The organism is Amycolatopsis sp. NPDC114505 (assembly GCF_055633615.1).
Map to the genome: position 1 here is coordinate 1,727,816 of NZ_JBVKDV010000001.1, position 110,284 is coordinate 1,838,099.

General features: G+C 70.4%; 112 protein-coding genes and 1 tRNA gene (2 of these 113 cut by a window edge). 66 read left to right on the forward strand and 47 right to left on the reverse strand.

The features are described 5' to 3' along the window. Positions 1 to 1,191, forward strand: the 3' portion of a protein-coding gene (locus ACZ7OU_RS08700; protein ID WP_470254674.1) for a DNA polymerase III subunit gamma and tau. Its footprint begins 1,020 nt before the window's first position; the window shows 1,191 of its 2,211 coding nt (coding positions 1,021-2,211); the start codon falls outside the window, past its left edge; the stop codon is at positions 1,189 to 1,191. A 328-nt stretch (positions 1,192 to 1,519) separates the two neighbouring features. Beyond that, complete coding sequence (locus ACZ7OU_RS08705) at positions 1,520 to 1,873, forward strand: winged helix-turn-helix transcriptional regulator (RefSeq protein WP_470254675.1); 354 nt, start codon at positions 1,520 to 1,522, stop codon at positions 1,871 to 1,873. On the opposite strand, the gene ACZ7OU_RS08710 is transcribed toward ACZ7OU_RS08705, so the two are convergent. Continuing rightward, positions 1,858 to 2,712 carry an N-acetylmuramoyl-L-alanine amidase gene (locus tag ACZ7OU_RS08710; protein ID WP_470254676.1) on the reverse strand — a complete coding sequence of 285 codons (855 nt, stop codon included), beginning with the start codon at positions 2,710 to 2,712 and terminating at the stop codon, positions 1,858 to 1,860. The two genes, ACZ7OU_RS08705 and ACZ7OU_RS08710, sit on opposite strands and share 16 nt — an antisense overlap. A gap of 79 nt (positions 2,713 to 2,791) precedes the next feature. On the opposite strand from ACZ7OU_RS08710, the gene ACZ7OU_RS08715 reads away from it, so the two are divergent. The 3 genes from ACZ7OU_RS08715 (at position 2,792) to ACZ7OU_RS08725 (ending at position 5,849) form a co-directional block, all read left to right on the forward strand. Continuing rightward, complete coding sequence (locus tag ACZ7OU_RS08715; RefSeq protein ID WP_155549341.1) at positions 2,792 to 3,151, forward strand: YbaB/EbfC family nucleoid-associated protein; 360 nt, start codon at positions 2,792 to 2,794, stop codon at positions 3,149 to 3,151. A gap of 5 nt (positions 3,152 to 3,156) precedes the next feature. Further along, positions 3,157 to 3,753, forward strand: a complete 597-nt coding sequence (gene recR / locus ACZ7OU_RS08720) for a recombination mediator RecR (protein WP_470240583.1) — start codon at positions 3,157 to 3,159, stop codon at positions 3,751 to 3,753. Between the two features lie 125 nt (positions 3,754 to 3,878). Beyond that, a complete protein-coding gene (locus tag ACZ7OU_RS08725; RefSeq protein WP_470254677.1) occupies positions 3,879 to 5,849 on the forward strand; it encodes a DUF6541 family protein in 1,971 nt (656 codons plus the stop codon). Between the two features lie 30 nt (positions 5,850 to 5,879). Here ACZ7OU_RS08725 and ACZ7OU_RS08730 read toward each other — a convergent pair whose 3' ends face one another. Beyond that, complete coding sequence (locus ACZ7OU_RS08730) at positions 5,880 to 6,974, reverse strand: UDP-N-acetylglucosamine 2-epimerase (RefSeq protein ID WP_470240585.1); 1,095 nt, start codon at positions 6,972 to 6,974, stop codon at positions 5,880 to 5,882. An 84-nt stretch (positions 6,975 to 7,058) separates the two neighbouring features. Between ACZ7OU_RS08730 and ACZ7OU_RS08735 the strand changes: the two genes are divergently transcribed. The 11 genes from ACZ7OU_RS08735 (at position 7,059) to ACZ7OU_RS08785 (ending at position 19,332) form a co-directional block, all read left to right on the forward strand. Next, positions 7,059 to 8,078 carry a glycosyltransferase family 2 protein gene (locus ACZ7OU_RS08735; RefSeq protein ID WP_470240586.1) on the forward strand — a complete coding sequence of 340 codons (1,020 nt, stop codon included), beginning with the start codon at positions 7,059 to 7,061 and terminating at the stop codon, positions 8,076 to 8,078. Between the two features lie 20 nt (positions 8,079 to 8,098). After that, on the forward strand, positions 8,099 to 9,385 hold the full coding sequence (locus ACZ7OU_RS08740; protein ID WP_470254678.1) for a lipopolysaccharide biosynthesis protein: 1,287 nt from the start codon (positions 8,099 to 8,101) through the stop codon (positions 9,383 to 9,385). 78 nt (positions 9,386 to 9,463) lie between these two features. Further along, on the forward strand, positions 9,464 to 11,431 hold the full coding sequence (locus ACZ7OU_RS08745; protein ID WP_470254679.1) for a DUF6541 family protein: 1,968 nt from the start codon (positions 9,464 to 9,466) through the stop codon (positions 11,429 to 11,431). A gap of 91 nt (positions 11,432 to 11,522) precedes the next feature. Further along, entirely contained in the window at positions 11,523 to 12,224 is a 702-nt protein-coding gene (locus tag ACZ7OU_RS08750; protein ID WP_470240818.1) for a glycosyltransferase family 2 protein, read from the forward strand. Between the two features lie 13 nt (positions 12,225 to 12,237). Next, the gene (locus ACZ7OU_RS08755) at positions 12,238 to 12,672 is read left to right on the forward strand and encodes a DUF2304 domain-containing protein (protein ID WP_470240589.1); all 435 of its coding nucleotides are present in this window, start codon (positions 12,238 to 12,240) and stop codon (positions 12,670 to 12,672) included. Between the two features lie 37 nt (positions 12,673 to 12,709). Further along, positions 12,710 to 13,213, forward strand: coding sequence for a uridine kinase family protein (locus ACZ7OU_RS08760; RefSeq protein WP_470254680.1), 504 nt, complete (start codon positions 12,710 to 12,712; stop codon positions 13,211 to 13,213). A 328-nt stretch (positions 13,214 to 13,541) separates the two neighbouring features. After that, entirely contained in the window at positions 13,542 to 15,212 is a 1,671-nt protein-coding gene (locus ACZ7OU_RS08765) for an ABC transporter substrate-binding protein (protein ID WP_470254681.1), read from the forward strand. 87 nt (positions 15,213 to 15,299) lie between these two features. Continuing rightward, positions 15,300 to 16,301, forward strand: a complete 1,002-nt coding sequence (locus ACZ7OU_RS08770; protein WP_470240592.1) for an ABC transporter permease — start codon at positions 15,300 to 15,302, stop codon at positions 16,299 to 16,301. Then, positions 16,298 to 17,221 (forward strand): ABC transporter permease, encoded by a 924-nt coding sequence (locus ACZ7OU_RS08775; RefSeq protein ID WP_470240593.1) that lies wholly within the window; start codon positions 16,298 to 16,300, stop codon positions 17,219 to 17,221. The genes ACZ7OU_RS08770 and ACZ7OU_RS08775 overlap by 4 nt, the downstream gene beginning before the upstream one ends. 6 nt (positions 17,222 to 17,227) lie before the next feature. Further along, positions 17,228 to 18,223: an ABC transporter ATP-binding protein gene (locus ACZ7OU_RS08780; RefSeq protein WP_470240594.1), complete on the forward strand. Its 996-nt coding sequence runs from the start codon at positions 17,228 to 17,230 to the stop codon at positions 18,221 to 18,223. After that, a complete protein-coding gene (locus ACZ7OU_RS08785; RefSeq protein WP_470240595.1) occupies positions 18,220 to 19,332 on the forward strand; it encodes an ABC transporter ATP-binding protein in 1,113 nt (370 codons plus the stop codon). Before ACZ7OU_RS08780 ends, ACZ7OU_RS08785 begins: the two co-directional genes overlap by 4 nt. A 51-nt stretch (positions 19,333 to 19,383) precedes the next feature. On the opposite strand, the gene ACZ7OU_RS08790 is transcribed toward ACZ7OU_RS08785, so the two are convergent. Next, complete coding sequence (locus ACZ7OU_RS08790; protein ID WP_470240596.1) at positions 19,384 to 19,806, reverse strand: YybH family protein; 423 nt, start codon at positions 19,804 to 19,806, stop codon at positions 19,384 to 19,386. A gap of 81 nt (positions 19,807 to 19,887) precedes the next feature. Between ACZ7OU_RS08790 and ACZ7OU_RS08795 the strand changes: the two genes are divergently transcribed. The 4 genes from ACZ7OU_RS08795 (at position 19,888) to ACZ7OU_RS08810 (ending at position 22,880) form a co-directional block, all read left to right on the forward strand. Next, the gene (locus tag ACZ7OU_RS08795) at positions 19,888 to 20,247 is read left to right on the forward strand and encodes a YciI family protein (protein WP_470240597.1); all 360 of its coding nucleotides are present in this window, start codon (positions 19,888 to 19,890) and stop codon (positions 20,245 to 20,247) included. Beyond that, complete coding sequence (locus ACZ7OU_RS08800) at positions 20,244 to 21,425, forward strand: RNA polymerase sigma factor (RefSeq protein WP_470254682.1); 1,182 nt, start codon at positions 20,244 to 20,246, stop codon at positions 21,423 to 21,425. The genes ACZ7OU_RS08795 and ACZ7OU_RS08800 overlap by 4 nt, the downstream gene beginning before the upstream one ends. A 59-nt stretch (positions 21,426 to 21,484) precedes the next feature. Continuing rightward, the gene (locus ACZ7OU_RS08805) at positions 21,485 to 22,126 is read left to right on the forward strand and encodes an SDR family oxidoreductase (RefSeq protein WP_470240819.1); all 642 of its coding nucleotides are present in this window, start codon (positions 21,485 to 21,487) and stop codon (positions 22,124 to 22,126) included. A gap of 109 nt (positions 22,127 to 22,235) precedes the next feature. Then, positions 22,236 to 22,880: a DedA family protein gene (locus ACZ7OU_RS08810; protein ID WP_470240599.1), complete on the forward strand. Its 645-nt coding sequence runs from the start codon at positions 22,236 to 22,238 to the stop codon at positions 22,878 to 22,880. Here the strand turns inward: ACZ7OU_RS08810 and ACZ7OU_RS08815 are convergent. Next, positions 22,877 to 23,767, reverse strand: coding sequence for an EamA family transporter (locus ACZ7OU_RS08815; RefSeq protein WP_470240600.1), 891 nt, complete (start codon positions 23,765 to 23,767; stop codon positions 22,877 to 22,879). The genes ACZ7OU_RS08810 and ACZ7OU_RS08815 overlap by 4 nt on opposite strands. Positions 23,768 to 23,943: 176 nt before the next feature. Here ACZ7OU_RS08815 and ACZ7OU_RS08820 point away from each other — a divergent pair, with 176 nt between their 5' ends. Both ACZ7OU_RS08820 and ACZ7OU_RS08825 read left to right on the forward strand, forming a co-directional pair. Beyond that, positions 23,944 to 24,627 carry a TIR domain-containing protein gene (locus ACZ7OU_RS08820; RefSeq protein WP_470254683.1) on the forward strand — a complete coding sequence of 228 codons (684 nt, stop codon included), beginning with the start codon at positions 23,944 to 23,946 and terminating at the stop codon, positions 24,625 to 24,627. An 86-nt stretch (positions 24,628 to 24,713) separates the two neighbouring features. Beyond that, complete coding sequence (locus ACZ7OU_RS08825; protein WP_470240601.1) at positions 24,714 to 25,619, forward strand: LysR family transcriptional regulator; 906 nt, start codon at positions 24,714 to 24,716, stop codon at positions 25,617 to 25,619. Here ACZ7OU_RS08825 and ACZ7OU_RS08830 read toward each other — a convergent pair. Beyond that, entirely contained in the window at positions 25,609 to 26,214 is a 606-nt protein-coding gene (locus ACZ7OU_RS08830) for a TetR/AcrR family transcriptional regulator (protein WP_470254684.1), read from the reverse strand. The genes ACZ7OU_RS08825 and ACZ7OU_RS08830 overlap by 11 nt on opposite strands. Positions 26,215 to 26,272: 58 nt before the next feature. Here ACZ7OU_RS08830 and ACZ7OU_RS08835 point away from each other — a divergent pair, with 58 nt between their 5' ends. Next, entirely contained in the window at positions 26,273 to 26,878 is a 606-nt protein-coding gene (locus ACZ7OU_RS08835; RefSeq protein WP_470254685.1) for a peroxiredoxin-like family protein, read from the forward strand. Here ACZ7OU_RS08835 and ACZ7OU_RS08840 read toward each other — a convergent pair. Both ACZ7OU_RS08840 and leuA read right to left on the reverse strand, forming a co-directional pair. Next, on the reverse strand, positions 26,865 to 27,416 hold the full coding sequence (locus ACZ7OU_RS08840; RefSeq protein WP_470240604.1) for a DedA family protein: 552 nt from the start codon (positions 27,414 to 27,416) through the stop codon (positions 26,865 to 26,867). The two genes, ACZ7OU_RS08835 and ACZ7OU_RS08840, sit on opposite strands and share 14 nt — an antisense overlap. Before the next feature lie 80 nt (positions 27,417 to 27,496). Then, positions 27,497 to 29,257 (reverse strand): 2-isopropylmalate synthase, encoded by a 1,761-nt coding sequence (gene leuA / locus ACZ7OU_RS08845; protein ID WP_470254686.1) that lies wholly within the window; start codon positions 29,255 to 29,257, stop codon positions 27,497 to 27,499. 220 nt (positions 29,258 to 29,477) lie between these two features. Here leuA and ACZ7OU_RS08850 point away from each other — a divergent pair, with 220 nt between their 5' ends. Then, entirely contained in the window at positions 29,478 to 29,864 is a 387-nt protein-coding gene (locus tag ACZ7OU_RS08850) for a hypothetical protein (protein ID WP_470240606.1), read from the forward strand. Positions 29,865 to 29,870: 6 nt separating this feature from the next. Here ACZ7OU_RS08850 and ACZ7OU_RS08855 read toward each other — a convergent pair whose 3' ends face one another. Further along, the gene (locus ACZ7OU_RS08855) at positions 29,871 to 31,046 is read right to left on the reverse strand and encodes a Fic family protein (protein WP_470254687.1); all 1,176 of its coding nucleotides are present in this window, start codon (positions 31,044 to 31,046) and stop codon (positions 29,871 to 29,873) included. Positions 31,047 to 31,177: 131 nt separating this feature from the next. After that, entirely contained in the window at positions 31,178 to 31,768 is a 591-nt protein-coding gene (locus ACZ7OU_RS08860; RefSeq protein ID WP_470254688.1) for a nitroreductase family protein, read from the reverse strand. Positions 31,769 to 31,997: 229 nt separating this feature from the next. Between ACZ7OU_RS08860 and ACZ7OU_RS08865 the strand changes: the two genes are divergently transcribed. The 4 genes from ACZ7OU_RS08865 to ACZ7OU_RS08880 all read left to right on the forward strand — a co-directional run bounded on the left by ACZ7OU_RS08865 (position 31,998) and on the right by ACZ7OU_RS08880 (position 35,969). Further along, a complete protein-coding gene (locus ACZ7OU_RS08865; protein WP_155547864.1) occupies positions 31,998 to 33,263 on the forward strand; it encodes an aspartate kinase in 1,266 nt (421 codons plus the stop codon). Then, positions 33,263 to 34,300 (forward strand): aspartate-semialdehyde dehydrogenase, encoded by a 1,038-nt coding sequence (locus tag ACZ7OU_RS08870; RefSeq protein ID WP_470254689.1) that lies wholly within the window; start codon positions 33,263 to 33,265, stop codon positions 34,298 to 34,300. The genes ACZ7OU_RS08865 and ACZ7OU_RS08870 overlap by 1 nt, the downstream gene beginning before the upstream one ends. Before the next feature lie 87 nt (positions 34,301 to 34,387). Further along, positions 34,388 to 35,569 (forward strand): RtcB family protein, encoded by a 1,182-nt coding sequence (locus ACZ7OU_RS08875; protein WP_470254690.1) that lies wholly within the window; start codon positions 34,388 to 34,390, stop codon positions 35,567 to 35,569. A 16-nt stretch (positions 35,570 to 35,585) separates the two neighbouring features. Beyond that, the gene (locus ACZ7OU_RS08880) at positions 35,586 to 35,969 is read left to right on the forward strand and encodes a hypothetical protein (RefSeq protein WP_470254691.1); all 384 of its coding nucleotides are present in this window, start codon (positions 35,586 to 35,588) and stop codon (positions 35,967 to 35,969) included. Here ACZ7OU_RS08880 and ACZ7OU_RS08885 read toward each other — a convergent pair whose 3' ends face one another. After that, entirely contained in the window at positions 35,970 to 37,106 is a 1,137-nt protein-coding gene (locus ACZ7OU_RS08885; protein WP_470255896.1) for an MFS transporter, read from the reverse strand. It lies immediately after the preceding gene. Between the two features lie 184 nt (positions 37,107 to 37,290). Between ACZ7OU_RS08885 and ACZ7OU_RS08890 the strand changes: the two genes are divergently transcribed. The 3 genes from ACZ7OU_RS08890 to ACZ7OU_RS08900 all read left to right on the forward strand — a co-directional run bounded on the left by ACZ7OU_RS08890 (position 37,291) and on the right by ACZ7OU_RS08900 (position 40,750). After that, the gene (locus ACZ7OU_RS08890; protein ID WP_470254692.1) at positions 37,291 to 38,817 is read left to right on the forward strand and encodes a DHA2 family efflux MFS transporter permease subunit; all 1,527 of its coding nucleotides are present in this window, start codon (positions 37,291 to 37,293) and stop codon (positions 38,815 to 38,817) included. Next, entirely contained in the window at positions 38,798 to 39,397 is a 600-nt protein-coding gene (locus ACZ7OU_RS08895) for an acyl-CoA-like ligand-binding transcription factor (RefSeq protein ID WP_470240613.1), read from the forward strand. Before ACZ7OU_RS08890 ends, ACZ7OU_RS08895 begins: the two co-directional genes overlap by 20 nt. 822 nt (positions 39,398 to 40,219) lie before the next feature. Next, complete coding sequence (locus ACZ7OU_RS08900) at positions 40,220 to 40,750, forward strand: hypothetical protein (RefSeq protein ID WP_470240614.1); 531 nt, start codon at positions 40,220 to 40,222, stop codon at positions 40,748 to 40,750. Positions 40,751 to 40,837: 87 nt separating this feature from the next. Here ACZ7OU_RS08900 and ACZ7OU_RS08905 read toward each other — a convergent pair whose 3' ends face one another. Continuing rightward, positions 40,838 to 41,890 (reverse strand): alpha/beta hydrolase, encoded by a 1,053-nt coding sequence (locus ACZ7OU_RS08905; protein WP_470254693.1) that lies wholly within the window; start codon positions 41,888 to 41,890, stop codon positions 40,838 to 40,840. Positions 41,891 to 42,017: 127 nt separating this feature from the next. Here ACZ7OU_RS08905 and ACZ7OU_RS08910 point away from each other — a divergent pair, with 127 nt between their 5' ends. The 6 genes from ACZ7OU_RS08910 (at position 42,018) to ACZ7OU_RS08935 (ending at position 46,613) form a co-directional block, all read left to right on the forward strand. After that, complete coding sequence (locus ACZ7OU_RS08910) at positions 42,018 to 42,590, forward strand: NADPH-dependent FMN reductase (protein ID WP_470240616.1); 573 nt, start codon at positions 42,018 to 42,020, stop codon at positions 42,588 to 42,590. A gap of 134 nt (positions 42,591 to 42,724) precedes the next feature. Continuing rightward, positions 42,725 to 43,147: an organic hydroperoxide resistance protein gene (locus ACZ7OU_RS08915; RefSeq protein WP_257917998.1), complete on the forward strand. Its 423-nt coding sequence runs from the start codon at positions 42,725 to 42,727 to the stop codon at positions 43,145 to 43,147. 34 nt (positions 43,148 to 43,181) lie between these two features. Then, entirely contained in the window at positions 43,182 to 43,658 is a 477-nt protein-coding gene (locus tag ACZ7OU_RS08920) for a Dps family protein (RefSeq protein ID WP_470254694.1), read from the forward strand. Between the two features lie 73 nt (positions 43,659 to 43,731). Then, positions 43,732 to 45,120, forward strand: a complete 1,389-nt coding sequence (locus ACZ7OU_RS08925; protein WP_470254695.1) for a glutamate decarboxylase — start codon at positions 43,732 to 43,734, stop codon at positions 45,118 to 45,120. Positions 45,121 to 45,336: 216 nt separating this feature from the next. Continuing rightward, on the forward strand, positions 45,337 to 46,008 hold the full coding sequence (gene cmk / locus ACZ7OU_RS08930) for a (d)CMP kinase (RefSeq protein ID WP_470254696.1): 672 nt from the start codon (positions 45,337 to 45,339) through the stop codon (positions 46,006 to 46,008). A gap of 161 nt (positions 46,009 to 46,169) precedes the next feature. After that, positions 46,170 to 46,613 carry an HIT family protein gene (locus ACZ7OU_RS08935; protein ID WP_470254697.1) on the forward strand — a complete coding sequence of 148 codons (444 nt, stop codon included), beginning with the start codon at positions 46,170 to 46,172 and terminating at the stop codon, positions 46,611 to 46,613. Here the strand turns inward: ACZ7OU_RS08935 and ACZ7OU_RS08940 are convergent. From ACZ7OU_RS08940 to ACZ7OU_RS08960, 5 genes are all read right to left on the reverse strand, one after another. Beyond that, complete coding sequence (locus ACZ7OU_RS08940; protein ID WP_470254698.1) at positions 46,555 to 47,193, reverse strand: class I SAM-dependent methyltransferase; 639 nt, start codon at positions 47,191 to 47,193, stop codon at positions 46,555 to 46,557. The genes ACZ7OU_RS08935 and ACZ7OU_RS08940 overlap by 59 nt on opposite strands. Before the next feature lie 33 nt (positions 47,194 to 47,226). Beyond that, on the reverse strand, positions 47,227 to 47,982 hold the full coding sequence (locus ACZ7OU_RS08945; protein ID WP_470254699.1) for a hypothetical protein: 756 nt from the start codon (positions 47,980 to 47,982) through the stop codon (positions 47,227 to 47,229). 36 nt (positions 47,983 to 48,018) lie between these two features. After that, the gene (thiL, locus tag ACZ7OU_RS08950) at positions 48,019 to 49,089 is read right to left on the reverse strand and encodes a thiamine-phosphate kinase (RefSeq protein ID WP_470254700.1); all 1,071 of its coding nucleotides are present in this window, start codon (positions 49,087 to 49,089) and stop codon (positions 48,019 to 48,021) included. A gap of 40 nt (positions 49,090 to 49,129) precedes the next feature. Next, positions 49,130 to 49,807 (reverse strand): HIT family protein, encoded by a 678-nt coding sequence (locus ACZ7OU_RS08955; RefSeq protein ID WP_470254701.1) that lies wholly within the window; start codon positions 49,805 to 49,807, stop codon positions 49,130 to 49,132. Positions 49,808 to 50,035: 228 nt separating this feature from the next. Next, the gene (locus ACZ7OU_RS08960; RefSeq protein ID WP_470254702.1) at positions 50,036 to 51,097 is read right to left on the reverse strand and encodes an NADH:flavin oxidoreductase/NADH oxidase; all 1,062 of its coding nucleotides are present in this window, start codon (positions 51,095 to 51,097) and stop codon (positions 50,036 to 50,038) included. 73 nt (positions 51,098 to 51,170) lie between these two features. On the opposite strand from ACZ7OU_RS08960, the gene ACZ7OU_RS08965 reads away from it, so the two are divergent. Further along, positions 51,171 to 51,797, forward strand: a complete 627-nt coding sequence (locus tag ACZ7OU_RS08965; RefSeq protein WP_470254703.1) for a TIGR03085 family metal-binding protein — start codon at positions 51,171 to 51,173, stop codon at positions 51,795 to 51,797. Here the strand turns inward: ACZ7OU_RS08965 and ACZ7OU_RS08970 are convergent. The 5 genes from ACZ7OU_RS08970 to ACZ7OU_RS08990 are packed head-to-tail and all read right to left on the reverse strand — an operon-like array spanning position 51,763 to position 57,760. After that, positions 51,763 to 52,455, reverse strand: a complete 693-nt coding sequence (locus tag ACZ7OU_RS08970) for a hypothetical protein (protein ID WP_470254704.1) — start codon at positions 52,453 to 52,455, stop codon at positions 51,763 to 51,765. The two genes, ACZ7OU_RS08965 and ACZ7OU_RS08970, sit on opposite strands and share 35 nt — an antisense overlap. Then, positions 52,452 to 54,251, reverse strand: coding sequence for a carbamoyltransferase family protein (locus ACZ7OU_RS08975; RefSeq protein WP_470254705.1), 1,800 nt, complete (start codon positions 54,249 to 54,251; stop codon positions 52,452 to 52,454). The genes ACZ7OU_RS08970 and ACZ7OU_RS08975 overlap by 4 nt, the downstream gene beginning before the upstream one ends. A gap of 16 nt (positions 54,252 to 54,267) precedes the next feature. After that, positions 54,268 to 55,515, reverse strand: a complete 1,248-nt coding sequence (locus ACZ7OU_RS08980) for a hypothetical protein (protein WP_470254706.1) — start codon at positions 55,513 to 55,515, stop codon at positions 54,268 to 54,270. Beyond that, positions 55,512 to 56,753, reverse strand: a complete 1,242-nt coding sequence (locus ACZ7OU_RS08985) for an ATP-grasp domain-containing protein (protein ID WP_470254707.1) — start codon at positions 56,751 to 56,753, stop codon at positions 55,512 to 55,514. The genes ACZ7OU_RS08980 and ACZ7OU_RS08985 overlap by 4 nt, the downstream gene beginning before the upstream one ends. Then, complete coding sequence (locus ACZ7OU_RS08990) at positions 56,750 to 57,760, reverse strand: glycosyltransferase family 2 protein (protein ID WP_470240625.1); 1,011 nt, start codon at positions 57,758 to 57,760, stop codon at positions 56,750 to 56,752. Before ACZ7OU_RS08990 ends, ACZ7OU_RS08985 begins: the two co-directional genes overlap by 4 nt. Before the next feature lie 323 nt (positions 57,761 to 58,083). On the opposite strand from ACZ7OU_RS08990, the gene ACZ7OU_RS08995 reads away from it, so the two are divergent. Genes ACZ7OU_RS08995 through ACZ7OU_RS09020 form a run of 6 tightly spaced genes read left to right on the forward strand, consistent with a single transcriptional unit; the run spans position 58,084 to position 63,158 of the window. Then, a complete protein-coding gene (locus ACZ7OU_RS08995; protein WP_470255897.1) occupies positions 58,084 to 58,797 on the forward strand; it encodes a hypothetical protein in 714 nt (237 codons plus the stop codon). After that, positions 58,794 to 59,825 carry a GNAT family N-acetyltransferase gene (locus tag ACZ7OU_RS09000; protein ID WP_470254708.1) on the forward strand — a complete coding sequence of 344 codons (1,032 nt, stop codon included), beginning with the start codon at positions 58,794 to 58,796 and terminating at the stop codon, positions 59,823 to 59,825. Before ACZ7OU_RS08995 ends, ACZ7OU_RS09000 begins: the two co-directional genes overlap by 4 nt. 23 nt (positions 59,826 to 59,848) lie before the next feature. Continuing rightward, complete coding sequence (locus tag ACZ7OU_RS09005; protein WP_470255899.1) at positions 59,849 to 60,880, forward strand: hypothetical protein; 1,032 nt, start codon at positions 59,849 to 59,851, stop codon at positions 60,878 to 60,880. Continuing rightward, positions 60,877 to 61,920, forward strand: coding sequence for a GNAT family N-acetyltransferase (locus tag ACZ7OU_RS09010; protein WP_470254709.1), 1,044 nt, complete (start codon positions 60,877 to 60,879; stop codon positions 61,918 to 61,920). Before ACZ7OU_RS09005 ends, ACZ7OU_RS09010 begins: the two co-directional genes overlap by 4 nt. Then, on the forward strand, positions 61,914 to 62,966 hold the full coding sequence (locus ACZ7OU_RS09015) for a GNAT family N-acetyltransferase (RefSeq protein WP_470254710.1): 1,053 nt from the start codon (positions 61,914 to 61,916) through the stop codon (positions 62,964 to 62,966). The genes ACZ7OU_RS09010 and ACZ7OU_RS09015 overlap by 7 nt, the downstream gene beginning before the upstream one ends. A gap of 6 nt (positions 62,967 to 62,972) precedes the next feature. Beyond that, the gene (locus ACZ7OU_RS09020) at positions 62,973 to 63,158 is read left to right on the forward strand and encodes a tautomerase family protein (protein WP_176174273.1); all 186 of its coding nucleotides are present in this window, start codon (positions 62,973 to 62,975) and stop codon (positions 63,156 to 63,158) included. Between the two features lie 37 nt (positions 63,159 to 63,195). Here ACZ7OU_RS09020 and ACZ7OU_RS09025 read toward each other — a convergent pair whose 3' ends face one another. Beyond that, positions 63,196 to 65,046, reverse strand: coding sequence for a S9 family peptidase (locus ACZ7OU_RS09025; protein WP_470254711.1), 1,851 nt, complete (start codon positions 65,044 to 65,046; stop codon positions 63,196 to 63,198). A 39-nt stretch (positions 65,047 to 65,085) separates the two neighbouring features. Between ACZ7OU_RS09025 and ACZ7OU_RS09030 the strand changes: the two genes are divergently transcribed. Further along, a complete protein-coding gene (locus tag ACZ7OU_RS09030; protein ID WP_470254712.1) occupies positions 65,086 to 65,850 on the forward strand; it encodes a methyltransferase domain-containing protein in 765 nt (254 codons plus the stop codon). A 48-nt stretch (positions 65,851 to 65,898) separates the two neighbouring features. On the opposite strand, the gene ACZ7OU_RS09035 is transcribed toward ACZ7OU_RS09030, so the two are convergent. Then, positions 65,899 to 65,972, reverse strand: a tRNA-Pro gene (locus tag ACZ7OU_RS09035). A gap of 29 nt (positions 65,973 to 66,001) precedes the next feature. Further along, positions 66,002 to 66,982 (reverse strand): metallophosphoesterase, encoded by a 981-nt coding sequence (locus tag ACZ7OU_RS09040; RefSeq protein ID WP_470254713.1) that lies wholly within the window; start codon positions 66,980 to 66,982, stop codon positions 66,002 to 66,004. Between the two features lie 181 nt (positions 66,983 to 67,163). On the opposite strand from ACZ7OU_RS09040, the gene ACZ7OU_RS09045 reads away from it, so the two are divergent. Continuing rightward, entirely contained in the window at positions 67,164 to 68,948 is a 1,785-nt protein-coding gene (locus tag ACZ7OU_RS09045; protein WP_470254714.1) for a serine/threonine-protein kinase, read from the forward strand. Between the two features lie 83 nt (positions 68,949 to 69,031). On the opposite strand, the gene ACZ7OU_RS09050 is transcribed toward ACZ7OU_RS09045, so the two are convergent. Next, positions 69,032 to 69,505 carry a hypothetical protein gene (locus ACZ7OU_RS09050; protein ID WP_470254715.1) on the reverse strand — a complete coding sequence of 158 codons (474 nt, stop codon included), beginning with the start codon at positions 69,503 to 69,505 and terminating at the stop codon, positions 69,032 to 69,034. Between the two features lie 9 nt (positions 69,506 to 69,514). Further along, positions 69,515 to 73,390, reverse strand: a complete 3,876-nt coding sequence (locus ACZ7OU_RS09055; protein WP_470254716.1) for an SGNH/GDSL hydrolase family protein — start codon at positions 73,388 to 73,390, stop codon at positions 69,515 to 69,517. Between the two features lie 409 nt (positions 73,391 to 73,799). Between ACZ7OU_RS09055 and ACZ7OU_RS09060 the strand changes: the two genes are divergently transcribed. Both ACZ7OU_RS09060 and ACZ7OU_RS09065 read left to right on the forward strand, forming a co-directional pair. Continuing rightward, a complete protein-coding gene (locus ACZ7OU_RS09060) occupies positions 73,800 to 74,264 on the forward strand; it encodes a hypothetical protein (protein WP_470254717.1) in 465 nt (154 codons plus the stop codon). A 28-nt stretch (positions 74,265 to 74,292) separates the two neighbouring features. Beyond that, positions 74,293 to 74,775 carry a hypothetical protein gene (locus tag ACZ7OU_RS09065; RefSeq protein WP_470254718.1) on the forward strand — a complete coding sequence of 161 codons (483 nt, stop codon included), beginning with the start codon at positions 74,293 to 74,295 and terminating at the stop codon, positions 74,773 to 74,775. A gap of 47 nt (positions 74,776 to 74,822) precedes the next feature. Here the strand turns inward: ACZ7OU_RS09065 and ACZ7OU_RS09070 are convergent, their stop codons facing one another. Continuing rightward, entirely contained in the window at positions 74,823 to 77,006 is a 2,184-nt protein-coding gene (locus tag ACZ7OU_RS09070; protein WP_470254719.1) for a transglycosylase domain-containing protein, read from the reverse strand. Positions 77,007 to 77,348: 342 nt separating this feature from the next. Here ACZ7OU_RS09070 and ACZ7OU_RS09075 point away from each other — a divergent pair, with 342 nt between their 5' ends. After that, positions 77,349 to 77,645, forward strand: a complete 297-nt coding sequence (locus tag ACZ7OU_RS09075) for a WhiB family transcriptional regulator (RefSeq protein WP_470240639.1) — start codon at positions 77,349 to 77,351, stop codon at positions 77,643 to 77,645. A 46-nt stretch (positions 77,646 to 77,691) separates the two neighbouring features. On the opposite strand, the gene bagB is transcribed toward ACZ7OU_RS09075, so the two are convergent. From bagB to ACZ7OU_RS09090, 3 genes are read right to left on the reverse strand one after another with little or no spacing between them, the layout of a single operon-like run. Further along, positions 77,692 to 78,801, reverse strand: coding sequence for an ATPase BagB (bagB, locus tag ACZ7OU_RS09080; RefSeq protein WP_470240640.1), 1,110 nt, complete (start codon positions 78,799 to 78,801; stop codon positions 77,692 to 77,694). Further along, positions 78,798 to 79,805 (reverse strand): ATPase BagA, encoded by a 1,008-nt coding sequence (gene bagA / locus ACZ7OU_RS09085; RefSeq protein WP_470240641.1) that lies wholly within the window; start codon positions 79,803 to 79,805, stop codon positions 78,798 to 78,800. Before bagA ends, bagB begins: the two co-directional genes overlap by 4 nt. Before the next feature lie 21 nt (positions 79,806 to 79,826). Continuing rightward, positions 79,827 to 80,075 (reverse strand): hypothetical protein, encoded by a 249-nt coding sequence (locus tag ACZ7OU_RS09090; RefSeq protein WP_470240642.1) that lies wholly within the window; start codon positions 80,073 to 80,075, stop codon positions 79,827 to 79,829. Positions 80,076 to 80,227: 152 nt separating this feature from the next. Between ACZ7OU_RS09090 and ACZ7OU_RS09095 the strand changes: the two genes are divergently transcribed. The 7 genes from ACZ7OU_RS09095 to ACZ7OU_RS09125 all read left to right on the forward strand — a co-directional run bounded on the left by ACZ7OU_RS09095 (position 80,228) and on the right by ACZ7OU_RS09125 (position 84,606). After that, positions 80,228 to 80,389, forward strand: coding sequence for a DUF4177 domain-containing protein (locus ACZ7OU_RS09095; RefSeq protein ID WP_086679227.1), 162 nt, complete (start codon positions 80,228 to 80,230; stop codon positions 80,387 to 80,389). A 4-nt stretch (positions 80,390 to 80,393) separates the two neighbouring features. Next, positions 80,394 to 80,849 (forward strand): RidA family protein, encoded by a 456-nt coding sequence (locus ACZ7OU_RS09100; RefSeq protein WP_449674245.1) that lies wholly within the window; start codon positions 80,394 to 80,396, stop codon positions 80,847 to 80,849. Beyond that, positions 80,849 to 81,475 (forward strand): hypothetical protein, encoded by a 627-nt coding sequence (locus ACZ7OU_RS09105; RefSeq protein WP_155547846.1) that lies wholly within the window; start codon positions 80,849 to 80,851, stop codon positions 81,473 to 81,475. The genes ACZ7OU_RS09100 and ACZ7OU_RS09105 overlap by 1 nt, the downstream gene beginning before the upstream one ends. Before the next feature lie 36 nt (positions 81,476 to 81,511). After that, the gene (locus tag ACZ7OU_RS09110) at positions 81,512 to 82,663 is read left to right on the forward strand and encodes a hypothetical protein (protein WP_470240643.1); all 1,152 of its coding nucleotides are present in this window, start codon (positions 81,512 to 81,514) and stop codon (positions 82,661 to 82,663) included. A 109-nt stretch (positions 82,664 to 82,772) separates the two neighbouring features. Further along, on the forward strand, positions 82,773 to 83,591 hold the full coding sequence (locus tag ACZ7OU_RS09115) for an NUDIX hydrolase (RefSeq protein WP_470240644.1): 819 nt from the start codon (positions 82,773 to 82,775) through the stop codon (positions 83,589 to 83,591). After that, a complete protein-coding gene (locus tag ACZ7OU_RS09120) occupies positions 83,588 to 84,358 on the forward strand; it encodes an MBL fold metallo-hydrolase (RefSeq protein WP_470240645.1) in 771 nt (256 codons plus the stop codon). Before ACZ7OU_RS09115 ends, ACZ7OU_RS09120 begins: the two co-directional genes overlap by 4 nt. Continuing rightward, positions 84,355 to 84,606 carry a glutaredoxin family protein gene (locus ACZ7OU_RS09125; RefSeq protein ID WP_470240646.1) on the forward strand — a complete coding sequence of 84 codons (252 nt, stop codon included), beginning with the start codon at positions 84,355 to 84,357 and terminating at the stop codon, positions 84,604 to 84,606. Before ACZ7OU_RS09120 ends, ACZ7OU_RS09125 begins: the two co-directional genes overlap by 4 nt. On the opposite strand, the gene ACZ7OU_RS09130 is transcribed toward ACZ7OU_RS09125, so the two are convergent. Both ACZ7OU_RS09130 and ACZ7OU_RS09135 read right to left on the reverse strand, forming a co-directional pair. Further along, on the reverse strand, positions 84,587 to 85,768 hold the full coding sequence (locus ACZ7OU_RS09130; RefSeq protein ID WP_470240647.1) for a carboxylesterase family protein: 1,182 nt from the start codon (positions 85,766 to 85,768) through the stop codon (positions 84,587 to 84,589). The genes ACZ7OU_RS09125 and ACZ7OU_RS09130 overlap by 20 nt on opposite strands. Continuing rightward, positions 85,765 to 86,583 carry a VOC family protein gene (locus tag ACZ7OU_RS09135; RefSeq protein ID WP_470254720.1) on the reverse strand — a complete coding sequence of 273 codons (819 nt, stop codon included), beginning with the start codon at positions 86,581 to 86,583 and terminating at the stop codon, positions 85,765 to 85,767. Before ACZ7OU_RS09135 ends, ACZ7OU_RS09130 begins: the two co-directional genes overlap by 4 nt. A gap of 83 nt (positions 86,584 to 86,666) precedes the next feature. Between ACZ7OU_RS09135 and ACZ7OU_RS09140 the strand changes: the two genes are divergently transcribed. Then, complete coding sequence (locus ACZ7OU_RS09140; protein WP_470254721.1) at positions 86,667 to 87,632, forward strand: Lrp/AsnC family transcriptional regulator; 966 nt, start codon at positions 86,667 to 86,669, stop codon at positions 87,630 to 87,632. 103 nt (positions 87,633 to 87,735) lie between these two features. Here the strand turns inward: ACZ7OU_RS09140 and ACZ7OU_RS09145 are convergent, their stop codons facing one another. From ACZ7OU_RS09145 to ACZ7OU_RS09160, 4 genes are all read right to left on the reverse strand, one after another. Next, complete coding sequence (locus tag ACZ7OU_RS09145) at positions 87,736 to 88,797, reverse strand: DNA polymerase III subunit beta (RefSeq protein WP_470254722.1); 1,062 nt, start codon at positions 88,795 to 88,797, stop codon at positions 87,736 to 87,738. 37 nt (positions 88,798 to 88,834) lie between these two features. Next, the gene (locus ACZ7OU_RS09150; protein ID WP_470254723.1) at positions 88,835 to 90,085 is read right to left on the reverse strand and encodes an MFS transporter; all 1,251 of its coding nucleotides are present in this window, start codon (positions 90,083 to 90,085) and stop codon (positions 88,835 to 88,837) included. Between the two features lie 442 nt (positions 90,086 to 90,527). Next, positions 90,528 to 91,202: a Crp/Fnr family transcriptional regulator gene (locus tag ACZ7OU_RS09155; RefSeq protein WP_003081747.1), complete on the reverse strand. Its 675-nt coding sequence runs from the start codon at positions 91,200 to 91,202 to the stop codon at positions 90,528 to 90,530. Positions 91,203 to 91,351: 149 nt separating this feature from the next. Continuing rightward, on the reverse strand, positions 91,352 to 91,603 hold the full coding sequence (locus ACZ7OU_RS09160; protein ID WP_013230551.1) for a hypothetical protein: 252 nt from the start codon (positions 91,601 to 91,603) through the stop codon (positions 91,352 to 91,354). A gap of 227 nt (positions 91,604 to 91,830) precedes the next feature. Between ACZ7OU_RS09160 and nth the strand changes: the two genes are divergently transcribed. From nth to ACZ7OU_RS09180, 4 genes are read left to right on the forward strand one after another with little or no spacing between them, the layout of a single operon-like run. Beyond that, complete coding sequence (gene nth, locus ACZ7OU_RS09165; protein ID WP_470255900.1) at positions 91,831 to 92,514, forward strand: endonuclease III; 684 nt, start codon at positions 91,831 to 91,833, stop codon at positions 92,512 to 92,514. Then, positions 92,511 to 93,110, forward strand: a complete 600-nt coding sequence (locus ACZ7OU_RS09170) for a TlpA family protein disulfide reductase (protein ID WP_470254724.1) — start codon at positions 92,511 to 92,513, stop codon at positions 93,108 to 93,110. The genes nth and ACZ7OU_RS09170 overlap by 4 nt, the downstream gene beginning before the upstream one ends. Beyond that, on the forward strand, positions 93,107 to 93,805 hold the full coding sequence (locus tag ACZ7OU_RS09175) for an NUDIX hydrolase (protein ID WP_470240654.1): 699 nt from the start codon (positions 93,107 to 93,109) through the stop codon (positions 93,803 to 93,805). The genes ACZ7OU_RS09170 and ACZ7OU_RS09175 overlap by 4 nt, the downstream gene beginning before the upstream one ends. 3 nt (positions 93,806 to 93,808) lie before the next feature. Further along, a complete protein-coding gene (locus ACZ7OU_RS09180; protein ID WP_470254725.1) occupies positions 93,809 to 94,993 on the forward strand; it encodes a MarP family serine protease in 1,185 nt (394 codons plus the stop codon). Here the strand turns inward: ACZ7OU_RS09180 and ACZ7OU_RS09185 are convergent. Beyond that, positions 94,990 to 95,871 (reverse strand): TetR/AcrR family transcriptional regulator, encoded by an 882-nt coding sequence (locus ACZ7OU_RS09185; RefSeq protein ID WP_470240656.1) that lies wholly within the window; start codon positions 95,869 to 95,871, stop codon positions 94,990 to 94,992. The two genes, ACZ7OU_RS09180 and ACZ7OU_RS09185, sit on opposite strands and share 4 nt — an antisense overlap. A gap of 109 nt (positions 95,872 to 95,980) precedes the next feature. Here ACZ7OU_RS09185 and ACZ7OU_RS09190 point away from each other — a divergent pair, with 109 nt between their 5' ends. Further along, on the forward strand, positions 95,981 to 97,069 hold the full coding sequence (locus ACZ7OU_RS09190; RefSeq protein WP_470254726.1) for an FAD-dependent monooxygenase: 1,089 nt from the start codon (positions 95,981 to 95,983) through the stop codon (positions 97,067 to 97,069). Here the strand turns inward: ACZ7OU_RS09190 and ACZ7OU_RS09195 are convergent. The 3 genes from ACZ7OU_RS09195 to nhaA are packed head-to-tail and all read right to left on the reverse strand — an operon-like array spanning position 97,062 to position 99,720. Beyond that, complete coding sequence (locus ACZ7OU_RS09195; RefSeq protein WP_470254727.1) at positions 97,062 to 97,982, reverse strand: alpha/beta fold hydrolase; 921 nt, start codon at positions 97,980 to 97,982, stop codon at positions 97,062 to 97,064. The two genes, ACZ7OU_RS09190 and ACZ7OU_RS09195, sit on opposite strands and share 8 nt — an antisense overlap. A 4-nt stretch (positions 97,983 to 97,986) precedes the next feature. Then, positions 97,987 to 98,481: a phage holin family protein gene (locus ACZ7OU_RS09200; RefSeq protein ID WP_470240659.1), complete on the reverse strand. Its 495-nt coding sequence runs from the start codon at positions 98,479 to 98,481 to the stop codon at positions 97,987 to 97,989. A gap of 60 nt (positions 98,482 to 98,541) precedes the next feature. Then, positions 98,542 to 99,720, reverse strand: a complete 1,179-nt coding sequence (gene nhaA / locus ACZ7OU_RS09205) for a Na+/H+ antiporter NhaA (protein ID WP_470254728.1) — start codon at positions 99,718 to 99,720, stop codon at positions 98,542 to 98,544. Between the two features lie 186 nt (positions 99,721 to 99,906). On the opposite strand from nhaA, the gene ACZ7OU_RS09210 reads away from it, so the two are divergent. Then, positions 99,907 to 101,364 carry a peptide MFS transporter gene (locus tag ACZ7OU_RS09210; protein WP_470240661.1) on the forward strand — a complete coding sequence of 486 codons (1,458 nt, stop codon included), beginning with the start codon at positions 99,907 to 99,909 and terminating at the stop codon, positions 101,362 to 101,364. Here the strand turns inward: ACZ7OU_RS09210 and ACZ7OU_RS09215 are convergent, their stop codons facing one another. Next, on the reverse strand, positions 101,365 to 102,093 hold the full coding sequence (locus ACZ7OU_RS09215; protein ID WP_470240662.1) for a VIT1/CCC1 transporter family protein: 729 nt from the start codon (positions 102,091 to 102,093) through the stop codon (positions 101,365 to 101,367). It lies immediately after the preceding gene. 129 nt (positions 102,094 to 102,222) lie between these two features. On the opposite strand from ACZ7OU_RS09215, the gene ACZ7OU_RS09220 reads away from it, so the two are divergent. Then, entirely contained in the window at positions 102,223 to 102,564 is a 342-nt protein-coding gene (locus ACZ7OU_RS09220; RefSeq protein ID WP_470240663.1) for a cupin domain-containing protein, read from the forward strand. A 68-nt stretch (positions 102,565 to 102,632) separates the two neighbouring features. Here ACZ7OU_RS09220 and ACZ7OU_RS09225 read toward each other — a convergent pair whose 3' ends face one another. The 3 genes from ACZ7OU_RS09225 to ACZ7OU_RS09235 all read right to left on the reverse strand — a co-directional run bounded on the left by ACZ7OU_RS09225 (position 102,633) and on the right by ACZ7OU_RS09235 (position 105,941). After that, positions 102,633 to 103,112, reverse strand: coding sequence for a DUF6319 family protein (locus ACZ7OU_RS09225; protein ID WP_470240664.1), 480 nt, complete (start codon positions 103,110 to 103,112; stop codon positions 102,633 to 102,635). Positions 103,113 to 103,255: 143 nt separating this feature from the next. Then, positions 103,256 to 105,238 carry an acetate--CoA ligase gene (gene acs / locus ACZ7OU_RS09230; protein WP_470254729.1) on the reverse strand — a complete coding sequence of 661 codons (1,983 nt, stop codon included), beginning with the start codon at positions 105,236 to 105,238 and terminating at the stop codon, positions 103,256 to 103,258. A 100-nt stretch (positions 105,239 to 105,338) separates the two neighbouring features. Beyond that, positions 105,339 to 105,941: a GNAT family N-acetyltransferase gene (locus ACZ7OU_RS09235; protein ID WP_470254730.1), complete on the reverse strand. Its 603-nt coding sequence runs from the start codon at positions 105,939 to 105,941 to the stop codon at positions 105,339 to 105,341. A gap of 112 nt (positions 105,942 to 106,053) precedes the next feature. On the opposite strand from ACZ7OU_RS09235, the gene ACZ7OU_RS09240 reads away from it, so the two are divergent. Both ACZ7OU_RS09240 and ACZ7OU_RS09245 read left to right on the forward strand, forming a co-directional pair. After that, entirely contained in the window at positions 106,054 to 106,551 is a 498-nt protein-coding gene (locus ACZ7OU_RS09240) for a phosphoribosyltransferase (RefSeq protein ID WP_470240667.1), read from the forward strand. Then, positions 106,544 to 107,266 (forward strand): Fic family protein, encoded by a 723-nt coding sequence (locus tag ACZ7OU_RS09245; RefSeq protein WP_470254731.1) that lies wholly within the window; start codon positions 106,544 to 106,546, stop codon positions 107,264 to 107,266. Before ACZ7OU_RS09240 ends, ACZ7OU_RS09245 begins: the two co-directional genes overlap by 8 nt. Positions 107,267 to 107,277: 11 nt before the next feature. On the opposite strand, the gene nicT is transcribed toward ACZ7OU_RS09245, so the two are convergent. The 3 genes from nicT to ACZ7OU_RS09260 form a co-directional block, all read right to left on the reverse strand. Then, positions 107,278 to 108,375 (reverse strand): Nickel transporter NicT, encoded by a 1,098-nt coding sequence (gene nicT, locus ACZ7OU_RS09250; RefSeq protein WP_470254732.1) that lies wholly within the window; start codon positions 108,373 to 108,375, stop codon positions 107,278 to 107,280. A gap of 61 nt (positions 108,376 to 108,436) precedes the next feature. Further along, positions 108,437 to 109,366, reverse strand: a complete 930-nt coding sequence (locus ACZ7OU_RS09255) for an N-acetylmuramic acid 6-phosphate etherase (protein WP_470240670.1) — start codon at positions 109,364 to 109,366, stop codon at positions 108,437 to 108,439. Positions 109,367 to 109,389: 23 nt separating this feature from the next. Next, positions 109,390 to 110,284, reverse strand: partial view of a MurR/RpiR family transcriptional regulator gene (locus tag ACZ7OU_RS09260; protein WP_470240671.1) — the 3' portion only. Its footprint extends 80 nt past the window's final position; 895 of the gene's 975 nt are visible here — the last part of the coding sequence; its start codon lies off the right edge, out of view; the stop codon is at positions 109,390 to 109,392.

Below are 110,284 nucleotides of genomic sequence, written 5' to 3' on the forward strand. Positions count from 1 at the left end.
CTTCTGGAGATGCGCGGGGCGACGTCGCCCCGGCTGGTGCTCGAGCTGCTGTGCGCGCGGATGCTGCTGCCGTCGGTGACGGAGGCGGAGAACGCGCTGCTGGCCCGGATCGAGCGGCTGGAGCGCCGCGCGACGCTGGCCACCGGAGGCGGAGCGCCCGCCGAGGGTGGGGTGGAGCCGCCGGTGCGGGCGGCGTCGGAGCGGTTCTCACGTCCGTCGCAGCGCCCGGGTTCGGCCGATCCGGCGCCGGCCCCGGAGCCGGCGAGGGCCGAACCGGCTGCCCGGCCTGCTCCCGCGGCTGCCGAGCCGGCTGCGGTGGGTCAGCCTGCCGATGGTGGCTCGGGAACTCGCGCGGCGTCGGCAGGCCAGCCCGCGGATGGCGAGGGAACTCCTCGCACGGCCGCCGCTGCCACCTCGGCTCCGGCCGCAGCCACCGCCGCTCCGGCTTCGGGCGTCGGCAACTCGGCACCCCAGTCCTCGGACAGCGGCTGGGGAACCCCGCGCACCCCGGGCGGCGGCACACCCGCCCCGGCCGCGGCGGCCGCCGTCGCGCCGGAAGCCACCAGTTCCGCCCCGGCGACCGCGGACGGCGGCCTGGACGCCGCCGCGATCCGGAACGTCTGGCCGCAGCTCATGACGGCCTTGCGCAAGTTCACCGGCGGCCGCAGCCTCGAGGCGATGCTGACCCAGGCGACCGTCGCGACCGTCGAGGGGCACGCCCTCACCCTCACCCACAAGTCCGAGCCACTGGCCCGTCGCCTGTCCGACCAGGACAACGCCCGCAAGATCGCGGGCGCGCTGGCGGACGTCGTGGGTGGCGACTGGCAGGTCCGCTGCGTCCACGGCAACGCCCCGGCCGCGCCGGCCGCACGCGCGCAGCAGGCGGCGCCCGCGGCGGAACGGTCGTTCACCCGGCAGTCCGCGGCCCCGGCCGCCGCGGCGCCCGCCCCGGCCCCGACGCCCACCCGGCCCGCACCGGCACCCGCCGCGGCCCCGGTCCGGCCCCGGGTGGCCACGTCCGAGCCGGACATCCCGCTGCCCCCGGAACCCGCCGACGAGGACGACGACGACCTCTACAACGAGGACGCCAGCCCCGCCCCGCCACCGCCCCCACCGCCGCCGGACCAGGACCCGGACGAGCTAGCCCGCAAGCTGATCTCGGACCACCTCGGCGCCCGCCCCCTCGACTGACCAAGGGCCGGCGGGGCCCGGGGCTGATGCCCGCGACCCGGTCGGCGGTGATCCGCGCGATCACCGTCCGCCCGTGATCCGCACGATCACCGTCCACCGCGGCGCCCGCCCCTCGACTGACCAAAGGCCGGGGGTCAGGAAGCCCAGGGCCCAATGCCCGTGACCCGGTCGGCGGTGATCCGCGCGATCACTGCCGTCGGCGAGCCCTGGTTGCCCAGCACGTACTTCGGCACGCCCAAATACCGCTGGGCCTGCCGGTCCATCAGCGCCGTGAACTCGTCGGCGATGTCCGGGCCCTCGATCCGTACCGCTCGGTACCTTGGTACCCATGGGTGACTTCCCCGGTGACGTCTTCCTCGCGGACTGCCCGGCCCGGCTGGCGATCGAGATCATCGCCGACAAGTGGGCGGTCGTCGTCGTGTTCGCGCTCAGCCGCGGCCCTCGGCGCCACGGTGAGCTCGTCGACCTCATCGGCGGCATCTCCCGCAAGGTCCTCACCCAGACGCTGCGCAAGCTCCAGGGCTACGGCCTCGTCGACCGCCGCACGTACGCCGAAGCCCCGCCCCGCGTCGAGTACTGCCTGACCACCCCCGGGCAGACGCTCGTCGAGCCCATCGGCGTCCTCACGAAGTGGGCGACGAGCCACGGCGAAGCCGTCCTCGACGCTCAGGAAGCCAGGTAGGCCTCGATCGCCGCGGCGATGGCGGACGCGTACTGCTGGCGTCCCTCTTCGCTGGTCATCCGGGCCGCTTCCGCCGCGTTGCGCATGTTCCCGCACTCGACGAGCACCGACGGCCGCGTCGAGAGGTTCAGTCCGCCGAGGTCCGTGCGCGCCGAAAGGCCGTTGCCGCCGATGTAGTTCGACGTGCTGAAGCCGCCCGAGCGCAGCGTGTCGCGGACGACCTGCGCCAGCCGCGTCGACGGCTCGCCCTGCGCGGCGTTCAGCGGCGGTGACGAATACGCGACGTGGAAGCCGTTCGCGCCGGCCGCGGTCGAGCCGTCGGCGTGGATGGAGACGACGGCGTCGGCGTTCGCGGTGTTGCCGATCGCGGCCCGCTGGTCGACGCAGGGGCCGACGCCGGTGTCGTTCTGTCGCGTGTAGACGACGCGGATTCCCTTGCTCACCAACGCTTCTCCGACCCGCTGGGAGACGTCCCACGTGAACGCGTGCTCGGGGTAGCCGGCGTTGGTCGAGGTGCCGGTGGTGTTGCACGGCTTGCGCTGCCCGCGCCCGGCGGGCACCTGCCGGTTGATCTCCGCCGGGTGCGATGCGTTGCCGCCGTTGTGGCCGGGGTCGAGGACGACGACCTTGCCGGAGCCGACCGGCGGTGCGGCGGCCGACGGCGGCGGGAGCGACGGCGAAGATGACGCGGCGGGCGTCACGGTCGTCGGCGTCGGCGTGACCGTCCGCGTGGTCACGGGAGCGGGCGCCGGCGCTGCCGGGGTGTCTTCGGCGCAGCCGGTGAGCAGCAGGGCACCGGCCAGCAGCAGAGGGGCAATCGCGCGTCGCACGGCGACCACGGTGCCACAACCCGGGCCCACCCGTGGCGCGACTACCCTGGCGGACGACACAGGCGTGCAGAGAGGACCGAGTGCGATCATGGTGCAACCCGGCGGCGGCTTCGACATCTCCCAGCTGATGCAGCAGGCCCAGCAGATGCAGCAGAAGCTCGTCGAGGCCCAGGAAGAGCTTGCCAACACCGAGGTCACCGGTACCGCCGGTGGCGGGCTGGTCACCGCGACCGTCTCCGGTGACAGCCAGCTGAAGAGCCTCCAGATCGACCCGAAGGTCGTCGACCCGGACGACGTCGAGACGCTGTCCGACCTGATCGTGGCGGCGGTCCGCGACGCGTCGGCGAGCGCGCAGAAGCTCACCGAGCAGAAGCTCGGCCCGCTGGCCGGCGGTCTCGGCGGCGGTGGCGGCATGCCCGACCTCGGCGCCCTCGGCTTCGGCGGCTGACGAACTTGTACGAAGGTGTCGTCCAGGACCTGATCGACGAGCTCGGGCGCCTGCCCGGGGTCGGGCCGAAGAGCGCCCAGCGGATCGCGTTCCACCTGCTGGCCGCGGACCCGGCGGACATCTCGCGGCTGCAGGAGGTCCTCGGCAAGGTCAAGGAGGGCGTGCAGTTCTGCGAGGTGTGCGGCAACGTCTCCGAGCAGCAGAAGTGCCGCATCTGCCGCGACGAGCGCCGCGACCTCACGGTCATCTGCGTGGTCGAGGAGCCGAAGGACGTCCTCGCGGTCGAGCGCACGCGCGAGTTCAAGGGCCGCTACCACGTCCTGGGCGGCGCGCTCGACCCGTTGTCGGGCATCGGGCCGGAGCAGCTGCGGATGCGCGAGCTGCTCAAGCGCATCGGCGAAGCCGACATCAGCGAGATCATCATCGCGACGGACCCCAACACCGAGGGCGAAGCGACGGCGACGTACCTGGTGCGGATGCTGCGTGACTTCCCGGGCCTGAGCGTGACGCGGCTGGCGTCGGGGCTGCCGATGGGCGGTGACCTGGAGTTCGCGGACGAGCTGACCCTCGGGCGCGCGCTGTCGGGACGGCGGGCGCTCTAGCCCAGTACCCAGGCGCCGGTCAGCGTGTGAAAAAATCCGTCCGGCTTGCCGATCGGGGGTCGCGCGAGCGTTCGATGTGTGTCCGCACGACGCGCGCCTTCATCCGATGAGCGAGGAGCTCCGCCATGGCTTGGCTTGACGCGGTGCCCAGCGTGGTGCTGTGCGGGGTGCTGCTGGTCCTGCCGGGACTTCCGATCACCTACCTGCTCGGCCTGCGCCGCCTGACGGCCGTCGCGCTCGCCCCGGTCGTCGTGACGGCCGTGGTGGTGCTGACGGCCATCGCCGCGTCGAAGCTCGGTCTCGCCTGGTCGCCGCTGCTCGTGCTGGTCGTGTTCGCCGGGCTGGCGCTGGTGCTCGCCGCCGTGGTCGTGCCGTTGCGCAAACGGTTGCCGCGAGCCGTGCCCGGGGACAGCTGGCCGGTCGTGGGGGCTTCGGCGGCCGGTCTCGCCGTCGCCGTGCTGCTGGGCGCCCTCGCGGTCCGGCTGTCGATCCGCGGTCCGGAAGAACTGGTCCAGACCGACGACTCGTCGTTCCACTACAACGCGATCGCGAACATCCTCAACACCCGCGACGCCTCCACGTTCATGATCGACACCCTCGGCGTGCCGGGCCGCGCCCACGGGTTCTACCCGGCCGCCTGGCACGACCTGGGTTCGCTGTTCGTCATGATCAGCGGCAACTCGGTGCCGGCGGCGGCGAACATCCTGTCGGTCACCATCGCCCTGGTCGTCTGGCCGCTGGGCTGCGTCCTGCTGATGCGCCAGCTCGCCGGGCCCTCGAAGCTCGCGCTGGGCGTCACCGGCCTGCTCAGCCTCGCCTTCGGCGCGTTTCCCTGGGAGATGCTCGGCTGGGGGATCCTCTGGCCCAACCTGCTGGGGCTCTCGCTCGTCCCGGCCGCGCTGGCCGCCCTGCTTTCGGTGACCAAGCTGGCCAAGGACGACGCCATCGGCCGCGGCCGGGCGTGGCTGCTCGCGCCGGCGTTCGCCGTGGCCGTGACCATCGCGCACCCCAACGCGGTGATCACCCTGGCCGCCATCGCCCTGCCGGTGCTGTTCCTCGGCCTCGCGCGGGCGTCCCTGCGGCGGTACCGCACCGGTGACCGGCTGCGCGCCGGCCTGCTGGCCGCGCCGATCGTGCTGGCCGCGCCGGTGTACTGGCTCGTCGTGGTCAAGTCCGGGGTGTTCGCGGGGACCATGAACGCGGACGTGAAGCCGATCGAGTCGCCGTCGCAGGCGCTCGGCGAGGCACTGACCGGGGCGACGAACGGCCGTGGCGCGGGCTGGGTACTGGCCGCGCTCGTGATCGCCGGGGCCGTGTCGTGCTTCCGGCAGCGGTCCCGGCGCTGGCTGGTGGCCGCGCACGTCATCTCCGTCGGTCTCTTCGTGCTGGCCGCGGGGGTGCGGGGAACGGGCCGCAACGTCTTCACCGGGTTCTGGTACACCGACTCCCACCGGCTCGCCGCCATGCTGCCGATCACCGGGGTCCCGCTCGCGGTGATCGGGGTGCTCGCGGTGCTCACCGCGGTCCGGTCCTGGCTCGGCTCGGCGAACTTCCTCGAGCGGCGCCAGAACCTCGCCGCGCGGGCGACGGCGGTCGCGCTGCCGGTGCTGCTCCTGCTGGTGCTGGTGTCGACCGGTGGCCTGAACGTCCTCGACCACCGCAACCGCGTGCTGAGCGCCTACCCCAAGATCGATCCGCTGGTGAACCAGGAGGAGTACGACCTCTTCAAGCGGATCGCCGAGCGCACCGAGCCCGGCACGATCGTGGCCCAGATGCCGTACAACGGCAGCCCGGTGGTGATGGCGCTGACCCGCCGGCAGGTGCTGTTCCCGCAGCTGAACATCGGCCGGATCACGAGCGACCAGGTCTACCTGGCCCGCCACCTGAACCAGGCGGCGACCGACCCGCGGGCCTGCGCCATCGCGGACCGCCTCGCCGTGCGGTACCTGCTCACCAACGACGTCCCCCGCGGCAACCTGTGGGACGGCCTCGCCTACCCGGCTCCCTCGGCGGGCTTCGACCAGATCGACCAGGGTGGCACGTTCAAGCTCTACCGCGTCCCGGCGTGCGACAGCGCGCAGCCCCAGAACCGCTGACGGCTCCGGGGCTGCGCGCCGGGTGGGAGATCAGCAGTAGCCGAGCTGCGCCAGCGTGTTCACGACGATCTCGGACGGGTGGTACTTGTCCGTCCAGTTGTCGCCGCGGCGCTCGGCGTAGCTGCCGAGGAACGTGCGCAGCTTGTCGCCGCGCATCTCGGTCAGCTCGATGTTCGCCCCGATGCCGACGTGGCGCTCGGTGCGGTGGCGGTGCACCGCGCACGGGATGCCGAGGTAGCCGCACTCCTCCTGCAGACCGCCCGAGTCGGTGACGACGTACTCGGCGCGCGCGACCACCGGCAGGAACTTCAGGTACCGCAGCTTCGGCCGGATGATGAACTTGTCGTCGAAGAGGTGCTCGAGGTCCAGCGCGCGGATCTTCTCGCGCTCCGGCGCTCCGGCCATGTACAGCACCGGCATCTTGCGGCTCTCTTCACGCAGGATCTCCAGCGCCTCGCGGTACTTGTCCGCCCGGGACAGCAGCTCGAAGCGGTGCAGCGTGGCCAGGCCGAACTTCTCCGGCACGTCGACCACCAGCGGCTGGCCGATCGCCAGGCGCATCGAGTCGATCGCGGTGTTCGCCTCGGTGTCGACCACCACACCGCGGGTGTTCTTCAGGTTCGCGACCTCGCGGGACGTCGGCGCGAAGTGGATGTCGACGACCTTCGCGGCGATCTTGCGGTTCAGCTCCTCCGGCAGCGGCGACAGGATGCTGCCCGACCGCGCGCCCGCCTCGATGTGCCCGACCCGCGACTTGAGGATCCGCTTCCCGATCAGCGCGCCGTACGGCGTGGTGAACGTGTCGCCGTGCACCAGCACCAGCGGCGGGCGGCCGTCCTCGGTCAGCGTGGCGCGGAGCTCCTGGCGACGGCCCCACGCGGTGCGCAGCACCTGGGCGGCCCAGCCCGGCACCTGCGCCGGCGACTCGAGGTTGTGCGCCTTCTCACGCGGCACGAACCAGAGGTCCGGCTCCGGCAGGTCGAGATCGGAAAGGACGTCGGCGACCTCGTCGACGTGCTGCGCGGTGAACCAGATCTTCGGCCGCACCCCGCGCTCGACGATCCCGTGGTAAACCGGGGCGATCTTGATCAGTTCCGCGGTGGTGCCGAGGATGAAGGAAATCACCGTGAGGGCCCATTTCTGGTCGGGTGCGGTGGCGTAAGGATACTGGCCGACCCGCCACGGGGGCCGCCGGGTAGCCTCGGCACGGTGAGTGCGAACCCGCTCCTCCCCTCGCTGAGTGTCGTGATCCCGGTCTACAACGAGCAGGACTGGATCGACCGCAGTGTCGGCGCACTGCTCGCCTCGGCCGAGGCGGCGAACTGGCCGATCGAGGTCGTCGTCGTGGACGACGGCAGCACCGACGCCACGCCGGCGCGGCTCGACGAGCTGCGCGAACGGCACGGCATCACCGTCCTCAGCCAGGCCAACTCGGGCCGGTTCGAGGCGCGTAGCGCGGGGATCGCGAAGTCGTCCGGCGAGTGGATCACGCTGCTCGACAGCCGCGTCATCGTCGACGAAGGCAGCTTGACGTTCCTGCGCGACCAGCTCGTGGACCACCCCGAGCGCGCGGTCTGGAACGGGCACATCGACGTCGCCTCGGAGCACAATCCGTACGCGGGGTTCATGGCCGGGCTGGTGAAGGTGCCGTGGCGCAAATACTTCGCGAATCCGCGGTTGACGTCGTATGGAATAGAGGAATTCGACGTCTACCCGAAGGGCACGACGTTTTTCTGCGCCCGCCGCGCACTTCTCGAGGGATCGATCACGGCGTTCACGTCGCTGTTCGACGACATCCGCTTCGCGAGTGACGACACCCGCATGCTGCGCTGGATCGCCGAGCGCGAGCGGATCTGGCTGGCGCCCGGGTTCTCCGCCGTCTACAACGGCCGCGACTCGTTCAAGAAGTTCGCGCAGCAGGCCTACTTCCGCGGTACGACCTATGTGGACTCCTACATCGGCTCGCCCGGCCCGGCCCGCAACGCGCTGTTCGGCGCGCTGGCCGCCGGTGCCGTCGGCGTGGTCTTCGCCGCCAAGAAGCCGAAGACGACCCTGGTCGCCGGCGTGCTCGGCGCCGTCGCGGCCGGTGAGGTCGTGAAGAAGTGCGGCGCGACCGGCCCGGAGGCCCGCGCGGTCACCAAGCTGCTGCCGGTGTTCGCCGGCGGCTTCGGCGCGGGCGTCCTGCGTGGACTGGCCATGGCCGTGCGGGCCCGGCTCCGGCGTCGATGAGTGCCGCGGGGGTGAAGGGCGTGGAGGCCGGCGCGCGCAACGGCCGGACGACGGCGGGCAGTCTCGGCAGCTCGCTGCTGGTGTCGATCGGCCTCGGCTACGTCCTCACCGTCGCCTGCCAGCGTCTGCTGCCGCCGCAGGAGTACGCGCTCTTCGTCACGTTCTGGGGCCTGCTGATGGGTCTCGGCAGCACCCTTTCGCCGCTGGAGCAGGAGCTGTCCCGCCAGTCGGCGGTGGCGGCCCTCGACGGCGGCAAGGCGGGCCGCCCGGCGCTGCGCGCGGTCGCCGTCGGCGTGGTCGTGGCGGCCGTTTTCTCGCTGGCCCTGCTGATCCCGCCGATCAACGACCGGCTGTTCCGCGGCGACTGGTCGCTGGCGGTCATCGTGCTGGCCGGCGGGGTCGCCTTCGCCTGCCAGTTCGGTACTCGCGGGCTGCTGATCGGGCAGCACAAGGTGAAAGCGTTCTCCCTGCTCGTGGTCGCCGAACCGGCGGTGCGCGCGCTCCTCCTCGGCGTCCTGTTCGTGTCGGTCGCCTACAACGTCGTCTCGCTGGCCATCGCGGTCGCCGCGGGCTCGTTCGCCTGGCTGTTGTTCGCCCGCCCGGCCCGGCGCCTGCTCGACCCGCACGTCGAGGGCGACGGCTGGGGCGTCACCAGCCGCCGGATGGGCATGCTCCTGGCCGGTGCCGCGCTGACGTCGGCGGTCATCACCGGCTACCCGGCGCTGGTCGGACTGCTGGCTCCGGGCGGTGACGGCGACCGCGTCGGCTCCCTGTTCGCCGCGCTGGTCATCGCGCGGCTGCCGCTGACCCTGATCGGGCCGGTCCAGTCGCTGGCCGTGCCGTTCGTCGTCCGGCTTTCGGTCACCGAAGAGGGGCGTCACCGCCTGCGCCGCGTGCTGGCCCTCGGTGCCCTCGCCTCGCTGGCCCTGGCCGCGCTCGGTGCGCTGGTCGGCCTGTGGCTCGGCCCCTGGGCGGTGCGGTTCGTCAGCGGCCCCGGCTACGACATCGACGGCTGGTCGGTCGCGGGACTGGTGTGGTCTTCGGTGCTGCTGGTGCCGATGCAGCTGCTCACGGCCGTGCTCGTGGCCCGCACCCAGGCGAAGCTCGTGCTGGTCAGCTGGGCCGTGGTCACCGGCACGGCGTCGCTGCTCCTGCTCTTCCTGCCCGGCGACACGGTGTTCCGCGCGGTCGTCGCGCTGGCCGCGGCGCCCGCGCTGGGCCTGGCCGTCGTGCTCGCTTTCGTGCTGCGGCGTGCCCCGAAGAACGGGACCGCGACAACCGCGGGCGCCGTTGAAGCGTCTTCATAGTGGCCAGTAAGGTGGCATGCGCCCGCTGGTGGGACGGGAACGGCGTGAAGCGCCGGTGAGGTTTGGACTGCGAATTCGATGAACGTTCTGCTCGTTTTGCTCGCGTTCTGGTTGCCGGGGCTGGTGTTCGGCGCCGCGATCCGGCTGCGGGGCTGGACGTTGGCCGCCGCCGCGCCGATGCTCACCTTCGGCCTCGTCGCCCTCGGCATCCCGGTGCTGGGCCGGTTCGGCATCCGCTGGACGATGCTCGACGTCGCGCTGTGGACGCTCGTGGTCTCGGCGGCCGGTTTCGGGCTCGCCTTCGCGGTGTCCCGGTTCACCCGGCGCCGCCACCCCGACCGGGAAGAGCCGGAGCGGCCGGCGCGCAGCGTGCGCGACCACGTGCTCATCGGCCTCGGCGTCGCCGCCGGCATGGGTGTCGGCACCGTCACGTTCCTGCGGGGCATCCGGAACACCGGCAACGTCCAGCAGGGCTGGGACGCGCCGTTCCACGCGAACCTGGTGCGCTGGATCGCCGAGCACGGCGACGCCCGGCCGTCGACCGTCGGCACGATCTCGAACCTGCCGGGCCAGACGGACTACTTCTACCCGGACACCTACCACGCGCTGCTCGCCCTGGTTTACGAAAAGGGCGGCCTGACGATCATGCCGACCCTGAACCTGGCCGCGCTGGCGGTGGTCCTCACCGTCCCGCTGGGTGTCGCCGCGATGTGCCACGCCTGGCGGATGCCGCCGATCGGCGTCGCCGCGGCCGCCGCGGTTTCGGCCTCGTTCTCCGTCTTCCCCTACGACTCGCTGTGGCGCGGTCCGCTGTGGCCGTACGTCGCCGGCATCGCCTTGATCCCGGCCATCCTCGCGGTCGCGCGGCACCTGCTGGAGCCGCGCGGGATCGCCGGGCCGGTGGCGATCGGCGTCGGCGTGGCCGGGCTCGCGGGCCTGCACACGAGCGTCGTCTTCGTGGTCATCGTCTACTTCCTGCTGATCCTCGTCGCCGTCCTGGTCCGCTGGGAGCCGATCACCTGGAGCCGGTCGGCACCGTCGCTGATCGCGACCGTCGTGCTGGCCGCCGCGTTCGGCATTCCGGTGGTCCTGCCTTCGCTCTACAACGCCAGCGGCGTGACCAGCGCCTACTGGTCCTCCGAAGCGACGGTCACCGGCGCCGTCGGCGAAACCATCACGTTCTCGCCGATGGCCGACTTCCCGCAGTGGTGGATCGGCATCCCGGCCATCATCGGGGTGTTCCTGCTGGTCAAGCACCGGCGGATGCTGTGGATGGTCGCCGCGTACGTCGTGCTGGGCGGGCTGTTCGCCGCCACGGTTTCGCTCGAGACCGGCCTGGTGCACACCTTGACCAGCCCGTTCTACAACGACCACTGGCGCGTCGCGGCCCTCGTGCCGCTGGCCGGCTGCGTCGCGTTCGGCGAGTTCGCCCACACCGCAGCCGGCTGGTTCGCCGCGAAGGCCGCCCCGCGGCTGCCGAAGCTGAAGCCCGCGACGCTGACCGTCCTCGGTCTCGTCGTGCTCGCGCTGGTCGTCGGCGGGCTGAGCCGCGGTGGCTACATCGGCCGCAATGCCGCCCGGCTGCAGAACAGCTACAACGGCGGGCCGACGGTCACCAAGGACGAGGAAGCGGCGTTCGGCTGGCTCGCCGCGCACACCGCGCCCGGCGAGCGGGTGCTGAACGACAAGTCGGACGGCTCGGTCTGGATGTACGCGCTGGCCGGGGTACAGCCGACGCAGTGGACGTTCTACGGCGCCGAACTGGCCACCGACGCGGGCTACCTCAGCATGTTCGGCAACGGCGTCGACAAGTACCCGAAGGTGCGCGAACTGCTCACCGACCTGAAGGTGCGGTACGCGTTCGTCGGGGCGGGCAAGGTCACGCCGACGACGGTGCGGGACCTCGGTCTCCAGCACCTCGACACCAACCCGAGCTTCAAGCTGGTCTACCGCAACGCCGGCGCCTCGATCTACGAGATCGAGGGCCAGCAGGGCGTGGTCACGTCCGGCGCGGCGCCCGGTTCCGCGCCCGGTGACGGCCAGTGACCGGCGGGGGCTGGAAGTCCGCCGCAGAGCCGAAAGGTAAAGTGATCGCGTGTCCACGACCCCTGTGAGCAGCCGTCGCGTGCTCATCGTGATGCCCGCGCTGAACGAATCCGCGAGCGTCGCTTCGGTCATCCAGCAGGTGAAGAGCGCCCTGCCGGACGGCGATCTGCTGGTCGTCGACGACGGTTCGGTCGACGAGACCGCCAAGCTCGCCCGCGCGGCCGGCGCCGAGGTGGCCCGGCTCGCGGTGAACCTCGGGGTCGGCGGGGCCATGCGCACCGGGTTCCGGTACGCCGCGGCCCGCGGGTACGACGTCGTCGTGCAGGTGGACGCGGACGGCCAGCACGACCCGGACGAGCTCGACGCCCTGCTGCGCGGCCTGGACGACGCCGACATCGTGATCGGCTCCCGCTTCGCGGGCAAGGGTTCCTACAAGGCCAGCGGGCCGCGCAAGTACGCGATGGTCGTGCTTTCGCTCGTGTTCTCGCGGCTGGCGAAGACCAAGCTCACCGACGTCACGTCGGGCTTCAAGGCGATGGGGCCGCGCGCGATCCGGTTGTTCGCCTACTACTACCCGGCCGAGTACCTCGGCGACACGGTGGAATCGCTGGTCATGGCCATCCGCGCCAAGCTGACCATCAAGGAGATTCCGGTCATCATGCGGGAGCGGGTGGGCGGCACGCCCAGCCACTCACCCGTCAAATCGGCGGTCTACCTGGGCCGGGCCGGCCTCGCGCTGTTGCTCGCGCTCGTCCGGCGCCGTCCCGCGGTCGACTCCTCCGACTCGGCATAAGGAGCTTGCGAAGATGGCCGGTTGGCGCATCCTCAGCATCGTCATCGCCTGCCTGGTGCTGTTCGTCGTCATCGAGATGATGCGGCGACGCAAGCTCCGCGAGAAGTACGCGGGTGTCTGGCTGGTCGTCGCCGTCGGCGTCGTGGTGCTGGCCGTGATCCCGTCGGCCGCGCAGTTCCTCGCCCGGCTGACCGGGGTCGAAACCCCGTCGAACTTCGTCTTCCTCCTCGCCGGCGTCGTGCTGGCACTGGTGTCGCTGCACCTGTCCACCGAGGTCGGGCACCTGGAGGAAGAGGTGCGCACGTCGGTCGAGGAGACCGCGCTGCTGCGTTGCGAGCTCGAGGACGCCAAGCGCGAGCTGGCGGACCGGATCGCCGTGCTGGAGGCGCGGACCACCGCGCCGGACGACGTCAAAGGGCTTCCCGAGGTCGAGCGCGTCAGCAAGTGACGCGCTGATCGAAGCCCTGCTCGCCGCGCCCGCCCGGTTGGGGGCGGTGCGCCTGCTGGCCATCGACGGCCCGTCAGGCGCGGGGAAGTCCACTCTGGCCGCCCGGATTGTGGCGGAACTGCGTGCTCGCGGGTGCCGGACCGAGCTGGTGAGCACCGATGCCTTCGCGACTTGGGACGACCCGGTTTCGTGGTGGCCGCGGCTGGCCGGCGGTGTCCTGCGGCCCCTCGCGAACGGCGTCGAAGGCGCTTACCGGCGGATGGACTGGGCGGGCGGGGCACCCCGGCCGGGTGACCTCGTCCGGGTGCCCGTGCCGGAAGTCCTGGTGCTGGAGGGCGTCTCGTGCGGCCGCACTTCGGTAAGATCCCTGCTTTCGCACCTCTGCTGGCTCTCCGGCGGGCCGGCGGCCTCGCGGCTGGCTCGGACCGTGGCGCGCGACGGCGTGGCCGCACGCGCCGAACTGGGCCGCTGGCAACGGTTCGAGTGCGGCTGGTTCGCCGTCGACGGCACCGCCGCGGCCGCCGACACCCGACTTTCGTAGGGAACCGAACTGTCACCGTCCGTGAACGAGCCGTTCCGGATCGATCAAGGGAAGCCCTTTCGGTCAACACGACCGGGCTAACGTTGGTACCGCCATCTGAGTTAGGGAACCGGCACTGGGCGGAGTGGTCTGCCACAAATGGTCACAGTCTGTCGTGATTTACGGACACATTGCGGTCAAATCGGCGCCCACGTAGCGCGATCGTAACCTCACGTACTTAAGCCTGGGGCGAGTTCCCGCTAGTGTCGGCGGGCACACCGACCGTCCGTCGAGTTCCTGACCGACCGGACGGTGACTTAAAACCCGAACATCTCCCAAGGGGTGCCAGATGCAGCAGTTGCGGCTGACCCGAACACGCCGCGTGGCCCTGATCGGGCTCACCGGCGCGCTCGCGGTTTCGCTGTCCGCTTGTGCGGATTCGAAGCGTGAAGAGGGCGCCGGAGGTGGTACCGGAGGCACGATGATCTTCGGCGCCGCCGGAAACCCGAAGATGTTCGACCCCGCGTTCAACGACGAGGGCGAGACATTCCGGATCACGCGGCAGATCTACGACACGCTGATCCAGAACAAGCCGGGCACCGCCGATCTCGAGCCTTCTCTCGCCGAGAAGTGGGAGTCGAGCAACGAGGGCAAGACCTGGACGTTCTCGCTGAAGTCCGGCGTGAAGTTCTCCGACGGCACCCCGATGGACGCCGCGGCGGTCTGCTTCAACTTCGACCGCTGGTACAACATGAAGGGCGCCGCCGCCCAGAGCCAGATGATCTACTACGGCGACGTCTTCGAGGGCTTCGCCAAGAACGAGGGCGACGCGAGCGGCGACCCCGTCTACAAGAGCTGCGAGGCGAAGGACCCGACGACCGCGGTCCTGAACCTGAACAAGGCCAAGGGCGCGTTCCCGTCGGCGTTCACGCTGCCGTCGTTCTCCATCGAGAGCCCGACCGCGCTCAAGGCGCACAACGCGGACCAGGTCACCCAGAGCGGCGACTCGTTCACCTACAGCGAGTACGCGAACAAGTTCCCGGTCGGCACCGGCCCGTTCAAGTTCGAGAGCTGGGACCAGGCCAAGGGTGAGATCACCCTGGTGCGCAACGACACCAGCCCGTCGCCCGCGAAGCTCGACAAGCTGATCTTCAAGGTGATCCCGGACGAGAACGCCCGCAAGCAGGCGCTCAAGGCCGGCGACATCAACGGCTACGACTACCCGAGCCCGGCGGACTACGGCCTGCTGCGCAACGACGGCGAGCAGGTCCTCATCCGCCCGTCGTTCAACGTGCTGTACCTGGGCATCAACCAGGCCAACAACCCGAAGCTCAAGGACGTCAAGGTCCGCCAGGCGCTGGCCTACGGCGTCAACCGCGAGCAGTTCGTGAAGTCGAAGCTGGCCGAGGGTTCCGAGGTCGCGACCGAGTTCGTCCCGAAGGTCATCTCGGGCTACACCGACGACGTCACGAAGTACCCGTACGACCCGGAGAAGGCCAAGCAGCTGCTGCAGGAGGCCGGCGCGACGGGGATGACGCTCAAGTTCTACTACCCGACCGAGGTCAGCCGTCCGTACATGCCGAACCCGGCGGACACCTTCACCGCGATCTCCGAGGACCTCAAGAAGATCGGCATCAACATCGAGGCCCACGCCGAGCCGTGGAACGGTGGCTACAAGGACGACGTGCAGAAGGCCGGCAAGCAGGACCTCCACCTGCTCGGCTGGACCGGTGACTACAACGACGCCGGCAACTTCGTCGGCACGTTCTTCGGCCGGGAGAAGAAGGAGTTCGGGTTCAACAACCCGGAGCTCTTCTCGGCCCTGAGCGCGGCGGACGCTTCGCCCGCCGGTGACGCCCACGCCAAGGCGTACCAGGAAGTCAACAAGAAGATCATGGACTTCCTGCCGGCGATCCCGATCGCCTACCCGACCCCGGCGATCGTGGTCGGCCCGAAGGTCAAGGGTCTGGTGGCGAGCCCGCTCACCGACGAGCGTTTCAACACCGTGACCGTGAGCTGATTCTGGATTTCAGCCAAAGGCAGGGGGTGGGTGCTACCGCACCCACCCCCTGCGCCTGATTCCCGGGCCGGCACCAAAGGACTGCAAGTGCTTCGTTTCCTCGTGCGTCGGTTGCTACAAGCGATCCCGACGCTCTTCATCCTGTCCATCCTGGTCTTCTCCTGGCTCCGGTCCCTGCCCGGTGGCCCCGCCGCCGCCCTGCTGGGCGACAAGGCGACGCCGGAGAAGATCGCCAACCTCAACCACGTGCTCGGCCTCGACCAGCCGATCTTCGTGCAGTACTTCGGGTTCCTCGGCCGGGCTCTCACCGGCGACTTCGGCAACTCCCTGGTGTCGACCCAGCCCGTGATGGGCGAGATCGTCACCTTCCTGCCGGCGACCATCGAGCTCGGTCTCTCCGCGATGATCATCGCGGTCATCATCGGCATCCCGGCCGGCTACCTGTCCGCGCGCTACCGCGGCGGAGCGGTCGACAACGTGGTCATCGTGCTGAGCCTGATCGGCGTCGCGGTGCCGGTGTTCTTCCTCGGCTACATGATGCAGGACATCCTGGCCGCACCGCTGGGCCTGCCGTCGCAGGGCAGGCAGGCCGCGGGCCTCGACGCCACGGCGATCACGAACTTCGCCATCCTCGACGGCATCATGACGAGCGAGTGGGACGCCGTCTGGGACGCGATCAAGCACCTCATCCTGCCCGCGTTCGCCCTCGCCACCATCCCGCTCGCCGTGATCACCCGGATCACCCGCGCGTCGGTGCTGGACGTCCTCAACGAGGACTTCATCCGCACGGCCAACTCCAAGGGCCTGACCCAGCAGGTGGTGCGCACCCGGCACGTCCTGCGCAACGGCCTGCTGCCGGTGGTCACGACCATCGGCCTGCAGACCGGCGCGCTGCTCGGCGGCGCCGTGCTGACCGAGCGGGTGTTCAACTTCCGCGGCCTCGGCTTCCTGCTGGCCGAAGGCATCGAACGGCGTGACTACCCCCGGCTGCAGGCACTCCTGCTGTTCGGGGCCGTGGTCTACGTCCTGGTGAACATGCTGGTCGACATCTCGTACGGGATCATCGACCCGAGGGTGCGTGTGCGATGAACACTCTGCTGAACAAGAAGAAGGAACCGATCGACAAGCTCGCCGCGGCGAGTGGCCACAGCCTCGGCGGGGACGCCCTCCGCCGGATGCTGCGCAGCCCGGTCGCGATCACCGGTGGCGTCATCACCGGCGTGTTCCTCATCGTCGCGATCTTCGCGCCCCTGCTGGAGCCGAAGGACCCGGACGTCCACTACCTCGGCGACCAGATCCGGCCGAACTTCATCCCGGGCGCGCAGTCCGGGTTCCCGCTCGGCGTGGACGACTTCGGCCGCGACTTCCTGTCGCGGCTGATCGCCGGCGCCCAGCAGACGCTGATCGTCGGTGTGCTCGCCACGCTCGTCGGCGTGCTGATCGGCGTGATCATCGGTGGCCTGGCGGGCGCTTTCGGCGGCTGGGTCGACACCGTCCTCATGCGACTGGTCGACGTCATGCTGTCGTTCCCGTCGCTGCTGTTGGCCATTTCGATCGCGGCGCTGTTCGCGAAGCCGAGCCAGTGGACGGTCATCCTGGCCGTGTCGATGATCGGCGTGCCGATCTTCGCCCGGCTGCTGCGCGGTTCCATGTTGACGCAGCGGGACGCCGACCACGTGCTGGCGGCGACGTCCTTGGGCGTCAAGCGCGGGACGATCGTGTTCCGGCACATGCTGCCGAACTCGCTCGGCCCGGTCATCGTGCAGGCGACCCTCACGCTGGCCACCTCGATCCTGGAGGCCGCGGCGCTGTCGTTCCTCGGTCTGGGCGACCCGGACCCGTCGCGGGCGGAGTGGGGACTGATGCTGGGCAAGGCCTCGCACCAGTTCCTCGACGTCCGTCCCGAGCTGGCGTACTACCCGGCGATCGCGATCATCATCGTGGCGCTCGGGTTCACGCTGGTCGGCGAGTCCCTCCGTGAAGCCCTCGACCCGAAGAACAGGCGGTGAGAACCCATGGCACTCCTTGAAGTCCGTGACCTGACGGTCAACTTCGTCCGCCGTGGCGAGCGGCCGTTCGCCGCCGTCGACGGGGTCAGTTTCGACGTCGAGCCCGGCCAGACGGTCGGCCTGGTCGGCGAGTCCGGCTGCGGCAAGTCCGTGACGTCGCTGGCGATCATGCGGCTGCTGGCCCGGCGCGGCAACAAGGTCAGCGGTTCGGTGCGCTTCGAAGGCACCGACCTGCTCAAGCTGTCCGACAAGGACATGCGCGACCGCCGCGGGCGCGACCTGGGCATGGTGTTCCAGGACCCGCTGTCCTCGCTGAACCCGGTCATCCCGATCGGGCTGCAGATCACCGAGGTGCTGGAACGCCACCGCGGGATGTCGCGCAAGGCGGCGTCCGTCGAAGCGACCGACCTGCTGGCCAAGGTCGGCATCCCGGACCCGTCACGCCGGCTTTCCGAGTACCCGCACCAGCTTTCCGGCGGGATGCGGCAGCGCGCGCTGATCGCGATCGCGCTGGCGTGCCGGCCGCGGCTGCTCATCGCCGACGAGCCGACCACCGCGCTGGACGTCACCATCCAGGCGCAGATCCTGGCGCTGCTGCGGGAACTGGTGCAGGACACCGGAACCGCGCTGATCATGATCACGCACGACCTCGGCGTGGTCGCCGGGCTGTGCGACGAGGTCAACGTGCTCTACGGCGGCAAGATCGTCGAGCGCGCGCAGCGGCACCAGCTGTTCGCCGAGCCCCGGCACCCGTACACGCACGGCCTGCTGGCCTCGATCCCGCGCCTCGACGCGGGCCGCGGCGAAAAGCTGGTCCCCATCCGGGGTTCGGTGGCCGACAACATCCCGTGGGACGGCGGCTGCGCGTTCGCGCCCCGCTGCCCCAACGCGCTGCCGGTCTGCCGCGAGGTCTCGCCGCAGCTGGTGCCCGACCACGGCGGGCTGCTGCGCTGTCACAACCCCGTGCGGCCGGCGGTCGCGGCGGGAGGAGGAACCCGATGACCCGTCCTGCTGGTGACGTGCTGCTCGAGGTCACCGACCTCAAGGTGCACTTCCCGATCAAGCGCGGCGTCGTGATCGACCGGACGGTCGGGCACGTGTACGCGGTCGACGGCGTCGACCTGGCCATCCGCCGTGGGGAGACCTACGGCCTGGTGGGCGAGTCCGGCTGTGGCAAGTCCACGCTGGGCCGGGCGATCCTGCGGCTCAGCGAGCCGACCGCCGGTTCGGTGGTGTTCGACGGCACCGACGTCGCGAAGCTCAAGGGTGAGGAGCTGCGGAAGGCCCGGCGCCGGATGCAGATGATCTTCCAGGACCCGCTGTCCAGTCTGGACCCGCGCCAGTCGGTCGAGTCCATCCTGCTCGAGGGCATGCGCGCGCACGGCCTCGACAAGGACAAGGACGCCACCCAGCGGCGGCTCCGCCAGCTGCTCTCGGCGGTCGGCCTGCCGGAGACGTCGTTGCGGAAGTACCCGCACGAGTTCTCGGGCGGGCAGCGCCAGCGCATCGGCATCGCGCGGGCGCTGGCCGTGGAGCCGGACCTGATCGTCGCCGACGAGCCGGTGTCCGCACTGGACGTCTCGGTGCAGGCCCAGGTGGTCAACCTGCTGGAAGACCTGCAGGACCAGCTCGGCCTGACGTACGTGGTGATCGCGCACGACCTCGCGGTGGTGCGCCACATCTCCGACCGCATCGGCGTGATGTACCTGGGCGCGCTGGTCGAGGAGACCGACGCGGACTCGCTGTACCGGGAACCGCTGCACCCGTACACACGGGCGCTGCTGTCGGCGATCCCGGTGCCGGACCCGCAGGTGGAGGACACCCGCGAGCAGATCCTGCTCGCCGGTGACCTGCCCTCGCCGGCGAACCCGCCGTCGGGCTGCCGCTTCCACACGCGTTGCCCGTGGAAGCAGGCGAGCCTGTGCGACACCGACCGCCCGCAGCTGCGGGAGATCGGCGGCGGTCACCGGGTCGCGTGCCACTACGCGGAGGACATCCGCGACGGGCGCATCCAGCCGCACGAGGTGGAGCCGGAGCTGATCGAGCTCACCGGGGCGCTGAACCCCGACCTGGGCCCGCCGGACATCGGCACGTCCGCCGAGATCCTCTGAGGTTCTCTTCCGGGTGGCCGGCCGGGATTCGTCCCGGCCGGCCACCTTTTTTCACGGCTTCAGGTCCAGCGCCGCGCGGAAGGTGCCGTCCATGTGGAACGGCGTCGAGTCGTGCACGTGGGTGATCCGCCAGTCGCCGTCCTGCCGCCGGAAGCACACGGTCGAGCGGAACCACAGCTCGAACTTCCCCGGCATCCCCTGCGGCGTCGCCGACAGGTACGTGAGCGCGTGGCAGTACGCGAGGTCCTCGCCGACGGTGATCTCGAGGTCCCGGGTCGAGTACTCGATCGGGCCGTCGAACGACGCGAACCACGCTTCCCGGGCCGCGACGTCCTCCCCGTGGTGCACCAGCGGCGGGGCCAGCGTGAACGCCACGGCCTCCGGCGCGTACTGCGCGGCCAGCGTCGCGGCGTCACGTGCGGTCATCGCCGCCGCGCGGGCCGTCATGAGTTCGCGAATCCGCTTGTCCGTCATGCCATCCTCCTGAGGTGTGGTGCCGTTCGGAGGGGACGTAGGCGCCGCCACGCGGATTTCGACACCGACCGGGAGGCGTTCGTGAAATACGTGGTCCTGATCTACGGCAACCCCGGGTCCCGCGCGGCCTGGGAGGGCATGAGCGACGAGCAGCAGGCGGCCGGGCTCGCCTACTACCAGCAGCTCAGCGACGACCTCGACGCGTCCGGCGAGCGCGTCGTCTCGGAGCGGCTCGCCTTCCCGGAGCTCGCCACGCGCGTCAGCGTCGGCGACCACGGCACGACGACGACCGACGGGCCGTTCGCCGAGGCCAAGGAGTTCCTCGCCGGGTTCTTCCTGCTCGACTGCGAGAGCCGCGAACGCGCCGTCGAGATCGCCGCGCGGATCCCCGAAGCCGCGTTCGGGGTGGTCGAAGTGCGGCCGGTGATGGGGCTGCGGTGAACCCCGAGCTGCTGCGTTCGCTCGCACCTCAGGTTCTGGCGGCGCTGGTCCGGCGGTACGGCGACTTCGAGGCGTGCGAGGACGCTGTCCAGGAGGCGCTGCTGGCGGCCTTCTCGCAGTGGCCGTCGTCAGGTCTGCCGGACAACCCGAAGGGGTGGCTGATCACGACGGCGTCCCGGCGGCGCATCGAGCAGTGGCGCAGCGAGACGGCCCGGCAGCGGCGTGAGGAGGCGGTGGCGCTGGCTTCGCCGCCGGAACCGGAGCCGGTCGGCGTCGACGACACGCTGACCTTGCTGCTGTTGTGCTGCCACCCGGGGCTTTCGCGGCCGGCGCAGGTGGCGTTGACGCTGCGTGCGGTCGGCGGCCTGACGACGGCGGAGATCGCGCGCACGTTCCTCGTCCCGGAGGCCACGATCGGCCAGCGGATCAGCCGGGCGAAGAAATCGCTGCGCGGCTCGAGTCTCACGCGTGAGGGCGGTCCGGAGCGGCTGGCGGCGGTGCTGCAGGTGCTGTACCTGATCTACACGGAGGGCCACACGGCCAGCTCGGGCGACGCGCTGAACCGCGTCGAGCTGACGACGGAGGCGATCCGCCTGGTCCGTCAGCTGCGCGCGGAGCTCCCGGACGACGGCGAGGTGGCGGGCCTGCTGGCGTTGATGCTCCTGACCGAGGCCCGGCGCCCGGCCCGCGTCGACCCCACCGGCGCCCTGGTGCCCCTGGCCGACCAGGACCGGACCCGCTGGAACCAGCCGTTCATCGCGGAAGGGACCGCGCTGATCACGGACGCCCTGGCGAAGGCGCCGATCGGGCCGTACCAGCTCCAGGCGGCGATCGCGGCGGTCCACGCCGAGGCCCCGACGGCCGCCGAGACGGACTGGGCGCAGATCCTGACGCTGTACGACCTGCTCCGGGTGGTGGCGCCGGGGCCGATGGTGACGGTGAACCGGGTGGTGGCGTTCGCGCAGGTCAACGGGCCGGAGGCGGGTCTGGCGGAACTGGCGGCGGCGGAGCTGCCGGAGCACCACCGGGTGGATGCGGTGCGGGGGCACTTGCTGGAGCTGGCCGGGGATGTGGCCGGGGCGCGGGAGGCGTACCTGGCGGCGGCTCGGCGGACGTTGAGCCTGCCGGAGCAGGAGTACCTGCGGTTACGGGCCGCGAAGTTGTCCACATGGGGGTGAACCCTGTGGACAACTCCGGCGGCCAGCGAATCCCGCCCGCCTGCGGGAAGATCGGACCCATGCAGGTCACCGTGCTGGGGGCGTCAGGACGAACCGGGATCCACGTGGTCCGCCTGCTCGCCGCCCGGGGTCACACCGTTCGGGCCGGCCTCAGAAGCCGTCAACGAGCCGACGTGCTCAGAGACGAAAACGCGAAACCCGTCGTCGCCGACGTCACGGCCGATCGTGATGACCTCGTCGAAGCCCTCAAGGACTCCGACGTCGTCATCAACACCATCGGCGCCCCCGATCCCGAACCCGAATCGGTGAACCTCGTCGACCGCGACGGGGCCATCGCCGCCATCCGGGCCGCCGAAGTCGCCGGTGTGTCGCGGTTCATCCAGCTCTCCGCCCAGTTCGCCGACTCGCCCGACCAGGGCGACCGGCTCGTGCGGTCGATCCTGCTCGCCAAGCAGATCTCCGACAGCGTCCTGAAGAAGTCCGCGCTGACCTGGACCATCGTCCGGCCCGGGACGCTCACCGACGGGCCCGCCACCGGCCGCGTCAAGATCGCCGGCCACCTCGAACCCGGGCGGATCACCCGGCGGGACGTCGCCGCGGTGATCGTCGGGGTCCTCGGTGAGCCGCTCACCGAAAATCGCGGGTTCGACGTCGTTTCCGGGGACTTCCCGGTGGCCCCCGCCCTTGCCACACTCGAGTGACCCCCACTCAAGTCGTACCCCTGGCAATACCTGAGTAGGCCGTCCCCAGCGCATGGTCCCCGGTACTCTGCGGAAAGCGGATTTCGGCGAACAGCAGGGGGTACGGGCAGTGCACATCGACCAATGGCTGGAGGCGATCCCGCCGCTCTCGGTGTACCTGATCGTCGGCGCGGTGATCATGATCGAGAGCCTCGGCATCCCACTGCCCGGCGAGATCGTGCTGGTCAGCGCGGCATTGCTGGCTTCGCAGCACAGCAACCTGAGTCCCCTGTGGATCGGCATCCTGGCCAGCGCCGGCGCCATCATCGGCGACAGCATCGGGTACCTGATCGGAAAGACCGGTGGCCAACGGCTGTTCGCCTGGGCGGGCCGGAAATTCCCGAAGCACTTCGGCCCGACGCACCTCGCCAACGCCGAACGGATCTTCGACAAACGCGGCGTGTGGGCCGTCTTCCTCGGCCGTTTCATCGCGTTCCTGCGCATCCTCGCCGGCCCGCTCGCCGGGTCGCTCAAGATGCACTACCCGAAGTTCCTGATCGCGAACGCGGCCGGCGGCATCGTGTGGGCGGGCGGCACCACCGCGCTCGTCTACTACCTCGGCGTGGTCGCCGAAAAGTGGCTCGGCAACTTCTCCAAGTACGGCCTGGTGGCCGCCATCGTCATCGGTGTCGTCGTCTTCCTCGTGATGAAGAAGCGGCTCGGCAAGAAGCACCCGGAAGACGAGAAGCAGGAAGTCAGCGAGCCGACCGCCTAGACCGCGACGAGCTCGGGTTTCGGCGCCGGCCGCAGGGACCCGAGCAGGACGCCGCCGATCACGACCAGCGCCGCGACGATCTCCAGCGTCGTCGGCCGCTCGCCGAGCAGCAGGAACGACGCCGTCAGCCCGACCACCGGCACGAGCAGCGAGAACGGCGAGACCACGCTCGCCGGGTTGCGCCGCATCAGCGTCGTCCACACGCCCGAGCCGACGATCGTGCCGATCAGCACGACGTAGGTCAGCCCGCCCAGTGCGGTCAGCCCGGTCGGCGTCCCGAGCGTCGTCAGCGACCGCCACTGCGCGGCGGGGCCCTCCATGACCAGCGAGAGCGCGAACATCGGCAGCGGCGGCACCACCGACATCCACAGCGTGAAGTGCAGCGGGTTGTCCGGCTCGGCCTTGCGCGAGCTGAGGTTGCCGAGCGCCCAGCTCAGCGCGGCCAGCAGCGTCAGGACCATCGGCAGCAGGGCCGCGTGCCCGGACTGCTGCCACGCGATCGCGGCCATCCCGGCGACGGCCAGCGCGATCCCGGCCAGCTGGTGCGGCGTGACGCGTTCGCGCAGGAAGACGGCGCCGAGCAGCACCGTGAACGGCGCCGATGCCTGCAGCACCAGCGACGCGAGCCCGGTCGGCATCCCGGTGTCCATCGCGATGAACAGGAACGCGAACTGCCCGGTGCCGAACCCGAGGCCGAAGCCGAGCAGGTACCGCACCTTCACCTTCGGCCACGGCACGAACAGGATCGTCGGCACGGCGATCACGGCGAACCGCAGCGCACCCGCGAACACCGGCGGGAACTGGCCGAGCGTGGCGTGGATGGCGAGGAAGTTCAGGCCCCAGAGGACGGCGACGAGCACGGCGAGCAGGCGGTCACGGGTGGGCATACCTCCACTGTGACAACGGCGACCGTGAAGGACCAGCGAGAATATCTGCAGGGACTGTGTAGCCGTGCTTCACATATGAGGTCCTGATACTGCTGAGGCGGAGCCCGCTCGGCAAACAGCGGTAACGAGCCTGGCGCCGATGCCGACTGAGGCGTGAAAGGCCGCCGGACGTCACGATGAAGGAAGTGGCAATGAGTCGTCCCGCCCTGTTTGTCGGGTCATCGTCGGAAGGGTTGCGTGTCGCCGAAGCGGTCCAGGTCGCCCTTGAGTCGAACTGTGAGATCGAGCTCTGGAGTCAAGGAATTTTCGGTTTGACCGAGGGAACGCTGGAATCCCTCGTTGCGGCGGTCGGCCGCTTCGACTTCGCGGTGTTGGTCCTGACTGCTGACGATTTGACGATTTCGAGAGGTACGACACGTACTTCGGCGAGAGATAACGTCCTTTTCGAGCTGGGGCTCTTCATCGGTGCGCTCGGACGGGAGCGCACCTTCATGATCTTTGATCGCTCGAACCCGCCTGTCTTGCCGTCGGACCTGGCTGGTATTGCCGCGGCTACCTTCGAGCCGCACCGTACGGGTAACTTAGTGGCTGCCCTGGGGGCGCCGTGTACGAAGATCCGATCCGTAGTGGAGAAGCTCGGGTTCAGGGAAGACCAAAGAATTCGAGAATTGGAGAGAGCGACCTCGAACGTCGAGGGGGTCGGAGTGACCATGCAGTCACTGGTTCGCTTGCTGGCCAGATCGCGAAAAGTTGAACTCGACATAATCTCCACTCAGTTCGGACCGATGATCGACTCCCATCGCTTGGAACAAATGAAGCGCGATCTTGCGGACCTGGAGAAGACCTTGGATGAAGGGTGAGCCGGCGACAGGTTCGCGACAATCGTGAAGCAGTGATGATCGAAGGATCTGTCACTGTGTAGCCGTGCTTCATCTACGCTGGCGGCATGGACCTGGGTCGTTTGCGCACGCTGCGGGAGTTCGCCGACCGCGGGAGCGTGACGGCCGCCGCGCGGGCGCTGCACTGCACGCCGTCCGCGGTTTCGCAGCAGCTGCGGGCCTTGCAGGGCGAGGTCGGCCTGCCGCTCACCGAGCCGGCCGGGCGGGGGCTGCGGCTTACCGATGCCGGCCGCGCGCTGGTCGCCCGTGCCGATGAGGTACTGGCCGCGCTCGATCGGGCCGAGTCCGAACTGGACACCTACCGCAGCGCGCCGCGGGGCCGCGTGCGGATCGCGATCTTCCAGTCGGCCGGGCTGATGCTGCTGCCCGGCCTGCTGACCCGCGTCGCGGCGTACGAGGGCCTGCACGTCGACGTCCGGGACGTCGACATGACACCGCCGGAGGTGCCGGGCCTGGTCGCCGACTACGACGTCGTCGTCGCGCACCGCGACGAGCACGCGCCGGAGTTCGACCACGACCGCCTCGACGTCGTGCCGCTGCTGCGGGAGCCGCTCGACGTCGCCCTGCCGGTCGGGCACCGGCTGGCGGCCAAGCGGCGGGTGGACCTGGCGGAACTGGCCGACGAACGCTGGATCGGCGTCGACCACGGCTTCCCGGTGGACGACGTGCTGCGCTCGCTGACCGTCCGCACCGGCGTGCGGCCGGTGGTGGTGCAGCGGATCAACGACTTCCGGATCACCGAGCGGCTGGTCGCGGCGGGCCACGGGATCGCGCTGGTCCCGCGCTACACGATCGACACGCGTCGCGGCAGCGGTCTGGTCAGCAGGCCGCTGGCGGGCATCCGCGCGGCCCGGCTGGTGGAGGCGGTCTGCCGCACCGGCGCGCTGCAGCGCCCGGCCGTGGCCCAGGTGATCGAAGAACTGCGCGCGGAGATCGCCCAGCTCACCGCTTGAAGCCGCGCAGGTACGCGAGCGCGATCCCCAGCGCGTCCTCCAGCGCCGTGAGGTCGTGCCGGATGTGGGCCAGCAGCAGTCCACCTTGGACGGACGTCATCGCCGCCTGCGCCAGCCGCGCCGGATCGGCGCCCGGAGCCAGTTCTCCCTTGTCCCGCAACGCGGTCAGCCCACGCGTCAGGTGTGACTCCCACTCCCGGTAGGCGTTGTCGACCAGTGGTGCGAGCTTCGGGTTGTCGCCCACTTCGCCGGCGAGGTTGCCCAGCGGGCACGCGATCGGCTTGCCCGCCCGGCGGTGCACGTCCAGCAGCTGCTCGGTCCACGTCTCGAGGTCGGCCCAGGAAGCCAGCGTGAAGATCGCCGGCTGGTTGGCCAGAATCTGCTCGAGGTACCGGTCGATCACGGCTTCGACCAGCTGTTCCTTGTTCTTGAAGTAGTGGTACATCTGCGATTTCCCGGCCCCGCTCGCGGCGAGCACCTTGTCGACGCTCGTGCCCGCGACGCCGTCGACGTACATCAGGCCCGCCGCCGCGTCCACGATCGCCTCCCGTGTGCGCTTGCCGCGCGAGGTCGAGGCTGCCGCTTGCGTCTCCATGTACTGAATAGTACAGTTCGATCCACTGTACCGATCAGTACAACCGCTAGGGGGATCCATGACGCTCGACAACGCACTGACCAGACTGAACGACCACTTGCGCGGCGCCTTGCCGCCGGAGATCTTCGAGGTGCTCGAAGCGGACCGCCGCCGCGCCGCCGGGACGAAGTTCGCCGAGGTGGGAGCCGAGATCGAGGACTTCACGCTGCCGGGAGCCGATGGCACACCGGTGAGCTTGGGCGACCTCGTCGCGAACGGGCCCGCGGTGCTCGTGTTCTACCGCGGCCAGTGGTGCCCGTACTGCAACCTGACCTTGCGCACCTACCAGCAGGAACTCCGGCCCGAGCTGGCGAAGCTCGGCGCGACGCTGGCGGCGATCAGCCCGCAGAAGCCGGACGGCCCGCTCCCGGACCTGGAGTTCCCGGTGCTGTCGGACGTCGGCAGCACCGTCGCCCGCGGACTCGGGCTGAGCTACCCGGTGTCCGCGCCGGTGCGCGAGGCCATGGAAACACTGGGCACGGACCTCGAGCAGGTCAACGGCACCTGGGAGCTGGTCCACCCGGCCGTCGTCGTGGTCGATCGGGACCGGGTGCTGAAGTTCGTCGACGTCCACCCGGACTTCGTCACGCGGACCGAGCCGGCGGACATCCTCAAATCGCTTTAGCGCCGCGCTTCACGCCGTAGGTGATCACCGAACCCAGGACCAGGGCGACGCCGAGGGAGAGCAGCATGCTGATCCCGGGTTCGGTGATGATCTGGCCGCCCGCGTAGCCCAGGAAGGCCACGTACGACGTCCAGAGCGTGACGCCGACGGCCGACGCGGTGAAGAACTCCGCCATCGGCCACCGGAGCGAGCCGGCGAGCAGGGCGCCGACCGTCCCGCCCGACGGCAGCCAGCGGGCGGCCACCAGCACCGGCCGGGGGTGGCGCTGCAGGCGTCCGTCGAGCCAGCCGATGCCGGCGGCGAGCTTCTTCCGCCGGCTCAGCCGGTCCAGCGCCGCCCGGCCACCGAACCGGCCGAGGGCGTAGAGCGCCTGGTCGGACACCAGGCACCCGGCACTCGACACGGCGATCACCAGCGCCAGCGACGTCCCGCCCTGTGCCGCCGCGACACCCATGCCGAGGAGCGTCACCTCGGTGGGCAGCAGGGGCACGAGCGAGACGACGAACAGCACCAGCAGTCCCGCCGTCGTCGTGTCCACATCTCCATTAACCGCCTGCCGGGCCCCGATGAGTCCCGATCACCGGGGACTCACAGGAACCCGACAGCCGGCCCACAGGTTCAGCGGTTGGCGCGGTTCACGGCCGAGACGACCGCGCGCAGCGACGCCGTGACGATCGACGCGTCGATCCCGATGCCCCAGAACACCCGGTCCGAGATCGCGCACTCGATGTAGGACGCGGCGCGCGCGTCGTCACCCGGCGAGAGCGTGTGCTCGGAGTAGTCCAGGAGGCGCAGGTCGAAGCCGACGGTCGACAGCGCGTCGAAGAACGCCGCGATCGGGCCGTTGCCGCGGCCGGTGACCTCGTGCTCGTCACCCTCCACCTTGACGGTCGCGGTGATGTCGTATTCACCGTCGCCGTTGTCGGTGACGTGCTGGCGGATCAGCTCCAGCGGCGTCTTCAGCTCCAGGTACTCGGCCGAGAAGGCGTTGTACATCGTCGTCGGGTCGACCTCGCCGCCCTCGGAGTCGGTGTAGCGCTGGATGACCTTCGAGAACTCGATCTGCAGGCGCCGCGGCAGGTCGAGCTGGTGCTCGGCCTTCATGATGTAGGCGACGCCGCCCTTGCCGGACTGCGAGTTCACGCGGATGACGGCCTCGTACGTGCGGCCGACGTCCTTCGGGTCGATCGGCAGGTACGGGACCTCCCACGGGTACTCGTCCAGCGGCACGCCCTGCTTGTCGGCGGCGTCCTTCAGCGCGTCGAGACCCTTGTTGATCGCGTCCTGGTGGCTGCCCGAGAAGGCGGTGAACACCAGGTCGCCGCCCCACGGCGAGCGCTCGGGGACCGGCAGCTGGTTGCAGTACTCGACGGTCCGCTTGATCTCGTCCATGTCGGAGAAGTCGATCTGCGGGTCGATGCCCTGGCTGTAGAGGTTCATGCCCAGTGCGACCAGGTCGACGTTGCCGGTGCGCTCGCCGTTGCCGAACAGGCAGCCTTCGATCCGGTCCGCGCCGGCCTGGTACCCCAGCTCGGCGGCGGCGATGCCGGTGCCGCGGTCGTTGTGCGGGTGCAGCGACAGGATCACCGAGTCGCGGCGCTCCAGGTTGCGGGACATCCACTCGATCGAGTCGGCGTAGACGTTCGGCGTCGCCATCTCGACGGTCGCCGGCAGGTTCAGGATCACCGGCTTCTCCGGCGTCGGCTGCCAGATCTCGGTGACGGCGTTGCAGACCTCGAGCGCGTACGACAGCTCGGTGCCGGTGTAGGACTCCGGCGAGTACTGGAAGCGGAAGTCGGTGTCCGGCTGCTTCGCGGCCAGCTCGACGACCATTTCCGCGGCCTGCGTCGCGATCTTCTTGATGCCCTCGCGCTCCTCGCGGAACACGACGCGGCGCTGCAGGATCGACGTCGAGTTGTAGATGTGGACGATCGCCCGCGGCGCGCCTTCGAGCGACTTGAAGGTCCGCTCGATCAGCTCGGGACGGCACTGGGTCAGCACCTGGATGCTGACGTCGTCCGGGATGGCGTGCTCTTCGATGATCTCGCGGACGAAGTCGAAGTCGGTCTGGCTCGCGGCCGGGAAGCCGACCTCGATCTCCTTGTAGCCCATGCGTACGAGCAGGTCGAAGAACTTCCGCTTGCGCGCGGGCGACATCGGGTCGATCAGCGCCTGGTTGCCGTCCCGCAGGTCGACGGCACACCACAGCGGCGCGCGGTCGATGCGCTTCGTGGGCCAGGTGCGGTCGGGCAGGTCGATGTTCTCGACGAGGTCGTACCAGGGGCGGTAGCGGTGCACCGGCATGGACGTGCCGCGCTGGGTGTTCCAAGCGGGCTGGTCAGCGGGGGCGGGACGCGAAGGCTTGCGAATCTTGCTCATGCGAATTCGGGGTTCTCCAGCTAGACGGGTGCGACCGGCACCACGAAGCCCCGCGACGAGGAGCCGGTCCGGTCAGGCCCCGTCGCGGCAGCGAAGCAGGAGAGTACGCGCCACGCCCCCACCATAACCACGGGACGCGGGGTGAGGAAAGCCGGGCTGTTCTCCCGCCGTGGGTTACCTGTGGGTAGCAATCGGACGGTCGCCGTGCGAAACTGCGGACATGGGTGAGCACGCGGAGTCGTCTTCGGCATCGTCGTCGGAGGAGACGGAGACCCGGGTATCCCGCCGGGCCCCGGTCGACTGGCGCGCGACGGGAGGCCGGGTCGCCTCCATCGTGGCGTCGATCGTCCGCTGGGTGGGGCTGATCTTCGCGGCCCTGCTGGTGATCCACGTGATCTTCACGGTCGGTTCGGCCAACCCGGACAACGGGATCGTCTCGTTCGTGAAGTCCTGGGCGGACAGCCTGGCGCTGGGGTTCAGCGACCTGTTCACGCCGAGTGACGAGAAGCTGCGGGTGCTGGTGAACTACGGCATCGCGGCGATCTTCTGGCTCGTGGTGTCGGGAATCCTGGCGAAGGTGATCCGGCGGGTGGGCGGGGCTTCCTGATTTCGCCTAGCTCTCGGCGAGTTCGTCGAACACCCGATCGCAGATGTACCGGCGCCCGTAGTTCCCGCCGGTGACCTCGCGGAGGAAGCCGGCCTCCTCCAGTTTCTTGATGGCGTTGGCGGCGGTCGGGTACGAGACGCCCAGGTTCGCCTGGACCTGCGGGACGGTCGTCATCGGGTAACCGATGATGTTCACCGCCAATTCATGGACGCTGCCCCGGGCGCCCGCACCCTTCATCGTTTCGATGACTTCCTGGGAAAACGCCATCAGGCTTCGGATGGTCGCCGCGGCCGCCAGAGCTCGCGCTTTCACCGCTTCGGCGAAGAATCGCACCCACGGATCGAAGTCCCCGGTCATGCTCACGGCGAGCAGGTGGTCGATGTAGGCCTCGCGGCGAGGCTCCAGCCACGGGGACAGGTTCAGGACAGGGTGCTTGAGCACTTGTTCTTCGATGAGCTGCAGGGTGATGACCAGCCGGCCGATCCGGCCGTTCCCGTCGCTGAACGGGTGCAGCGTTTCGAACTGGTAGTGACCGAGCGCCACTTTCACCAGTACCGGCATCTCCTGGTCGGCGTTGATCCACTTTTCCCAATCGCTCACGCCGTCGCGGAGCAGGTCGCCGTTGGGCGGCGGAACGAACCTCGATCGTTCGATTCCCCTGCCGCGGTCTCCGATGCAGACGAGTTGCTCGCGGAGCCTGCCCGCGTCGTAGGCGTCGCCACGCGTTCCCGCCACGAGAATCTGCTGGAGCTTCGACACCACCTGCAGGCAGATCGGCAGTCTCTCGATGAGATCGAGGCCGGCGAAAGCCGCTTGAACGTAGTTCTTTACTTCACGCACCTCCGCCGTCGGCTGATGGCTTTCGACGTACTGGGCTTCGAGTACGTCGGCGTAGGGCGCAAAGGTTCCTTCGAGCGCCGAGGTGCTGACGGCTTCCCTGGTCAGGGACGGTCGCACCAGCAGGCCGGGATTGGGCAGCCGGTCGGCCAGGGCGTCCAGCGAGCCCAGGGCCCGGTCGGCCTCGCTGATGAGCTTGTACGTTCCCGGCGAGAGGTCGACTACGCTCGGCAGTGGAGCTGGCACGAAGGCGAAGTGGTTGTACGGCTGTTTGGTCCGGCCGTCGACACCGCTGATCGGCGCCAAGTGGCCGACCGGGGACTCCTTGAACGACTCTACCTGCACTTTTAAAGCTTAGCGCATGAAGCTTTAGTTTCGTCGCTGAGATCTGAGGGGTTCTTGCAATCGCCGGGTTGAAATGCAAGGTTTCGGCCAAAGCCTTGAGATCTCGCGCTGCGCCCGGCCGGTAGCCGCGATCACAAAGCCGGCGTGCCCCACTGGCCGGTGAACGCGAACTCCGCCAGTGGCACCCGCTTCCGCTCCGCCTTCTCCCGTTCCACCCGCCAGTCCTCCTCCAGCACCTCCGCCGCGGCCGGCGACCCCACCGCGATCGCCACGCGAGGGACCGCGTCGTCAGGGAGACCGAAAGACTCGCTGACCTCGGAAGCCGAAAACCCCGCCATCTGGTGGGCGACCAGCCCCAGCTCCACCGCCTGCAGCACGAGGTTCTCCGAAGCCAGCCCCAGGCCGTACTCGGCGTACGGCACCTGCCCCTTCTCGTTCGTCGTCACCATCACGCCGATCAGCAGCAACCCCGCCCGGTGCGCCCACGCTCGGTTGCCCGAGTTCAGCGTCGCCAGGATCGCGTCGAACGACGGGGTGCCGCGGAGACCCACCAGGTAGCGGGCCGGCTGGGTGTTGCCGAACGACGGGGCCCAGCGGGCCGCCTCCAGGAGCGACCGAACCTGGTCCGGAGACACCGCCGAAGACGCGTCCAAGGCTCGCGGGCTCCATCGCTCGGCCAGCACCGACGCGATCGGGACGCTCGTCACAGCCGGTTTCCGCATGATCGCCACCGTACTCACCTAGTGCGCTGCATCACTCGGGAGGAAGGGCTCCGCGTATTTCCTTGGTGTTACGGAAGATTTACTTCCGAGGCCCCCGCACGGAGGGTCCGCCCCACGTCAAGAGGGTGGCGGGCCGCTTGAGCCCCGGTAGGCTCCACTCAAACATGGGACGCGGGGGCTCCTCGGTGCCCACCAGGGAGCAGACCCGGCCCGTCGAGGAGGTTCGGGCGTGGCCCTCGTGGTCCAGAAGTACGGCGGATCGTCGCTGGAAAGTGCCGACCGGATCAAGCGCGTGGCCGAGCGGATCGTCGCCACCAAGAAGGCGGGCAACGACGTCGTCGTGGTCTGCTCGGCGATGGGTGACACCACCGACGAGCTGCTCGACCTGGCGCAGCAGGTCAACCCCGCGCCGCCGGAGCGGGAGATGGACATGCTGCTCACCGCCGGTGAGCGCATCTCGAACTCGCTGGTCGCCATGGCCATCGCGGCCCAGGGCGCGGAAGCGTGGTCGTTCACCGGGTCGCAGGCCGGCGTCGTCACGACGTCCGTGCACGGGAACGCGCGCATCATCGACGTCACGCCGAGCCGCGTCACCGAAGCCCTCGAGCAGGGCTACGTCGCGCTGGTGGCGGGCTTCCAGGGCGTCGCGCAGGACACGAAGGACATCACCACGCTCGGCCGCGGCGGCTCGGACACCACCGCCGTCGCGCTGGCCGCCGCGCTCAACGCCGACGTCTGCGAGATCTACTCCGATGTGGACGGTGTGTACACGGCCGACCCGCGGGTGGTGCCGGACGCGAAGAAGCTCGACACCGTCACCTACGAGGAGATGCTGGAGCTCGCCGCCAGCGGCTCGAAGATCCTGCACCTGCGGTCGGTCGAGTACGCGCGCCGCTACGGCGTCCCGATCCGTGTCCGTTCTTCCTACAGTGACAAGCCGGGCACGACGGTGACCGGTTCTATCGAGGAGATCCCCGTGGAACAAGCCCTGATCACCGGTGTGGCGCACGACCGCTCCGAAGCCAAGATCACGGTCACCGGGGTACCGGACCACGCCGGTGCCGCGGCCCGGATCTTCCGCGTGATCGCCGACGCCGAGATCGACATCGACATGGTGCTGCAGAACGTTTCCAGCACCGTCTCCGGCCGCACCGACATCACGTTCACGCTGTCGAAGGCCAACGGTGCCGCGGGCGTCAAGGAGCTGGAGAAGGTCAAGGCGGAGATCGGCTTCGAGTCGGTGCTCTACGACGACCACGTCGGCAAGGTCTCGCTGGTCGGCGCCGGGATGCGCTCGCACCCGGGTGTCACGGCGACGTTCTGCGAAGCGCTGGCCAACGCCGGCGTCAACATCGAAATCATCAACACCTCGGAAATCCGGATCTCCGTGCTGATCCGCGACGCTCAGCTGGACGACGCCGTGCGCGCGATCCACGACGCGTTCGAGCTCGGCGGCGACGAGGAAGCCGTGGTCTACGCGGGGAGTGGTCGCTGATGGCGGAAGGGTTGCGGGTCGGGGTGGTCGGCGCGACCGGCCAGGTCGGCGCGGTGATGCGCAAGCTGCTGGCGGAGCGGGAGTTCCCGATCGCCGAGCTGAGGTACTTCGCTTCGGCGCGCTCGGCGGGTTCGACGCTGCCGTGGCGCGACGGCGAGATCACGATCGAAGACGCGTCCGTCGCGGATCCGTCCGGTTTGGACATCGCGCTGTTCTCCGCGGGCGGGTCGACGTCGAAGGCGCAGGCGCCGCGGTTCGCCGCGGCCGGCGTCACGGTGATCGACAACTCCTCGGCGTTCCGGATGGACCCGGACGTGCCGCTGGTCGTCAGCGAGGTCAACCCGGCGGCCATCAAGGAGGCGCGCAAGGGGATCATCGCGAACCCCAACTGCACCACCATGGCCGCGATGCCGGTGCTCAAGCCGCTGCACGACGAGGCCGGGCTGGTCCGGCTGGTCGCGTCGACGTACCAGGCGGTGTCCGGCAGCGGGCTGGCCGGCGTCGACGAGCTGGCCGGTCAGGTCAAGGCGGGTGCGGAACACGCGGCGCTGCTGACGCACGACGGCGCGGCGATCGAGTTCCCGGCGCCGAACAAGTACGTGCGCCCGATCGCGTTCAACGTCCTGCCGATGGCCGGGTCCATTGTGGACGACGGCGAGCTCGAGACGGACGAGGAGAAGAAGTTCCGCAACGAGAGCCGGAAGATCCTGAGCATCCCGGGTCTCGGTGTGTCGTGCACGTGCGTGCGCGTGCCGGTGTTCTCGGGGCACTCGATCTCGGTGAACGCGGAGTTCGCGCGGCCGCTGACGGTCGAGCGCGCCACGGAGCTGCTGGCCCACGCGCCGGGCGTCGAGCTGTCGGAGGTCCCGACCCCGCTGCAGGCGGCGGGCAACGACCCGAGCTACGTCGGCCGCATCCGCGCCGACCAGGGCGTCGAGGGCGGCCGCGGCCTGGCGCTGTTCATCGCCAACGACAACCTGCGCAAGGGTGCCGCGCTCAACGCCGTGCAGATCGCGGAGCTGATCGCCCAGCAGTGACCACAGTGGACGACTGAAACTCGCTTGGCGTTTCGCGGTGCCCGGGAGATCCTTGGCACCGCGAAACCATTTCCAGGGGAGGAAACCATGTACACCGCTGTCGAAGGCGCCCGCGTCCCGATCCGGATGTGGGCGGACCCCGCGTCGGTCGAAGACCAGGCCATGCGGCAGCTGCGGAACGTCGCCAACCTGCCGTGGGTGCACGGTCTCGCCGTGATGCCCGACGTGCACTACGGCAAGGGCGCGACCGTCGGCAGCGTCATCGCCATGCGCGACGCCGTTTCGCCGGCCGCGGTCGGGGTGGACATCGGGTGCGGCATGAGCGCCGTCCGGACGTCGCTCAGCGCGAGCGACCTGCCGGACGACCTCGGGAAGCTGCGTCGCCGCATCGAATCGGCCGTGCCGGTCGGGTTCGGGCTGCACAAGTCGCCCGTGAACCCCGCGAAGGTGCACGGCGTCGGCGGCTGGGACACGTTCTGGAAGGGCTTCGGCGAGCTGCACACCGGGGTCCAGGAGCTGCACGACCGGGCCGCGCGCCAGATCGGCAGCCTCGGCGGCGGGAACCACTTCATCGAGGTCTGCCTCGACGAGGCCGACGGCCGGGTCTGGCTGATGCTGCACTCGGGTTCGCGCAACATCGGCAAGGAGCTCGCGGAGCGGCACATGGCCGTCGCGCGCAAGCTGCCGCACAACGCGGACCTGCCGGATCGCGACCTCGCGGTGTTCGTCGCCGGCACGCCGGAAATGGCGGCCTACCGGCGTGACCTGTTCTGGGCGCAGGACTACGCGGCGCGCAACCGCGCCACGATGGTCGCGCTCGTGAAGCTGGCGCTGGCGGAGGTCGTGCCCGGCACGACGTTCGACGACGCCATCTCCTGCCACCACAACTACGTCTCGGAAGAGACGTACGACGGTGTCGAGCTGCTCGTCACCCGCAAGGGCGCGATCCGTGCCGGATCGGGTGACCTCGGGATCATCCCGGGCAGCATGGGGACGGGTTCGTACATCGTCCGCGGCCTCGGGAACGACTCGTCGTTCCAGTCGGCGTCGCACGGTGCCGGCCGCCGGATGTCGCGCACCAAGGCCAAGAAGATGTTCACGGCCGACGACCTCGCGGCGCAGACGGCGGGCGTCGAGTGCCGCAAGGACTCGGGCGTCGTCGACGAGATCCCGGCGGCGTACAAGGACATCGATTCGGTGATCCGGGCCCAGACGGACCTGGTCGAGGTCGTGGCGCACCTCAAGCAGGTGGTCTGCGTCAAGGGCTGAGCGGTACCTTGGCGCCATGACGAGGGGTGGAACGACGGCCGCGCTGCTGGCCGGGATCGCACTGCTGCTGAGCGGGTGCGACCAGGTCAGCAATGCGGTCGACGAGGGGTCGAAGACCGCGGACAAGGTGGGCGCGTGCACCGAAGCGCTCGGGCTGGCGGACCTGAACCCGCTGGTCGACCCGGACAAGCTGAAGGCCCGCGCCGCGGACAAGGAGAAGCGGCTGCGGGAGCTGGCGGGGAACGTCCAGGACCAGGACGTCAAGAACGCGCTGCTCGGCATGGCCGGTTCGTACGTCGAGGTGCAGAAGGAACGCATCGAAGACGCCGGCGTCGTGGCCCAGTGGGTGCAGCGCAACGTCAAGAAGCTCGACGCGCTCCGCCTGGCCTGCGGCGGCTAGCTAGCCCTCGGCCAGCGCCGGGACCGGCTCCGCCGCGGGTTCGGGCGTGCGGCGGTGGAGCAGGCCGGCCGCGGCGATCACCAGGCCACCCAGGCCGGCCGCGGCGAAGCCCCACGCCGGGCTCGAGTGGTCGATCGCGAAGCCGACCACCGGGCTGCCCAGCGCCAGGCCGAGCCGCGTCGACGCGTCCTGCAGCCCCATCGCCTCGCCGCGGACCTGCGGCGGGGCGATCCGGCTGACCGTCTCGGTGGTCGCCGCGAGCGTCGGCGCGCAGACCAGGTTCGTCGGGATCAGCACCAGCATCAGCAGCCACCACGGCTGGTCCGCGAGCCCGACCGGCACCACCAGCAGCGCGAGCAGCAGCATCAGAACGCCCTGCGGCAGCGACTTCTTGACCGCGCCGTGCACGATGCCGCCGATGATCGACGCCGCGCACATCACCGCGATCACCAGCCCGGTCACGCCGATGTCGCCGTTCGCGCGCAGGGCCGCCAGCGTCGCCAGCTCGGTGCCGACGAGCACGAACAGCGCGCCGGCGGCGATCAGCAGCGTCGCCACGAGCCGGCCGGTGAGCCAGCTCCGCAGCGGCGGCCGGGTGGTGGACGCGCCGGGCTCCATGCTTTCGCGGATGGGCGGGTTGACCAGCCAGATCAGGAAGGCCGTGCCGCCGAAGAGCACGCCGAGCGCGGTGAGCGTGAAGGTCGGGGAGAGCGTCGTGATCGCCGCGATGCCCATCGCGGGGCCGATCATGAACGTCGCCTCGATTGAGATCGTGTCGAGCGAGTACGCCGCGCGGCGCTCCTCGGCCGGGACGAGCGTGGCCAGTACCTGCCGCGCGAGCGAGCCCGCCGGCACCGAGAGCATCCCGGCCGGGATCGCGACGGCGGCGAGCACCTCGAACGGCAGGTGCGGCGAGGCGATCCAGAACACCGTCGTGCCGATCCCGCAGACGGCGACGATCGGACGCAGGCCGTAGCGGTCGAAGCAGCGTCCCAGCAGCGGCGCGCCGAGCGCCATGCCGAGGGTGACGCCGGCGCCGACCAGCCCGGCGGCGCCGTAGCCGCGGCCGAGTCCGGTGACGATGTACAGCGTCATCAGGACGCCGTTCATGGTCATCGGCAGCCGCGCCAGGAACATCAGGGCCATCGTCGAGGGGACGCGGGGGACGGAGAGCACCCGGCGGTAGGGCTGCAGAGGCACGCCCTCGATGAGAACCCAAGGTGGTACGCGCGTGCAACTTATTTCCCGTCACTCAGGGGTTGGCGACGGAAGATTTTGAGAGCTACTATCATTTGGTAGTGACTACCAAATGGGGGTTCCTGTGACTCAGCTCTATCCACGCAGGTGGTGGGCGCTCGGCGCGCTCGCGGTGAGCCTGCTGACCGTCGGACTCGACCTGACCGTGTTGAACGTCGCCGTGCCGACGCTCGCCGTCGACCTCGGCGCCACGACCACGCAGCTGCAGTGGTTCGGCAACGCCTACACGCTGGCGCTGGCCGCGCTGCTGCTGCCGGCCGGCCTGCTGGGCGACCGGTTCGGCCCGAAGAAGCTGCTGCTCGGCGCGCTCGCGCTGTTCGGGCTGGCCTCGCTGGGGTGCGCGTACGCCGATTCGCCCGGCCAGCTGATCGCGGCCCGCGTCGTGCTCGGCGTCGGCGCCGCGTTCCTCATCCCGCTCTCGCTTTCGCTGCTGAACATCCTGTTCCCGCCGGAGGAGCGGGCGAAGGCGCTGACGACGTGGGTGATGGCGACGTTCGTCGGCATCCCGCTCGGCCCGCTGCTCGGCGGCTGGCTGCTCGACCACTTCGCGTGGGGCTCGGTGTTCCTGATCAACGTCCCGCTGACCATCGTCGGCCTGGTCGCGGTGCTGTTCCTGGTGCCGCTGACGCCCGGGTCGGGCCGGGGCGCGATCGACTTCACGGGCATCGCGCTCTCGGCGGCCGGGCTGGTCGCGCTGACGTACGGCTTCGTCTTCGCCGGCGAGCACGGCTGGGCCGACCCGGCGACGTACGGCCTGCTCGCCCTCGGCGTGGCGGTGCTCGCGGTGTTCTGCCGGCTGCAGACGCGGACCGCCACGCCATTGGCCGACCTCGGGCTGTTGCGCGAGCCGCGGTTCGTCTGGGGTGCGGTGCTCGCGACGATGGCGTCGTTCGCGCTCATGGGCCTGCTGTTCGTGCTGCCGCAGCTGTTCCAGGCGGTGCAGGGGGCCGACGCGCTGGAGACCGGCGTGCGGCTGCTGCCGCTGATCGGCGGGATGCTGGTGTCGTCGAAGATCGCCGAGAAGCTGGTCGCCGCGGTGGGGGTGCGGGTGGTCGTGATCGCCGGGTTCGCGCTGCTCGCGGCCGGGCTGGCCTGGGGTTCGACGACGTCGCCGTCGGACGGCTACGGCTTCACGGTCGGCTGGGAGCTCGTGATCGGCTTCGGCACGGGGTGCACGCTGACGCCGTTGATGACGATGGCGATGGGCGCGCTCACCGAGGGGCGTTCAGGCGCCGGCTCGGCCCTGATCCAGGTGCTGCGCCAGGTCGGCGGCACGATCGGCGTCGCGGTGCTGGGCACGGTGCTCAACAGCGTTTACCGGGCCGGCGTCGCCGTGGACGGCCTGCCCGCGCCGGTTGCCGACGCGGTGCGCGGCAGCGCGTCGGGCGCGGTCGCCGTCGCGGCGAAACTCCACCTGCCCGCGCTCGCCGACTCCGCGCGGGTCGCGTTCACCGACGGGATGGCGGCGACGCTGTGGGTCTGCGCCGGGCTCGCCCTGGCCGGTTCGCTGCTCGCGGTGCTGTTCCTGCCCAGGCGGACGGACGTCGGGACCCAGCGGCGAGAATCGGAGCATGACGTCGTCGCGATCTGAGCCCATGGGGCTGCGGGAACGGAAGAAGGCCAAGACGCGGGCCGCGATCCAGCGGCACGCGTTGCGGCTGTTCCGGGAGCAGGGCTACGCCGCGACGACGGTCGACCAGATCGCCGCGGCGGCGGAGATCTCGCCCAGCACCTTCTTCAGGTACTTCGCGACGAAGGAGGCGACGGCTCTTTACGACCCCATCGACCCGGTGTTCATCGAAGCGGCGATCGGCCAGCCGGCCGAGCTCGGCCTGATCGCGGCGATGCGGGGAGCCGTGCGCACCGTCCTCGAGCAGCTGTCCGAGGAGGAGATGGCGGACGTCCGCGAGCGCCAGCTGCTGGTGTTCCGCGAGCCCGAGCTGCGCGGCGCGATCATGGACCAGTTCGCCGAGGGCATCGACCTGATAGCGGGAGTGGCGGCCCAACGCACGGGCCGCACCCCGGACGACTTCGAGGCCCGCAACTGGGCGGGCGCGGTGGTGGGGGTCCTGCTGTCGGTGTTCGTCCAGGCGGCGAGCGACCCGGGGGCCGATTATCTGGTGGACCTCGACAAGGCGCTGGTCCACTTGGAGGCGGGCCTGCCGGTCTGACGCCTGGCTCGGCTCGCGGCGGCTCGGCTCGGGTGCGCCGGCCCGACTGGGGTTCGTGGCCGGCTCGGTTGCCTGCGAGTGCCGCTCCCGCCGCGGCTCGCGGGGTGCGTTGGCCTGCCTGGGCTCGCGAGTGCCGCCTCGCCGGGTGTGCTGGCCCGCCCTGGGCTCGTGAGCGCCGCCCCGCCGCGGCTCGCCGGGTGTGCTGGGCTCGCGAGTGTCGCCCTCCCTGCGGCTCACCTCGCCTGGGAACTACGGCCGGCCGCCTGGGCTCGCGAGCGCCGCCCTGCCGCGGCTGACCGTCGGCGACCGACCCACCGCCCGTGGTGCCGTGGTCGGCGCGCCGAAGCCGCGATCCCGCACCACCACGATCGGTCGGCCGGCCAGCCCGCCCGGTGCGCCGGGAAAGCGGTCTCTCCCCTCCACCCACCGCCCGTTTTAGGAATAGATTTCGCATTCCGCCCCCGACCAGGGGAGAACCTTGTGGGTGGCGAAACCGGCATCGGAGACGCCCCGACTGGAGCAGTCCCGACACGCGGTCCGACGGAGTGATGAAGCTAAAAGATCACCGTTTACGCCCGCGTGAGTGACCGAACCGCTCTACAGTGGACGTTCGCTACCAGCAGTAACGGAGAGAATCGATCAGGATGATCTTCGGGGGGATGGGCAAGGTTTCGACGTTAATCAATTGCGGTCGAGTTCGCCGCTCCCGCATTCGGCACGTAAGGGTTAGAAAACGTCTCTAACCGGTGATCGGGTGGCTTATCTCCGATACGGCGAGTATCGCTTTAACCCGTCAGGTCTCCCGAGGCCAGGAGGTAGGAAATGAAAGGCAAGTTCGGGCGGTCCATCGCCCTCGTAGCCGCGAGCAGTCTGCTGGCGGTCGGAATGGCGGGGATCGCCTCGGCGAGCCCGGAGGGGGGCAAGGGTTCCTCCAGCACCCAGGCCCTCGCCGCACAGGTGCTCCAGATGCGTGACGACCTGACCAAGGTGGCTTACGCGGGCAACGTCGGTGCCACGCGGGCCGACCTGGGACAGATGAGCCCGGTCCTCGCGGACATCGCCGCCGGTAAGCGCTACACCGTCCAGACCGACACCGAGCAGCTCGCCGGCCTCGCGAAGGGGCGCGCGGACGAGTCCAACCGGCTCCTGACCGACCCGACGGCCAAGGCCCGCCAGCTGCCGCCGTTGCCGCTGCCGATCCCGTCGCTGCCGGACCTGCCCGGTCCGCTGAAGATCGTCAGCGACCTGGTCAAGGCCCTGCTGGGTGCCGTCACCGGCATCCTCGGCGGTCTGCTCGGCGGCCTCCCGGTGCCGCCGCTGCCGGTGCCGCCGCTGCCCGCACCGGCGGGCTGAGCCGGAACCACTGAAAACAGGGGGGCCCGGAGCCCGGCCGCGGACATTTCTCCGCGCCGGGCTCCGGGTTCGTTCCGGCCGGGGAGCTCAGTCCCGTTTGGACAGACCCTGCCGCAGCGCGCCCGCCATCTCGGCCAGCGCCTCGCGGAACCGGGTGCCCACGCCCGTGAAGTTGATGAACCCGTGGATCAGGTCGTCGTGCCGGCGCAACGCCACCTCGACGCCCGCCTCACGCAGCTTCTCCGCGTACGCCTCGCCCTCGTCGCGCAGCGGGTCGAAGCCCGCCGTGACGACCAGGGCCGGCGGCAGGCCGCTCAGGTCGTCCGCGCGCAGCGGGGAGAGCCGCGGGTCGGTCAGGTCCGCGCCCTCCGGCACGTAGTGGCTCTCGAACCACTTCATGTGCACGTCGGTCAGGAACAGGTTCTCGGCGAACAGGTCCTGCGAGCGGTAGCGCCGCGCGAAGTCCGTCGCCGGGTAGATCAGCAGCTGGAACGCCGGCACCGGGCCACCACGGCGCACGGCCTGCTGGGCCGTCACGGCGGCGAGGTTGCCGCCCGCGCTGTCGCCGCCGACGGCGATCCGCGCGGGGTCGGCGCCGAGGTCGCCCGCCTTCGCCACCGCGTACTCGAACGCCGCCAGCGCGTCCTCGGCGGCCGCCGGGAACGGGAACTCCGGCGCGAGCCGGTATTCGATCGACAGCACCCGCACCCCGGCGTGCTTGGCCAGGAACCGGACGGCGTTGTCGTGGCTCGCGCGCGTCCCGATCACCCAGCCGCCGCCGTGGAAGAACACCAGCAGCGGGGACTTCTCCGGCAGCCCGACCGGCGTGTAGAGCGTCGCGGGCAGATCGCCGTCCGGCGTCGGCACCGCGATCTCCCGCACCGAGACCGGCTCGATCGGCTTGCCGCTGACCAGGTGCCGTCCGACGTCGAGCAGGGCGCGCGACCGCTCCACCGAGCCCTGCACCAGTTCGGCGCCCGCGAGCTTCTGCAGCCGGAGCAGCAGCTGGGCGTCGAGGGCGAGGTCCTGGCCGTCGAGGCGCACCGGGCGGCCCGCGAACGCCCGCCGCAGCGGCCTGGGCAGCCAGAACGCGAGCTGGGACGCCGCGGCCTGGACGCGGACCGGGAGCGGGATCGCCATCTTTGCCTCCTGAGCGTCGGTGCCGTCCGGGATGTTACTCGTCAGTAGGTAGCAGGTCCAGCTGTGACGCGGCCCTCGGTCCCAAAGTCTGGATATCCACTTAAGTGGAGGGGTTAGCCTGGAAAGCGTGACTTCAGCCAGGACAGTCAACGTGCTCGGGATCGGCGGCTCGCTGCGTGAGGGCTCCCAGTCCGAACGCGCCCTGCAGATCGCGCTCTCCGGCGCGGCCGAAGTCGGGGTCCGGATCCGGATGCTCTCCGGTCCGGAGCTGATCCTGCCGTTCTACGACGCCGGCGTGCCGGACCGCGACGAACGCGCCAAGACACTCATCGAAGCCGTGCGCCAGGCGGACGGGCTCATCGTCGTGTCGCCGGGCTACCACGGCGCGCTGTCCGGCCTGGTCAAGAACGCCCTGGACTACGTCGAGGACCTGCGCGACGACCAGCGTCCCTACCTCGACGGCCGCGCGGTCGGCCTGGCCGCCGTCGCGTACGGCTGGCAGGCCGCGGTGACGACGCTCGAGCAGCTGCGCACGATCACGCACGCGCTGCGCGGCTGGGCCACCCCGCTGGGTGGTTCGATCAACTCGGCCGAAACCAAGTTCGACGAGGGTGGCGGCGCGTCGGACGAGAAGAGCGTCCGGACCCTCCGCCTGATCGGCCGCCAGGTCGCGGAGTTCGCGGTGACGCGCGCCGCATGACGTTTCGCCCGGAGGCCGCCGGGTAATCGATCGACGTGATGCCTGCCATGTGGGGGCACTGTTCCGCGGGTGCGGGATGTTGTGTCCGGTGAGACGCTCACTGTGGAGCGTCCGCGACAGAAGGCAGGCTGAGCATGGGTCAGGCGATCTACACCGCGGTGGCGACGGCGCGCGGCGACGGCCGCAACGGCGAAGTGACCTCGTCGGACGGCGTCATCGACGAGTCCCTGGCCATCCCGAAGGAGATGGGCGGCCCTGGCGGGGACAAGACCAACCCCGAGCAGCTCTTCGCCGCCGGCTATTCGGCCTGCTTCCACAGCGCCCTGCAGCTGGTGGCCCGCCAGGCGAAGGTTTCGCTGGGCGACTCCACGGTGACCGCCGAGGTCAGCGTGCTCAAGCAGGACGTCGGCTTCGGGCTCGGCGTCGCGCTGAACGTCTCGCTGCCGGGCCTCGAGCAGGCCCAGGCCGACCAGCTGGTCGAGCAGGCCCACCAGGTCTGCCCCTACTCCAACGCGACCCGCGGCAACATCGAGGTGGCTCTCTCGGCCACCGTCTGACCCCTTTTCCAGCATGAAGGAAGGAACACCAGAGATGAGCAAGTCTCCGATCAAGAGCCACCTTTCCGAGGCCGACAAGGAGATCACCGGCAACGCCCTGCAGGCGACGCTGGTGGACCTGGTCGACCTTTCCCTCATCGCCAAGCAGGCGCACTGGAACGTCGTCGGCTCGAACTTCCGCAGCGCACACCTGCAGCTCGACGAGCTCGTCGCCACCGCGCGGCAGTACGTCGACGAGGTCGCCGAGCGCGCCAACGCCATCGGCGTCTCGCCGAACGGCAAGGCGAAGACCGTCGTCGAGAGTTCGGGCGTGCCCGAGTACCCCGACAACTGGCAGTCCGTGGAGTCCACGGTCGCCGCGATCGTCGACATCCTCGCCGCGCTCATCGAGCGGCTGCGCGCCCGCATCGACGAGACCGACAAGAGCGACCTCGTGACGCAGGACCTGCTGATCGAGATCACCCGCGCGCTCGAAGAGGCGCACTGGATGTGGCAGGCCCAGCAGGCTTGATTTTTCGCGCGAAAGGGGTCGTTCCGGACGGGACGGCCCCTTTCGCGTTGCCGGGCTCAGTACGTTCGGTGGCATGGTCTTGCATCAGGGGACAGCCGACAGCCCGGACCGCGCCGGCGGGACGAACCCGCTCTACGCCGGGGTGAACCCGGCGCTGGCGGCGAGGTTCGTCATGCCGCACGACAAGCTGCGCGACGACCCGCTCCCGCCGGACACGGCGCTCCAGCTCGTGCGCGACGAGCTGATGCTCGACGGCAACGCGCGGCTCAACCTCGCCACGTTCGTCACGACGTGGATGGAGCCGCAGGCGCGGGAGCTGATGGCCGAGTGCGTCGACAAGAACATGATCGACAAGGACGAGTACCCGCAGACGGCCGAGCTCGAGCGGCGCTGCGTGAACATCCTCGCCGACCTGTGGCACGCGCCCGATCCCACGGACATCATGGGCTGTTCGACGACCGGTTCGTCCGAAGCCTGCATGCTCGCCGGAATGGCGTTGAAGCGCCGCTGGTCCAAGCTCGGGCGCACCGGGAAGCCGAACCTGGTGATGGGCGTCAACGTCCAGGTCTGCTGGGAGAAGTTCTGCGAGTACTGGGAGGTCGAGCCGCGGCTCGTGCCGATGGACGGCGACCGGTACCACCTCTCGCCCGAAGAGGCTGTCGCCCGCTGTGACGAGAACACGATCGGCGTGGTCGCGATCCTGGGCTCGACGTTCGACGGCAGCTACGAGCCGGTCGCGGAGATCGCCGCGGCGCTGGACGCCCTCCAGGAGCGCACCGGCTGGGACATCCCGGTGCACGTCGACGGCGCGTCGGGCGCGATGATCGCGCCGTTCCTCGACCCGGACCTGGTGTGGGACTTCCGGCTGCCGCGCGTGGCGTCGATCAACACGTCGGGCCACAAGTACGGGCTGGTGTACCCGGGCGTCGGCTGGGTGGTCTGGCGCGACCAGGCCGCGCTGCCCTCGGAGCTGGTGTTCAACGTGAACTACCTGGGCGGCGACATGCCGACGTTCGCGCTCAACTTCTCGCGGCCGGGTGCCGAGGTCGCGGCGCAGTACTACACGTTCGTGCGGCTCGGCCGGGAAGGATTCCGCGCGGTGCAGCAGGCTTCGCGTGACGTCGCGCAGCACCTGTCGTCCGGGATCGAGGCGCTGGGGCCCTTCTCGTTGTTGACCCGCGGGGACCAGTTGCCGGTGTTCGCGTTCACGACGCGTCCCGAGGCGGGGTTCGACGTGTTCGACGTGTCCCGCCGCCTGCGCGAGCGCGGCTGGCTGGTGCCGGCGTACACGTTCCCGGAGAACCGGACGGACCTGGCGGTGCTGCGCATCGTGGTCCGCAACGGCTTCACGCACGACCTCGCGGACCTGCTACTGGCCGACCTGAAGCGCGCGCTGCCGGAGCTGGAGAAGGAGGGCGGCCGCCCGAAGGACCCCTCGAAGGCGACCGCCTTCCACCACTGAGCGTCAAAGAATTTTTGTCAAAATTGTTCTAACGTGTAGTCCAAACACGTTCGAGGGCATTAAAGTGGACGCTGAGTCAACTGTGTGTTGTGCACCACTGAGCGAAACATCGAGCCGCGTACCTGCGATTACCTGTCAGGTACTCTGCTCGAATTCCTGAAGCCGGTACAAGATCCGAAGCCGGCTTCGTCGTCTCTTGTGGGTCGGAGTTGAACTGTGTCGCTCGAACCAAGTACGGCCACCGTCATCGCCGTGGATGGTCCCGCGGCGGCGGGTAAGACGACCACCAGTCTTCGCTTGGCTGAGCGCTTCGGATTCAGCTATCTGGAAAGCGGCCGCGCCTACCGTGTGTTGGCCTATGAAGCCCTCCGTAGCGACATCAAACCCGACGATCCGTCGGCCATGATCGAACTCTGTGCCTGGATGATCCGCAACAACATCTCCGCGTTGCTCGGGCTGGACCGCTACGACACCGGCGAGCTGCGTTCGGCCGAGGTGGGGCGGGCGGTCAGCCTGGTGGCGAAGATTTCCGAGCTGCGGCTGCGAGTGACGAACTGCCTGCGAGCCTGGGCGAAGGGAAACTCACGCAGCATCGTGGAGGGTCGTGACATCGGCACGGTCGTATTTCCGGCCGCACCGTTGAAGTTCTATCTGACTGCCGAGCCCGAGACGCGCGCGGCTCGCCGGGTGGCCCAGGAGAATTCCGTTTCGTACAAACAAGTTCTCGACGACGTCCTGCGCCGGGATCACGCCGACATGACGCGGTCGGCCTCCCCGCTCAAACCCGCATCGGATGCGATAGTCATCGACACCACCGATCTGACGGTCGACGAGGTGCTCGATCGGATGTCGGAACACTGTCGAGCGGCGGGCCTGGCCGAGGTCTGAATCCTCCTCGCCACGAAGGTGGCCCTACCGCGGCGCGCTGATCCGGCGCTATCTTGGCCGTAATCGGAACAGGCGCCAGGTGATCCGAAGGAGGTCGGCAGCAGCGGACGTTCCATCGGATTGTAACAGTTCCGTGACATTGAGTGAAGCTGAGGTGTTCAATGAACCACGCTGCCGCCATCGATCTTCCGCCCGCGGGATTGCATAGCTGCCTGTTCTGCCGTTTCGATGATTCGACCATGAACACCGTGCTCAGCGAGACGTCGAACTTCTACGCGAGGTTCGACAATTTCCCGGCCGCCGACGGGCACGTGGAGATCGTCCCCAAGAGACACATCCTCTCCTTCTTCGAGATCGAACCGGACGAGATCCGGGAGATGTACACCTTGATGACGGACGTGAAGGCGAAGCTGGAAGAAAAGTACCGGCCGAACGGGTACACGATCGGCGTCAATGAAGGCCGGGCCGCGGGACGGACGGTCGACCACCTGCATGTTCACCTGATTCCGCGCTACGACGGGGACGTCAGCGACCCGCGTGGGGGTATCAGGCGGATCTTCCCGGACTGCGATCCGGACGCGTGGAGCTCTCCGACGGGCTCCTGATCCCCTCGGCGACGAACCAGTTGCCCCGCCTGCTGGGCGTGGCCACGATCCGCACGAAACCGGCGTCCCGCATCAGTTCGGCGAATTCGTGCCTGCCGACGAGGGTGTAGTACCGCTCCTCGGCCAGCTTCTTCCCGACGAGCCAGCCCTCTCCTTGTCCCTCCTTCATGCTGATCGCGGCCACTGCGCCAGGGCGCAGCACCCGGTAGAGGTCTTCGATCGCCGCAGGTAGCAGGCAGCTCGGGAGGTGGATCATGCTCGCGCAAACCCAGGCGCCGGCGAACACGGCGTCGGAGAACGGCAGCGCGGTCATATCGAGCTGGATGTGGTCGATCGCGGGAACCCGCCGGGCGCTGATCCGGAGCATCTGATGGCTGAGGTCGCCCGGCACGACGAGGAACCCTCGCGCGGCGAGCCACTCGGTGTCCCGGCCGGCCCCGCATCCGAGGTCGAGCACGACACCGCCGGCCGGCGTTCTCTCGCCGAAGCGGGTCAGTTCCTCGTCGAGTCCCGGGAACAGGTCGAGGTCTCCGGTCGTGGCCAGGTAGGCCGTCGCTCCTCGGTCGTAGACAGCACGCATCTTGGCGACTACCGGGTGCATGGACCCTGCGCGCTACACGAACTGAAAATCGTCTTGTCCGATCACTAGGCTGAGATTGCTCATTTCTTCGATCAATATCCGGTCGTTGAGGATTTCGAAGCCGCGGCTCGCGTCCACGCTGATGCACCCGATGAACCTGCTCCGCCCGTTCCGGATGGGAACGGCGAAGAGGGCGGTGCGGTGCCTGAAGTCTTCGAACTGCCGCCAGCTCAGGTTCATCACGGTTTCCGCGCCGAACTCCTCGACGTACTTGGTGAACTCGGTCTCCGCCCCGATCATCTCGGTCAGTTCTTCCACGTTGAACCGCACTTCCCGGTCCCTCTGCCAGCACATACCGACGGCGCCGACTCCCTTCGCGGGCGCGAACGACCGGTTCATCGGGGACGTCGCCATCCGGTAGGTGGCCACCCGCTTGAGCGTGCCGGAAACGGGATGGCGAACGCTCCGGTGCTTCCGCCACACGTGCAGCGCCAGATCGCCGGTCTCCAGTGGCGGGTCGATGCCGGCGCCGATTTCGAGAATCTTGCCGAAGCTCGACAGGATTCTGCGGCGCATCACCACGTTCTGGTCCGAGACCGACCGGGATTGCCACTGCTCGAACGGGGTGAAGGCGCCGAAGACGCCAACGATCAGCAGGAAGATCGGCAACAAGTAGGGCTTACCCTGCAGAATCGACGACCAGGTGCCGGCGGACGGGACGTGGTAGGCGTTTCCGGCGAGGCACAGGGTGCCCAGGAGCAGGAACGAGCGATCGGCCAGTTTCGCCATCCCGCGCGTCAAGGTGTCACTCCCGCCGAGCCGAAGTCAGTTCTGCTGGTGTCGCCAGGATTTCCCCGGCAGGGGAAGGCGTTGTCCTGATCTGGTTTCAAGGTGGACGCCCATCTCGCTCGTCGTCACGCCGATCGAGTGGAACTCGGCTCCGGCTTCGTCGAACATCTCCGCTAGTGGGTCCTGCTCTTCCGGCGGGACCGTGAAGAGCAGCTCGAAATCGACGGAATCTCCCATGATGACCTCCAGCGGATCCAGGCGGAGGTGCCTGCACACCGCTCGGACCGGCGGGGGAATCCTCAACTGGTCCTCGAACACGGTGATGCCGACGCCGCTGGCGCTCGCCACGCACTCGAGGGTCGCCTTGAGCCCGTCGGACGTGTCTTGGCAGCTCGTGACGACGCCGCTTTCACCCATGGTGATACCGGCGGTGGTTCGCGCGCGGGGGCGAGCCCAGCTGGCCAGCAGTTCGTCGCGGTGCTGGGTTTCGATGTCATCGCTGGTGTCGCGGGCTCGGAAGTACGCGGTCGCGGCGCCGGCCGTACCCGTCGGACCGGTGAGACAGACCAGTTCGCCCGCATTCGCGCCACTGCGCAGGAGGGCTCCTCCGGGGCGGCAGACCCCCAGAGCGGTGGCGGACAGGATGAGCCGCTCGGCTCCGCCGATGTCGCCGCCCACGTTCGGCGCCCCGAACGTCTCGCAGGCGTCGTGGATCCCCAGCACGACCTGCTTGAAGACGAAATCCGTCATGGCAGGCGGATATCTGATCACCGAGAGCAGCCCGATGGGGTGGGCACCCATGGCTGCCACGTCGCTGATGTTCGCGGCGGCGAGGTAGTACCCGAGGTCGTACTCGGTCAACAGTCCGTACTCGTACAGCCGGAACTTCGGCCCGCGAACGTAGTCGGAGCCCACTACGAGCTGCTGGTTCCCGTGGAACGAGAAGACCGCGCAGTCGTCTTGGGTGTCCGCGCCGGCGGTGAGGCGCACCTGGCTGGACGGTGCCGTCGTCCGTGCCCGGTAGTTGGGTGTCTGGCTCGAGAAGATCGCCATGATCGTGTTCTCGAGCCGGGTCGGCTCGTCGGAACAGCGGTCTTCCGCGGACATCGCATCGACTCGTCTCGTTGCTCCTGGGGATGAGCTCGGTCTAGGGTTCGGTCCGTGAAGCCGTCCACGATGCGGTCATCCGCATGGTGAGACGTAGATGATCCTTTCTCGTGACGAGCGAATAGTCCCATTCCGGGTCTTCGATCTTGAGTATCGATCCGACGACCGAACGAAGGTACTGGCGCGGATTCGTCTCGGCGGGTAGATAAACTCGCGCGCCGTCACGGTACAGGCGGAAGTAATAGGAGTGGCTGGGCCAGGGTTCGCGGCCGAGCTCGTGGAGACCGTCCAGATCCAGATAGGGAAGTCCCGCGCTTCCGAGGGCGTCATCCACAGCATCTCCGGAGAGCGGGAAAACGTGCCAGTGCGCGTGGGTGATGCAGGCCTGCCGGCCCATCTCCTCGGTCGAGCCGTGTTCGAGCACCAACGGTGGGGCGAAAGTGGCGGCGTAACGAGGAACGAGCCAGGCCAGCAGGCTCCGCAGTTCGGTGTAGTTGTCGGCGATCACCCTGGCGAACGAGAGGTGATGCTGCTTGGGGAGGACGAGTAGGTGCCCGACGACCAGCGGCGACAAGTCCGCCAGTACTTCGAACCGGCTGGTGGAGACAATCCGGCGGCTCGGCGGATCGCCCTCGTAAACGCGGTTGAAGGACGTATCGGTCGAGCCGGAGAGCTCCTGACAGAGGTCAGCTCCCTGGCACGCTACTTCGGTGATCATGCCGCCCCCCATCTCGTGGATGGTTCCAGGCGCATATTACGTTGCTGATCCGCCGGATAAAACCACCATTCGGACGGGCGGCACGGGACAAAACGTTGACAGATTGTTGCCGTGCGCGTGCACGGATCACAGCTTCCTTTGATTGAGGTCGGTCTCGGAGACCGGAGCGGACGAAGAAACAGTTGTTCGGCTTCACCACCGCAGTTCGCGGGTAACCGTGGTCGGACGTCAGTGCCAGGACTTGGCGCGGGCGTACTGGTCCGGCCACCGCACCTCCGCGCCGAGCGTGTTCGCCGCTCGGAGCGGCCAGTGCGGGTCCCTCAGCAGGGCCCTGGCCAGGAACACCGCGTCCGCCTCGCCGTCGGCGATGATGTCCTCCGCCTGCTGGGGGTTCGTGATCATGCCGACCGCGCCGGTCGGGAGGCCGGCTTCCGTGCGGATGCGCTCGGCGAACGGGACCTGGTAGCCCGGGCCGACCGGGATGTCCGGGTTCGGGGTGTTGCCGCCGCTGGACGTGTCGATCAGGTCGATGCCGCGCTCGGCCAGGAGCTTCGCCAGCCGGACGGACTCGTCGAGGGTCCAGCCGTCGTCCGTCCAGTCCGTCGCCGACAGCCGGGCGAACAGGGGGACGCCGGTCGTCGCGCGGACCGCGTCGGCGATCTCCAGCGCCAGCCGGGTGCGGCCCTCGAAGTCGCCGCCGTAGCGGTCGGTGCGGGTGTTCGACAGCGGTGAGAGGAACTGGTGCACCAGGTAGGCGTGCGCGAAGTGCAGTTCGAGCAGGTCGAACCCGGCGTCGACCGCTCGGCGGGCGGCCGCGGCGAACGCCTCCGGTAGTGCACTCACCTCGTCCGTGGTCAGCTCGCGCGGGGTGGCGTACTCGCCGAACGCCGTCGCGGAAGGGCCGACGCTCGGCCAGCCGCCTTCCGACGCGGGGACGCTGCCCGTCCCGTCCCACGGCCGCCGCGTCGAGCCCTTGCGGCCGGCGTGGCCCAGCTGCATGCCGATCGCCGTGCCCTGCTTGTGCACGAAACCCGCGATCTTCCGCCACGCCTCGGCCTGGACGTCGTTCCAGATGCCGGTGTCCTGCGGGCTGATCCGCCCTTCGGGCACGACGGCGGTCGCTTCGGTCATGACGAGCCCGGCGCCGCCGGTGGCGAACTGGCCGAGGTGGACGAGGTGCCAGTCGTCCGGGACGCCGTCGGTCGCGGAGTACTGGCACATCGGCGACACCCACGCGCGGTTCGGCAGGGTCAGGCCGCGGACGGTGATCGGGCTGAAGAGTCGGCTCACAAGAGGATCAACGACACGTGCCCGGCGTCTCTTCCCGTCGCCAGGGCGGGTACCGACGAGTAACGTCGACCACATGGGTGTCGCTGCTGACGAACGCCAGGCGTTGAGCTCGCTCTTCGAAGACCTCGGGCCCGACGCGCCCACGCTGTGCGAAGGCTGGACGACGCGGGATCTCGCCGCGCACCTCGTCGTGCGCGAGCACCGCCCGGACGCCGCGCCCGGGATCATGGTGCCCGCGCTCGCCGGGTACACGCAGAAGGTCCAGGACCGCTACGCGGCGAAGCCGTGGGACGGCCTGGTCGAGCAGGTGCGCCGGGGTCCGTCGAAGTTCTGGCCGACCGCGATCGGCCCGCTCGACGAGCTGACCAACGCCGCCGAGTTCCTCGTCCACCACGAGGACGTCCGGCGCGCGCAGCCGGGCTGGGAGCCGCGGCCCGCCGACGCCACCCGGGACGCCGCCGCGTGGCGCTCGGCCAAGGGCGCCGCGAAGCTCAACCTGCGCAAGGCGCCGGTCGGCGTGACGCTGCGCACGAAAGACGGCCGCGAAGCCGCCGTGAAGACCGGGCCAGACCCGGTCACGGTGGTCGGCGAGCCGGTGGACCTGCTGCTGTTCGTCTTCGGCCGCGACGCCGTCCACCTCGAGTTCGAGGGCGACGCCGCCGCCGTCACGAAGCTCCAGGCCGTGAACCGTGGACTCTGACTGACACCCAGCGCCCCACCGGCAGCGCGACGACGATCGCGGCCAGCACCAGGTGCACGGCCATGAACGCGACCGCGGCCGGCACGCTCGGCGGCCCGCCGAGGAACACGATCATGTGCGACGCCCACTTCAGCTCGGTCGGCTTCGTGCCCGCCGCCCAGACGTCGTTGAGCGCCCAGAACGTCAGGTCGTTCACGCCCGAGACGACCACCAGGATCGACGCGATCCCGGCCTTCAGCACGTTCGCCGTCCGGCCGCCGCCGAGGCGGTAGGCCAGCAGTGCGAACAGCACGATGAACGTCGTCACGAACAGCTCGAACTGGTACACCGGCTGGAAGTCCTGGTCGGGTGAGCGCGCGAAGTCCTGCACCCGCATCACCAGCTCGGTGTCCAAATAGGACATGTAGACGAACACCGCGAACACGATCAGCGCCGGCCCGAACCGCCCGCGCGGGAACAGCGAAACCGTCAGCACCGCGAAGACGAACGGGCACAGCTTGAACGCCCAGTCGCCGAGGTTGTCCAGCGTCTGGTCGGGCGGCAGCACGACCATGATCAGCAGCGTGGTGACCACCGCCGGGACGGCGGCCACCAGCCACAGCCACTGCCGCCGCCGGTACAGGGCGGCGACCAGGCCGGGCGATTCCAAGAGCGTCACAGTTCCTTCTCCACCCAAAACGGCCCGAGGGCCAGCGCGTCGACGTCGGTCTTCAGGTAGCACGCGATCGCGTCGGCCGGGCTGGCCACGATCGGCTCGTTGTTGTCGTTGAACGAGGTGTTGACGACCATCGGCACCCCGGTCAGCTTCTCGAACTCGCCGATCATCCGGTAGTACAGCGGGTTGTCGGTACGGCTGACAGTCTGCACGCGCGCGGTCCCGTCGACGTGCGTGATCGCCGGAACCTCGGCGCGCTTGTCCGGCAGGACGTCGAACACCAGCAGCATCACCGGCGACGGGTAGTCGCTGACGAAGTACTCGCCCGCCCGCTCCTCCAGGCACGACGGCGCGAACGGCCGGAACGCCTCGCGGTGCTTCACCTTTTCGTTCATCCGCGTCTTGGACTCCGGATCGCGCGGGTCGGCGACGAGCGAGCGGTTGCCCAGCGCCCGCGGGCCGCACTCCATCCGGCCCTGCACCCAGCCGACGATCTTGCCGTCGGCGATCTTGGCGGCGGTGTGTGCGGCGATGTCGTCGACGCGCTCGTACTCGACGCCGGCGTCCTGCAACGCCAGCTCCATCTCGGCCTCGGTGTAGTCGGGGCCGGTGTAGGTGTAGCCGTCGCGCGGGCGCGGCTTGCCGTACTTGGCGACCGAGACGTCGAGGGCCGCGCCGAGCGCGCAGCCGTCGTCGGCCGCCGCGGGCTGGGCGAAGAAGTCCTCGAACGGCGTCTCCAGCAGGATCCGCCCGTTCATGACGCTGTTCAGCGCGACCCCGCCGGCCACGCACAGCCGCTTCGAGCCCGTCTCGCGCTGCAGCCACCGCGCCAGGTGCAGGCCCGCCTCTTCGAGCGTCACCTGCAGGGCGTAGGCGATGTCGCAGTAGTGCTGGGGAACGGGGTTCGAAGCCGTGACGCGGGTCTTCGGCCGCGCCGGGCCGAAAGCGTCGGTGAACTTCTTCGCCATCACGTGCTTGCCGGTGCGGTGGTGGCCGAACCAGCTCAGGTCCAGCTCGAACCCGCCGTCGTCGTCGAGGTGGATGAGCTGCTTGAACGCGTCGACGTAGGTGTCCTCGCCCAGCGGCGCGAGGCCCATGATCTTGCCTTCGTCGCGGGTCGGGTAGAAGCCGAGGTAGCCGGTGACGCCCGCGTACATCGCGCCGAGGGAGTGCGGGAACTTGATCCGCCGCAGGTCGACGATCTTGTTCCCGCGGCCGTGCGCGAGGTAGGTCGCGGTGCCGTCGCTACCGATGCCGTCGAAGGTGAGCACGGCCGACTCGTCCCACGGCGAGATGAAGTACGCGCTGGCCGCGTGCGCGCGGTGGTGGTCGACGAGGTGGGTCTTGAACTTCGCCGGCCCGGTCCAGCCGACGGCCGCCTTGACGTCGTCCGCCAGCGTGTAGGACCGCTTGACGTGCGCGAGGACCGCGCCGCCGACGTGGTAGTCGTCGTGGCCCTTCCCGCCGCCGGTCCGGAAGGTGTCGACCATGCCCGCGGACCTGCCGCCCTCGTCGCCGTTGGCGTTGCGGAAGACGTCGAGCGTGCCGGGGAAGTAGCGCGCGAACACCTTGGCCGCGTGGATGCCTTCCTTCCAGCGCTGCCAGTAGTAGGCGACGTGGTCGACGTCGGCCAGGGTGATCCCGGCGCGCTCCAGGCAGAACTTGATGGCCTCGGCGGGGAAGCCGCCGTCGTGCTTCACGCGCGTGAAGCGTTCCTCCTCGGCGAAGGCGATGATCTCGCCGTCGCGCACGAGTGCCGCCGCCGAGTCGTGCACCCGGCTGATGCCCAGTACGTACATGATTGCTCCCAGTGGTTCAGAATCGGCGGACCAGGCGCCGCAGGACGGCCGCCTTCACCGCGAGCGCGAGGACGAGCGCGGCGAACCCGCCGACCGGCCCGAGGACGGGGACGAGCAGCGCCGCGGCGACGGCGGTGGCGACGAGCGAGACGACGGCGGTGCCGGACGTCAGCGTCAGCACCTTGCTGTTGGTGTTTTCGAGGAGGAAGCCCGCGTACAGGCCGGTTGCGTACAACACCGTCTCGACGAGCACGAGCACCCCGAGGACGACGTACGCGTCTTCGGCCGTGAGCAGAGCGCGGGTCCCGGGGATGGCGAGACCCGCGCCCAGCAGCACGACGACCGCGAGGCCCGCCCGTTCGACCAGCTTCAGCAGCCCCGCGGCGCGAGCCCGGCCGGCTGCCGCGCCGGTGCCGCGCATCCGCCGCGACGCGGCCGGCTGGTGCAGCTTGAGCTGGTAGTACAGCAGCGAGCAGAACGCGCTGGAGACCAGCAGCGCCAGGTAGAACGGGCCGCTGTCGGTGGTCCGGCCGGACAGCGCGAGCACCGCGAACACGACCGACGTCGAGATGACGTCGAGCAGTTCGGTCAGGCCGAGCAGGACGGTGCTGCGGCCGAACGCGGGCAGCAGCCGGTGCCCCGGCACGCCGCCGCCCCGGAGCCACGGCTTCGGCAGCAGGGCCACCGAAGCGGCGAGGATGACGAGGATTCCGCCGAGCAGCAACGCCAGGTGCGTCTCGGGGGACCAGCGCACCGCCCACGTCACGCACGTCACCACGCCGACCACGACCGAGCCCGCCGCGAACGCGAAAGCGTCCAAAGTGGACTTCTCGCGCAGCCGGTGCAGGCCGGACACCGTCATCAGCAACCCGCCGGAGATCGACCACGCCGCCGCCGTCAGGTACAGCGCCGCGTCCGAACGCGGCGCCACGGCCAGCGCGACGGCCGTCGCCACCAGCACCGCCAGCACCGGCACCGCGGCCAGCCGGACGGCGAGCGCCGCGACGGCGTCCCGGGTCCGGTTCAGCCGCGGCAGGCTCTTCAAGGCCGACTTCTCCGCCGCGGCCGGCACGAAGTTCAGCCAGGTCATCAGGCCGAGCGCGTTCGCGAAGCGCCCGTAGTCGCGAGCACCCCACGCCGTGATCAGGACCAGCCCCATCACCTGCACCGCCAGCCGGAACACACCCCGGCCGGCGAGCAGCCGCAGCACCACCGCCGGCCGGGGCGGCGCCACCGCCGATGCGGTGGTGACCGAGCCCGTCACGGCAGGGGTACCGCCATGTCCTGGTCGTGCAGCAGGAACTTCAGCGTGCCGCGGACGGCGTTCTCCGCGCTGAGCAGCTCCGGCACCGAACCGGCGGTCAGCACCACGTACCCGAGCTTGTACCCCGCCTGCTCGTAGGGCCGGACGAACGAGCCCTCGTCGGCGAACAGGTGCAGGCCGACCAGCCCGGGCAGCGCCCGCACGTCGGTCACACCGTCCACTCGGGACAGGTGACCACCGCGGTCGGACGCCAGGATGTGCACCAGCGTCGGCTTCGGCTCGTGCAGGTCCAGCCGCACCTCGTCGCCGGTGGCCGCGGCGATCCCGGCGGCGATCAGGTCGGCGCCGTGGCAGTGCGCGATCGCCTCCGCGAGGCCGTTGCCGCCCATCCGGGCGCCCATCTCGATGAGGTAGAGCTGCCCGTCCCGGCCGAGGACGGCGTCCAGGGTCAGGGGCCCGGTCCGGTAGCCGAGCTCGGTGCAGATCCGGTCGAGGGCCTCCATCAGGCTCAGTTCGACATCGGCGGGCAGCGCGGCGGGCAGCAGGTGCGACGACGTCACGAAGAACGGCGGCGGCGTGAGCACCCGCTCGGTCACGGCGTGGAAGACGATCCGGCCGTCGACGGCCAGGGCCTCGATGGTGAGGTGCGAGCCGTCGAGGTGTTCCTCCACGACCAGGCGCCCGGACGGGGAGAAGGCGAGCGACTCGGTGAACGCGCTGGTCAGCCGGCCCGGCCCGGCGCAGGAGACGACGCCGCGGCTGCCCGAGGAGTCGACCGGCTTGACCAGCGCGGGGAACCGCAGCTGCTGGGCCGCGTGGACCAGTTCCGGGCCGGGCCTGCCGTCGACACTGCGGTAGCTCGGCAGCCCCAGGTGGTCGCACAGCGCGCGGAACACCGACTTGTCGGTCGACGCGGCCACCGCGTACTCGGGCAGCGGATCGGGCATGCCCCAGTGGCGGGTGAGCCACGCCAGCGCCGGCAGGCCGACGTCGCTGGCCGGGCACAGCACGCCGGCGAGATCGCGGCGGCCCTCCAGCGCCGCCGCGATCTGCTCCGGCGCCCGGACGCTGACCTGCAGGAACTCGTCCGCGTACGCCAGCGCCGGCGCGCTGGAGCGGACGTCCACGCAGATCGTGCGGAACCCCAGCTCCCGCGCGCGCTCGTAGGTGCTGACCGAACCGTCCGCGCCTCCCAGGATCACCAGGGTTCTCGCGGGGTCCTTCTTCGAACTCGTCACGCTGAAACGCCTTTCCCCAGTTGCACATCGATGAGCCGGGGACCCGCCGGGTCCGCCGGGGTGAAGAGCCGGTCTTCGGCGTCGACGACGACGTTCGCTTCCCGGACGTAGAACTGCCGCGGCCGCGGCTGGCCCGCGCCGACCACGACGAGGTAGCGCACGGTCAGTGCCGCCACCACGAGCAGCACCGCGAGCAGCGCGAACAGCAGCGTGGCCGTCGCGTCCGGGCCGAGCAGGCCGAACGTCGCCGCGCCGCCGGCGAGCACCGCGATCCCCCCGGCCAGCAAGGCCGTCGCGGACGCCGCCGTCGTCAGGCGCCGGGTGAACCCGACGAAGAGTTCGATGGCGTGCGAGGCCAGGAACCCGAAGCCCACTTTGGACTCGCCGCGCTCGCGGGCCCGGTGCGCGACCGGGACGCAGGTGTACCGGCTCGTCAGCCGGGGGACCGTGGCCAGGAAGTACGGCGTGCCGAGCCGCAGGTCGACGATCTTGCGGGCCAGTTCCGTGCGGACCAGCCGGAACGCCGTGGCGCCCGGCGGGATCTCGATGCGCAGCACCCGCCGGCCGAGGAAGTGGAACGCGGCGGTGCCCCACCGCCGCAACCGCGGGTCCTGGCGGTTGGTGCGGACGCCGAAGACCGCGTCGTTGCCCTGCTCGGCCGCCGCGACGAGCTTCTCCGCCTCGGCGGCGGGGAACTGCTGGTCGGCGTCGACGTGCAGGATCCACGGCTTGGTCGCGTAGCGGTAGCCAGCCGAGAAGGCGGCTTCGAAACCGAAGTTGCGGGAAAAGGACAAATACCGCACGCGCGGGTCGGCGGCCGCGAGCGCCCGGATCTTGTCCAGCGTTCCGTCGACGCTCCCGTCATCGACGTAAAACAGCTCCAGTGAATAGTGACCCAGTTCGTTGGTTATTTCCCGATAGGACGGTTCGACGTTCTCGACTTCGTTGAAGCACGGGATGACTACGGTGAGTCCACTGTGGGCCGGCCCCGGAAACGGGGTGGTCATCTTCCGGGCCGGAGGAGTGACGGCGGTTTTGTGTTCGCGTGGTCACGTACGGTGTGAATAGTGATCATGAATTCCCCAGATGGATCCGATAAGACCGCTTGCCGATCTGCGGCGTGGCGGATTTATAAGCAGAAGGATCGTTGTTTGGGGATGGCGGGGCTACGAATTCCTCCGTTCAGACCCAGACCAAAGTATTGACCCATCCGGCATTCGGAGTGTCCTTCGGGTGAACTTCTTCCCTGCGGGCCGTCGATGACGCAGACTTCCCGGCCATGTGGAATCTGGGGGCGGGGGTCGTCTGGCGCGCCGCGTACGTCCGGGCGGTGCGGTCGGCGTTCGCGACGGTGCCGTTCTACCGCGAGCGCTGGGCGCTCGACGGCCGGGAGGACCCGGTCGTGGTGCCCGGGCGGACCGGGACGAACGGCGGCGCGGCACCCCTCGCGGAAGCGGTGCACAAGCTGGTCGACCTGGTCCCGCTGGCGGGGGGCACACAGCGGTCCGAGCCCGCTCGCGGGCTCGGCCGGGTGCTGCGGACGGCTGCCGGGCCCGGGCCCGGGCCCGGCAGCCTGGTCGTCCTGCTCGGCCCGGACGGCCTGCGGCCCCCCGCCGACCTGCCGAAAGGCGTGCGGGGCTGCGTCGCCGACCCGGACGCGCCGAGCGCGTCGGTGCTGCGTGAGGTGGCGGCCGCGCTGAGCCGCGGCCACCGCGTGCTCGCGGTCGGTGAGGACAAGGCGATCACGGCCTTCACCGAGGACCACCGCGTCGAAGCGGTGCCGCACCGCGAGCTCGACTCGCTGGACGCCGGTCCCTACGGCGTCCTGCACGACCCCGTGCTCGGGTACCTCGGCGCGCTGGGCGGCTGCGGGCGCTGGCACCTCGACTGGCCGCACGTCTACGCGCGGGCGACGGCCGGCGGGCTCGCGTTCACGTTGCTGCGGCAGGCTTCCCCGCGGTTCGTCGACGTCATCCCGGCCGGCGGGGTGCGCGGCGAAATCGCGGCCTGCCCCCGGCACGGCACCCCGGTCGTCCTCGCATGAGGTTCGCGTTCCACGATCCCCGCGTCGATCGGGCGCCCGCGGGGTGGGCGGAGTTCACCCGGACCGCGCGGCTGCACCCGGTGTGGGACTACGAGGTGATGGGCCTCGAAGCCTGGGGCGCCCGCAACCCGCAGCTGCTGGTCGTCGCGGCCGAAGGCGACGAGCTCGTCGCCGCGGCGTCCGTCCTGGTCTGCCGCCCCCGGCTGGCGCCGCGGTTCGCGCCGCGGCCCGGGAAGCGCTTGCTGCGGCCGTGCTGGGCCGAGGTCTGCCAGCCGTGGCTCAGCGGCTACCCGGGGATCGCGTTCGCGCCGGGGGCGTCCGACCGGGTGGCGCTGGTGCGGGAACTCGAGCGGGAGCTGGGCCGCCACCTCGGCCCCGGCCTGCTCGGCGTCGTCCACCGCGCGCTCGGCGAGGACCTCGCCACCGGGCTCGCCGGCCGCGGCCGGCTCGTCAAGCGTGTGGACCCCGTCGCGGTGCTGGAGAACCGGTTCACGTCCGAAGAGGACTGGATCGCGTCGCTGTCGAAGTCACGGCGGGCGGGACTGCGGCGGCAACGGCGGCGGCTCGCCGAAGACCCGTCCCTGGTGATCCGCGGCGGGCCGGGCCGCACCGACCTCGACGGCGCCGAGCTGGCCGGGCTCATCCAGGCGCACCGCGAGCGGTACGGGCGGCTGGCGCTGGACACCCGCACGATGCCGTCGGCCGGCTTCCTCGACCGGTTCGTCCGGCGGGCGGACGTGCACACCCTGACCTACGCCGACACCGGCGGGAAGCTGCTCGCCGTGCAGACGATGCTCGACCACCCGGACACCCCCGTCCTGCAGCACTGGGCCGCGTTGCCGCCGGGCGCGGGCGGGAAGAAGTGGCTGTACTTCGACTCCTACGTGCGCGCGGTGCGCTTCACCGCGAAGCGCGGAGCCCGGGAGCTGTCCGCGGGCCGCGGCATGATCGAGCTGAAGCAGGAGCTGGGGTTCCGGCCCCGGCCGGTCTACACGGCCGCCGTGCCGAGACCGGTGCTGGGCCGGTGAAGACCGTCGTCGCGGTGTCGCGAGTGGACGTCCACGACCCCCGCACCGATCCGCCGCCGGAGGGCTGGGCGGCGTTCCGGGCCCGATGCCTGCCGCCGGTGTGGGACTACGAGCTGCTGCGCCGCGAGGCGTGGCTGGCGAAGAACCCGCCGGTGCTCGCCGTCGTCCGGCAGGGCGCGGCGGTCGTGGGCGCGTTGGCGGTGATGGTGTGCCGGGGCTGGGGTGGAGGCAGCTTCGGGCCGCTCTCCGGCGGCCGGTTCCGGCCGCGCTGGGCCGAGGTCTACCTCCCGCTGCTGAGCGGCTATCCGGCGTGCGTGTTCGACGACGACTTCACCGACCGGCGCACGGCGATCCGGCAGTTCGAGCGGGCGCTGCGCGAGCACGTCGGCCCCGGTTTGCTGGGCGTCGTCTACCGGGCGATGAACCCTGAACTGGTGCCGGCACTGGACGGCCGGGCCCGGATCAGCCGCGAGATCGACCCGGCCGCCGTCCTCGTCAACCGCTATTCCACTGTGGACGAATGGGCGGCGTCGCTCGCGCCGGACGTCCGCCGGTACCTGGACCCGGACGTCGCCACGGAAGCCGCGGCCGGGCGCACCGACCTCGATCCGCACGAGCTGGCCGTGCTGCTCAACGCCCACCGCGCGCGGCAGGACGACCGCGCGTGGGCCGGTGGCCAGCGTTCGCGCGTCGGCGGCCTGCACCTGGACACCCGCAGCCCGATCGCGCCGGCCTACCTCGACGCGCTCGTCCGGCGGCCCGACGTCGTGACCCGGACCTACCGCGACGGCGAGGGCAGGCTGCTCGGCTTCAACGCGATGATCGACCACCCGGACGGCGCGGCGGTGCACCACTGGGCCGCCCTCTCGAGTGCCGAAGGTGGCCGGAAGGGGCTCTATGTCGACTGCTACGCCCGCTGCGTCGCCCACATGATCGCCGCGGGACGACCGGAGCTGACCGCGGGCCGCGCGATGCTGCCGGAGAAACAGGCGCTGGGCTTCGGCACCCGGAGCCTGTTCTCGGTGGCCGTGCCGAGGCCGGTGCTGGGCCGATGAGCTGGACCGTCCGGGTCCTCGACCCGCGCACCGATCCGGAACCGGCCGGTTGGGCCGCCTTCCTCGAAGCCCAGCAGGCCCCGCTGACCTGGGACTACGGCCTGTTGTGCACGGAGTCGCGATTCTCGCGCAGCCCGTACCTGCTCACCGTCGTCAGCGACGGCGACGAGCTCGTCGCCGCGGTGCTCGCCATGGTGTGCCACCCCGGTGGATCGGCCGAGGCGGGCGTCGTGGGCGGCGTCGCGCGGTGGACGCCGCGCTGGCTGGAGGTCCAGCACGCCTGGCTGTCGTGCTACCCGGCGTGGCTGTTCGCCGAAGCGCTCGACGCCGGCGCGCGCCGCGAGATCCTGCGCCGGTTCGAACGCGCCGCCTGCCGGCGCACCGGCCCCGGCTGCCTCGGCGTGGTCTACCGCGCGGCCACCCCGGACACCGCCGGGCTGGTGGCCGGGCGCGGCCGGCTCGTCCGCGCGATCCAGCCGGCCCTGGTGCTGGAGAACACCTTCGGCGACCTCGACGACTGGCTCGCGTCGCTGAGCCGCAACCGCCGGTCGAGCCTGCGCGGCCAGATCCGCAAGATCGCCGCCGACCCGGCGGTGGTCGTCCGGGAGGGCACGGCCCGCGACGACCTCGAGCCCGCGGAACTGGCGGCGATGCTGCGAGCCCACCGCGAAACCAAGGGGCCGGTGAAGTTCGACCAGCGCGGCCCGGTCACCGCCGAGTACCTCGGTGAGCTGGTCCGCCGGCCCGACGTCGTCACCACGACCTACCACGACGCCGAGGGTCGCCTGCTCGCCTTCACCGACCTGCTCGACCACCCGGTGATGCCCCTGCACCAGCACTGGGCCGCGCTGCCGCCCGACGGTGGCCGGCCGAAACACCTCTACTTCGACGTCGTCGTGCGGGGAGTGCGGCACATGATCGACCACAACCGGAAGTTCCTGTCGCTGGGCCGCGGGGTCACCGACCTCAAGGCGTCACTCGGGTTCACGCCGAGCCCGATGACCGGCGTCGTCGTGCCGAGGCCGGTGACGCGGTGGTGATCGACGTGCTCGACCCGCGCCACGACGCGGAACCGGCGTGCTGGCCGGCCTTGCGCGAGCGAGCCGGGCTTCGGGCCGACTGGAGCTGGGAGGTGCTCGCCACCCAGGCGTGGGCCGCCCGGACCCCGCAGCCGGTGACCGTGCTGCGCGAGGGCACCGAGCCGTACGGGGTGGTCAGCGCCGCGTGGGTCACCGGCCGGACGCGGCGGAACCGGTTCGCGGGTCCGGGCCGGGGCCGGCTCGGCGGGCTCGACGTCCGCGGGCCCGGCGCGGGTTCGCAGCCGGGCTGGTGGTTCGCCGACCCGGGCGGCGACGGCGGCGTCAGCCGGCTGCTGGACACCTACGTCCCGGCCATGCGGGCCGAGCTCGGCCGCGGCTTCCGCGGCATGCTGGTGCGGCAGGTCGGCGAGCCGGGCGTGCCCGCCGTCGACGGCCGGTTCCGGCTGGTGCGGCGGACCGAGGACATCGCGGTGCTCGACGTCGCCGCGTTCGGCTCCCGCGACGACTGGATGAACTCCCTGGCCCGCAAGCGGAAGCAGAACCTGCGCAAGATCTTCCGGACCGTCGACGCCGACCCGGCCGTCGAGGTGCGGTTCGTGCCGGGCAAGGAGGCCGATCCGGTCGCCGTCGCCGAGGTGCTGCGGCACAACGAGCGCAAGCACCACGACGTGCCGATCGTCCCGTTGCCGCACTTCACCGGCTACTTGGCGGCGCTGCTGCGGCAGCCGGACGTCTCGGTGATCGAGTACCGCGACACCCGCACCGGGCGGCTGATCGCGCTCGCGACCCTGCTCGACCACCCGGACCTGCCGATCGCCCGGCACTGGGGTGCGCTGCCCCCGGCCGACGGCGGCCGGCCGAACCTGTACTTCCACTTCTACGGCGAAGCGGTGCGCTGGGCGATCGCGAACGGGCGGGCGTCGGTGGTGTTCGGCAAGAAGATGACGGAGATGAAAGCGACGCTCGGCGCGCGGCTCGTCCCGCAGTTCGCCGCGGCGGTTCCGGTGTTAACTTCGCGGCGTCCCACCCCGCGCACCCAGGAGTGACCGCCGATGCCGATGATCAGCGTTGCCATGTTCCCCGGCCGCACGCCGGCCCAGAAGAGCGCACTGGTCCGGGAGCTGACCGACGCGTTCATCCGCACCTGCGGCGGCAAGCCCGAGGGCGTCCAGGTGACGCTCGTCGAGATCGGCGCCGACCACTGGGCCACCGGCGGCGTCCTGCACTCCGAACGCTGACCCGCCGGGAGACCGGTCCGGCCTCCCGGCGAGTGCGTCAGCGCAGGCCGAGGGCCCGCTGGGCGAAGTTGACCTCGATCGACGTCTGCTTGATCGTCTCCGCGATCACCAGCGAGCCGTGGCCCGCGTCGTAGCGGTAGAACTCGTGGTGCAAGTCGCGGCCGCCGAGCCGGTCGAGGTAGTTCTCGATCTGGCGGATCGGGCAGCGCGGGTCGTTGTCGCCCGCCAGCACGAGCACCGGCGCCGTCACGGCGTCGACGTACGTGATCGGCGAGCACTCCGCGTACACCGCGGGGACGTCCTCCGGCGAACCGCCGAAGAGCGCGCGGTCGAACGAACGCAGCTGCTCCATCTCGTCCTCGTACGCGGCGACGTAGTCCGCCACCGGCACTCCGGCGACGGCCGCCGCCCACCGCGTCGGCTGGGTGCCGATCGCCAGCAGGGACAGGTAACCGCCCCACGAAGCGCCGTTCACGACGCACTTCGCCGGGTCGCTGAGTCCACTTTGGACGGCCCAGTCGTGCACCGAGGCGACGTCTTCCAGCTCGGTCAGCCCCGGCCGGCCCTCGATGGCGTCACGCCAGGCCGAGCCGTAGCCGGTCGAGCCGCGGTAGTTGACCTCGACCACGGCGAACCCGGCGTCGAGCCACGTCGCGCGGTAGGCGGAGAACCGGTCCTCGTCCGCCGCGTGCGGGCCGCCGTGCAGCGAGAACACCGTCGGCAGCGGGCCCTCGGGCGCTCCGGAGGGCCGCGAGACCAGCGCGTGGATCCGGCCGCCGACGCCTTCGACGAACGCGTCGGTCACCGGTTCCGACCCCGGCGCGCGCTCACCCGGCGGTTCGAGCAGCACCGAGTCGGCGCCGTCGGTGGTCCGCGCGCGGACCGCGGCCGGCTCGGCGGCGCTGGACCACGAGTACTCGACCGTCCCGTCCGGACGGACGCCGGCGCCGCCGATGCGGCCGGCCGGAGTGTCCACGGAGGACAGTTCGGCCGTGTCGAGGTCGTAGCGGTACAACGAGCTCCGGCCTTCGTGGAAGTGCACGACCAGCAGGGCGCGCGCGTCCGGGTACCAGCCCGCGACGACCTCGCCGGGCAGGTCGAGCTCGAGCTCGGTCTCGGAGTCGTCCCGGACGTCCCAGACGAGCAGCTCCTCGCGGCCACGGCGTTCGTGCAGCACCAGCAGGCGCTGGTCGCCCGGCAGCGGGGAGAACTCGAGAGCGGACAGGCCCTTGCCTTCGCCGTCCCACTTCTCGGCCACCGCGGCGAACCCGTCGGCCGCGAGCACCCGCAGGGCGGGGTGGCGCGAGTCGCCGTGCTCGGAGTGGGAGATCGCGATCAGGCTCTCGTCGCGGGACATCGACGCGATCCCGGCGTCGTCCGCGTGGCTGTAGAAGCGGTGTGTCTCGCCGCCGATCCGGGCGAACAGCTCGCTGCCGTCGTCGGTCGAGACGCCGACCACGACGATCCCGGCGCCGATCTCGAGGCCGGCCGGGTAGCCGTCGTGGACGTCCGGGACGGCCTTCTCGGGCTCGCTGCCCTCGGTCGCGGCGAAGGGCTCGCGCACCCACGAGCCGAACTCGTCGCCGTCGGTGTCGTCGAACCACCAGAGCCACTCGCCGTCCGGGGACGGCGTCGCGTGCATCGTGCCGTTCGGCCGGTCGGTGACGCGGCGGTGCTCGCCGGTCGCGCGGTTCCAGGCGTAGACCTCCCAGACACCGCTGGAGTTGGAGACGTAGATGTTGGCATCGGGGGCGTCGCGGGCCCAATCGGGCGTGGAGATGCGGGGGGCGTGGAAGCGGGCGCGCCAGCGGGCTTCGGCTTCGGCGTCGTCGAACAGCCGGTCCGGGACCACCGCGGGCGGGAATTGGTTGGCTGACTGCGTGCTCACCCCTCGATCCTGCCACCTTCTGGCCGTACTGTGTGCGGGGTGCTGGAGGGTTACGCGCCGGGCTACGGGCGAGACGCGGTTTCGATGATGTCCGCGCGCACGGCGGCGGAGCGCGCGACGTTCGCCCAGCCGCTGTTCGGGCCGGGCATGTGGGTGGTCGACCTCGGCTGCGGCCCCGGCTCGATCACCCTCGGTCTCGCCGCGGAGTCGCGCGTGACGGGGATCGACCTCGACGCCGGTCAGGTCGCGCTCGCCCGGGCCGCCGCGCGCCGGGCCGGAAGGTCCACAGTGGACTTCGTGGCGGCGTCGGCGTACGACCTGCCCTTCGCCGACGCGAGCGTGGACGTGGCTTTCTCCCACGCGCTGTTCGAGCATCTGGCCGCACCTTTGGACGCGCTGGCCGAGCTGCACCGGATCCTGAAGCCGGGCGGACGGCTCGCGTTGTCCACATCGGACTGGAGCAAGGCGCGGCTGCGCCCGAAGACGGCGAACGTCGACGCGGCCCTTCGCGGCCATTATCTGCTGCGCCGCCAGGCGGGCGGCAACCCGTTCGCGGGCCGCGTGATCGCGGACCAATGCGCGACAGCTGGGTTCACGGAGATCGTGTCGAGAGCCCGCTACCGCTCGGACATGAGCTACCGCGACCTGGCGAGATACGTGGAGACGCGGCTCGAGGCGGCGCTCAAGGAGGAGGGACGAGACCGGGACCAGCTGGCGAGCGCGGCCCGCTCGGCCTGGGTCTGGACCCGCGGCGGCGACGGCGACTTCAGCCAATGCTGGGTCGAAGTGACGGCGACGCGCTGACCCCGGAAACCAGAAGAGCCGGTGTCCGAAGACACCGGCTCTTACTCGTCGGGGTGGCGGGATTCGAACCCACGACCTCCTCGACCCGAACGAGGCACGCTACCAAGCTGCGCCACACCCCGAGGTACTGCTTAGCGGGTCGTGGAGAAGTCTAGCGGACCGTGTCGCGGGCTTTTCGGCGGGCCGCCTTACGCGGTTCGGCGGACTCCGACCCGCGCGGGACCAGCGTCAACAAGCTCGCCTCGGGCGGGCAGGCGAACCGGGCGGGCGCCCACGGTGACGTGCCCAACCCGGCCGAAACGTGCAGCCACATGTGCGCGCCCCAGCGCGAGGCGCCGCGGGCGCGGGTGCGATCCAGGTCACAGTTCGTGACCAGAGCGCCGTAGCCCGGGAGCCGGAGCTGGCCGCCGTGCGTGTGGCCCGCCAGCACCAGGTCGTAACCGTCCGTGGCGAACGTGTCGAGCACCCGGGGCTCCGGCGAGTGCGTGACGCCGATGCGGACGGCCGCGCCGCTGTCGGCCGGGCCTGCGATGTCGGTGTAGCGGTCGCGGCGCAGGTGGGGGTCGTCGACGCCGGCCGCGAACACCGGCTGCCCGCCGACGTCGATCGTGCGGCGGACGTGCGTCAGGTCGGTCCAGCCGTGCTCGACGAACGCCGCGCGCAGGTCGCGCCACGGCAGCTGGACGCCGTGGATGCGCTTCTTCTTGCCCTTCGGCATAAGGTAGCGGGCCGGGTTCTTGGGCTTCGGCGCGTAGTAGTCGTTGCTGCCGAAGACGAACACCCCGGGACGGTCGAGCAGCGGGCCCAGTGCGCGCAGCACGGACGGGACCGCCTGCCGGTGCGAGAGGTTGTCGCCGGTGTTGACGACGAGGTCGGGGTTCAGCTCGTCGAGCGCGGCGACCCAGCGCTGCTTGCTGCGGTGGCTCGGCAGCATGTGCAGGTCCGAGACGTGCAGGATGGTGAACGGCCGTGACCCGGGCGCCAGCACCGGGAGCTCGGCGGTGCGCAGGGTCCAGTGGCGCCGTTCGATGCCGACGGCGTAACCGAGGGTCGCGGCGCCGAGCGCCAGCGTCCCCGCGGCGAGGCGGGCCGCCTTCACCCCCGACGTGGATTTGTTACTGAGCGTGCTCACGGAGTCCAGGATACGTGCTCAACGGTTGGGTGACTTCGCCGCCGTTACGGGGAACCTGGCGCTTAGCATTTGCGTCGGCCCGATGAAGGGGTTCTTTCGGGGGTTCCGGGTGGCGGAGCCCCCGGCCCGGGGCGGAGCCCCGGATGTCACAGGGTTTCCAACCGGGGGGTTGGGGAGAACGATGGAGCAGTTCGGGCCGTACCGGATCGAGGGCCTGCTCGGCCGAGGGGGCATGGGCGAGGTCCACCGCGCGTACGACACGGCGCACGATCGCGTCGTCGCGCTGAAGCTGCTGTCCGGGCCGAACGCGGGCGACGAGGCGTTCCGCGCGCGGTTCCGCCGCGAGTCGCAGATCGTCGCGCGGTTGCGTGAGCCGCACGTGATCCCGATCCACGCGTACGGCGAAATCGACGGGCAGCTGTACCTCGACATGCGGCTCGTCGAGGGCAAGGACCTGAAGGAGCTGCTCGAGGACGGGCCACTGACGCCCGAGCGGGCGGTGGGGCTCGTCGAGCAGGTCGCGGGCGCGCTCGACGCCGCCCACGAGGACGGCCTGGTGCACCGCGACGTCAAGCCGTCCAACGTGCTCGTGACGAGCAGCGACTTCGTGTACCTCGTGGACTTCGGCATCGCGCGGTCGATGACCGCCGAGGGCACGTCGATCACGGGCACCGGCAACGTGATCGGCACGCTCGACTACATGGCGCCGGAACGCTTCGGCGACGCGCCGATCACCGGGCTCGTCGACGTCTACGCGCTCGCGTGCGTGTTCTTCGAGTGCCTCACCGGGCACCGCCCGTTCCAGGCGGAGGGCGCGGCCGCGCAGATGGGCGCGCACCTGAACGCGCCGCCACCGGTGCTTTCGCAGGAGCGGCCGGGCACCCCGCCGGCACTGGACGCGGTGGTGGCGCGCGGCATGGCGAAGGACCCCGCCCACCGGTACCCGACGGCGGGTGCGTTCGCCGCCGCGGTCCGGACCGCGGCGACCGCGCCGGCACCGCCGATCCCGACGTGGCAGAAGACCCTGCCGGGGCCGGTGAACCCGCCCACCCTCGCCGCGCCGATGACCCCGCCCATGACGCCGTCCATGTCCCCGCCCTCGACCCCGCCGCGGGCCACGCCGATGCCGACCGCGCCCTACGGCGGCCCGCCGACCGGGACGTACGCCGGTCCGCCGTCGGGGGTCTACGCCGGTCCGCCGACCGGTCCGCGGAGCGCCCCGATCCCGCCGCGGCAGCCACCTCGCGCGGCGAAGTCCCAGCGGAACCGGTGGATCGCGTTGTGCGCCGTGCTCGCCGGGGTGGTCGTGGTCGCGCTGGTGATCACGTACGTGGTGACCAGGGACAAGACGACGCAGACCGGCGGCCCGTCGACGCCCTTGACCGTCGACCCGCCGACGTCGTCGACGCCCGGGACGAGCACGGAGAAGTCGACGCCACCACCGTCCACTTCGGAAACGAAGCCGGCCCACGACGAGAAGCTCTACGCCGCGCTTCCCACGGTCTACAAGCAATACACGTGTCAAGACGCGGCGGTGCCGGCCGGCGCGGCGGCCGCGGTCGAGTGCACGGACTCGAACGTCGGCGACGTGAAGATCGGCAACGTCGTGTTCCAGCAGCCGACCGGGGCGAAGTTCCTGCGCTTCGCCGACGCGGCGGCGATGGACGCGTTCTTCCAGAACATCGTGAAGACCCAGGGCCTCACCCGCAACGACGCCCAGGGCGCGTGCCGCCCGAAGACGTACCCGAAGATCTGGGGCACGTACTACCGCGCGGAGGTCCGCAACCCGATCCCGGGCGAGTTCCTGACGTGCTTCCTGGGCGACCCGGCCCAGCTGGTGTGGACGGAGAAGTCGACGTTGGTCGCCGGCACCCTGCTGTCCACAAAGGTCACGAACAACGACGAGCTCGACAAGCTCTACCAGTGGTGGAACACCGAGATCCTGTCGGACATGCCGCAGAGCTGATCGCCGCATCTTCGCTGGTCCCCGGCTGTGGCGATCACCCGGCCGGGACTGCGGGAGCCGCGCTGCTCTTCACCGTCGTGGGATCAGTCCGTCAGCTTGATTTCCCGGTCGATCGGGACGTCGTTGTCGGGCCCCGGCAGCCCGGGCGGGCAGGTGAGATCGGCCATCGTCACCTCACCGGGGCGGCCCAGGTCGCCGGAGTAGGACACGCAGAGCCGCACGGCGATCTGTTCGTACTGGCCCTGGAACCCGTCGCCGACCAGCGAAACGAACGCGTACCGGGCGGTGTACCGGCCCTCGGCGGGAAGCTCTTTGCCCAGCAGCACGGTCCCACCGACCCGGTTCTCGTTCGGCACGATGTCCGCGATCGCCCGGTCGACCGACGCCCGCGTCGGCGGTACGACGGCCCGCAGCTGCCGCAGCGCATCCGCAGCGGCGGCCCGGGCGCCCGCGACCGCCTTCGGCCGGAGTTCGTCGGCGGGACTGGCGCAGGCCGTGCAGCACGTCGCCACCGCGATCGCCCCGCACAGCCCGGCCAGTCCCGCCCGCAAGCCCATCTCCCGAGGCTACATTCCCGCGATCGCCGCGGTGGCGACCTGCGCGTAAGTCTGCGCGCCCTGCACGGTCGGGTGCAGGCTTTGCTGGGAAACGGCGTTCGGGGCGTCGCCCCGGGTCAGGGTCAGCACGACCCGGTGGATCAGCTCCGAGCCGCTCGGTGCGCCGGCCCGGTCGTCACCGCACGCCGCCCGGCCGGCGAACGCCGAACGCGGGTCGGCCCACGTAACCGGGAGCCCCGTCGCCTTCGCGTTCGACACCGCGGTGCGCAGGACGTCGTCGAGACGGTTGTTCATCTCGATGATCCACGGTCCCTCTTCGGCACCGATCCCGGGAATGCACTCGCCGTCCAGCTCCAGCAGGATCGGGTAGCCCATCACGAGGATCTTCGCGTTCGGTGCCCGCACCGGGTCGTGCAGGGACGTCAGCACGGTTTGCAGAGCCGGGCCGATCTGGTCGATCTTCTTCGGCTCGGCCGAGGAGAGCGGCTCACCGTCGTCGCCGAACACCTGGTTCTGGCACACCGTGACCGACAGCACGCACTGGTTGAAGATCGGCGTGAACCGCGCGTCGTTGCCGCCCGCGGAGAACGTGACCAGGGTCGTGTACTGGTCGAGATAACCCTGGTCGGGTTGCTGTCCTTCCTGGTACTGCCCGGATCCGTTCGGCAGCAGGTTCCGCGTCGTCGCGCCGGCGCAGGCTGACATGTGGTAAGTCAGCGTCGGGTCGAACGAATCCACGCGGGACCCGATCGTGCGGCTGCTGTTGTCCGGCAGGAAGGACTGCCGCGCCCACGCGCCGGGCGCGCGGTGGCAGGCGTCGCGCATGGTGTGGTCGTCGCCGTGTTCGTCGCGGCCGTCGTGGTCGCTGCTGCGGTAGTAGCTCCACACACCGTTCACCGGGTCGCCGCTCGCACCCTCGCCCGAGGCGTACGAATCACCGAGGGCGACGACCTGGTTGGCGGGCTTGCCGGGCAGCGGCTGGAAGGCCAAGGCGTCCCACGGCACGTCCCGCACGTCGTCGGTCCACTGGTTGTCGACTTCGCGGCGCGTGAAGTTGTCGAGCGACACACTCGGTGTGCCGTGGAAGTTGAACGCACCCAGGGATTCCCAGTGCCCGGGAGCCGGGTTGCGCCCGTCGTCGAGGTAGTTGCCTTCCACGACCGAGCGGGTGGGCGAGGTCGAATCGGAGCCGTTGACCGTGTAGAACGCCTGGGGAGTCCGCGCGCGGTGGTCCGGGATGTACACCAGCACGCGCGCCCAGCCGTTGATCTGCTGGTCCAGCGTCCACGTTCCGGTCACCTTGTGCTTTTCGTTGGCCGGAACGTTCGGCTGGCCGCGCCAGGCGTGTGCGCTCCACATGTGGCCGCCGAAGCCGCCGTCGACCTGGTGGAAGTCGATCTTCGACGGGTAGTGCCCGACGCTGTCGGCGGCGAACTTGAACGTCAGGGAGCCGTGGTTGGTCCAGTCCTTGTTGCACCCGCGGTAGGTGGTGACGTCGCCCGGGACGTCGTCGATGATCAGCGAGCCGGCCGGCAGTTCCGCCGCGCCCCCGCAGTCGGGCCGGTACAGCACCTTCGACGCGGCGAGCACCGGCTCGGGTGTGCCCGGCGAGTAACGGGGGTTCTCCCCGCCGCACCCGGTCGGGCAGTTCGTCCAGCTCACCGGGAAATGCCACCAGCAGCGCAGGTCGTCGCGCAGGCAGTGGCTGCCCTTGTCGTCCGGGTACTGCGACGGCTTGTGGATCTGGCTCATGTCACAGGACACGGCCGCGGTGCAGAACGTGCCCAGCGGCGGCCGCTGCGGAGTTCCGGCGTTGGGCCAGAGCGCGGGCTGGTAGGCGGTGCCGTACGTGCCGGCCTTCCAGTCCAAGCGCACCAGCGGGTGCTTCGCCCAGCCGAGCACCCGCTCCGGGTACGCCCACTGGCCTGGGGTCTTCGCGTCGTCGTAGCTCGCGTCGAGGAAGCCTTCGCGGTCGGGCGGGAAGTCTTCGTTGGCCACGTTGTTGGCCCAGCCGAGGCCGTAGACGCCGCTCACCTCGCCCGGTGCGTGCCAGCCGCTGTTGTACGCCCAGAGCGCGTACCACCAGTTCTCGATCTTCGTCGGGTCGCCGTCGTTGACGCTGATCCCGACCTGCTTCATCTGGTTCCACTTGTCGATCAGGATGTTGAGCCCGGCCGCGATGTTGGCGGCGTAGTCGACGGTCAGCGCGACCTGCTGCGTCGGTGTGTACACCGAGGTGCCTTCGCTGACCCGCATGCCGGTCGTCACCTGGGTCGCGCCGTAACCGCAGTCGACGTTGCCGAAGTTCACGCTGTCGACGCCGACGCCCTTGCCGTAGAAACCGCCCTGGTTGAAGTTGCCGCTTTCGCCGTCCACGGTGTTCATCCCGGACTGCCACATGTTCGATTCCTGCGCCATCACGCCGAGCAGCACCTGGGCGGGCACCTGGCCGCCACCGGTGAGGGCGTGCGGCGGGAACAGGCCCTGTGGGGTGTATGCGGGCAGCGTCGAGCCGTTCCAGCCGGCTGGGCGCTGGACGTTCAGCTGCCCCTTGACCGCGAGGTCGGCGGCCCACTCGCCCATTTCGGGGGTGGCTTGCAGCGACTGGATCTTCGGATCGTTGCGGGGCACCGCACACCCGCGGTCGGGGTCGATCGTGGTGGTCGACGGGTCGACGGCGGCGGCCCGCTGCCCGGCGGCGGGCGGCGCACCGATCGCGGGGGAGGCCGCGCGGCCGTCCGACGGCACCAGTGCCTCGGGGTGCACGGAGAACTTCGTCCGCGCGCCGGTCTTCAGCACCTGAGCCTCGATCTTGACCGGCGCCGCGTCGCCGGGGTGGTCCGGTGCGCCGCCGACGTTCGTGGCGGACAGCACGGCCAGCGCACCCGTGGTCGACAGGGTCGAGCCGGCCGGGACGTCGGCGGCCTGCCAGCCGGCGGGCAGCGGCGCGGCGAGCCGGCTCGCCGCCGGGCCCTGCACGACGACGTGGCCGGCGCTCTGGCCGAGCCGCACGGAATCCAGCGGTGCCACGGTGATCCGCGTGTCGCCGGCCGGGGTGTAGCGGTGGAGTTCCGTGCCGGCCTTCGTGCGGACTTCGTAGCCGACGCCGCCCTTGTCCGCGCTCAGCCGGAACGGTGTGTCGGCGGTGTCGGCGACGTGTCGCAGTTTCCCGTCGGCTCCGACGGCGGCGAGGCCGTCGGCCGCGGCGGCCAGTACGCCGTCGCCGAAGGGCACCGCGGAGGTGACCTGACCGGTCGCGTCGACCTGCCGCACCACTTTCGCGGTGAGGGCGTCGACGGTCACCAGCCGCGACTTGTACGTGTCGGCGGCGGTGAGGTTGCGAGTGAAGACGACCTCGTCGCTCGCGCCGCAACCCGGGTTGTAGTAAGCGAGGTTGACCGCGAACGGCAGTTTGCGCACGGCACCGCTGGCGAGGTCGACGACGGCGGCGAGCCCGCCGGCGTGGAACCGCTCCTCGCGGTTCACCGCCTCGCGCGGCGAGTAGACGACGGCGGCGAACCGGCCCGAGCCGGTCACGCAGTCCTGCCCGATCCACTGACTGGTTTCGGCGCCGGGCTCGGTGAGCGTCGCCGCGGTGCGCCAGGCGTAACCGTCCTTCGCGTCGGCGACGAGGACGTGGAGACCGGCGGTGTCGCCCACGGTGGTCACCGCGCGGTCGGTGGAGCCGGCCCAGCCGGAACCGAGCACGCCGGCGCGTTGGGCGAGGGGAACCGACGAGGTGGCGGGCGGGTCGGCGGGCGGCGGCGGAGCGGCTGCGGCGGAGGCGGGGCTCTGCCCGGCCGCCAGCGCGGAGATCAGGGTGACGGCCGCCGTGAGCGGCAGCCATCTCGATGACCGGTACACAGGTCTGCGTACCTTGTGCATGAATGTGAGCCTTTCCGAAGTGTGTGACGTCAGAAATCATCACGGAATGAGGATTCCGGGCTGGCGGGGACGCCGGACGGCTGCGTGCCGAGGTGCCGGCTGCGGCTGGGATTTCAGCGGATTCGACGGCTGGCGTGCGAATTGCGTGCCGCGTCGGCGCCGTCGGCGACGGAAGAAATGGTCGCTCCGGTGTTCGATTGGCGGATCGACGCGGACGCGCGCGTGCTCACCCCCTCCCCAGGGTCGGCGCCACGCCTTGGCCGGCGGATGTTTCCGCAGCTCATAGCAGTGAACACCGTGCGTGCCCTGGTGGCCAAGGGCCGGAAGGGTGATCTTCAGTTACTGGTTTCGGCGTGTCGCGACACTCAGTCTGTCACTCGGACGGCCTATTGATCAGAAGTGGCGCGGCGTGGGTAACTGGCTGCGCATTTCTGTTCGCTCGGCCTTTCGGGATGAGCTGCAAATGAGGGGAAAGATTGATTTGAAGCTTTACGGAAAGCTGTCCGCGGTGGCGGCAATAGTTGCTGTTATGTCCGGTTTCGGCGGTATTGCCGCGGCCTCGACCGACTCGGCGGAAAGCGTCGAGGCCTGCCCCGGCGGGACATACGGCACTTGGTGCGCGCTGACAGTCGCCGCGGTGAACGTGCGGGCGCAGCCGACTTCCCAGTCGCAGTACATCGTCACGCTCCCCTACCAGAGCTGGTTCTCGCTGGACTGCTGGACGACCGGGGAGGCGATCCACGGCGACAACGTCTGGTATCGCGGTGTCTACACCGACTACCAGAACAGCGTGCCGGTCGCCATCGACGGGTGGGTGACCGGCTACTACCTGGCAACCGGCCACGACCCGGCTTCGCCCATCGGTCACTGCTGATCCGGACCGTCGACATCGGGAGGTTGTAGTGCGGAACAAGGCAATGCGGGCTGTGCTTTCGCTGGCTGTCGTCGTCGCGGGGATGGTCGTGCCGGTGCAAGTGGCGTCGGCGAGCACCGGTGACTGCGCCGGCGGGCGGAACGGGTTCGTCGACATCCCCGACAACCAGGACGGCTACTCGGCCGCCTGGAACTCGACCATCACCATCGGCAACGCCGAGGAGCACCTCGACCTCGAGTTCGCGCCCATCGGCGGGAAGACCCGGGGCTTCGCCATCCTGTGGGCGGACGGCACCAACGGTGGCCCGCCGCCGTATGTGGCCTTCGACTCCGTCTGGATGGACTGGACGCGGGACGGCGGCGGCACCTGGATCCAGTGCGGGCCGTTCGGCAATCCCCATGGCCGGGCGAGTATCACGTCGGCGGCGATGGTGACGAACCCCAGTACGTCCTGGCGGTTCCGCGCCGGCGCCATGGCGCACGGCACGATGTACCTCACCGGCTGGTACTGATCCGGATGACCGAAGGGCCCCGCGGCATCCGCGGGGCCCTTCGGTGCTCAGCGGCCGGGGCCGCCCATGTACTGCGGATCCGGCTGCGGCAGCGGTGCTTCCGGTTGCCCGGCCAGGATGTTGGACACCGCGCCGAACCAGGTCCTGGCGGGGGCGTGCCCACCGAAGATGTTGCCGTCGCGGCCGCCGGGACACAGGCTGACCCGCCCGGGCCCGGCGTCGCAGATACCACCCTGCCCGCCGCCGAACTTGAACGTCATGGCCGCGCCGGCGATCTGCGGGGTCCCGCCGACGAAGGCCGCCGAGACGTTCGACTGCGTGGTTCCGGTCTTGCCGATCAGCGGACGTGTCCAGTGCGCCGCGTTGGCCGCCTGGAAAGAGGTGCCGCCGCCCGGCTGGTCGTCCTTGCTCATCCCGACCGCGAGCGTGTTCGCGAGACCTTCCGGTACCGCCTGCTCACACGGCGCTTCCTTGACCGGCACCGGGTTCCCATTGCGATCGGTCACCCCTCCGATCGGAGTCGGCGGGCACCAGACGCCACCGGACAGGATGGTCGCGGCCACGTTGCCCATTTCCAGACCACTGACCGGGCTCACCCCGAGGGTGAACGAGCCGAGTCCGGGGCTGTTGCCCTGGGGACCGTAGAACTTGCTCTGGGGATCCCGCAGCTCGGCCTTGCTCGCGTTCGGATCGGGCGTGCGGCCCGCCGCGCTGGTGGCCATCGTGTCGCGCAACCCGAGGCGGTGTGCCATGTCGATCGCCGGGGCGGTGCTGCCGATCCGGTCCTCGAGCTCGACGAACGCGGTGTTCGGCGAGGTCGCCAAGGCCGTCTGGACGTTCGCGCCGCTGGCGAGCCTGCTGTAGTCGCCGGCGTTGCCGACGCAGTACCAGAACGTCCTCGGTTTGCCGGTCGGTCCGCCGCATCCACCTGGCCCGGTCGTGAAGACGCGTGAGGTGTACCTGTCGGGGATGTCGATCGGCGAATAGATCCCGGCGATGCCCTTGTCCATCGCCGCGGCGGTGGTGAAGATCTTGAACGTCGATCCGGCGCCGCCGGTGTTGTAGACGCCGGCGGGCAGGGTGTACGTCGTCTGGCCGGCGTCTTGGTTGCCGCCGTAGTCGCGGTTCGCCGCCAGTGCCACGACCTCATGCCGGTCCTTGCCCGGTTTGATCAAGGAGAGCGTGTTCGCGATGTACGGCTGGGTCTTGTCCACCTGCGCCTCGGCCGAAGCCTTCGCCTCGTGGTTCGCCTTCTCGTCGAGCGTGGTTTTGATCGTGTACCCGCCGGTGTACAGCTGGTCCTTGGTCATCCCGGACTTGATCAGGTAGTCCTCGACGTACTGGCAGAAGAAGCCGTCTTCCGCACCGGCGCCGATGCAGTTGGCCGCCGGCTTGGCCGGGAAGTCCGGCACGACGCCCAGCGGCTCGCCCTTGAAGCGGTCGGCGTCGGCCTTGGCCAGCTTCTTGTTCTCCACCATGCGGTCGAGGACGAGGTTGCGGCGCGCGGTGGCCTTGTCGGCGTGCTTCCACGGGTCGTTGTTGATCGGGTTGTTCACCAGGCCGGCCAGCAGCGCCGCCTGCGGCACCGTGAGCTTCTCCGGCGTGGTGTTGAAGTACGCGTGCGCGGCGGCGCCGATCCCGTAGATCTGCCGGGAGAACTCGACGATGTTCAGGTAGCCGGCGAGGATCTGCTGCTTGCTCAGCTTCGTCTCGAGCTGGATCGCGATCCGCGCTTCCTTGAGCTTGCGGGCGACCGACTGCTCCTGGGCCTTCTTCTGACCGACCGGGTCGTTCCGGTAGACGACGTTGATCAGGTAGTTCTTGGTGTACTGCTGGGTCAGCGTCGACGCGCCCTGCGTGTCCGCGCCGGTGCTGTTGCTGACGGCCGCGCGCAGCGTGCCCTGCCAGTCGACGCCGTGGTGGTCGTAGAACCGCTTGTCCTCGACCGAGACCAGGGCCCACTTCATGGCCTCGTTGATCTGGTCCGGGGTGACCGGCAGGCGGTACTGGTCGTACAGCGTCGCGATCGGCTTCCCGGTGCTGTCCGTGACCGTCGTGACCAGTGGCGGAGGGATGTCGGCGAGGTCCGAAGACGTCTTCTCCACCGTCTCGCTGGCCTGGTTGGACATGACACCGGCGGCCCCCACGACCGGGAAGAGCATGCCGGCGACGAGCACCCCCGCGAGCAGGCAGAGGCCGATGAGCTTGAACAAACCATCCGCTTTTCGCACGAGGGCCAGGCTACCCGGGACAGGTCAGGTCACGGTGACGCCCTGTCTCCGCAAGTGTGAAATCAGTGACAAAACCGACCCCCTTCGGTGACATCTGGTAACGGAAGGCATTCTAGGTCTCGACGGGGGGAACCGACGGCCCCTACAGTCCGTCAACGTCTCACGAAGACAAGCCGTCGGATGGATCAACGCGGGTGGGAGCTCGCCTGGTCCGAACGGCGGCACCGGCACCGGGGAGGTGCCCGGAACCGACGTGAGCAGAGGGAGACACGCTCGCGGGGGCAAGGAGCGCAGTGCCTTTCCCCGCTGGTGCGTCGATCACCAGGGTAGGGAGCTGGGGGTATGGAAACCAACCAGTCGAGCTGGCGAATGAACGCGTCCTGCCGGGACGCCGACCCGGACGGGTTGTTCGTCCGGGGCGCGGAGCAGAACCGGGCCAAGGCGGTCTGCCTGGGCTGCCCGGTCCGGACGGAATGCCTCGCCGAAGCACTCGACGGCCGGATCAACTTCGGCGTGTGGGGAGGCATGACCGAGCGGGAACGGCGGGCACTGCTGCGCCGCCGCCCCGACGTGGTCAGCTGGGCGGACCTGCTGGACGCGGCCAAACGGGACGCGGAAGAGCGGGTGGAAGTCGGCTGAGGCGGTCGCGGGTGGCGCGGTCCTGCTGCCGCGCTACCCGCACCGCTCAGCCGGCGAGCTTCACGCCGATGTCGCGCAACCCCTCCAGGTCGTGCACGTCACCGGCCAGCGCCGGTACCCGGGCCAGCGCCACCTCGGGGTGTGCCCGGGTGAACCGGGCCAGCAGCCTCTCCTCGCGCGCCGCCAGGTCGACGCGGTCCGCGTGCAGCCTCAACACCGCTTCGGCCAAAGGTGCGCCCTGCAAGGAGTCCGCCGCGGTGCGCGCCTCGGACCCCGACAGCGAAGCCAGTACCGGGTGCGTCCGGTTCGCGATCAGCCCGGCCAGTGGCATCGACTCCGACGACAGCCGCTCCACGAAGTAGGACGCCTCGCGCAGCGCGTCCGGCTCAGGCGCGGCCACCACCAGGAACGACGTCCCCGACGAGCGCAGCAGCTCGGCCGTCTTGCGGGCGCGCTCGCGGAAGCCGCCGAACATGCTGTCGAACGCCTGCATGAACGCCGACGCGTCGGTCAGCAGCTGGCCGCCGATGATCGTCGAGACCGCCTTCGCGAACATCGAGAAGCCCGCGTTGACGACCTTGCGCAGTCCCCAGCCGCCGGCCTTCGCCGGGCCCGTCAGCAGGCGGATCATGCGGCCGTCCAAGGCCGATGACAGGCGCGTCGGCGCGTCGAGGAAGTCCAAGGCGGACCGGCTCGGCGGGGTGTCGACGATGATCAGGTCCCAGTCGCCGGACGCCGCGAGCTGGCCCAGCTTCTCCATCGCCATGTACTCCTGCGTGCCGGAGAACGACGTGGAAATGGTCTGGTAGAAGGGGTTCTGCAGCAGCTGCTCAGCGCGCTCGGGGCCGGCGTGCACGCGCACCATGTCGTCGAACGTGCGGCGCATGTCGAGCATCATCGCCCACAGCTCGCCCTTGGGCTCGAACCCCTCGACCCGCACCTGCTTCGGGTGGTTGCCCAGCTCGCGCAGGCCGAGCGCCTGCGCCAGGCGCCGCGCGGGGTCGATCGTCAGCACGACGGTCTGGCGGCCGCGCTCGGCCGCGCGCAGGGCCAGCGCCGCGGCCGTCGTCGTCTTGCCGACGCCGCCGGAGCCGCAGCAGACGATCACGCGGCTCTCCGGGTCGTCGAGCAGCGCGTCGATGTCGATGGTGGTCACACCCGCACCCCCTGGTCGGTCAGGGCCTCGGCCAGGTCGTAGAGGGCCGCGACGTCGACGCCGTCGGTGAGGTCCGGCAGCTCGAGGGTGGGCAGGTCGGCCTCGGCGAGCTGCTCGCGCGCCCGCTGCTCGGCCGCGACCCGCACGGCGTGTTCGACGGTCTCCTCGACGAGGGCGTCCAACGTGTCTTCCGGCAGCTTCAGCCCGGCCGACGCGAGCCCGGAGCGGACGCGGGAGGCGTCGACGCGCCCGTCCGCGGCGGCCGTCACCGAGCGCGCGGGCAGCCGCGGCGGTCTGACCCGGTTGACGAGCACCGCGCCCGGGCGCAGGTCGGCGCCGTCCAGCTCGGCCACGGCTTCGACGGTCTCGCGGACCGGCATCTCCTCCAGCAGCGTGGCCAGGTGGATCACGGTCTCCCCGGAGTGCAGCAGTCGCACGACCCCTTCGGCCTGGCCGCGGATCGGGCCGGTCTTCGCGAGGTCGGTCAAGGCCTTGGTGACGTCGAGGAACTTGACGACGCGGCCGGTCGGCGGCGAGTCGACGACGACGGCGTCGTAGGTGTGCCGCCCGTCGGACTCGGTGCGGCCGACGCACTCCTTGATCTTCCCGGTGAGCAGGACGTCCCGCAGGCCCGGCGCGAGGGTGGTGGCGAACTCGATCGCCCCCATCCGCCGCAGCGTCCGGCCGGCGAAACCGAGGTTGTAGAACATCTCGAAGTACTCGAGCAGCGCGGCTTCGACGTCGATGTGCAGCGCGCGCAGCTCGCCCCCGCCGGGGACGGCGGCGATGCGCTGCTCGGCGTAGGGCAGCGGCTCGGTGTCGAAGAGCTGGGCGATGCCCTGGCGGCCCTCAACCTCGATGAGCAGCACGCGCCGGCCTTCGCGGGCGAGCGCGAGGCCGAGCGCCGCCGCGAGCGTCGTCTTGCCGGTCCCGCCCTTGCCGGTGACGAAGTGCAGCCGGGCGCGGGCAAGCTCGTCGGTCCAGCCGGCATGGGAAGTGGTCACCACTTCACCCTAAATCAGTGCTCAGCTGGCCAGCAGCATGACGCTGACCGCAGCGGCCACCCCCGCGACCAGCAGCCACGCGGCGAGACCCGGCAGCACGGTGATCATCAGCACGCCCAGGACGACCAGCAGCGTGAGGGTCACCACGCCGCCGAGGGCGACCTGGCCGGAGCTCTGCGTCCGGTCGCGCACCTTCGCCATCACCACGAGCACCAGGGGCAGCCCGGCCGCCGCGAGCAGCGCCGCCGCGATCACGCGCCACGTTTCCACGGGCCCACGCTAGCGGGCCGCGAGGGGCGCGTTCACGGACTTGAGGGCGCCGCGTGACGGGCTGTGAAGTCGGCCACACTCCCGGCGCGTCGCGCGGGTTAACCCGGCGGTGGCCCCCGGCGGTCTTGCCCGCTTGGCTACGCTCCCGGTTCATGAGCGCCACCAAGTGGGAGTACGCGACCGTCCCTCTGCTGATCCACGCCACGAAGCAGATCCTCGACCAGTGGGGCGAGGACGGCTGGGAACTGGTCACCGTGCTGCCGAACCCGACGGGCGAGCAGCACGTCGCGTACCTCAAGCGTCCGAAGGGCTGACCCCGTGAGCTGGAGCGAACGGCTGAAGGAGCTCGGCATCGAGCTGCCCGGCGTGGCCGCCCCGCTGGCCGCTTACGTGCCCGCCGTGCGGAGCGGCCAGCACGTCTACACCTCCGGCCAGCTGCCCTTCGTCGACGGCGTCCTCGCCGCGACCGGCAAGGTCGGCGCGGAGATCAGCCCCGAAGAGGCGAAGGGCCACGCCCGCACGTCGGCGCTCAACGCGCTCGCGGCCGTGCACGCACTGGTCGGCATTGACAACGTCGCGCGGATCGTCAAGGTTGTCGGCTTCGTGGCTTCCGCGGAGGGCTTCACCGGCCAGCCCGCGGTCGTCAACGGCGCGTCCGAGCTCCTCGGCGAGGTCTTCGGCGACGCGGGCATCCACGCCCGGTCGGCCGTCGGCGTCGCGGAGCTGCCCATCGGCTCGCCGGTGGAGGTCGAACTGATCGTGGAGGTGCAGTGATGGATCCGGACATCGAGCAGTCCACCCACGAGCTGCTGCTCCGGCTGGCCGGGCGGCTGCCCGACCAGCTGCTGTGGCGGTTCCGCGACTGGCTCGGCGAGGGCGCCATGGGCACGCTCGCCCGGACCCTGCCGAGGTCTTTGCTTAAGCACAGGATTGACCTCGACCAGACGGAGTACCGCCTGCTCGTGGCCGGGCTCATCCCGCACGGCGCCGACTGGCACCAGGTCAGTTCGACGCTGGGGGTAGACGACGTCACCGAGAACCGGTACACATTCACGTCGAGTGCGCCCGAATGGGTTAACTCGGTCGACTCCGTGTCCGTGTTGATCCACGCAACGTTGCGAGGTCGCCCGGACGTGGGGGAAGTGCGGCAAAGCTGGCGACACGTCGGTGTGGTCGGGCAGGGCACGGCCAAGCGCGTGCTGCTGATCACCGCGCTGAACGGTCTGCCGAGGTTGACCGGCGAACTGCAGCGGGTGCTGCGCGTTCTGGGCGACGAAGAGCCCAGCGTCGAGGTCATTCCGCCGCGCTTCGACCTGCCGGGATATCACCGGGCCGCGCTGGCCGATTCGGAGCTGGTCTGCGTGGGCGCGGTGACGGGGACCCGGCTAGTAGCCGCATAGCGCTCGCCCGCCAGCGAGCTGGGAGGGAGCAAGGCAATGGTGGAGGTCCACGACGGCCCGCCCATGGACGGGTTCTCGGTGCCCCTGCGCCTGCACAACCTGTTGCTGGCCCTGGCGGGCCGGATCGACGACAGCGCGCTCACCGAGGCGCGTGAGCTGATCGCTCGCGCGCACATCGACGAGGCGGTCGAGCTGACCACCGGCACGCTCATCGCGGGCCGGATCCCGGTCAGCTCCGCCGAGCAGCGGGAGCTGGCGCTGGTGCTCGAGATGAGCCGGTCGGACGCCACACTGGCGAACGACCTGCTGGTCGACGAGGCCGAGCCGGTCAGCACGCACCGGTTCAGCGGCGAGAACTCCCCGGAGTTCGGCATCGCCGAGGCGCTCGACCGGACCCTGCAGGTGCTGCCGGACGTCCGCTCGGTGCACGCGGTGTGGCGCAACACACCCGCAGGCAGCGTGCCGGGCGCGCTGCCGCAGCGCGTGGTGCTCGTGGAGCTGGGGCCGGAGGGCAACCCGCCGGCCGTCGCGTTCCGCGTCGACACGGCGCTGCGCCGGGCCGGGATCCACTCCGTCGTCGAGGTCAGCGGACCCGGCGTCGCGCATTCCGAGTACCACCAGGCCGCTTCGGCGGCCGCGTCGCCGGCCTGGGTGACCGGGAGCACGACGTCGACGGCGTCGGTGTACCGGCCCGAGCCGGTCAAGGCGCCGGCCGCGGTGAAGGCCGAACCGGTCGCGGAGTCTTCGGGCAGCAGGCACAGCATGCGGTCGAGCGCCGTCACGACGACCCCGCCGGAGCCCGTCGCCCCGGTGGTGCCGATCGTGTCGCCGCCGCCCGCCCCGGAGCCGCCCCGCCAGTCGCGGTCGGAGCGGTCGTCCGAGCGGACCGAGTCGCGGGCGGAGCGCACCGCCGACCTGACCCCGGCCGAGGTCGCGCAGCTGCGGCAGGCGCTGGCCGAGGACCCGGAGAAGGGCCGCGAGATCGCCGCGGGCAAGCCGTCGATGCACGAGGTCGTCGAGCTGCCGGCGCTGGATCTGGACGACCCGAGCCTGAGCGAGCGCGACCGGGCACTGCTGCGTGAGCTGCACGCGGAGCTGGCCGAGCGCGAGCGCGCCGAGGCGGCGAAGATGCGGCTCAACGGCGCTTCCCGCTCCGGCGGCGACCAGCGCGGCTGGACCGCTCCTTAGTCCTCTTTCGCGAGAAGGCGGTGTCTCCCCCGGGAGACACCGCCTTTTCACTGTCTGAGACGCCACAACTGCGCGACGGAACGTCGGGGTCCGGAGGTATGTTTCCCGGGTGGAGCAGCCAAAGGAGTTTGTCTTCGACATCCCCGTCGGTGCCGGGGTAGCCACCCGCGCCAACGCCGACGGGCCGCCCGCCGTCCCCAAGCACGCGGCCACCGTGATCCTGGTCCGGGACGGCGCCGACGGCGTCGAGATCTTCCTGCAGCACCGGGTCAAGGGCATGCCGTTCGCGGGCGGGATGACCGTCTTCCCGGGCGGCGGCGTCGACCAGCGCGACGCCGACGCGTCGGTCGCGTGGGCCGGTCCGGAGCCGTCGTGGTGGGCTTCGCGCTTCGGCTGTGACGATGCTCTCGCGCGGGCGCTGACCTGCGCGGCCGTGCGCGAGACGTTCGAAGAGTCCGGCGTGCTGCTCGCGGGCAGCGCGGACGCGGTGCTCACCGACGTCACGCCGTACGCGGCCGCCCGCCAGGCCCTGGAGACGCGCGAAGTCTCGCTCGCCGCGTTCCTCGCCGACGCCGGGCTGACGCTGCGAGCCGACCTGCTGCGGCCGTGGGCGCACTGGATCACGCCCGAGCAGGAGCCGCGCCGTTACGACACCCGGTTCTACGTCGCGAAGCTGCCCGAAGGCCAGGAGGCGGACGGCGCGACGTCGGAGGCGTCGAGCTCCGGCTGGCAGCGCCCCGAGGACGCCATCGCCGACGCGCGCGAAGGCCGCCGCATGCTCATGCCGCCGACCTGGCTGACGCTGAGCGAGCTGGCCGAGTTCGCCACGGCCGACGACGTGCTGGCCGCGCCGCGCGAGATCGTCCGGATCGCCCCGACCCTGGTGCGTGAGAACGACCACGTCCGCGTCGTGCTGGAGCAGCGATGAGCGCCCCCGCGTACGGCGTGCTGCGCCAGGTGTCCCCGACGGCGTCGGTGCTGCTGGAGAACAACCCGTCGTCGATGACGCTCGAAGGCACCAACAGCTGGGTGCTGCGGGCGACGCCGTCGGACCCGGCGGTCGTCGTCGATCCCGGCTACCGCGATCTCGAGCACCTCGAGCTGCTGGCCGCGGCCGGTTCGGTGGAGCTGGTGCTCCTCACGCACTTCCACCCCGATCACGCCGAGGGTGCGCCATGGTTCGCCGAGCGCGTAGGCGCACCGGTGCGGGCCTTCGACCCTTCGCTGTGCGTTTCGGCCGAGTCCTTTGTGGACGGGGAAGAGATCTCCGCCGGCGGTCTGTCGATCCGCGTGCTGCACACGCCCGGCCACACCGACGACTCGGTGTCGCTGCTGCTCGACGGCCAGGTGCTGACCGGCGACACCATCCTCGGGCGCGGCACCACGGTGCTGCACGACCTGGGTGACTACCTGCGCTCGCTGCGGAAGCTGATCGAGCTCCCGGCCGGCACGCTCGGGCTGCCCGGCCACGGTCCGGAGCTCCTCGATCTCCCCGCGACCGCCCGCGAGTACCTTGCCCATCGGGAACAGCGGCTCGACCAGGTGCGTTCGGCTCTGAAGACACTGGGTGCGGAGGCCACTCCGCGCCAGGTCGTCGAGGTCGTGTACGCCGACGTCGACCAGGCGCTGTGGGCGCCGGCCGAGTGGAGCGTGCAGGCGCAGCTGGACTACTTGCGGTCGGAGGAACAGGGATGAGCAACGTCGAGGTCGAGTTCTACTGGCGGCCGGGGTGCGGGTTCTGCGCCGCGCTCGACCGGCCGATGTCGAGGAGCGGCTTCAACATCCGGAAGATCAACATCTGGGAGGACCCGTCCGCGGCCGCGCGCGTGCGCGAGGTCGCGAACGGGAACGAGACGGTCCCGACCGTGATCGTCGGGTCGACCGCCATGGTCAACCCCTCCTTCGCCGAGGTCGAGGCCGCGGTCAAGGCCGCATCGGCCTGATCCCGTCCCACGCCGGGCTGGGCCGCTTTCCGTGCAGGAAGGCGGCCCAGACTTCGCGAAGCCCGGTTTCCTCTTCGAGTCCCTTCGGCGCGCCTTCGAGCATCGGCGCGTCCCAGACACCGTGGGTCCCGAAGAGGAACGGGAGGTCGATGCAGTGGCACGCCTTGAACCGGTTTCCCGGTGCCTCCCACTCGAAGCGGTAGACGAAGGCGTCGAGCTTCTCGGTCAGCGTTTCACTGATGAAGTAGCGGTTCGCGGCTTCGGCGGTTTCTTCCGGCGCGTCGGGCGCGAACGCACGCAGCTCGTCTTTCGTCGAGCTGATGAGCGCCGAACCCGCCGGGGCGGCCTCGATGAGGTCCTCCGCGACGAGGTCGCCGTCGGCGACCAGCTGGAACGGCGGCTCGAGGGAGCCGGGCTTCGCTGTCTTGGCCGCGACCCTGAGCTGGGCTTCCAGTAGCTGCTGCGTCGGCGCTGTGCGGAGGTCGTCGCCGAGTTCTTGCTGCAGCAGCAACGCGTTCTGACTCGCATCGTCCCAGGTGGACGGTCGCATGCCGAGGGGTGCGCTCTGTAGCGCGATCCGTTTGACGAGACCCCGGGCGCGCGGCGCCGACCACAGGGCGAGCGTCGACTGCGCCCCGGCCGACTGTCCGCCGAGGGTGACGTCGGCGGGGTTCCCGCCGAACGCGGAGATGTTGTCGCGGACCCATTCGAGCGCGGCGAGCTGGTCGGCGATGCCGAGGTTGGGCGGGATCCCCTGTGCGCAAAGGAAACCGAGTGCGCCGAGGCGGTAGTTGAGCGTCACGACGACGGCGTCGGCGTCGCGGGCCAGGCGCGTGCCGGTGTACCAGACCTGGGCGCCCGAGCCGCTGGAGAACCCGCCGCCGTGGATCCACACCAGCACCGGGCGGCTCCCGGTGGCCGACGGCGTGAAGACGTTGAGCGACAGGCAGTCCTCGCTCTGCGGCAGGGGCATCGGCCCGAGGGCGTGCTCCAGGCGTGACGGCGGCTGCGGCGCCGCGGGGCCGGGCTCGAGCGCGTCCCGGACGCCGGTCCACGGCTTCGGCTTCTCCGGCGCCTCGAAGCGTTTCGCGGTGGCGAAAGGGATTCCGCGGAACGCGCCTTCGGTTCCCCGGATCCGGCCGGTCGTGGTTTCGACGATCATCGTGCCTCCTCGAAGTACAGTGCGGCGCCTGCCGCGTCCGCGGCCCGGACGAAGAACCCGTTGCCGCGGCTGGTGGTCGGGACGTGCTCCTCGATCAGCTCGCGCGCTTTCGCAAGATCCGCGACCAGGACGCCGTGCGCGGCGAAGTATGGCAGCGCTTTCGGGGTTTCCCCCGGCAGGACGGTGCCGAGCTCGCTCACGCCGACGATGTCGACGAGCTGCTGCCCGTTGGTGATGACGTCGTAGCGCTGCTGATAGGCGCCGATCTCGGCATCGGGGACGACCAGGACGATCCCGGCGATCCCGCGGGCGCCGTTGGGGTGGCCGAGGTAGCGCGGCTGGTGGACGTACTCCGGGGTGAGGTGCTCGGCGGTGTGGAGGATGCCCTCGGGCGTCCGGTCGCGGCGGATGTGGACGCTGCGGAAGCGTGCGGTGCGCGTGCCTTCGGGCAGTTCGACGTCGCGTTCCAGCTTCAGCACGCCGGAGTTCGAGAGGCCGGCTTCGCTGAGTCTTTTCGACGCCTCTTCGGAGTCGTCGGCGAAGGAGCAGCCGTGGAGGCCGTCGCCGCGGGCGTCCAGGATCGGCAGCACGCGCCAGGGGTCGCCGGCGGCTTCGTCGACGATGCCGATGAACTCGAGGAACGAGCCGCCGAAGTAGGCGCAGCGGTTCGCCGTGCAGCTCGGGACGGGTTCGGTGTCGTCGCTGGCGGACGCGAAGTGGCGCGAGGGCGGGCTGAGCGTGAAGCCGAACTGCTCGTAGCGCCGCCAGGTTTCGTCGTAGGCCCTGGTCAGGAAGACGGTGTGGTCGATGTTCATGCCTTCAGGGTGGAGCTCGGTGTTCTTTTCTTCCGCTCGGTCGCGGATTGTGCGCGGATTCCGACATTGCCTAGGCTGTTCTGGTGGAATCCGGCCTGCTCGACGACCTCGACCGCCGCCTGGCGCACGCGCTGCAGCTGGACGGCCGGGCGTCGTTCAGCACGATCGCGTCGGTGCTGGGCGTCTCGGACCAGACGGTGGCGCGCCGGTACCGGAAGCTGCGGTCGTCCGGGGTGCTGCGGGTGGTGGGCGTCCCGGAGGCGGCGCCGCTGGGGCAGGTCCATTGGCTGGTCCGCCTGCGCTGCGTCCCGGACGCGGCGGCGCCGATCGCGGCGGCCCTGGCCCGGCGGGCGGATACGCAGTGGGTGAGCCTGATGTCGGGCGGCACGGAGATCGCGTGCTTCATCCGGGCGCCGTTGCGCGAGGAGGCGGACGGGTTGTTGCTGGGCCAGCTGCCCCGCACGCCGCGGGTGGTGTCGATGACGGCGTACCGGCTGCTGCGCCGTTTCGCGGGCGGGCCGGCGGGGTGGTCCGGTCGTTCGAGTGCGTTGTCGGCTTCGCAGGTCGCTGCGTTGAGCCGCTCACCTGTCGCGTCCCCGTACCGCCCGGAATCGGGGGACGTCGGCTTGCTGACGGCGTTGGCCCAGGACGGCCGAGCCGACATGTCGACATTGGCGGCGGCCGCAGGCCGATCGGAGTCGACGGTCCGCCGTCGCCTGTCGGCGTTGTGCGAGTCGGGAGCGCTGTACTTCGACGTGGAGGTGGACGCGGCCCTGCTGGGCTACCCCCTGACGGCGACGCTCTGGCTGACGGTGGCGCCCTCGGAGTTGGAGTCGACGGGCCGAGCGCTGGCAACGCACCCCCAGGTGGCATTCGCGGCAGCGACAACGGGCCCATCGAACCTGGTGGCAAACGTAGGCTGCCCCGACGACGCGGCGCTGTACGCATACTTGGCCGACGACCTGGGCGGGCTGGCGGGAGTCCAACAGGTGGAGACGGCCCCGATGATCCGCACATTGAAACGCTTCGGCACGCTGGCACCGGTGTAGCGGGAGCAAGCCACTCGGCGAGCGCGCGATCTTGACCGGCGAGCAATGGGTCTCGATCGGGAACCGGCGACGGCCGATGTCGTCGTCCGGGACCTCACCGAGATCATCGGCTGAGCATCGGCATCAGGTAGTAAGTCAGCTCCACCTCCCCGGGCTCCGCGGCCCGCAGGACGCAGGCCCGCATCCCCGGCTGGATCGACAGCTCCACCCGCGAACCGCCGAACGCCTGCAAAGCGTCCAGCAAGTACCCCGCCTGGAACGACGGAGACGTCCGGCCACCGGAAACCTCCGCCTTCAGCGTCTCCTCCGCCTCTCCCGTGTCCTGGCGCGCACTCGCCAAACGGACTCCGGCGTCCCCGACCTCCAAAGTCAGCACCCGGCGATCCTCCGCGTACACCCCGACACGACGAACCGCCGCCGCCAGGGCGTCCGCGTCCAGGGTCACCGTTGTGTCGACCGCGCCCGACGGGATCGAGTCCTCCGACAAGAACCCCGCGTCGAGGACCGCCGTGCCGACCAAGCCGCCCTCCCAGCTCAGACCGAAACGGCCCGGGCCCGCGTGCAGGCCCACCACGCCCTTCGCCTGACGGGCCGCCTCGGTCAGCAACGTTGCCGGCACCAGCACGTCCAGCGAGCCCGGCGTACGCAAGGGCAGCCGGGCCACCGCCATCCGGTAGCGGTCGGACGCCGTCAGCGTCAGGCGGTCGGCCGCCTGCACCCGGACGCCCGTGAACAATGGCAACGGGTCGTCCTTCGACGCCGTTCCCGCGACGATCCGCAACGCCGACGCGAACGCTGCTCCGTCCACTTCGGACACTCGAGGTGGCTCGAGAGCCGGTGCTGAAGCAAGCGCCCCGAGGAGGGGTAGCGCGAACCGGGCGTTGTCGAGCCGCAAGGCCAGGCGGCTGCCCTCGACGACCAGGCGCACCAAGTCCGTGTCCAGCATTCGGAGCGTCTCGGCCAGCGGTGCCGCGGGGACGGCGACCGAACCGTCGGTGTGGGTGGTCGCCGGGCAGTCGAACCGGACGGCGAGGTCCGGGTCGCTCCCGGCGACCGTCAGCCCCGCCGCGTCCGCCCGCAACCGCAGGCCGGAGCGAGCCGGCAGCAGTCGTGAAGCGGCGGAGACGGCCGCCGAGAGGCGGTGGGCAGGCGCGGTGACGTCCATGCCCCGCAAGCTAGCGCGGGGCACCGACAAAAACGGCCTACTGCCCGGCGCCGACCAGCTCCGAAACCGGCGTGACCCGCTGGGGCTCCCGGATCGTCCCCCGCAGCAGCCACACCGCCACCGCGAGCAGCAACCCGGCCACACTCGCGGCCAGGAACGCCGCCGACGGCCCGGCGTGCTCGACGATGTACCCGCTGACCGACTGACCGGCGGCCAGTCCCAGCGTCACCGCCGTGAGCACCCAGCCGAACGCCTCCGCGGCGGTCCCGGACGGCGCCACCAGCTCGATCGCCGACGAGTGCGCCGTCGACTGCGGGGTGATCAACGCCCCGGCCAGCAGCATCATCAGCGCCAGGCCCCACAGCGACGACGGCCACGCGAGCAGCGCCACCAGCGCCCCGAAGGCACCGAGCAGCGCCGGCAACCGCAGGCCCATCCGGCGGGGCCACGGGCGCAGGCTGTACGCCACGCCGAACGCCACCGAGCTCAGGGACCACGCCGAGAGAAGCAACCCACCGAACGTCGGGGAGCCGGCTTCGGTCGCCGACGCCGGGACCGCCACCTCGACGAACCCGATCACCACGCCGAAGCCGAGCGCGGCCAGCGCCAGCGTCCGCATGCCCGGGCTCGCCAGCGCGCCCAGCAGCGAACCACCGGAACGCGGAGCAGCGCCCCAGGCTCGTACCACCGGGCTCAGCGCGAACAGCACCGCGCCGGTGAACTGCAGCGCGACGCCCAGCACCAGGCCGGTGCCCGCCCACGGGGCCAAGACCAGCAGCCCGGCCAGGCCGGGACCGAGGATGAAGAACACCTCCATGCTGATCGCCTCGTACGAGAACGCCGCGTTGCGCGCGCCGCCCGGGGGGAGCAGACGGGCCCACAGCGCGCGGGACGCCGACCCGACCATCGGCTCCGACAGCCCGGTGACCGCGCCCAGTGCGACCATCACCGCGGTCGGCGCGTGCGACTCGATCGACGTCACCAGCGCGGTCATCGACAGCGCCAAGGTGACCGCCACGACGAGCAGCGGCCGCGTCGGGCCGAACCGGTCGATCAGCCTGCCCTGGATCACCGCGCCCACCGAGACACCGACGAGCGAGCCGGCCGAGACCAGCCCGGCGGCGGCGAAGGACCCGGTCTCGCGCTGGACGTAGAGCAGCGCGGAGATGCCGATCATGGCGATCGGCAGGCGGGCGAGCACGGACGCGATGGCAGGCCACCGGGCGGCGCGGGTCGTCAGCGCGCTGCGGTAGTCGGCCAGAGACGTTCGACCTTCAGAGTGGGACACGCGTACCAGTATGCCGCAGAGTGGTACGTCGGTACCAGTTATTTGACGGTCAGGTGCGTCACCGGCAGACTGGAAGTGGATCACGTGAGGTCTCGATCGGGTAACACTCACGATATTCTCCGTGGACTCGTGCAACAAAACCGCGTGGACGGCGTCCTTGAGAGTGAATGGCCTTGAATTCGTGGGTATGGGCCGTGATGGTTGAACAACAGCACACAACCCAGCTCCCTCCGGCATATGGGTCGGGGCCTGGTCCGGAGGGCGGGGAGCGCGGATCGTCGGGGGATGGTCCGCGCGACAAACGAAGAGCCGGTGCGCCACGTCGGGGGTGGCGCCCGGCTCTTTGTTGTTGAACAGCGTTGACTGTTTCCAGCGTTGTTGATGAACAGAGCGTGAAGAAGGCCTCCTCACCTGGGTGAGGAGGCCTTCTTGCGAGAGAAGCTCAGCGGGCCCGGCGGGCGAGCCGCTCCGGGTCCAGGATCAGCACGCTCTTGCCCTCGAGCCGCAGCCAGCCGCGGTGGGCGAAGTCGGCGAGCGCCTTGTTGACGGTCTCGCGCGACGCGCCGACGTACTGGGCGATCTCTTCCTGCGTCAGGTCGTGCGTGACCCGCAGCAGGCCGGCTTCCTGGCTGCCGAACCGCTGGGCGAGCTGCAGCAGCGCCCGCGCCACGCGACCGGGGACGTCGGTGAAGATCAGCTCCGCGACCATGTTGTTCGTCCGGCGCAGGCGGCGCGCGACCACGCGCAGCAGCTGCTCGGCGATCTCCGGGCGGGTCGAGATCCACTGCCGCAGCGCCGGGCGGTCCATGGTGACCGCGCGGACCTCGGTGACGGTGGTCGCGCTCGACGTCCGGGGGCCGGGGTCGAAGATGGACAGCTCGCCGAACATGTCCGACGGGCCGAAGATGCCCAGCAGGTTCTCCCGGCCGTCCGGGGACTTGCGGCCGATCTTCACCTTGCCGGACTGGATGATGTACAGCTTGTCGCCGGGTTCACCCTCGTTGAAGATGACATGGCCGCGGGGGAACTCCACGGATTCCAAGGTCTGGGCCAGCGCCTCCGCCGCTGCCGGCTCCACACCCTGGAAAATGCCCGCACGGGCCAGGGTTTCATCCACCTCGGGTGCCTCCTCGTCGAGAAACGTTCACGCCCTCCCTTGGCTGGAAGAGCGTGACGCCGATCACTTGCGCGTCAGTCTAGGGCGTACTCGCGAGATCGCCTGCCGGACGCGCGCGCCCGCCAGATGATCTCGTTCGAACGTGGAGCCTAACTCCGCACGCGCCGCGCGCGAAGCCTGGCCGCCCGTCCGCCCAGCCTACGCAGCCGGAACAGCTCGAGCGCGCGGCCGATGCCGTGCCCGTAGAGCGCCCGGACCTCGTTGGGCTGGGCCTGCTCGAGGAACTCTTCGACCTCGTTCTCCTGCACCGCGACGTGCTTGAGCCTGCTTTCCACGCGCTCCATGAAGAGCGCGAAGAACATGATCACCAGGGGGACCAGGATGACGAACCAGACAGTCATGACCGGACCCCAAAAGTTTCAGTGGGAAGCATCTACTCCAGATCCTCGCTCATGGCGGCCGGGAAACTGCGCCGAGGTGGTGCTCTGGCGTGTCGGTCGTCCACCGGTGCACTGACCGGCTCGTCCGACGGCGCCCGTAGGCTATCGGGGTGCCACCTGCCACCACGAACGCCCCCCAAGAGGGCGCTGGTGAAAGCCGGTTAGCTCTGGTGAGACGCGCCAGGCGGATGAAGCGTTGCCTCGACGACGTGTATCCCGACGCCCACTGCGAGCTCGACTTCACCACTCCACTGGAACTGCTGGTCGCGGTCGTGCTGTCCGCACAGACCACCGACGTCCGGGTGAACCTGGTCACGCCCGCGCTGTTCAAGCGGTACCCGACCGCCGCCGACTACGCGGGCGCCGACCGCGCCGAGCTGGAGGAGTACCTCCGCAGCACCGGCTTCTACCGGGCCAAGGCGAACTCCGTGATGGGGCTCGGCGCGGCGCTGGTCGAGCGCTTCGACGGCGAGGTCCCCGGCAAGCTCGACGACCTCGTCACGCTGCCCGGCGTCGGCCGCAAGACCGCCAACGTCGTGCTCGGGAACGCCTTCGACGTGCCGGGCATCACCGTCGACACCCACTTCGGCCGGCTGGTCCGGCGCTGGGGCTGGACGACCGAAGAGGACCCGGTCAAGGTCGAGCACGCGGTCGGCGAGCTGATCCCCCGCAAGGAGTGGACGATGCTCTCCCACCGGGTGATCTTCCACGGCCGGCGCGTCTGCCACGCCAAGAAGCCCGCCTGCGGCGCCTGCCCGCTGGCCAGGGACTGCCCGTCGTACGGCACCGGCCCGACGGGGTTCGAAGAAGCCGCGAAGCTGGTCAAAGGCGTCGAAAAGGACCACATCCTGGCGCTGGCGGCGCCCCGGTGACGACCGTCACCAAATGGGCGCTGGCCGCCGCTGTGCTGGCGGTGGCGCTCATCGTCGCGCTGCTGCCCCGCGGGGGTGACGACAGCGCCGCGAAGCCGTCAGGAGATCTGGCTCCGGCCCGGTCCGCGGCGGCGCTCCGGCCCTGCCCCGCGGCCAGTCCGGCGCAGCCGGTGAAGCAGCTCGAAGGCGTCAAGGCGGACTGCCTCGGCGACGGCGCGAGCGTCGACGTCGGCAAGGCCCTCGCCGGTGCTCCGGTGCTGGTCAACGTGTGGGCGTCGTGGTGCGAGCCGTGCCGGACCGAGCTGCCCGTGCTCCAGCGGTACGCCGAGCAGCCGGGTGCCGTGCGCGTGCTCGGCGTCCAGGTGCAGAGCCCGGCGAAGGACGGCTTGAACCTGCTGGCGAACCTGGGCGTGCACCTACCGTCGGTGTTCGACGGTGACGGGCGGAGCGGGCCCGTCCGGACGGCGCTGAAGGTGCCTTCGTCGCTCCCGGCGTCCTACCTGGTCACCGCCGCGGGCGAGGTGCGGTTAATCGCGAATCCACGCACCTTCGGGAACACTGACCAGGTGCGTGCGGCAGTCGAGGGGGCATCGTGATCGGACCACTGGTCGAGCCGGAGTCGGTGCCCGAGTGGCTCCGGCCGCTGGTCAAGGTCAGCGCCGAGGTCGATTCGAAGACGTTCACCCGGTTCAGCCCGCCCGAGGACGCCTACACGCGCGCCGCGGCGGTGCTCATCCTCTTCGGCGAGCGCGAAGCCGACGGCGAGCCCGACATCCTGCTCCAGCGCCGCGCCGACACGCTGGGCTCGCACGCCGGGCAGGTCGCGTTCCCCGGCGGCGGCGCCGAGGACGGCGACGGCGGCCCGGTCGGCACCGCGCTGCGCGAGGCCGAAGAGGAGACCGGAGTGGTCCCGTCCGGCGTCCAGCCGGTCGCGGTGCTGCCGGAGCTGTTCGTCCCGGTGTCCGGCTTCGCCGTGACGCCGGTGCTGGCGTACTGGGCCGAGCCGTCGCCGGTGCACGCGGTCGACCCGGGCGAGACGGCGTCCGTCGCGCGCGTCGCCGTCGCCGACCTGGTCGACCCGGCGAACCGGTTCACGATCAAGAAGGCCGGCATGCCGTGGAAGGGCCCGGCCTTCGAGGTCAACGGCCTGTTCGTGTGGGGCTTCACCGCCGGGTTGCTGTCCGTTCTGCTCGGCCTGGGAGGCTGGGAGCGCGAATGGGACTCGGACGACGTCCGGGACCTCGACGAAGCGCTGGCCGCGTTCCAGGCGCGCCTGCAAGGCGAGGAGTAGCGAGTGAACTGGGTCGATGTGCTGGTGTTGCTGCTGGCCGTGCTGGCGGCGGTGTCCGGTGCATACCAGGGCGTGATCGTCGCGCTGCCCTCCCTGGTCGGCGTCGTGCTCGGCGCGCTCGCCGGGATCAAGCTCGCGCCGGTCGTCGTCTCGTTCTTCGACGACCCGGTGTGGAAGGTCGCCTTCGCGGTCGCGACCGTGGTGTTCCTGGTCGCCTTCGGCGAGGCGCTCGGCGTCTACGTGGGCCGCAAGCTGCGGCAGAAGATCAACCCGGACAAGCTGTCCGGGGTCGACAAGTCGCTCGGCGCGGTCGTGCAGGCCCTGGTCGTCTTCATCGTGGCGTGGCTGATCGCGACGCCGCTGACGACCGTGTCCGGCCTGCCCGGGCTGGCCAAGGCGATCAACGGCTCGGTCGTGCTCGGCAAGGTCAACGACGCCATGCCGGAAGCCGCGCAGGGCTTCCCGAGCCAGCTGCGCAAGCTGCTCGACGCGTCCGGCTTCCCGTCGATAGTCGACCCGTTCCAGAAGGCCCCGACGGCCGACACCTCGCCGCCGGACCCGGCCCTGCAGAGCAGCGGGACCGTCCAGGCGCTGCACGGCAGCGTCGTCAAGATCCGCGGCAGCGCCAGCTCGTGCTCACGGTCGCTGGAGGGCAGCGGGTTCGTCATCGCACCTCAGCGGGTGATGACGAACGCGCACGTCGTGGCCGGCACCGACACCGTCGGCATCGAGACGACGCAGGGCGACTACCCGGCGCGCGTCGTGTACTTCGACCCGGAGGTCGACATCGCGGTGCTCGCCGTACCGCGGCTGCGGGCCGACGCGCTGCAGTTCGCGCCGGAGACCGCCACCGCCGGCGACAGCGCGATCGTGCTCGGCTACCCGCTCGACGGCCCGTACCGGGCGACGCCGGCGCGCGTGCGCGGCCGGATCAACCTGCGCGGCCCGGACATCTACGACGCGAACACCGTGCAGCGGGACGTCTTCACCGTCCGCGCGGAGATCCGCAGCGGCAACTCCGGCGGCCCGATGGTGACCCCGGACGGCAAGGTCATCGGCGTCGTGTTCGGCGCTGCGGTCGAGGACCCGGAGACGGGCTTCACGCTCACCGCCGAGCAGGTGCGGGCGGAGGTCGACGCGGCGCCGTCGCAGTCGACGAACGTGTCCACCGGCTCCTGCGCCGCCTAACGCCCGAACCGCAGCGCGAGACCGTCGAGCAGGGCTCGCATGCCCGACTCGAAGATGTCGTCGAGCACCAGGTCGTAGCCGGTTTCGCCGAGCTCGTGGAGCATCTTGGCGAACACCGGGCGGCCACTGATCATCGGCGCCATCGCCGGGGCCTGCTTGTCCATCCACTGCTCCTCGGACAGCCCGGACGCGGCCAGCGCGTGCTGCTCGCGTTCGAGGTGGATCGCGATGCCCTGGACGTAGCTGAAGAACAGCACGTGGAGATCGCACAGCGTCGCCGCGTCGACGCCGAGCTCGCTCAGCGCGGCCAGCGCGAATTCGGCGTGCAGGCCGAGGTTGCGCAGCGGCAGCGGACGGGTGACCGGCGCGAGCTGGGCCAGCCACGGGTGCCGGCGGTAGAGCGACCAGAGCGTCCGGCCGCCGAGCGTCAGCCGGTCCCGCCAGCCCGGCGGCGGGTCCTCCGGGTAGCCGCGCTCGCCGTACGCCGCGTCGGCCATCAGCAGCACGAGCTCGTCCTTGCCGCTCACATACTTGTACGGCGCCATGGTCGCGGCGCCCAGCCGCGCGGCGACGCCACGCATGGACAACGCGGCCAGGCCTTCCGCGTCGGCGATGTCGATCGCCGTGCGCACGATCCGGTCGCGGGTCAGTCCCCGCTGGCTGCCGCGTCGCTCCCGGCTCGCGACGACCGTGCCCGACCGCGGCTCGGCGCGCACCAGCCCCTCCTGGCTCAGCAGGGCCAGGGCCTTGGCCGCGGTCGCCATCGCGACGCCGTGGACGGCCGCGAGCCGCCGGGTCGACGGCACGCGCGCACCCGGCGGCAGCTCGCCACGCGCGATCCGGGCACGTAGCTCGTCGGCGATGACCACGTACTTCACGGTTGCCTCCTGACCTAGCACAGAGAGCAATCTGTACTAGGACAGATTTGTCGCTTGAACTGTGTCATCTCCACTGTGGTGCACACAAGCGTACGACTCTGGAGGAACAATGCGAAACGTCCTGATCTCCGGTGCGGGTGTCGCCGGCGGCACCTTGGCCTGGTTCCTGGCCCGCGCCGGCTGGGCGGTGACCGTCGTGGAGCGCGCGCCCGGCCCGCGCACCGGCGGCCAGGCGATCGACGTGCGTGGCGTCGCGCTCGACGTCGTCGACGCGATGGGTCTCGGCGAGCGGATGCGGGCGGTGCGCACCCGGATGCGCGGGATGTCCGTGGTGGACGGGACCGGGCAGGAGCTGTTCCGGTCCGAGGAGTTCACCTACAGCAGTGGCCGCCTCGACAGCGACGACTTCGAGATCCTGCGCGACGACGTCGTCGCGATCCTGCGGGACGCGGCCGACGTCGAGTATGTCTACGGCGACTCGGTCACGGCGTTGACGGAGGACGCGCACGGCGTGCGCGTCGAGTTCGAGCGCGGCGGGTTCCGGACGTTCGACCTGGTCGTCGGCGCGGACGGCCTGCACTCGGCGGTGCGGCGGCTGGCCTTCGGACCGGAGGAGGAGTTCACCACCCACCTCGGTCAGTACCTGGCGATCTTCCCGGCGCCGAACTTCCTGGGGCTCGAGGACTGGCAGGTCTGGTTCCGGCACGAGGAGACCGGCGGGGCGATCTACCCGGTCCGCGACAACACCGAACTGCGCGTCACCCTCGGCTTCGGGTCGGAGCCGCTGCCCCGCCAGGACGTCGAAGGGCAGAAGCGGCTCATCGCCGAGCGGCTGGGCGGGATCGGCTGGGAGGTGCCGAAGCTGCTGGAGGCGATGGCCGCCGCGGACGTCTTCTACTTCGACGCGATGGCCCAGATCCACCTCGACCGCTGGTCGGAGGGCCGGGTCGTACTGCTCGGCGACGCGGCCTACTGCGCTTCGGCGTTGTCAGGGCAGGGGACGAGCCTCGCGCTCGTCGGCGCGTACGTCCTCGCGCAGGAGCTGGGCCGTGCGGAGCGCGAAGCGGCCTTCGCGGCTTACGAGCGTCGAATGCGGCCCTTCGTCGAGCTCAACCAGGCGCTGGCGACGGAGAACCCGACGGGCGGTCCGGCGGAGGAGTCGGTCGAGCGGGCGAAGAACGCCATCGACCTCACTTGATGAAGTCCACCAGAGCCGCCGAGGTGCGCTCGGGGACCTCGAGGTGGGGGAAGTGCCCGACGCCGGGCCAGAGTTCCGGCTCGGCGTGCGGGCCCGCCCAGCGCACCGACGACGTCGCCGTCTCGGGGAGGATGCAGGTGTCGTCGGCGCCGTGCAGCTGCAGCGTCGGCGCCGTGATCCGGGCGTCGACGGCGTCGGTGAACCGGCGGCCCTCACCGCGGAACTGCGCGCGGAACGCCCAGCGGTAGTACTCGAGCGCGCTGTGCGCGACCCCGGGCACGAGCATCGCCTGCCGGAACGCGCCGACGCTCTCGGTGAAGTCCGTCGTGGACCGCCAGCGGCTCCCGGCCCAGTCGCCGAACAGGTCCTCGACGGCCTGGGCGTCGTTCTTCACGAGCCACTTCTCCGGCGCCATCGGGACCTGGAAGCGGAACAGGTGGCCGGCCGCGCGGCCCTGGCCACGCCACGGGCGGCCGGCCCCCGACCGCAGGGCCAGCGGGTGCGCGGCGCCGATCGCCGTCACCGACGACACGAGCCGGGGGTGCAGGGACGCGACCGTCCAGGCGAGCATGCCGCCCCACGCGTGCCCGACGAGGTGCGCGCGGCGCGCCCCGAGCGACTTGATCAGGCCGCCGACGTCCCCGGCGAGCGTCCACGCGTCATAGCCGCGGGGCGGCTTGTCCGAGTCGCCGTAGCCACGCAGGTCGACGGCGACCGCGCGGAACCCGGCGTCGGCCAGTGCCCGCAGCTGGTGGTGCCACGTCCACCAGAACTCGGCGAACCCGTGCAGCAACACCACGACGGGCCCCTCGCCGAGCTCGGCGACGTGCAGCCGGATGCCGTTCGCGGAGACGTCGCGGTGCGCCCATGGGCCGTCGAGGCGGACGCTCGACGGATCGGGGGACGCGTGCAACGACTCAGTCGCGCGTGGTGGTCAGGTCGGCGTCGGGCGCCTTCTGCGGCTTGAGCGCGGCGGCGGTCTCCTTGACGCTGGCGATCGTCCGCTCGGGTGCCTTGAACTTCTTCACCTTGCGGTAGCCGAGGAACCCCGCCACGCCCGCGACGAGCAGCATCACGAAGAACACGATGCCGAACGCGATCCAGCGGTAGCGCACCCACTCGGCGAGGCCTTCGGCGGCGAAGAAGAACAGGAAGAACGTGCTGTACAGGAAGACCGTCAACGCGATCAGGAAGTAGACGGCCCCCTTGAGGCCCTTCTTCACCTCGCCGACCAGCTCGGACTTCGCGAGCTCCATCTCGGCCCGGACCAGGGTCGAGATGTGCTGGGTCGCGTCGCCGACGAGCCTGCCGATCGACTGGTCGCCGGGGACGTCGGAGTCGGAGGACAGCGGGAGGTAAGGCACGGCCCCCACGCCGTCGGGGCCGGTGCGTTCGTGCTTGGGGCTGCTCACCGGGTCATCGTGCCATGTGTCCTTTGTCGAGGCGCGGCGGCGTAGCCGAGTGTCGCGAGATCACTCCGCTCGGGCGTGCACCCGGCTTCGGCGCAGGAGCAGCACCGCCGCGAGCAGCGAGGCCACGCCGGACGCGATCAGCACCGCCGCCTTGGCCAGTTCGCTCGCGCCCGCCGGCAGGGCGAGGTCCGCGATCAGCAGGCTGACCGTGAACCCGACGCCGCCGAGCACCGACAACGCGACCATGTCCCGCCAGCCCGTCCCGCGCGGCTTTTCCGCGGCGCCGAGCTTCACGGCGAGCAGGCTCGCGCCGAGGATCCCGACGACCTTGCCGCCGAGCAGCCCGGCGAGGACGGCGAGCGGCAGCGCCGTCGTGAACACCGCGCCGAGTGCGTCGGCGTTGACCGAGATCCCGGCCGCGAACAGCGCGAACACCGGCACGGCGACGGCGGCCGACCACGGCTGGAGCCGGTGCTCCAGCCGCAGCGCCGGTGCTTCGGCCTCGTCCTCGTCGGCGCGGACGCGGGTGAGCAGGCCCAGCGCGACGCCGGCGATCGTCGCGTGGATGCCCGCCGAGTGCACCGCGACCCAGGTGATCAGCGCGAGCGGCACGTACAGCCACGGCGTCCGGACGCGCCGGTGCTGCAGGAAGGCGTACAACGCGAGCGCGGCCACCGCCACGGCCACCGCGACCAGGTCGAAGCCGGTCGTGAACACCACGGCGATGACGACGATCGCGCCGAGGTCGTCGACGACGGCCAGCGACAGCAGGAACACCCGGGCGCTCGAGGGCAGGTTCGACGCGGTCAGGGCCAGCACGCCGAGTGCGAACGCGATGTCCGTCGCCACCGGGATGGCCCAGGCCCGCTCGATCCCCGGCGTCCCCCAGCCGACGCCGAGCGCGACGAGCGCCGGCACGACCATGCCGCCGGCCGCGGCCACGACGGGCAGCACGGCCTGCTTGAGCCGGGACAGCTCACCGATGACGAGCTCGCGCTTGAGCTCGAGCCCGGCGACGAAGAAGAACAGGGCGAGGAGACCGTCCTTCGCCCAGTCGCCCATGGTCAGGTTCAGGTGCAGGAGCTCCGGGCCGAGCCGGAGGTCGCGCAGCGCGTGGTAGCTGTCGCGCAGCGGGGAGTTGGCCCAGACCAGGGCGACGGCGGTCGCGCCGAGCAGGATGAGACCGCCGGTGGTTTCGGTGCGCAGGTAGCGCGCGAACTCGCTCAACGGACGGGACACGGCAGCTCCTGGGGTCGCTGATCACTGTTGCCGACCAGACTTCCCGGCGCACCTTGACGTTATTTTAATCCCCCTTTGTCACGGACCGTTATGGCCACCGCCACACGGGGTGCCGGTGGTGGGTCACACGGTGTGCTCTTAGCATGCGAAACGACAACGAAGTCCGAGACAAAGGAAGACAGAGTTGTGAGCACCTCTACCGAGGTCCAGCAGGACACGAGGTTCTTCGGGCACCCACGAGGACTGGCGAACCTCTTCGGCGTGGAGATGTGGGAACGCTTCTCCTACTACGGGATGCTCGGCATCCTGCCGATCTACCTCTACTACAAGGTCGAACAGGGCGGCCTGGGCCTGGCCCAGGAGTCCGCGCTCGGCATCGTCGGCGCGTACGGCGGGCTGGTGTACCTCTCCGCCGTCATCGGCGCCTGGGTCGCCGACCGGCTGCTCGGCTCCGAACGGACGCTGTTCTACAGCGCCGTGCTGATCATGATCGGGCACCTCAGCCTGGCGCTCCTGCCGGGCCTGACCGGGATCGGCGTCGGCCTGGTCTGCGTCGCGGTCGGCAGTGGCGGGCTGAAGTCCAACGCGACGGCGATCGTCGGCACGCTCTACGCCGACGGCGACGAACGGCGTGACGCCGGCTTCACGATCTTCTACATGGGCGTCAACCTCGGCGGTTTCGTCGGGCCGCTGCTGACCGGGCTCGCGCAGACGGAGGTCGGCTTCCACCTCGGCTTCGGGCTCGCCGCGGTCGGCATGGCGCTCGGCCTGACCCAGTACACGTTCGGCCGCAAGAACCTCGGCGACAAGGCCAGGGAGATCCCGAACCCGCTGCCGTCGTCGCAGCGCGCGCTCGCGATCGGCGGCGCCCTCCTGCTGGTGGCGGCGATCGTGGTGCTGGTGCTGACCGGCGTCGTCAACCCGGGCAACCTCGCCGACGTCGTCGTCATCGTGGTCGGCGTGATCTCGGTGATCTACTTCCTGGTCATCCTGACCAGCCGCAAGATCACCGGCGACGAGCGCAGCCGGGTGTTCTCGTTCATCCCGATGTTCATCGCCAGCGCGGTGTTCTTCTCGCTGTACCAGCAGCAGTTCACGGTCGTCGCGGCCTACACCGACCAGCGGCTGAACCGGAGCCTGTTCGGCTGGGAGCTGCCGGTGCCCTGGGTCAACTCGATCAACCCGGTGTTCATCATCGTGTTCGCGCCCCTGCTGGCGGCGCTGTGGACGAAGCTCGGCGAGCGCCAGCCGTCGACGCCGATGAAGTTCGTCCTCGGCACGGTGCTGATGGGCGCGGCGTTCCTGCTGTTCCTGCCGATGGTGGGCAGCGGCAAGAACGCGAGCCCGATGCTCGCGCTGGTCGGCATCCTGTTCGTCTTCACGATCGCCGAGCTGTGCCTGTCACCGGTCGGGCTGTCGCTGTCGACGAAGCTCGCGCCGGCGGCGTTCCGGACGCAGATGGTCGCGCTGAACTTCCTGTCGATCTCGTTCGGCACGGCGATGTCCGGCAAGCTCGCCGAGTACTACTCGGTCGACGACGAAGCGCCGTACTTCAGCACGGTCGGCGGGGTCGCCATCGGTGTCGGTGTCCTGCTGTTCCTGGGCATCCCCTTCATCCGCAAGCTGATGAAGGGCGTGCACTAGTCAGCCGACGGTGACGCCGAAGATCACCCCGACGAAGTAGGTCACCACCATGGTGAGCGCGCCGACGCCGACGTTGCGGAGGATCGCTCGCTTCACGTTCGCGTCGCCGAGCCTCGCGCTGACCCACCCGGTCAGCGTGAGGCCGACGACGACCGCGGCGGCGCACGCCCAGACGCGCATCGAGACGCCGGCCCAGGCGATGGAGAGCAGCGGCAGCAGCGCGCCGACCGAGAACGCGATCAGGGACGCCCACGCCGCCTGCCACGGGCTGGTCAGGTTGTCCGGGTCGATGCCGAGCTCGGCCTCCGCGTGCGCCTGCAGCGCGTCCTTTTCGGTCAGCTCGCGGGCGACCCGGTTCGCCAGGTCCGGCGAAAGCCCTTTGCCTTCGTAGATCTCCGCGAGCTCCCGCTCCTCGGCCTCCGGCATCGTCTTGAGCTCCAGCCTTTCCAGCCGGAGCAAAGCCTGTTCGGTGTCGCGCTGGGTGCTCACCGAGACGTATTCCCCGCCGGCCATGGAAAAGGCGCCGGCGACGAGCCCGGCTATTCCGGCGGTGAGGATCGTGGTGCTTTCGGTGGTCGCGCCGGCGACCCCGACGACGATGCCGGCGACCGACACGATCCCGTCGTTCGCCCCGAGAACCCCGGCCCGCAGCCAGTTGAGCTTCCCGCCCACGTCCTGGTGCGGTTCGTGGGCGTGCTCCACGGCGTCACCGTCAATCGTTTCGGTCACCGGACCAGTGAAACACGAACGGAGAATCGTGGCGAGACCTCCGGTTTGGGTCAGGTCCGCCTAAATAACGCGTGCCTAACCTAAGCCAGTCCTGTGTGGACTCCGCGGTTCTGGGTCATCATGGGTGCCATGGACGACCAAGTGTGGCAGCCGCTGAAGACGGTGGAGGGCCTGCCACTCCAGGGCGGCGAGGGCCGGTTCCGGCTGCTGGAGACGGCGGAGAGCGGACTGGCGTACCTGATCCACTACCCGGCGGGGGTGGCCTCGCCGGGCCACGCGCACGACCACGACTCGATCGTCTACGTCCTGTCGGGGAGGCTGCGGGGAGCGGTCGACGGCGTGGAGACGGAACTGGAGCCGGGTGACTCGGTGCTGCACCCGAAGGGGGTGGCCCACCACGTGGAAGCGCTGACGGACTCGATGTGGGTGGAGTTCAAGTCCCCGCTGCCAGGGCGTCCGCCAATCGGCTGAGCCTGCCCCCGGAAAGCGGAAACGCCCGGCCCCGCGAATGCGGCACCGGGCGTTCCCTGGAGTGAAGCTCAGGCGTCCAGCTCGGCGAGGGCCTGCTTGGCCTTCTCGAGCTCGGCCTCCAGCGCCGCGACCTTCGCCGCCTGCGCCTCGCGGGCCTGGTTGATCACCTCGTCGATCGGGCCCGACAGGTCCGCGTGCAGCTCCTTCGCCGCGCGCGACACCGCCGCCGCCGGGATCTCGAGGCCCTTCGCGACCCACTTCGAGCCGTTCTTCAGCTCGGCCTGCCACTCGCCGTCGGCGGTGCCGGTGACCGTGAGGGTCAGCTCGACCGTGCGGGTCTTCTTCGCCGTCGACGCGGTCGCCGCACCCTTCGGGCGGCCGCGCTTGGGCTTGGGGGCCTCTTCGGCAGCCGGCTCAGCCGGGCTTTCCGAAGCGGCCGGGGACGCGGACTCGGTGACGGTCGCCTCGTCGGCGGAAACCTCCGGCGTCTCAGCCGAAACCGGAGCCGAAGCCGTTTCCTCGTCGTGCGTCAGGACATCCACGGTCATCGTCGTGTCGTCTCCTTGCCCGGGAAGGGGGTGTGGTTCGCGGCACAGCGTAGAACATGCGTTCGAGCCGTGCCACTCGGGGTGTCATTGACAGGGCCCTCCCGGCGCGAAGCCGGAAGGGCCCTGACTACGAGAACGCTAGCTCACTCCTCGGACTTGCCCGTCTTCAGGCCCGACGAGATCAGGTCCATCACCGACGAGTCGGCCAGGGTGGTGACGTCGCCGACCTGCCGGTTCTCCGCGACGTCGCGCAGGAGACGGCGCATGATCTTGCCCGAGCGCGTCTTCGGCAGCTCCGGCACGACCATGATCTGCCGCGGCTTCGCGATCGGCCCGATCTCCTTCGCGACGTGGTTGCGCAGCGCCTGGATGGCCTCCTCGCCGCCGTCCACCGCGTTGCCGCGCAGGATGACGAACGCGACGATGCCCTGCCCGGTCGTCGGGTCGGTCGCGCCGACGACCGCGGCCTCGGCCACCGTCGGGTGCGAGACCAGCGCCGACTCGACCTCGGTCGTCGAGATGCGGTGGCCGGACACGTTCATCACGTCGTCGACGCGGCCGAGCAGCCAGATGTCGCCGTCGTTGTCGTACTTGGCGCCGTCGCCGGCGAAGTAGAAGCCCTGGTCCTTGAAGCGCGACCAGTAGGTGTCCCGGAAGCGCTCCTCGTCGCCCCAGACGCCGCGCAGCATCGACGGCCACGGCTTGTCGAGCACCAGGTACCCGCCACCGCCGGGCCCGACCTCCTTGCCCTGGTCGTCGACGACCTTCGCGGAAATGCCCGGCAGTGCCCGCTGCGCCGAGCCCGGCTTGGTCGAGGTGACGCCCGGCAGCGGCGAGATCATGATCGCGCCGGTCTCGGTCTGCCACCACGTGTCGACGATCGGGGCCTTGCCCGCGCCGATGTTCTCGCGGTACCAGATCCACGCCTCGGGGTTGATCGGCTCGCCGACCGAGCCCAGCACCCGCAGCGACGACAGGTCGTACTTCTCCGGGATTTCCGCGCCCCACTTCATGAACGTGCGGATCAGCGTCGGCGCGGTGTAGTAGAGGGAGACCTTGTGCTTCTGGATGATCTCCCAGTGCCGGCCCTCGTGCGGGGTGTTCGGCGTGCCTTCGTAGACGACCTGCGTGACGCGGTTCGCGAGCGGGCCGTAGACGATGTAGCTGTGGCCGGTGATCCAGCCGATGTCGGCGGTGCACCAGTAGACGTCCTCGCCGGGCTTGTGGTCGAAGACGTTGTGGTGCGTGTACGCCGTCTGCGTCAGGTAGCCGCCGGAGGTGTGCAGGATGCCCTTCGGCTTCCCGGTCGTCCCGGACGTGTAGAGGATGAACAGCGGGTGCTCGCTGTCGAAGGCCTCGGGAGTGTGCTCTTCGGACTGTCCGTCGACGAGCTCGTGCCACCAGAGGTCGCGGCCGTCGGTCCACGGCACGTCGCCCTCGAGCTTGTCGCCCGTGCGCTTCACGACGATGACCTTCTCGACGGTTTCGGCGCCTTCGAGCGCTTCGTCGACATTGGCCTTCATCGGCGCGGCCTTGCCGCGGCGGAACTGGCCGTCGGAGGTGACCACGACCTTCGCGGCGGCGTCGTCGACGCGGGCCCGCAGCGCCGTCGGCGAGAAGCCGCCGAACACGACGTTGTGCAGCGCACCGATCCGGGCGCACGCGAGCATCGCGAAGATGGCCTCGGGGACCATCTGCAGCTGGATCGCCACGACGTCGCCCGCGGTGACGCCCAGCGACGTGAGTGCGTTGGCGGCCTTGGAAACCTCGGTCTTCAGCTCGGCGTAGGTGATGTCCCGCGTGTCACCCGGCTCGCCGACCCAGTGGATCGCGACCTGCTCGCCGTGCCCGGACTCGACGTGCCGGTCGACGCAGTTGTACGCGACGTTCAGCTTGCCGCCGACGAACCACTTCGCGAACGGCGCATTGGTCCAGTCCAGTACCGTGGTCCACTTCGTGTCCCACGTCAGCCGCTCCGCCTGCTTCGCCCAGAACGCTTCGCGATCGGCGTCCGCCTCGGCTTGGAGATCGGCCTTCGCATTGGCCTGAGCAGCGAATTCGTCACTGGGCGGGAACGTGCGGCTCTCGGTGAGCAGGTTGTCCAGGGCTGGGGACTGCTCGGTCATGGTTGCAAGGCCTCCTGTAGTGCGCCGACATGACGGCTAGCGGCACGCTAGCGACGTTAGTCCGCCTTGTAAAAGGTTGCACCCACGTTGCCCCGCGGTTTCACCGAGGCAGGCGAGCCCCGGTGACTAAGCGTTCGTTCAGCCGCGCCTTCGCCGCGGGCCACTCCGGCGCCAGCATCGAATAGGTGACGGTGTCGCGCGACGAGCCGTCCGGCCGGATCCGGTGCGCCCGCAGCACGCCTTCGCGAAGCGCGCCAAGCCGTTCGATGGCGCGTTGCGAGCGCAGGTTGCGGATGTCGGTCTCCCAGCAGACCCGTTGCGCGCCAAGGGTTTCGAACGCGTGGGTGAGCAGCAGCAGCTTCGACTCGGTGTTCAGCCCGGTGCGCTGCCAGTCCGCGCCGATCCACGTGTGCCCGATCGAGAGGATCCGGTGCGTCTCGACGACCTGGTAGTACGACGTCGTCCCGGCGACGCGGCCGGACGTGACGTCGATCTGCGCGAAGGGCCGCCGGTCGGGGTCGGCGAGCGTCTGCTCGACCATCCGCTCGGCTTCGGGAAGATCCCCCGGCTGCCGGATGCTCAGCCACGCCCAGATGCCCGGGTCGGCGCCGGCCTCGAGCAGGCCCTTGGCGTGCTCGAGGGTCAGCGGCTCCAGGCGGACGTGCTCGCCGGACAGGGTCGGTCGGGTGCTCCAGTCGCTCACGTGATCACCGTAAGCGCCACAATGGCTTTCTCTGACAGCCAATTTCCGAGCATTTCCACAGTCCACTTCGGCGTTGCCTATGCTCGGCTGACCACGACGAAGGGCGAGATCGATGGCCGAAGAGCGGGAAGAGCTGAGCTGGGAGCTGTTCGGCACGGCGAGCCGTGAACTGGCTCACACCATCGCCGACGACGGCTTCGCGCCGGACCTCATCCTGTCCATCGCGCGCGGCGGGCTGTTCGTCGCCGGCGCGCTCGGCTACGCGCTCGACGTGAAGAACCTCCACGTGATGAACGTCGAGTTCTACACGGGCGTCGACCAGCGCCTCGACCTGCCGGTGATGCTGCCGCCGGTGCCCAACGTCGTCGACCTGACGAGCAAGAAGGTGCTGATCGCCGACGACGTCGCCGACACCGGCGCCACGCTCAAGCTGGTCCGGGACTACTGCGTCGAGCACGTCGCCGAGGTGCGCTCGGCCGTCGTCTACGAGAAGCCGCACTCCACGGTCAAGTGCGAGTACGTCTGGCGGCACACCGACCGCTGGATCAACTTCCCGTGGTCGGTGCTGCCGCCCGTGGTCTCCCGCGAAGGCCAGGTCCTCGATGCCTGATCCGCTCAAGCCCCTCCTCGACCTCGAAGGCGTCGCCGCGGCCGCGAAGTCCGCGCAGGACGCCGTGTTCGCGGTGCACCGCCTTCCGGCGAACCTCCGCGGCGGCGCGGCGACCGCGGCCGAAGCGTCGGTCCGCGCGGCTCGCGCGTCCGCCGGCATCGAGGGCGCCAACCCCGAACTGCCCGCCGACGGCTCGGTCGCCGACCCGACCCTGGCCGGCGCGCTGCGCGTCGCGGAGACGCTGGAGACGCTGCTCCCGACGTGGCGCCGGGCACCGATGCAAGCCTTGGCGCGCATGCACGTTCTCGCCGCCGCGGACCTCGTCGACGACCCGGACGCGCTGGGGCGCCCGCATTCCGGCGGCGGCCGCCTCGAGCTGCTGGCCCAGCTGGTGACCGGCGCGACGTCGGTGCCGGGCCCGGTCCTGACGGCCGTCGTGCACGGGGAACTGCTGGCGCTCAAGCCGTTCGGCAGCGCGGACGGCGTCGTCGCCCGGGCCGCGGCGCGGTTGACGATGATCGCGACGGGCCTGGACCCGAAGTCCCTGAGCATTCCCGAAGTCGCGTTCTTCCGCCGGGTGCCGCGTTATCTCGAAGCGGCCGAAGGATTCGCGAGCGGGACGCCGGACGGTGTACGCGCGTGGCTGCTCTTCAACTGCGAAGCGTTCGAAGCGGGCGCGCGCGAAGCGAAGAGCATTTCGGACGCCGCTTCTTGAATTGACACCGGCTAAGTGGTCAGTTTCGCCGACCACTTCTCTTCGATGCGCCCGAACCGCCACACCGCGAGCGCGACGACCCACGTCAGCACGAACAGCCCGACGATCCCGAAGCCGACGTAGTCCAGGTCCACCGACGCGATCGCGGCCAGCGGCCCCGACGTGATGTCCAGCTTCTCGGTGAGGATCGACACCAGCTCGATCGTGCCGATGACGAACGCGACGGCGACCGACAGCGTCGTCACCGCGATGTTGTAGAAGATCTTGCGCACCGGCTTCGCGAACGCCCAGCCGTAGGCGAAGTTCATGAAGCAGCCGTCCACGGTGTCGAACAGGCTCATCCCGGCGGCGAACAGGATCGGCAGCACGAGGATCGCGTACCAGGGCAGGGCGAACGTCGCGGCGCCGGCGGCGAGCACCAGCAGCCCGATCTCGGTCGCGGTGTCGAAGCCCAGGCCGAACAGCACGCCGACGGGGTAGATGTGCCACGGCTTGCGCACGGACTTAGTCGCGCCGCGCAGCAGGCGGTTCATCACGCCGCGGTTGTTCAGGTGGTGCTCCAGCGCGGCCTCGTCGAAGTCGCCGTGGCGCATCCGCTTGAACACCCGCAGGATGCCGATCAGCACCACGAGGTTCAGGATCGCGATCACGTACAGGAACACCCCCGAGACCGACGTCCCGATGAGGCCGGTCGCGTTGTGCAGCGCCGACGAGTCGTCCTCGACCTGCCCGGCCAGCGCGCGGACGCCGAGCGACAGCAGCAGGCACAGCGCGAAGACGATCGTCGAGTGCCCGAGGGAGAACCAGAAACCGACCGAAAGCGGACGCTGGCCGTCGGCCATCAGCTTGCGGGTGGTGTTGTCGATCGCGGCGATGTGGTCGGCGTCGAAGGCGTGCCGCATGCCGAGCGTGAACGCCGTGACGCCCAGCCCGATCCCGAAGACGCCGGACGCGCCCAGGTCGTAGTGCCGCGGCGCGACGAAAGCCGCCAGCACCACCCAGCCCACGACGTTGAGCAGCAGGATGAACCCGGCCATCCCGCCGATCGACACCCACTCGCGGCGCGAAAGCCCGCGCCGCGAGTCCTCGGTCGTTCCCGTGCTCGTCATCGCCGCCCGCCTTCCCTCATCTGAGAGGTTAGACAGGTGAACAGATGAACGGCAATCAGTTCTAGCTGGCGCGCACCCGCACCAGATCCAGCGCCTTTCGGACATGTCCACCGGAAGCGTGCAATGCCTTCGCGGCACTCTTCACGTCTTCCCCGGACAGCAGGTGCACCAGCGCCACCTTGAGGTCGCCCCCGGCCTCGGTGAGCGCGTCCGAGCAGTCCGCCATCGTCATGCCGGTGGCTTCCTGCAGGATGCGGATGGTCCGGCCGCGCAGCTTCGCGTTCGTGGCCCGCATGCTGACCATCAGGTTGGAGTAGGTCCGGCCCAGCTTGATCATCGTCGCCGTGGAGAACGACGTGAGGATCATCTTCTGCGCCGTGCCCGCCTTCATCCGCGTCGAGCCGGCGATCGCCTCCGGGCCGGTGTCGACGGCGATGAGCACGTCGACGCCCGCCGGCTTGGCCGCCTTCGCGTTGCCCGACACCAGGCCGGTGTGGGCACCCTGGCGCTGCGCGGCGAGCAGCGCGCCCAAGACGTACGGCGTCCGCCCCGACGCCGTCAGCCCCAGCACGAAGTCGCCCGGCTGGACCATGGCGGCCATCTCGGCCGCGCCGGCCCCGTCGTCGTCCTCCGCGTTTTCGACGGCCTGGCGCAGTGCGCGCTCGCCGCCGGCGTGGTGCGCGATGAACCAGTCCGACGGCACGTTGAACGTCGGCACGAGCTCGGCCGCGTCCAGCGTGGCCAGCCGCCCGGACGTCCCCGCACCGACGTAGTGCACCCGGCCACCGGCCCGCAGGGCGTCCACCGCGTAGTCGACCGCTCGTGCCACCTGTGGCAGCACCGCGGCGACGGCACCGGGGACTGTGCGGTCCTCGGCGTTGATCGCGCCCAGGATCCCCGCGGTGGACATCAGGTCGATGTCCGTGGTGCGGGGATTGCGGGTTTCGGTCGGCGAATCGACGTGCACCGCCTGCACGGGGACGGTCATCATGCGCCTCACATTTTCTCCGGTCATTACTTGCCGGTTTCCCGCGGACGGCGACGGCCGTCCGGCCTGACCCCCAGGCGGTGCGAGCCGACGGCGTCCCTGGTGGCGTCCAGGGCGTTGACCGACGCGTCCATGTGCCGCTGCGCGACGCCGATGAAGAGGCAGTCGATGACGGTGAGCTGGGCGATGCGGCTCGCCGTCGCTCCCGAACGGAACGTGGTTTCCCGCGCTGCCGTGGTCAAAACGTAGTCGGCGACCTCGGTGATCGGGGACCGCGGGAAGTTCGTCACGGCGATGGTGATCGCGCCGTGCTCACGGGCCACCCGCAGCGCCTCGACGGTGTCGGTGGTCGCGCCGGTGTGCGAGACGCCGATCGCGACGTCGCCCGGGCTCAGCACCGCGGCCGAGGTCAGCATGATGTGCGTGTCCGACCACGCGAAGCACACGCGGCCGATGCGGTGCAGCTTCTGCTGCAGGTCCGCGGCGACGAACGCGCTGGCGCCCACGCCGTAGACGTCCGCGCGGCCGGCGCTCGCGACGACCTCGATCACGCGCTCCAGGGTGGCGACGTCGAGCTGGTCGGCCGTCTCTTCGACGGCCCGCGCGTCGGCGAAGCTGACCTTGCCGATGACGGCCGCCAGGTCGTCGTCCGGGCCGATCTCGCCGCCGAGGTTGCGCGTGGTGCGCGCTTCGGTGCGCGCGGTGTCCGCGGCCAGCGCGATGCGCAGCTGCGGGTACCCGCCGACGCCGACCGCCTTGCAGAAGCGCGTCACCGTCGTCTCGCTCGTGTTCGCGGCCAAGGCGACTTCGGTGATGCTGCGTCTCGCGACGTGCGCGGGATCCTCCAGCACCACCTTCGCCACGCGCTGCTCCGCGCGGGCCAGGCCGGGGAGCAACGACCGGATGCGCACCAGCGGGCTC

What these genes read in the sequence shown, in the direction of transcription:
- ACZ7OU_RS08705 (WP_470254675.1), top strand. Translation starts at nt 1,520, where the DNA reads ATGGGTGACTTCCCCGGTGACGTCTTCCTCGCGGACTGCCCGGCCCGG.
- ACZ7OU_RS08715 (WP_155549341.1), top strand. Translation starts at nt 2,792, where the DNA reads ATGGTGCAACCCGGCGGCGGCTTCGACATCTCCCAGCTGATGCAGCAG.
- ACZ7OU_RS08725 (WP_470254677.1), top strand. Translation starts at nt 3,879, where the DNA reads ATGGCTTGGCTTGACGCGGTGCCCAGCGTGGTGCTGTGCGGGGTGCTG.
- ACZ7OU_RS08745 (WP_470254679.1), top strand. Translation starts at nt 9,464, where the DNA reads ATGAACGTTCTGCTCGTTTTGCTCGCGTTCTGGTTGCCGGGGCTGGTG.
- ACZ7OU_RS08750 (WP_470240818.1), top strand. Translation starts at nt 11,523, where the DNA reads ATGCCCGCGCTGAACGAATCCGCGAGCGTCGCTTCGGTCATCCAGCAG.
- ACZ7OU_RS08755 (WP_470240589.1), top strand. Translation starts at nt 12,238, where the DNA reads ATGGCCGGTTGGCGCATCCTCAGCATCGTCATCGCCTGCCTGGTGCTG.
- ACZ7OU_RS08765 (WP_470254681.1), top strand. Translation starts at nt 13,542, where the DNA reads ATGCAGCAGTTGCGGCTGACCCGAACACGCCGCGTGGCCCTGATCGGG.
- ACZ7OU_RS08775 (WP_470240593.1), top strand. Translation starts at nt 16,298, where the DNA reads ATGAACACTCTGCTGAACAAGAAGAAGGAACCGATCGACAAGCTCGCC.
- ACZ7OU_RS08780 (WP_470240594.1), top strand. Translation starts at nt 17,228, where the DNA reads ATGGCACTCCTTGAAGTCCGTGACCTGACGGTCAACTTCGTCCGCCGT.
- ACZ7OU_RS08785 (WP_470240595.1), top strand. Translation starts at nt 18,220, where the DNA reads ATGACCCGTCCTGCTGGTGACGTGCTGCTCGAGGTCACCGACCTCAAG.
- ACZ7OU_RS08790 (WP_470240596.1), bottom strand. Translation starts at nt 19,806, where the DNA reads ATGACGGACAAGCGGATTCGCGAACTCATGACGGCCCGCGCGGCGGCG.
- ACZ7OU_RS08805 (WP_470240819.1), top strand. Translation starts at nt 21,485, where the DNA reads ATGCAGGTCACCGTGCTGGGGGCGTCAGGACGAACCGGGATCCACGTG.
- ACZ7OU_RS08815 (WP_470240600.1), bottom strand. Translation starts at nt 23,767, where the DNA reads ATGCCCACCCGTGACCGCCTGCTCGCCGTGCTCGTCGCCGTCCTCTGG.
- ACZ7OU_RS08820 (WP_470254683.1), top strand. Translation starts at nt 23,944, where the DNA reads ATGAAGGAAGTGGCAATGAGTCGTCCCGCCCTGTTTGTCGGGTCATCG.
- ACZ7OU_RS08825 (WP_470240601.1), top strand. Translation starts at nt 24,714, where the DNA reads ATGGACCTGGGTCGTTTGCGCACGCTGCGGGAGTTCGCCGACCGCGGG.
- ACZ7OU_RS08830 (WP_470254684.1), bottom strand. Translation starts at nt 26,214, where the DNA reads ATGGAGACGCAAGCGGCAGCCTCGACCTCGCGCGGCAAGCGCACACGG.
- ACZ7OU_RS08835 (WP_470254685.1), top strand. Translation starts at nt 26,273, where the DNA reads ATGACGCTCGACAACGCACTGACCAGACTGAACGACCACTTGCGCGGC.
- leuA (WP_470254686.1), bottom strand. Translation starts at nt 29,257, where the DNA reads ATGAGCAAGATTCGCAAGCCTTCGCGTCCCGCCCCCGCTGACCAGCCC.
- ACZ7OU_RS08850 (WP_470240606.1), top strand. Translation starts at nt 29,478, where the DNA reads ATGGGTGAGCACGCGGAGTCGTCTTCGGCATCGTCGTCGGAGGAGACG.
- ACZ7OU_RS08860 (WP_470254688.1), bottom strand. Translation starts at nt 31,768, where the DNA reads ATGCGGAAACCGGCTGTGACGAGCGTCCCGATCGCGTCGGTGCTGGCC.
- ACZ7OU_RS08870 (WP_470254689.1), top strand. Translation starts at nt 33,263, where the DNA reads ATGGCGGAAGGGTTGCGGGTCGGGGTGGTCGGCGCGACCGGCCAGGTC.
- ACZ7OU_RS08875 (WP_470254690.1), top strand. Translation starts at nt 34,388, where the DNA reads ATGTACACCGCTGTCGAAGGCGCCCGCGTCCCGATCCGGATGTGGGCG.
- ACZ7OU_RS08880 (WP_470254691.1), top strand. Translation starts at nt 35,586, where the DNA reads ATGACGAGGGGTGGAACGACGGCCGCGCTGCTGGCCGGGATCGCACTG.
- ACZ7OU_RS08885 (WP_470255896.1), bottom strand. Translation starts at nt 37,106, where the DNA reads ATGTTCCTGGCGCGGCTGCCGATGACCATGAACGGCGTCCTGATGACG.
- ACZ7OU_RS08895 (WP_470240613.1), top strand. Translation starts at nt 38,798, where the DNA reads ATGACGTCGTCGCGATCTGAGCCCATGGGGCTGCGGGAACGGAAGAAG.
- ACZ7OU_RS08900 (WP_470240614.1), top strand. Translation starts at nt 40,220, where the DNA reads ATGAAAGGCAAGTTCGGGCGGTCCATCGCCCTCGTAGCCGCGAGCAGT.
- ACZ7OU_RS08905 (WP_470254693.1), bottom strand. Translation starts at nt 41,890, where the DNA reads ATGGCGATCCCGCTCCCGGTCCGCGTCCAGGCCGCGGCGTCCCAGCTC.
- ACZ7OU_RS08915 (WP_257917998.1), top strand. Translation starts at nt 42,725, where the DNA reads ATGGGTCAGGCGATCTACACCGCGGTGGCGACGGCGCGCGGCGACGGC.
- ACZ7OU_RS08920 (WP_470254694.1), top strand. Translation starts at nt 43,182, where the DNA reads ATGAGCAAGTCTCCGATCAAGAGCCACCTTTCCGAGGCCGACAAGGAG.
- ACZ7OU_RS08925 (WP_470254695.1), top strand. Translation starts at nt 43,732, where the DNA reads ATGGTCTTGCATCAGGGGACAGCCGACAGCCCGGACCGCGCCGGCGGG.
- ACZ7OU_RS08935 (WP_470254697.1), top strand. Translation starts at nt 46,170, where the DNA reads ATGAACCACGCTGCCGCCATCGATCTTCCGCCCGCGGGATTGCATAGC.
- ACZ7OU_RS08940 (WP_470254698.1), bottom strand. Translation starts at nt 47,193, where the DNA reads ATGCGTGCTGTCTACGACCGAGGAGCGACGGCCTACCTGGCCACGACC.
- ACZ7OU_RS08945 (WP_470254699.1), bottom strand. Translation starts at nt 47,982, where the DNA reads ATGGCGAAACTGGCCGATCGCTCGTTCCTGCTCCTGGGCACCCTGTGC.
- thiL (WP_470254700.1), bottom strand. Translation starts at nt 49,089, where the DNA reads ATGTCCGCGGAAGACCGCTGTTCCGACGAGCCGACCCGGCTCGAGAAC.
- ACZ7OU_RS08955 (WP_470254701.1), bottom strand. Translation starts at nt 49,807, where the DNA reads ATGATCACCGAAGTAGCGTGCCAGGGAGCTGACCTCTGTCAGGAGCTC.
- ACZ7OU_RS08965 (WP_470254703.1), top strand. Translation starts at nt 51,171, where the DNA reads ATGGGTGTCGCTGCTGACGAACGCCAGGCGTTGAGCTCGCTCTTCGAA.
- ACZ7OU_RS08975 (WP_470254705.1), bottom strand. Translation starts at nt 54,251, where the DNA reads ATGTACGTACTGGGCATCAGCCGGGTGCACGACTCGGCGGCGGCACTC.
- ACZ7OU_RS08990 (WP_470240625.1), bottom strand. Translation starts at nt 57,760, where the DNA reads ATGACCACCCCGTTTCCGGGGCCGGCCCACAGTGGACTCACCGTAGTC.
- ACZ7OU_RS09000 (WP_470254708.1), top strand. Translation starts at nt 58,794, where the DNA reads ATGAGGTTCGCGTTCCACGATCCCCGCGTCGATCGGGCGCCCGCGGGG.
- ACZ7OU_RS09010 (WP_470254709.1), top strand. Translation starts at nt 60,877, where the DNA reads ATGAGCTGGACCGTCCGGGTCCTCGACCCGCGCACCGATCCGGAACCG.
- ACZ7OU_RS09020 (WP_176174273.1), top strand. Translation starts at nt 62,973, where the DNA reads ATGCCGATGATCAGCGTTGCCATGTTCCCCGGCCGCACGCCGGCCCAG.
- ACZ7OU_RS09045 (WP_470254714.1), top strand. Translation starts at nt 67,164, where the DNA reads ATGGAGCAGTTCGGGCCGTACCGGATCGAGGGCCTGCTCGGCCGAGGG.
- ACZ7OU_RS09050 (WP_470254715.1), bottom strand. Translation starts at nt 69,505, where the DNA reads ATGGGCTTGCGGGCGGGACTGGCCGGGCTGTGCGGGGCGATCGCGGTG.
- ACZ7OU_RS09055 (WP_470254716.1), bottom strand. Translation starts at nt 73,390, where the DNA reads ATGCACAAGGTACGCAGACCTGTGTACCGGTCATCGAGATGGCTGCCG.
- ACZ7OU_RS09075 (WP_470240639.1), top strand. Translation starts at nt 77,349, where the DNA reads ATGGAAACCAACCAGTCGAGCTGGCGAATGAACGCGTCCTGCCGGGAC.
- ACZ7OU_RS09095 (WP_086679227.1), top strand. Translation starts at nt 80,228, where the DNA reads ATGAGCGCCACCAAGTGGGAGTACGCGACCGTCCCTCTGCTGATCCAC.
- ACZ7OU_RS09105 (WP_155547846.1), top strand. Translation starts at nt 80,849, where the DNA reads ATGGATCCGGACATCGAGCAGTCCACCCACGAGCTGCTGCTCCGGCTG.
- ACZ7OU_RS09110 (WP_470240643.1), top strand. Translation starts at nt 81,512, where the DNA reads ATGGTGGAGGTCCACGACGGCCCGCCCATGGACGGGTTCTCGGTGCCC.
- ACZ7OU_RS09120 (WP_470240645.1), top strand. Translation starts at nt 83,588, where the DNA reads ATGAGCGCCCCCGCGTACGGCGTGCTGCGCCAGGTGTCCCCGACGGCG.
- ACZ7OU_RS09125 (WP_470240646.1), top strand. Translation starts at nt 84,355, where the DNA reads ATGAGCAACGTCGAGGTCGAGTTCTACTGGCGGCCGGGGTGCGGGTTC.
- ACZ7OU_RS09130 (WP_470240647.1), bottom strand. Translation starts at nt 85,768, where the DNA reads ATGATCGTCGAAACCACGACCGGCCGGATCCGGGGAACCGAAGGCGCG.
- ACZ7OU_RS09135 (WP_470254720.1), bottom strand. Translation starts at nt 86,583, where the DNA reads ATGAACATCGACCACACCGTCTTCCTGACCAGGGCCTACGACGAAACC.
- ACZ7OU_RS09145 (WP_470254722.1), bottom strand. Translation starts at nt 88,797, where the DNA reads ATGGACGTCACCGCGCCTGCCCACCGCCTCTCGGCGGCCGTCTCCGCC.
- ACZ7OU_RS09160 (WP_013230551.1), bottom strand. Translation starts at nt 91,603, where the DNA reads ATGACTGTCTGGTTCGTCATCCTGGTCCCCCTGGTGATCATGTTCTTC.
- nth (WP_470255900.1), top strand. Translation starts at nt 91,831, where the DNA reads ATGAAGCGTTGCCTCGACGACGTGTATCCCGACGCCCACTGCGAGCTC.
- ACZ7OU_RS09190 (WP_470254726.1), top strand. Translation starts at nt 95,981, where the DNA reads ATGCGAAACGTCCTGATCTCCGGTGCGGGTGTCGCCGGCGGCACCTTG.
- ACZ7OU_RS09220 (WP_470240663.1), top strand. Translation starts at nt 102,223, where the DNA reads ATGGACGACCAAGTGTGGCAGCCGCTGAAGACGGTGGAGGGCCTGCCA.
- ACZ7OU_RS09225 (WP_470240664.1), bottom strand. Translation starts at nt 103,112, where the DNA reads ATGACCGTGGATGTCCTGACGCACGACGAGGAAACGGCTTCGGCTCCG.
- acs (WP_470254729.1), bottom strand. Translation starts at nt 105,238, where the DNA reads ATGACCGAGCAGTCCCCAGCCCTGGACAACCTGCTCACCGAGAGCCGC.
- ACZ7OU_RS09240 (WP_470240667.1), top strand. Translation starts at nt 106,054, where the DNA reads ATGGCCGAAGAGCGGGAAGAGCTGAGCTGGGAGCTGTTCGGCACGGCG.
- ACZ7OU_RS09245 (WP_470254731.1), top strand. Translation starts at nt 106,544, where the DNA reads ATGCCTGATCCGCTCAAGCCCCTCCTCGACCTCGAAGGCGTCGCCGCG.
- nicT (WP_470254732.1), bottom strand. Translation starts at nt 108,375, where the DNA reads ATGACGAGCACGGGAACGACCGAGGACTCGCGGCGCGGGCTTTCGCGC.
- ACZ7OU_RS09255 (WP_470240670.1), bottom strand. Translation starts at nt 109,366, where the DNA reads ATGATGACCGTCCCCGTGCAGGCGGTGCACGTCGATTCGCCGACCGAA.